The organism is Aliiglaciecola sp. M165, assembly GCF_007197995.1.
Lineage (GTDB): Bacteria > Pseudomonadota > Gammaproteobacteria > Enterobacterales > Alteromonadaceae > Aliiglaciecola.
Genome location: NZ_VKKH01000006.1, coordinates 57672 through 173014, shown reverse-complemented (window position 1 = coordinate 173014; position 115343 = coordinate 57672). Strand labels below are relative to the sequence as shown.

Annotated in this window: 103 protein-coding genes and 1 other RNA gene (1 of these 104 only partly in view); 50 read left to right on the top strand and 54 right to left on the bottom strand. The window is 43.9% G+C overall.

Features of this window, described 5'->3' with window-relative positions:
- Nucleotides 1-171 precede the first annotated feature (171 nt).
- The 3 genes from FM019_RS12595 to FM019_RS12585 all read left to right on the top strand — a co-directional run bounded on the left by FM019_RS12595 (nt 172) and on the right by FM019_RS12585 (nt 3161).
- Nucleotides 172-1320 (top strand): Fic family protein, encoded by a 1149-nt coding sequence (locus FM019_RS12595; RefSeq protein WP_143836297.1) that lies wholly within the window; start codon nt 172-174, stop codon nt 1318-1320.
- Nucleotides 1321-1822: 502 nt separating this feature from the next.
- On the top strand, nt 1823-2203 hold the full coding sequence (locus FM019_RS12590; RefSeq protein ID WP_143836296.1) for a PA2779 family protein: 381 nt from the start codon (nt 1823-1825) through the stop codon (nt 2201-2203).
- Between the two features lie 16 nt (nt 2204-2219).
- The gene (locus FM019_RS12585) at nt 2220-3161 is read left to right on the top strand and encodes a PA2778 family cysteine peptidase (RefSeq protein WP_260681619.1); all 942 of its coding nucleotides are present in this window, start codon (nt 2220-2222) and stop codon (nt 3159-3161) included.
- A 139-nt stretch (nt 3162-3300) separates the two neighbouring features.
- Here FM019_RS12585 and FM019_RS12580 read toward each other — a convergent pair whose 3' ends face one another.
- The 3 genes from FM019_RS12580 to FM019_RS12570 form a co-directional block, all read right to left on the bottom strand.
- Nucleotides 3301-4611, bottom strand: a complete 1311-nt coding sequence (locus FM019_RS12580) for a DUF885 domain-containing protein (RefSeq protein ID WP_143836294.1) — start codon at nt 4609-4611, stop codon at nt 3301-3303.
- A gap of 383 nt (nt 4612-4994) precedes the next feature.
- On the bottom strand, nt 4995-5480 hold the full coding sequence (locus tag FM019_RS12575; RefSeq protein ID WP_143836293.1) for a hypothetical protein: 486 nt from the start codon (nt 5478-5480) through the stop codon (nt 4995-4997).
- Between the two features lie 223 nt (nt 5481-5703).
- Entirely contained in the window at nt 5704-6606 is a 903-nt protein-coding gene (locus FM019_RS12570; protein ID WP_143836292.1) for an AraC family transcriptional regulator, read from the bottom strand.
- Between the two features lie 134 nt (nt 6607-6740).
- Here FM019_RS12570 and FM019_RS12565 point away from each other — a divergent pair, with 134 nt between their 5' ends.
- Nucleotides 6741-7868, top strand: coding sequence for a hypothetical protein (locus tag FM019_RS12565; RefSeq protein WP_143836291.1), 1128 nt, complete (start codon nt 6741-6743; stop codon nt 7866-7868).
- A 40-nt stretch (nt 7869-7908) separates the two neighbouring features.
- Here FM019_RS12565 and rlmF read toward each other — a convergent pair whose 3' ends face one another.
- Both rlmF and FM019_RS12555 read right to left on the bottom strand, forming a co-directional pair.
- On the bottom strand, nt 7909-8835 hold the full coding sequence (rlmF, locus tag FM019_RS12560) for a 23S rRNA (adenine(1618)-N(6))-methyltransferase RlmF (protein ID WP_143836290.1): 927 nt from the start codon (nt 8833-8835) through the stop codon (nt 7909-7911).
- 238 nt (nt 8836-9073) lie between these two features.
- On the bottom strand, nt 9074-9925 hold the full coding sequence (locus tag FM019_RS12555) for a substrate-binding periplasmic protein (protein ID WP_143836289.1): 852 nt from the start codon (nt 9923-9925) through the stop codon (nt 9074-9076).
- 165 nt (nt 9926-10090) lie between these two features.
- On the opposite strand from FM019_RS12555, the gene FM019_RS12550 reads away from it, so the two are divergent.
- Nucleotides 10091-11509 (top strand): TonB-dependent receptor, encoded by a 1419-nt coding sequence (locus tag FM019_RS12550; protein WP_143836288.1) that lies wholly within the window; start codon nt 10091-10093, stop codon nt 11507-11509.
- Nucleotides 11510-11530: 21 nt separating this feature from the next.
- Here FM019_RS12550 and FM019_RS12545 read toward each other — a convergent pair whose 3' ends face one another.
- Nucleotides 11531-12748, bottom strand: a complete 1218-nt coding sequence (locus FM019_RS12545; RefSeq protein WP_143836287.1) for a cation:proton antiporter — start codon at nt 12746-12748, stop codon at nt 11531-11533.
- A 134-nt stretch (nt 12749-12882) separates the two neighbouring features.
- Between FM019_RS12545 and hemN the strand changes: the two genes are divergently transcribed.
- Both hemN and FM019_RS12535 read left to right on the top strand, forming a co-directional pair.
- Entirely contained in the window at nt 12883-14250 is a 1368-nt protein-coding gene (hemN, locus tag FM019_RS12540) for an oxygen-independent coproporphyrinogen III oxidase (RefSeq protein WP_143836286.1), read from the top strand.
- 147 nt (nt 14251-14397) lie between these two features.
- On the top strand, nt 14398-14820 hold the full coding sequence (locus FM019_RS12535; RefSeq protein ID WP_143836285.1) for a hypothetical protein: 423 nt from the start codon (nt 14398-14400) through the stop codon (nt 14818-14820).
- A 4-nt stretch (nt 14821-14824) separates the two neighbouring features.
- Here the strand turns inward: FM019_RS12535 and FM019_RS12530 are convergent, their stop codons facing one another.
- From FM019_RS12530 to FM019_RS12500, 7 genes are read right to left on the bottom strand one after another with little or no spacing between them, the layout of a single operon-like run.
- Nucleotides 14825-16162, bottom strand: a complete 1338-nt coding sequence (locus tag FM019_RS12530; RefSeq protein WP_143836284.1) for a DUF58 domain-containing protein — start codon at nt 16160-16162, stop codon at nt 14825-14827.
- Nucleotides 16159-17211 (bottom strand): AAA family ATPase, encoded by a 1053-nt coding sequence (locus FM019_RS12525; RefSeq protein WP_143836283.1) that lies wholly within the window; start codon nt 17209-17211, stop codon nt 16159-16161. The genes FM019_RS12530 and FM019_RS12525 overlap by 4 nt, the downstream gene beginning before the upstream one ends.
- On the bottom strand, nt 17208-18392 hold the full coding sequence (locus tag FM019_RS12520; protein ID WP_143836282.1) for a DUF4350 domain-containing protein: 1185 nt from the start codon (nt 18390-18392) through the stop codon (nt 17208-17210). The genes FM019_RS12525 and FM019_RS12520 overlap by 4 nt, the downstream gene beginning before the upstream one ends.
- On the bottom strand, nt 18389-19921 hold the full coding sequence (locus FM019_RS12515; protein ID WP_143836281.1) for a hypothetical protein: 1533 nt from the start codon (nt 19919-19921) through the stop codon (nt 18389-18391). Before FM019_RS12515 ends, FM019_RS12520 begins: the two co-directional genes overlap by 4 nt.
- Nucleotides 19908-20867, bottom strand: coding sequence for a stage II sporulation protein M (locus tag FM019_RS12510; RefSeq protein ID WP_143836280.1), 960 nt, complete (start codon nt 20865-20867; stop codon nt 19908-19910). The genes FM019_RS12515 and FM019_RS12510 overlap by 14 nt, the downstream gene beginning before the upstream one ends.
- Entirely contained in the window at nt 20864-21544 is a 681-nt protein-coding gene (locus tag FM019_RS12505) for an RDD family protein (RefSeq protein ID WP_143836279.1), read from the bottom strand. Before FM019_RS12505 ends, FM019_RS12510 begins: the two co-directional genes overlap by 4 nt.
- 18 nt (nt 21545-21562) lie before the next feature.
- Complete coding sequence (locus tag FM019_RS12500) at nt 21563-22168, bottom strand: hypothetical protein (RefSeq protein ID WP_143836278.1); 606 nt, start codon at nt 22166-22168, stop codon at nt 21563-21565.
- Nucleotides 22169-22420: 252 nt separating this feature from the next.
- Between FM019_RS12500 and FM019_RS12495 the strand changes: the two genes are divergently transcribed.
- Nucleotides 22421-22945, top strand: a complete 525-nt coding sequence (locus FM019_RS12495; protein WP_143836277.1) for a hypothetical protein — start codon at nt 22421-22423, stop codon at nt 22943-22945.
- A 72-nt stretch (nt 22946-23017) separates the two neighbouring features.
- Here FM019_RS12495 and FM019_RS12490 read toward each other — a convergent pair whose 3' ends face one another.
- The gene (locus FM019_RS12490) at nt 23018-24142 is read right to left on the bottom strand and encodes a succinylglutamate desuccinylase/aspartoacylase family protein (RefSeq protein WP_143836671.1); all 1125 of its coding nucleotides are present in this window, start codon (nt 24140-24142) and stop codon (nt 23018-23020) included.
- 158 nt (nt 24143-24300) lie between these two features.
- On the opposite strand from FM019_RS12490, the gene FM019_RS12485 reads away from it, so the two are divergent.
- From FM019_RS12485 to FM019_RS12475, 3 genes are read left to right on the top strand one after another with little or no spacing between them, the layout of a single operon-like run.
- Nucleotides 24301-25746: a deoxyribodipyrimidine photo-lyase gene (locus FM019_RS12485; RefSeq protein WP_143836276.1), complete on the top strand. Its 1446-nt coding sequence runs from the start codon at nt 24301-24303 to the stop codon at nt 25744-25746.
- Nucleotides 25746-27287, top strand: a complete 1542-nt coding sequence (locus FM019_RS12480) for a cryptochrome/photolyase family protein (RefSeq protein WP_143836275.1) — start codon at nt 25746-25748, stop codon at nt 27285-27287. Before FM019_RS12485 ends, FM019_RS12480 begins: the two co-directional genes overlap by 1 nt.
- Nucleotides 27274-27411, top strand: coding sequence for a DUF2256 domain-containing protein (locus FM019_RS12475; protein ID WP_143836670.1), 138 nt, complete (start codon nt 27274-27276; stop codon nt 27409-27411). Before FM019_RS12480 ends, FM019_RS12475 begins: the two co-directional genes overlap by 14 nt.
- Nucleotides 27412-27416: 5 nt before the next feature.
- Here FM019_RS12475 and FM019_RS12470 read toward each other — a convergent pair whose 3' ends face one another.
- The 4 genes from FM019_RS12470 to FM019_RS12455 form a co-directional block, all read right to left on the bottom strand.
- Nucleotides 27417-28895: an FAD-binding domain-containing protein gene (locus tag FM019_RS12470; RefSeq protein WP_143836274.1), complete on the bottom strand. Its 1479-nt coding sequence runs from the start codon at nt 28893-28895 to the stop codon at nt 27417-27419.
- 66 nt (nt 28896-28961) lie between these two features.
- Nucleotides 28962-31283: a YgiQ family radical SAM protein gene (locus FM019_RS12465; protein WP_143836273.1), complete on the bottom strand. Its 2322-nt coding sequence runs from the start codon at nt 31281-31283 to the stop codon at nt 28962-28964.
- 82 nt (nt 31284-31365) lie between these two features.
- Nucleotides 31366-31998 (bottom strand): flavin reductase family protein, encoded by a 633-nt coding sequence (locus FM019_RS12460; protein WP_143836272.1) that lies wholly within the window; start codon nt 31996-31998, stop codon nt 31366-31368.
- A gap of 30 nt (nt 31999-32028) precedes the next feature.
- Nucleotides 32029-32220, bottom strand: coding sequence for a CPXCG motif-containing cysteine-rich protein (locus FM019_RS12455; protein WP_143836271.1), 192 nt, complete (start codon nt 32218-32220; stop codon nt 32029-32031).
- A gap of 160 nt (nt 32221-32380) precedes the next feature.
- Here FM019_RS12455 and FM019_RS12450 point away from each other — a divergent pair, with 160 nt between their 5' ends.
- Together FM019_RS12450 and FM019_RS12445 are read left to right on the top strand one after the other, a co-directional pair.
- Nucleotides 32381-34540 (top strand): exonuclease domain-containing protein, encoded by a 2160-nt coding sequence (locus FM019_RS12450; protein WP_143836270.1) that lies wholly within the window; start codon nt 32381-32383, stop codon nt 34538-34540.
- Between the two features lie 108 nt (nt 34541-34648).
- Nucleotides 34649-34906: a TIGR03643 family protein gene (locus tag FM019_RS12445; RefSeq protein ID WP_143836269.1), complete on the top strand. Its 258-nt coding sequence runs from the start codon at nt 34649-34651 to the stop codon at nt 34904-34906.
- Between the two features lie 6 nt (nt 34907-34912).
- On the opposite strand, the gene FM019_RS12440 is transcribed toward FM019_RS12445, so the two are convergent.
- Nucleotides 34913-35905 (bottom strand): tetratricopeptide repeat protein, encoded by a 993-nt coding sequence (locus FM019_RS12440; protein WP_143836268.1) that lies wholly within the window; start codon nt 35903-35905, stop codon nt 34913-34915.
- Nucleotides 35906-36105: 200 nt separating this feature from the next.
- Between FM019_RS12440 and FM019_RS12435 the strand changes: the two genes are divergently transcribed.
- On the top strand, nt 36106-36828 hold the full coding sequence (locus FM019_RS12435; RefSeq protein WP_143836267.1) for a PepSY domain-containing protein: 723 nt from the start codon (nt 36106-36108) through the stop codon (nt 36826-36828).
- Nucleotides 36829-36844: 16 nt separating this feature from the next.
- Here the strand turns inward: FM019_RS12435 and yjjX are convergent, their stop codons facing one another.
- The 5 genes from yjjX to FM019_RS12410 form a co-directional block, all read right to left on the bottom strand.
- The gene (yjjX, locus tag FM019_RS12430; protein ID WP_143836266.1) at nt 36845-37387 is read right to left on the bottom strand and encodes an inosine/xanthosine triphosphatase; all 543 of its coding nucleotides are present in this window, start codon (nt 37385-37387) and stop codon (nt 36845-36847) included.
- A 323-nt stretch (nt 37388-37710) separates the two neighbouring features.
- Nucleotides 37711-39465 carry an ABC transporter transmembrane domain-containing protein gene (locus FM019_RS12425; protein WP_143836265.1) on the bottom strand — a complete coding sequence of 585 codons (1755 nt, stop codon included), beginning with the start codon at nt 39463-39465 and terminating at the stop codon, nt 37711-37713.
- A gap of 89 nt (nt 39466-39554) precedes the next feature.
- Nucleotides 39555-40385, bottom strand: a complete 831-nt coding sequence (locus FM019_RS12420; protein ID WP_143836264.1) for a hypothetical protein — start codon at nt 40383-40385, stop codon at nt 39555-39557.
- A 76-nt stretch (nt 40386-40461) separates the two neighbouring features.
- Nucleotides 40462-42024, bottom strand: a complete 1563-nt coding sequence (locus FM019_RS12415) for a carboxylesterase/lipase family protein (protein ID WP_185969278.1) — start codon at nt 42022-42024, stop codon at nt 40462-40464.
- Nucleotides 42025-42163: 139 nt separating this feature from the next.
- Nucleotides 42164-43339, bottom strand: coding sequence for a thiolase family protein (locus FM019_RS12410; protein ID WP_143836262.1), 1176 nt, complete (start codon nt 43337-43339; stop codon nt 42164-42166).
- A gap of 295 nt (nt 43340-43634) precedes the next feature.
- Here FM019_RS12410 and FM019_RS12405 point away from each other — a divergent pair, with 295 nt between their 5' ends.
- Nucleotides 43635-44387, top strand: a complete 753-nt coding sequence (locus FM019_RS12405) for a MipA/OmpV family protein (protein WP_185969277.1) — start codon at nt 43635-43637, stop codon at nt 44385-44387.
- Between the two features lie 5 nt (nt 44388-44392).
- Here FM019_RS12405 and FM019_RS12400 read toward each other — a convergent pair whose 3' ends face one another.
- Nucleotides 44393-46189, bottom strand: a complete 1797-nt coding sequence (locus FM019_RS12400; RefSeq protein ID WP_143836260.1) for a cyanophycinase — start codon at nt 46187-46189, stop codon at nt 44393-44395.
- Between the two features lie 327 nt (nt 46190-46516).
- On the opposite strand from FM019_RS12400, the gene FM019_RS12395 reads away from it, so the two are divergent.
- Both FM019_RS12395 and yfcC read left to right on the top strand, forming a co-directional pair.
- Complete coding sequence (locus tag FM019_RS12395; protein ID WP_143836259.1) at nt 46517-49459, top strand: TonB-dependent receptor domain-containing protein; 2943 nt, start codon at nt 46517-46519, stop codon at nt 49457-49459.
- A 70-nt stretch (nt 49460-49529) separates the two neighbouring features.
- Nucleotides 49530-51041 (top strand): putative basic amino acid antiporter YfcC, encoded by a 1512-nt coding sequence (gene yfcC, locus FM019_RS12390; protein ID WP_143836258.1) that lies wholly within the window; start codon nt 49530-49532, stop codon nt 51039-51041.
- Nucleotides 51042-51103: 62 nt separating this feature from the next.
- Here yfcC and FM019_RS12385 read toward each other — a convergent pair whose 3' ends face one another.
- Nucleotides 51104-51619 carry a DUF1993 family protein gene (locus tag FM019_RS12385; protein ID WP_143836257.1) on the bottom strand — a complete coding sequence of 172 codons (516 nt, stop codon included), beginning with the start codon at nt 51617-51619 and terminating at the stop codon, nt 51104-51106.
- 191 nt (nt 51620-51810) lie between these two features.
- Between FM019_RS12385 and FM019_RS12380 the strand changes: the two genes are divergently transcribed.
- The 3 genes from FM019_RS12380 (at nt 51811) to FM019_RS12370 (ending at nt 54153) form a co-directional block, all read left to right on the top strand.
- A complete protein-coding gene (locus FM019_RS12380) occupies nt 51811-52695 on the top strand; it encodes an SDR family oxidoreductase (protein ID WP_143836256.1) in 885 nt (294 codons plus the stop codon).
- A 285-nt stretch (nt 52696-52980) separates the two neighbouring features.
- Entirely contained in the window at nt 52981-53655 is a 675-nt protein-coding gene (locus FM019_RS12375) for a nitroreductase family protein (protein ID WP_143836255.1), read from the top strand.
- Nucleotides 53656-53664: 9 nt separating this feature from the next.
- On the top strand, nt 53665-54153 hold the full coding sequence (locus FM019_RS12370; RefSeq protein WP_143836254.1) for a CreA family protein: 489 nt from the start codon (nt 53665-53667) through the stop codon (nt 54151-54153).
- A 53-nt stretch (nt 54154-54206) separates the two neighbouring features.
- Here FM019_RS12370 and FM019_RS12365 read toward each other — a convergent pair whose 3' ends face one another.
- Both FM019_RS12365 and FM019_RS12360 read right to left on the bottom strand, forming a co-directional pair.
- Nucleotides 54207-54590: a VOC family protein gene (locus FM019_RS12365; protein ID WP_143836253.1), complete on the bottom strand. Its 384-nt coding sequence runs from the start codon at nt 54588-54590 to the stop codon at nt 54207-54209.
- Between the two features lie 49 nt (nt 54591-54639).
- Entirely contained in the window at nt 54640-55194 is a 555-nt protein-coding gene (locus tag FM019_RS12360) for a hypothetical protein (protein ID WP_143836252.1), read from the bottom strand.
- A 205-nt stretch (nt 55195-55399) separates the two neighbouring features.
- Between FM019_RS12360 and FM019_RS12355 the strand changes: the two genes are divergently transcribed.
- Nucleotides 55400-56863, top strand: coding sequence for an MBL fold metallo-hydrolase (locus tag FM019_RS12355; RefSeq protein WP_143836251.1), 1464 nt, complete (start codon nt 55400-55402; stop codon nt 56861-56863).
- Between the two features lie 35 nt (nt 56864-56898).
- Nucleotides 56899-58122, top strand: a complete 1224-nt coding sequence (locus FM019_RS12350) for a serine hydrolase domain-containing protein (protein WP_143836250.1) — start codon at nt 56899-56901, stop codon at nt 58120-58122.
- Nucleotides 58123-58353: 231 nt separating this feature from the next.
- Here FM019_RS12350 and FM019_RS12345 read toward each other — a convergent pair whose 3' ends face one another.
- From FM019_RS12345 to FM019_RS12335, 3 genes are all read right to left on the bottom strand, one after another.
- Nucleotides 58354-58899, bottom strand: a complete 546-nt coding sequence (locus FM019_RS12345) for a flavodoxin family protein (RefSeq protein ID WP_143836249.1) — start codon at nt 58897-58899, stop codon at nt 58354-58356.
- 86 nt (nt 58900-58985) lie between these two features.
- Nucleotides 58986-59516, bottom strand: coding sequence for a DUF3750 domain-containing protein (locus FM019_RS12340; RefSeq protein ID WP_143836248.1), 531 nt, complete (start codon nt 59514-59516; stop codon nt 58986-58988).
- Between the two features lie 153 nt (nt 59517-59669).
- Nucleotides 59670-60014 (bottom strand): Fis family transcriptional regulator, encoded by a 345-nt coding sequence (locus FM019_RS12335; RefSeq protein WP_143836247.1) that lies wholly within the window; start codon nt 60012-60014, stop codon nt 59670-59672.
- Between the two features lie 86 nt (nt 60015-60100).
- On the opposite strand from FM019_RS12335, the gene FM019_RS12330 reads away from it, so the two are divergent.
- On the top strand, nt 60101-60433 hold the full coding sequence (locus FM019_RS12330) for a YdcH family protein (protein ID WP_260681617.1): 333 nt from the start codon (nt 60101-60103) through the stop codon (nt 60431-60433).
- Nucleotides 60430-60939 carry a hypothetical protein gene (locus FM019_RS12325; RefSeq protein WP_143836246.1) on the top strand — a complete coding sequence of 170 codons (510 nt, stop codon included), beginning with the start codon at nt 60430-60432 and terminating at the stop codon, nt 60937-60939. The genes FM019_RS12330 and FM019_RS12325 overlap by 4 nt, the downstream gene beginning before the upstream one ends.
- Nucleotides 60940-60977: 38 nt before the next feature.
- Here FM019_RS12325 and FM019_RS12320 read toward each other — a convergent pair whose 3' ends face one another.
- Nucleotides 60978-61535: a hypothetical protein gene (locus FM019_RS12320; protein ID WP_143836245.1), complete on the bottom strand. Its 558-nt coding sequence runs from the start codon at nt 61533-61535 to the stop codon at nt 60978-60980.
- Nucleotides 61535-61747, bottom strand: a complete 213-nt coding sequence (locus FM019_RS12315; RefSeq protein WP_143836244.1) for a hypothetical protein — start codon at nt 61745-61747, stop codon at nt 61535-61537. The genes FM019_RS12320 and FM019_RS12315 overlap by 1 nt, the downstream gene beginning before the upstream one ends.
- Nucleotides 61748-61828: 81 nt before the next feature.
- Between FM019_RS12315 and FM019_RS12310 the strand changes: the two genes are divergently transcribed.
- The gene (locus tag FM019_RS12310) at nt 61829-62623 is read left to right on the top strand and encodes a hypothetical protein (RefSeq protein WP_143836243.1); all 795 of its coding nucleotides are present in this window, start codon (nt 61829-61831) and stop codon (nt 62621-62623) included.
- Nucleotides 62624-62629: 6 nt separating this feature from the next.
- Here FM019_RS12310 and FM019_RS12305 read toward each other — a convergent pair whose 3' ends face one another.
- Nucleotides 62630-63391: a caspase family protein gene (locus FM019_RS12305; RefSeq protein ID WP_185969276.1), complete on the bottom strand. Its 762-nt coding sequence runs from the start codon at nt 63389-63391 to the stop codon at nt 62630-62632.
- Nucleotides 63392-63699: 308 nt separating this feature from the next.
- On the opposite strand from FM019_RS12305, the gene FM019_RS12300 reads away from it, so the two are divergent.
- Nucleotides 63700-64593, top strand: a complete 894-nt coding sequence (locus FM019_RS12300; RefSeq protein WP_143836241.1) for a transporter substrate-binding domain-containing protein — start codon at nt 63700-63702, stop codon at nt 64591-64593.
- Between the two features lie 16 nt (nt 64594-64609).
- On the opposite strand, the gene FM019_RS12295 is transcribed toward FM019_RS12300, so the two are convergent.
- Nucleotides 64610-66118 (bottom strand): Hsp70 family protein, encoded by a 1509-nt coding sequence (locus FM019_RS12295; RefSeq protein ID WP_143836240.1) that lies wholly within the window; start codon nt 66116-66118, stop codon nt 64610-64612.
- A 127-nt stretch (nt 66119-66245) separates the two neighbouring features.
- Nucleotides 66246-66554, bottom strand: a complete 309-nt coding sequence (locus FM019_RS12290) for a TraR/DksA family transcriptional regulator (protein ID WP_260681616.1) — start codon at nt 66552-66554, stop codon at nt 66246-66248.
- A gap of 462 nt (nt 66555-67016) precedes the next feature.
- Between FM019_RS12290 and FM019_RS12285 the strand changes: the two genes are divergently transcribed.
- Entirely contained in the window at nt 67017-67457 is a 441-nt protein-coding gene (locus FM019_RS12285; protein WP_143836238.1) for a BLUF domain-containing protein, read from the top strand.
- Nucleotides 67458-67462: 5 nt separating this feature from the next.
- On the top strand, nt 67463-69157 hold the full coding sequence (locus FM019_RS12280) for a methyl-accepting chemotaxis protein (protein WP_143836237.1): 1695 nt from the start codon (nt 67463-67465) through the stop codon (nt 69155-69157).
- Between the two features lie 67 nt (nt 69158-69224).
- Here FM019_RS12280 and FM019_RS12275 read toward each other — a convergent pair whose 3' ends face one another.
- Nucleotides 69225-70508 carry an aspartyl protease family protein gene (locus FM019_RS12275; RefSeq protein WP_143836236.1) on the bottom strand — a complete coding sequence of 428 codons (1284 nt, stop codon included), beginning with the start codon at nt 70506-70508 and terminating at the stop codon, nt 69225-69227.
- A gap of 157 nt (nt 70509-70665) precedes the next feature.
- Between FM019_RS12275 and FM019_RS12270 the strand changes: the two genes are divergently transcribed.
- Both FM019_RS12270 and FM019_RS12265 read left to right on the top strand, forming a co-directional pair.
- Complete coding sequence (locus FM019_RS12270; RefSeq protein ID WP_143836235.1) at nt 70666-71172, top strand: DUF2975 domain-containing protein; 507 nt, start codon at nt 70666-70668, stop codon at nt 71170-71172.
- Nucleotides 71173-71406 (top strand): helix-turn-helix transcriptional regulator, encoded by a 234-nt coding sequence (locus tag FM019_RS12265; RefSeq protein WP_143836234.1) that lies wholly within the window; start codon nt 71173-71175, stop codon nt 71404-71406.
- Nucleotides 71407-71438: 32 nt separating this feature from the next.
- On the opposite strand, the gene FM019_RS12260 is transcribed toward FM019_RS12265, so the two are convergent.
- The 5 genes from FM019_RS12260 to FM019_RS21005 all read right to left on the bottom strand — a co-directional run bounded on the left by FM019_RS12260 (nt 71439) and on the right by FM019_RS21005 (nt 79390).
- Nucleotides 71439-71915, bottom strand: coding sequence for a hypothetical protein (locus FM019_RS12260; protein ID WP_143836233.1), 477 nt, complete (start codon nt 71913-71915; stop codon nt 71439-71441).
- Between the two features lie 193 nt (nt 71916-72108).
- Nucleotides 72109-73137, bottom strand: coding sequence for a DUF2157 domain-containing protein (locus tag FM019_RS12255; RefSeq protein ID WP_143836232.1), 1029 nt, complete (start codon nt 73135-73137; stop codon nt 72109-72111).
- A 169-nt stretch (nt 73138-73306) separates the two neighbouring features.
- The gene (locus tag FM019_RS12250) at nt 73307-77803 is read right to left on the bottom strand and encodes a caspase family protein (protein ID WP_185969275.1); all 4497 of its coding nucleotides are present in this window, start codon (nt 77801-77803) and stop codon (nt 73307-73309) included.
- A gap of 213 nt (nt 77804-78016) precedes the next feature.
- Nucleotides 78017-79165, bottom strand: a complete 1149-nt coding sequence (locus FM019_RS12245; RefSeq protein WP_143836230.1) for a hypothetical protein — start codon at nt 79163-79165, stop codon at nt 78017-78019.
- A 96-nt stretch (nt 79166-79261) separates the two neighbouring features.
- On the bottom strand, nt 79262-79390 hold the full coding sequence (locus FM019_RS21005; RefSeq protein ID WP_260681615.1) for a hypothetical protein: 129 nt from the start codon (nt 79388-79390) through the stop codon (nt 79262-79264).
- 315 nt (nt 79391-79705) lie between these two features.
- Between FM019_RS21005 and FM019_RS12240 the strand changes: the two genes are divergently transcribed.
- On the top strand, nt 79706-83068 hold the full coding sequence (locus FM019_RS12240; RefSeq protein ID WP_143836229.1) for a sensor histidine kinase: 3363 nt from the start codon (nt 79706-79708) through the stop codon (nt 83066-83068).
- A gap of 192 nt (nt 83069-83260) precedes the next feature.
- On the opposite strand, the gene FM019_RS12235 is transcribed toward FM019_RS12240, so the two are convergent.
- The 5 genes from FM019_RS12235 to gcvT form a co-directional block, all read right to left on the bottom strand.
- On the bottom strand, nt 83261-83548 hold the full coding sequence (locus FM019_RS12235) for a hypothetical protein (RefSeq protein WP_143836228.1): 288 nt from the start codon (nt 83546-83548) through the stop codon (nt 83261-83263).
- A gap of 16 nt (nt 83549-83564) precedes the next feature.
- The gene (locus tag FM019_RS12230; RefSeq protein WP_143836227.1) at nt 83565-84299 is read right to left on the bottom strand and encodes a hypothetical protein; all 735 of its coding nucleotides are present in this window, start codon (nt 84297-84299) and stop codon (nt 83565-83567) included.
- A 465-nt stretch (nt 84300-84764) separates the two neighbouring features.
- Complete coding sequence (gene gcvP / locus FM019_RS12225) at nt 84765-87662, bottom strand: aminomethyl-transferring glycine dehydrogenase (protein ID WP_143836226.1); 2898 nt, start codon at nt 87660-87662, stop codon at nt 84765-84767.
- Between the two features lie 75 nt (nt 87663-87737).
- The gene (gene gcvH / locus FM019_RS12220; RefSeq protein WP_143836225.1) at nt 87738-88127 is read right to left on the bottom strand and encodes a glycine cleavage system protein GcvH; all 390 of its coding nucleotides are present in this window, start codon (nt 88125-88127) and stop codon (nt 87738-87740) included.
- 98 nt (nt 88128-88225) lie between these two features.
- Nucleotides 88226-89305 (bottom strand): glycine cleavage system aminomethyltransferase GcvT, encoded by a 1080-nt coding sequence (gcvT, locus tag FM019_RS12215; RefSeq protein WP_143836224.1) that lies wholly within the window; start codon nt 89303-89305, stop codon nt 88226-88228.
- A gap of 147 nt (nt 89306-89452) precedes the next feature.
- Here gcvT and FM019_RS12210 point away from each other — a divergent pair, with 147 nt between their 5' ends.
- Nucleotides 89453-90304 (top strand): LysR family transcriptional regulator, encoded by an 852-nt coding sequence (locus tag FM019_RS12210; RefSeq protein WP_143836223.1) that lies wholly within the window; start codon nt 89453-89455, stop codon nt 90302-90304.
- Between the two features lie 462 nt (nt 90305-90766).
- Here the strand turns inward: FM019_RS12210 and FM019_RS12205 are convergent, their stop codons facing one another.
- Both FM019_RS12205 and FM019_RS12200 read right to left on the bottom strand, forming a co-directional pair.
- Nucleotides 90767-91360 carry a hypothetical protein gene (locus FM019_RS12205; RefSeq protein WP_221934377.1) on the bottom strand — a complete coding sequence of 198 codons (594 nt, stop codon included), beginning with the start codon at nt 91358-91360 and terminating at the stop codon, nt 90767-90769.
- A gap of 131 nt (nt 91361-91491) precedes the next feature.
- A complete protein-coding gene (locus FM019_RS12200) occupies nt 91492-92397 on the bottom strand; it encodes a LytTR family DNA-binding domain-containing protein (RefSeq protein WP_185969274.1) in 906 nt (301 codons plus the stop codon).
- A 220-nt stretch (nt 92398-92617) separates the two neighbouring features.
- Here FM019_RS12200 and FM019_RS12195 point away from each other — a divergent pair, with 220 nt between their 5' ends.
- The 5 genes from FM019_RS12195 (at nt 92618) to FM019_RS12175 (ending at nt 96592) form a co-directional block, all read left to right on the top strand.
- Nucleotides 92618-93004: a GntR family transcriptional regulator gene (locus FM019_RS12195; RefSeq protein ID WP_260681614.1), complete on the top strand. Its 387-nt coding sequence runs from the start codon at nt 92618-92620 to the stop codon at nt 93002-93004.
- Between the two features lie 16 nt (nt 93005-93020).
- Entirely contained in the window at nt 93021-93917 is an 897-nt protein-coding gene (locus FM019_RS12190) for an ABC transporter ATP-binding protein (RefSeq protein ID WP_143836221.1), read from the top strand.
- Entirely contained in the window at nt 93914-94591 is a 678-nt protein-coding gene (locus FM019_RS12185) for an ABC-2 transporter permease (protein ID WP_143836220.1), read from the top strand. Before FM019_RS12190 ends, FM019_RS12185 begins: the two co-directional genes overlap by 4 nt.
- 90 nt (nt 94592-94681) lie before the next feature.
- Nucleotides 94682-95890 carry an acyltransferase family protein gene (locus FM019_RS12180; protein WP_143836219.1) on the top strand — a complete coding sequence of 403 codons (1209 nt, stop codon included), beginning with the start codon at nt 94682-94684 and terminating at the stop codon, nt 95888-95890.
- A 150-nt stretch (nt 95891-96040) separates the two neighbouring features.
- Nucleotides 96041-96592, top strand: a complete 552-nt coding sequence (locus FM019_RS12175) for a YkvA family protein (protein ID WP_143836218.1) — start codon at nt 96041-96043, stop codon at nt 96590-96592.
- Between the two features lie 26 nt (nt 96593-96618).
- Here FM019_RS12175 and FM019_RS12170 read toward each other — a convergent pair whose 3' ends face one another.
- Complete coding sequence (locus FM019_RS12170; RefSeq protein WP_143836217.1) at nt 96619-97557, bottom strand: LysR substrate-binding domain-containing protein; 939 nt, start codon at nt 97555-97557, stop codon at nt 96619-96621.
- Nucleotides 97558-97652: 95 nt separating this feature from the next.
- Here FM019_RS12170 and FM019_RS20820 point away from each other — a divergent pair, with 95 nt between their 5' ends.
- Together FM019_RS20820 and FM019_RS12165 are read left to right on the top strand one after the other, a co-directional pair.
- Nucleotides 97653-97802, top strand: coding sequence for a hypothetical protein (locus FM019_RS20820; protein WP_185969273.1), 150 nt, complete (start codon nt 97653-97655; stop codon nt 97800-97802).
- Between the two features lie 103 nt (nt 97803-97905).
- Entirely contained in the window at nt 97906-99462 is a 1557-nt protein-coding gene (locus tag FM019_RS12165) for an amidohydrolase family protein (RefSeq protein ID WP_143836666.1), read from the top strand.
- A gap of 51 nt (nt 99463-99513) precedes the next feature.
- On the opposite strand, the gene FM019_RS12160 is transcribed toward FM019_RS12165, so the two are convergent.
- From FM019_RS12160 to FM019_RS12145, 4 genes are read right to left on the bottom strand one after another with little or no spacing between them, the layout of a single operon-like run.
- Nucleotides 99514-100737: an FAD-dependent monooxygenase gene (locus FM019_RS12160; protein WP_143836216.1), complete on the bottom strand. Its 1224-nt coding sequence runs from the start codon at nt 100735-100737 to the stop codon at nt 99514-99516.
- Nucleotides 100724-102007, bottom strand: a complete 1284-nt coding sequence (gene ubiH / locus FM019_RS12155) for a 2-octaprenyl-6-methoxyphenyl hydroxylase (protein ID WP_185969272.1) — start codon at nt 102005-102007, stop codon at nt 100724-100726. Before ubiH ends, FM019_RS12160 begins: the two co-directional genes overlap by 14 nt.
- 2 nt (nt 102008-102009) lie before the next feature.
- Nucleotides 102010-103329: a Xaa-Pro aminopeptidase gene (gene pepP / locus FM019_RS12150; protein WP_143836214.1), complete on the bottom strand. Its 1320-nt coding sequence runs from the start codon at nt 103327-103329 to the stop codon at nt 102010-102012.
- Nucleotides 103329-103898, bottom strand: coding sequence for a UPF0149 family protein (locus tag FM019_RS12145; protein ID WP_143836213.1), 570 nt, complete (start codon nt 103896-103898; stop codon nt 103329-103331). The genes pepP and FM019_RS12145 overlap by 1 nt, the downstream gene beginning before the upstream one ends.
- Nucleotides 103899-104121: 223 nt before the next feature.
- Here FM019_RS12145 and ssrS point away from each other — a divergent pair.
- From ssrS to FM019_RS12090, 11 genes are all read left to right on the top strand, one after another.
- Nucleotides 104122-104303: non-coding RNA, 6S RNA (ssrS, locus tag FM019_RS12140), on the top strand.
- Between the two features lie 174 nt (nt 104304-104477).
- Nucleotides 104478-105263, top strand: a complete 786-nt coding sequence (locus tag FM019_RS12135; protein WP_221934376.1) for a hypothetical protein — start codon at nt 104478-104480, stop codon at nt 105261-105263.
- 78 nt (nt 105264-105341) lie between these two features.
- Complete coding sequence (locus FM019_RS12130; RefSeq protein WP_143836211.1) at nt 105342-105761, top strand: hypothetical protein; 420 nt, start codon at nt 105342-105344, stop codon at nt 105759-105761.
- Nucleotides 105762-106138: 377 nt separating this feature from the next.
- Entirely contained in the window at nt 106139-107029 is an 891-nt protein-coding gene (locus FM019_RS12125; protein ID WP_143836210.1) for a ribokinase, read from the top strand.
- Nucleotides 107030-107063: 34 nt separating this feature from the next.
- Nucleotides 107064-108005 carry a nucleoside hydrolase gene (locus tag FM019_RS12120; protein ID WP_143836209.1) on the top strand — a complete coding sequence of 314 codons (942 nt, stop codon included), beginning with the start codon at nt 107064-107066 and terminating at the stop codon, nt 108003-108005.
- A gap of 170 nt (nt 108006-108175) precedes the next feature.
- The gene (locus FM019_RS12115) at nt 108176-109789 is read left to right on the top strand and encodes an ATP-binding protein (RefSeq protein WP_143836665.1); all 1614 of its coding nucleotides are present in this window, start codon (nt 108176-108178) and stop codon (nt 109787-109789) included.
- A 10-nt stretch (nt 109790-109799) separates the two neighbouring features.
- The gene (locus FM019_RS12110) at nt 109800-110399 is read left to right on the top strand and encodes a 5-formyltetrahydrofolate cyclo-ligase (protein WP_143836208.1); all 600 of its coding nucleotides are present in this window, start codon (nt 109800-109802) and stop codon (nt 110397-110399) included.
- A 42-nt stretch (nt 110400-110441) separates the two neighbouring features.
- Entirely contained in the window at nt 110442-111098 is a 657-nt protein-coding gene (gene rpiA / locus FM019_RS12105; RefSeq protein ID WP_143836207.1) for a ribose-5-phosphate isomerase RpiA, read from the top strand.
- Nucleotides 111099-111203: 105 nt separating this feature from the next.
- Nucleotides 111204-112433 carry a phosphoglycerate dehydrogenase gene (gene serA / locus FM019_RS12100; RefSeq protein ID WP_143836206.1) on the top strand — a complete coding sequence of 410 codons (1230 nt, stop codon included), beginning with the start codon at nt 111204-111206 and terminating at the stop codon, nt 112431-112433.
- Between the two features lie 163 nt (nt 112434-112596).
- On the top strand, nt 112597-113235 hold the full coding sequence (locus tag FM019_RS12095) for a methylamine utilization protein (RefSeq protein ID WP_143836205.1): 639 nt from the start codon (nt 112597-112599) through the stop codon (nt 113233-113235).
- Nucleotides 113228-115343, top strand: the 5' portion of a protein-coding gene (locus FM019_RS12090) for an EAL domain-containing protein (RefSeq protein ID WP_260681613.1). The gene runs 218 nt beyond the window's last position; only the first 2116 of its 2334 coding nucleotides appear in the window; its start codon is at nt 113228-113230; its stop codon lies off the right edge, out of view. The genes FM019_RS12095 and FM019_RS12090 overlap by 8 nt, the downstream gene beginning before the upstream one ends.

The window sequence follows — 115343 nt, the reverse complement described above, 5'->3', positions numbered from 1 at the left end:
ATTTTGTAGTTAAGTTTTGAAGTTGTATTTTTAAGTTTAATTTATTATCAATCACTTATATAAATATTGACACCAAAATTGTAGATAATCCGTTTGATAATTGTAGATATTTAAGGTAAAAGTTGTAGTTAACTGTTCAATCTACGTTATTTATTATCAAAGGCGCTTAAAGTGAGTGAAAATGGATTTAAATTGAGACTTATAAAGCCTAGCTTCGACTCAGCACTTAACGAAGTGATTGTCGAGCTTGAAGCTTCGAGACGTCTTGTGTTGCGTGGTGACACCCCTGCCCCTATATTTTTTCAGTTAAAAGAAATATTCCACCTATTGGAAAGTCTTGGCTCAGCAAGAATCGAAGGAAACCATACGACTTTAGCTGATTATATAGAAACCAAAGTTTCAAAAGAAGTCGACTCTCCCGAAGAGGATATTCAAGAAATACAGAATATTGAAGCAGCGTTGGCCTTTGTTGATGAGGAAGTTTCAACTGGCTACGAGATAACACATTCATTCATCAAAGAACTTCATCAACTGACCGTTTTAAATCTATCAATAAATCAAGAAGGAGACCGCACACCTGGAAAATATCGTTCTGGAAATGTAAGAATTGCTGGTTCCAAGCATACCCCTCCAGACTCTTTACAAGTTCAAGAACACATGGATGAAATTCTAAAATTTGTTAACTCAGAAGATAAGCCAATTTATGACTTGATGAAGGTTGCGTTAGCGCATCACAGATTTGCGTGGGCACACCCATTTACTAATGGAAATGGCCGAGTCGTAAGACTTTTTACTTACGCTTTGCTGCTTAAATTTGGGTTTGAAGTTCAAGTAGGTGGAAGAGTACTCAATCCTACAGCTGTGTTTTGTAATGACAGGGAACGGTATTACGAAATGCTGGAAAAGGCTGATCGAGGCACAGATGAAGGCTTGGAGGAATGGACAACTTATGCTCTGTCTGGAATAAAGCATGAATTAAGCAAAGTAGACAAACTAACGAGGCATGACTACCTTAAATCACAAATACTTTACCCTGCCATTACCGAAGCGATACAAAAAGGTCTTATCTCAAAAGACGAAGATAAAATACTTAGGTTTGCGGCGGATATAGGACAATTTAAAGCAAATGATTTAAAAGAAATGCTTCCGCAATTAACGCCAAGACAAATAACCTATCAAATAACAAAGCTTAATGAAGCTCGAATGATTCGTCCCGTTAGAGAAAATGCTAGAACTTATATGATTGATTTCACTAACAGCGTACTGATTAGAGGCGTCATGAAGTCACTTGAAAAAGAGGGATTTACTTCTTCGTTATAGCAATTATTGAGTTTAATGACTTTTATCCAATGTAACACCGTAAGTAACAACCATATCATTATAAAGGCATTTAACTATTTAATATCAAACAGTTAACCGCCAAATTCAAGTCAGGGTCGGACTTCTCTTTAGCCCTTTTTTTTGTGTAACATCGCCTCCAAAACGATTAACAAATATCAGATCCGTTTGTGCATTGGATTTGCAGTACCGTTTCAATTCGATGACTTGATCCGCCTAGAAAATAGAGAATTACCCTGCAGTTATTAACAAAAGGGTTCAATTCAAGGCAAAGTACTTCTGGGGGAGTATCTGTCTGTACAATTTACAAAATTGTCTGTAAAAGCTATACCTTTAAATCGGAATTCTTGTCTTGTCTTTTCACTTAAGATAAGAGCTCTGCATTTTGCACATAGTGATTGAGCAAGACGCTGAAGCTAATGGCATATTACTTGTATGTGTGGTTTTGAACGATAACATTAATAAAAAGTTTTAAGGAAGTTTCATGAAAAAACGTTATTCGCTACTACTCGGTGTATTTCTTTCCCTGTCTGCATTTATTGGGAGTGCACATGCTGAAGCAATCAGCTCTGCGACGATAATGAAGTCACAGCATGCTTTCTATAATAAGCAACAGATTATTCAAATGGTCAGTCGAGAAGATGTGCAAAATCAGCTTGTTAGTTTAGGCGTAAATAAAGAAGATGCTATTGTACGCATCAACGTTATGACTGACTCGGAATTAAACCAACTAAATGCTCATCTAAACGATGCTCCTGCAGGAGGCGTAGTCGGTGCAGTATTGACGGTCCTCGCCATAGTAGCAATTCTTGACCTTCTTGGAGTGACCGACGTATACCCTTTCATTCGTCCAGTAAATGGATAGGATTTTATACTCAATATTGAAACTAGCCTGCATTTATGCAGGCTTAGTTTTGATTTCAGGTTGCCAGACAACACCTCAGGCCGATGCACTTCGTACCGCCGCGCTGCTAGACGTTGCAAAACAAAAGATTATTGAGGGTGTTCCTTTTTATCCCCAGCAAGAGTTTTATTGTGGGCCGACGACACTATCAGAGGTGTTCAATTACCACGGCAAAATGACTGAAGCTAATGAGATAGCACCAAAACTCTTCATCCCTGGTAAAGAGGGAAGCCTGCAGCTGGAAATGATTTCTGCAACAAGACAATATGGTTTTCTTCCTTATTCTCAAAGAGGGACAATTGAGCAAATTATTAGATTAGTTGAAGAAGACATACCTGTTATTGTGTTCCAGAATCTATCCATTCAACTGATACCTCAATGGCACTATGCTGTGGTAATTGGGTACGATTTATCTCAACGACAGTTGACCTTGCACACAGGTTTGACCCCAAATCACACTATGTCATTTGAGTTATTTGAAAAAACCTGGGCGCGAGCAAATTATTGGTTTCTAGCGCCATTGCCGGAAGGTAAGACGAGCGATCAGTTGATACCATTCACATACATTAGTGCGGCGTATAACATGTTAGAAGTGGGTGATAAAAGCATAGCACTGAACAACCTTGTCGCGGCGACAAACCAATGGCCTCAACAATGGCTGCCCTACCTATTAGTAGCCAATTATTATTTGGAGCATGATATCAATTCCGCTATCGAGTGGTACGCGAAAGGCTGGCATGTTGGGCAATATCAAAAAGAGTATGCTAACAACTATGCCTATGCGTTGACAGAGTTACACTGCAAAGCCAAGGCGCTTGAGGTTCTCGATAACGCGTTAAAAAGATTTCCTGAAAGTCCAGAATTGCTGAAGACACTGGAGACCACAAATCGCCTAAACAATGGCGTTAACTGTACCTAGAAATACGGTGCTGTTTGGAAAAGAATTGATATTTTAAAAGCCTCGACATTGTCGAGGCTTTTTTGTCTCTTTGCTACTGAATTAAAAAACAGACGGCGTCACAAAACTGTAACCCCGTTTTATTTAGTAGCTTAGCGTTCTAACGAGAAATAGTGCTAGCCGTGTGCGGATTACTCAAGAGCTCTTGAAATATCTGCCAGCGTTTTTCTGGATTATCGGCTGTGCCCCCTTGGGATTCCACATAGTCTGCGACCAGGTCTTTTCCTAAGTTGTAGTTGATCACGTAACTGCGATATTGATCCATAAATCGCGTGCGTTGTAGCGCCCTATCTGGTTCATACAACAGGTATGTTTCTAACATCGCGGCAGCTTGTTCACGAGTGATTTCACCGTTTAGATACAAGCGCGCAGCCTCGTTGCCCGCATAGTTTAATTTTCCGCGGATCGCTTGGATTTCATAGTACAAATCAGCTTTATTAGCATCTAAGCCAGCAAGAGGGAACAATACCGTCTTTTCATATTCAAGGCGAGAATCCCCTGGGAACACCACATCAATCCCGTAGTTTGCACTGCCCTCGGCGATAAGCGATTGCGGCGAGAAGAGTTGGTACACTGAAAATTCCATCCAGCCACGGTTTTTAACTAAATTCATTTCTAATAGCGCATTAAAAACATGATGACCTGGGTAGCCTTCGTGAGCAGCTAGGTCGATAGCTCGATCAATGTAAATAGGAAAGTCTGTATTTAGCTGGATCAAGCTTTGCCCATTACCTTGATAATAATTGTAGCCAGACCATGACTTATCATTCACGTACTCAAGCACAAAGTTTTCATTTTCAGCCAAGGTAAAATGCGCCAATGTACGTTTACGCGCTTCGGCGATAGCCACACGAAAGACATCATCGAGTTTTTCTTTGGGTATCACAAAATCATTGGCAAACGCACTGTAACGTTCAGCTACAGAGCCTTCTCCTGGTAACTTAGCATCTAATTGAGTTAATAATTCGTCAAAATGTGACAGGGGAAATGAAGGAGGCTCAGCATCGTATAGTCGTTTGGCTTCTTCATCAAAACTATAGGTCGCGCCGTTGAGCATACTAATTTTTGTGGCAATTGCCGTGAGTTGTTTACCTAGCATCGCAAATCTGGCCATTTCCAAAGCTGAAAAAGCCGCTACATCAACACTTGCCAATTGGGTTTGTAGCGATTCAGCAAGTGATAGCAACTCTTTTGCAGGGAAAGGCGAATCTTTAGATTCCAGTGCGGCCGGTTTCCACTCCTCTGGTCCATAATAGGCATCCACCACGTCTTTATCGTATTGGCCAACACGCAACACTAGCTTTACATAACCTTCGGCTACGGTGTCGATCGTGGGCTTGTTAGTTGGGTCAGGGTTATTGCAAGCTGCCAAAACCAAGCAAGCAAGTGCAATAAAGAGACGTGTCATCATCTGTGTTCCTTATTTTTATTAGTAGATTTGTGGGTAATGTTAGAACATTTGTGAGCGCACCAACACCCATTTTATCTGTGGTGCTAATTTGGTGAACCATTTCGATAAAATAGTAAATTGCCCTAATTTCGTATGCACTCAATGGTGGGATACATGATTTTAAAAACTTAACGTTCCGCCATTGCCAAGCAATTCTATTTACATTCAGATCTTTCTACCAACAAAAACTAATACTCGAAAGTCTACCACCGAACTTATTGATCCCTCTTATGAAATTGCAAGGAACAAAAAGCAATAGCACAATAAATACAGCGATGCTTACCAGATCATTTACAGCACCACCTGAACCATTCAACAATAGACATGATCATACGGCTATTGTCTCAAGGACGTGCAGTTAAGTCTTTAACACGTTGCTCAATGAAATCCATCAGTTCTTGCAGTGCTGAACCAATACCAGGGATTGCGCCAATTAAGCTTTTAAGCAAAATCAATGCTTTTTTAAGCAAAGCACTGAAATTTAAAGCCCCACCCTTTTCATAGAAAACATTCGCCGCTTGACTTATTTCAGCCAGTTTGTAATTCAACTCAGGTCCTGTCAGCCCTGCCGCATAAAGACGCTGCTCGAATGTCGGTGATTCACCATCAAATGTGCTCAACCTATCGCTCATTGTCCCATGTTGCAAAAATTGTAAAATTCTTTGCTTTTCCTCTCCCCTAATATATTTTTCTTCGACAGCAAAGCTGAACTCCTCTCTTACACTTGAAGGAAAAATCAGCATTTTGCACTGACTCGCAATCTCAAGTGACTCAAAAACAAGTTCAACAAATTGCTCTAAGGATTCTAAACGTTGATTGAGTATCGTCATGGTGCGTCCTTGTATTAATTTAATTAAGTATTCTGAACAATAGTCGAATAACGCTCAAAAGCAGAATGCGGTTTAATTCCATAAGTTAATTTACTGTGCAATCTCAGCTTGAATTCAACGCTATATTGGGGGTATTTTATAAACTTGTGTATTCATGCTAACGTCGGCACACAACAAATTAAAGAAAAAGTCGCGATCTCCAGTATGACTTTCTGAGTTGCCTTCAAATCTGATGGAGACGTTGCTTTCCCTTTATACGATAGTCTCTGGGCGATACTTTAGTAAAACGCCGAAACGCGCGACTAAAATAGGATGGGTCTGCAAACCCTAAATGCATCGCAAGGGCGCCTAAATCCCGATCAGTATGCACCAGCAACCTGCATGCTTCTGACATTACTCGGCTTTCAATCAATTTACTCGCGGTTTGGCCCAAGTGCTTTTTACATAAATGATTAAGATGTCCAGGGGTCAATCCTAGTATTTTGGCAAAATCCGAGACCTGATGGGTTTCTCGATATTTTCGCTCCAACACTTCACGAAATTTTGAAACCGTAGACTCACTGACGCCATCCAAATTGTGTCCATAACGTTGTGCATACCAACGATTAAGATTAACCAAGATTTCATAAGCAATCGCTCTTAGCAAGTGATTGCTGTCGCCACTCAGCTGCTTGATTTCGTCTAACATGGTTTTCATTCTCTCGCGTAGTCGAGAGCGCTGTTCGGCATTGAGTGATAACGAAAAAGCCGCTTGGTTTGAATGGAAATAACGTAGTCGATGCAAAAATAAGGTATCGTTGAAATGTTCTAGTATAAATTCAGCTGGAAAAAACAAACAAATGCCATCAAGTCCTTCGACAAACCAGCGACGTACTTGCCCAGGGGAGGTAAATAGCACAGTACCTGGCTCAACAATGTACTCTTGATTATCTAACCAGAATGAGCCATTCCCACTTATTATCAAAGTAATGTCATAAAAATCAATACGATAAGGAATAGGTGATTTCTCGAATGATGGCATGTTGCTGATCCAAGCAACATCTATCAACAACTCTGGTCCATATTTGTTTCGAGAAAAACTAACGTTTTTTACGTTTTCAAAATTGAAGGAATGATTACTCTGCATTAGTTAAATCAACGTAAAATTTCTATGGTTCACCGCACATCATTGAAAAGTACCAGAAACAACCGGAATTTACCATGTTGTCATATCGGCATGCAGACTAGAATTTTAAGCACACTCTTAAAACGAGCATGATGATGAAAAAATATATAAAGCTTCTGGTGTTACTCGGTACATTTGTGCCCACAATCGCTTACGCGAAACAGGTTTTTACGCCGCAGGATCCCGCATGGACATTCACCGGGCAAGCGGTCACTGTCGAGGAGATTGACGGTATTCAAGGGATCAAGATTGGGCGCGGACAAGCAATATTAAACGATGTGTTGTTCGAAAATGGCAGTATCGAGTTTAAGATGTATATGCCTCAAGAGCGCGCGTTTGCTTACTTGTATTTTCGTGGAGAAAATGAGCAAGAGTATGAAGAAATCTATTTGCGAACCCACAAGTCAAAAGCGCCTGATGCATTGCAGTATGCCCCCGTTTTTCAGAGCATGGCTGCATGGCAACTGTATCATGGAGAAAAAGGTACAGCGGCGGCCAGTTTTCCTGCAAACAAATGGGTACCAATCAAAGTCACATTGAATGGGTCGACCTTACAGGTTTGGGTTGGAGATATGCAGCAACCTGCAATGACAATAGACAGAATGGGTAGAGAACCCAAGGCGGGTTGGATTGGATTTCGAGGCTTCGTGCCTAGAACAAGCGATGCACCATTCAGCGCTTATTTCAGTGCCATAACCATTTCACCTAGCGCAGCAACGTCTGAAGTAACATACAACGCCAAGTCAACTTTACCAAGTGGCCAAATTACTCAATGGCGCGTGTCACCGGCATTTGCAACCGAACCGGGTCCCATTGAAGTGATCCCATCAAAGATAAAAAATGCTAAGTGGATTGAACCTATCATGCAACCTGACGGCAGTTTTGAACTTCTACGCTCTGTTGAAGTGCCCGGTGACATGAGGAACTGGGCGGCAGTGGCCAAAGTTGCTTTACATTCGAATGAAGCACAAACCTGCAAATTATTGATGGGGTTTAGCGACCGAATTACACTTTCATTAAATAACACAATACTTGTGTATCAAGATGCAAGTTACCGTTTTGATAAGCCCAGACGACAAGGTCTGATGCATCAAGAGCAATTGTTGGTTTACCTACCTTTGAAAAAAGGTAAAAACGAGCTTCAAGCCGTGATTGCTGACAATTTTGGAGGCTGGGGACTTATGGGAAGACTGGATCAATGTGACGGCATCGAAATACGTTGAATCAATCAACGAGAACAAACAAAAATTTGGTTTGATTAAATTAAAAACGCCAGGCAACAAAGCGGCTGACTTTGCTGCCCTGCCCCATGGCAATGGTTTTTAGGTCTGCGACCGCAGCCTTTTCTAGTTCTTTATAGATTGGACGCAGACTATCCTTTTTCGAAACCAGGCTGGTGAACCAGCCAACTTGTGTTTTATAGTCACTGCTTTCTTGCACCATGCGTTTGATGAACTTAACTTCGCCACCAGGACACCACAACTCGGTATTTTGACCAGCAAAATTTAGCGTAACGTCAGCGTCGTTAGAACTTGGTTTGGTGGGCATTTTCCCTGATAAAGCACGTTTTTGTTTATGACGTTGCAAGTTGCTATTTTTGCGCTGGGAACCCTGCTGCGCTGCTTTGGCGCTGCTATGAAACGGCGGGTTACATAGGGTAAATGTGAAATAGTCTTTTGCATTGATAACATCGTGAAATATATGCTCTGTGTTGGACTGCTTGCGAACCGTAACAAGGGGCTTCAGACTAGCGTTGCTTTGTGCAATAAGTTTTGCCGCAATAAAGGCGGTTTTATCCACCTCACTGCCGACAAATCGCCAACCATATTGTTGCGAGCCAACAATCGGATAGATCAAATTTGCGCCAGTACCAATATCTAAGCCCGTTATGGAGGACCCTTTGGGAGTTTGACCTTTATGGTCTTCAGCTAACAAATCAGCAATAAAATGAACATAGTCGGCTCTACCCGGCACTGGCGGGCAAAGATATCCCTCTGGCAAGTCCCATTGGGAGATCCTGTAGTAACATTTCAACAGCGCGCTGTTTAACAATTTAACCGCATCTGGCATAGCAAAATCAATTGTCGCCTTGCCGCTTGGATTGCGCACCACCCATTTGGTAAGAGCGGGCTCTGCCGTGCAAAGCGCGTTAAAATCGTAACCGTTTCTGTGTATGTTTCGAGGGTGCATAAAACCTTAAATCAAGCGTGTTTTACAGAATTGAATGACCAGAGCATTTAATCAAATTGGTTCTCAGGATAACACGTCTCAATGTGGCTCGGAAAAACAACACGCACCAATCAAGACATAAAGTTTGTATCGTGTGACGAGTGGGAGGCACAACTAAGGAAAATTCACATCATGAGCGATAGACCAGAAGTGAATGGCTCACTTCTGGCAATTTTTAACCTCTTTTTTTAATACAAAATTACTGACTGTATTTGCCAACAATTTCCGTATAAGACGCACTATTTTTAAAGGTATCTAATGCTTGACTAAAAGTATTGACCTGCTCTTCGGTGACAGACGCTCGACTAAACATGACATAAATATCGCCAGTTTCAACCGTAAACCCATGGGCAACGATATAATCACCCAGAGCCTTTCGTCTCAACATAGAAGCACCGACAAAGCTGTCTTCCAAGAATCCATCTATGTCCATGTCTAAAAGACGCGCTACATTTAGCTCACCCATTATTCCTGAAACAAAGAATTTTGACGTGGCATTGCCGTCGAGTAATATTGAAATTCGAGGACCATAATAATAATCACCAACAACACCTATCTTGCTGCCATTGGCAATGAATGCATCAATATCATCATAAGCGGCCCTTTTCGGATCATCTTTACGAATGTATAACGAAAATTCTTCCATTCGATAGGGTTCGCTAAAATAGGCAAACTCTTCGCGAGCATCCGTTTTGGAGGCGCCCAGCAGCATGTCTACATCACCGTTGCGCAAATCTTCAAGGAGATTCACCCAAGTGCCCTGCACAAATTCAGCCTGACATCCGATATCGTCTAAAACATTGCTGATAAGTTCAATGTCGAGACCTCTAACCACTCCATCGACATCTACATATTGGTAGGGTTCCCATACGTCAAAGCCCATTTTAAACGAACAACTTGGTGTCGACGGTACTACTTCAGGTGTAGCCGTTTGGGCTATTTGTGATTCAGCGGCATCGCTGGTTTGGTTATCTGACTTTCCTGGCTCTGGACTGCAAGAAATCAGGGCAAGGGACGTCAATATGACTAACATGAGCAAATATGTTTTCATAATCTTGTGTCCTTGGTATTCACTCTATAAGTGTAAGACACTATTATGATTTTGCTATTTTGATTCGCCTTTTAGCTAAGTCATGGTTTTTTATCATTTTTCACTGTACCCACTGTTTTGGATACACTAATATTATTGGCAATTCCTAACCGATTAGGCAAATCCATGGACAAACAAGTCAGTTCTCGCAGTACCAGTCAAAAAGCACTTCGAATCAACCTGGACGAAAAGAAGTACGGCACCATTGTTGAAATTGGAGCGGGTCAAGAAGTTGCCCGACAATTTTTCATTGCAGGGGCAGCCGCAGGAACGATTGCTAAAACTATGTCGGCGTATGACATGGTGTTTTCTGATGCCATTTACGGTGTGCAACAAGACGGCCGATACGTCAGCAAAGCCCGCGTGCAAGCCATGATGGAACAAGAGTTTGATTTGGTGGTGGACCGAGTAGGAAGTATTCGCCCTAAGAGCTCTCGGTATTTTGCCTATGCTGCAACGGTGGCTGCTAAGAGTTTTAACCGTCAAAATGAATGCCACGCTTGGGTGGGCATTCGTATTCAAATGTATCCAGGTGCAGAGCCATCCGATATCACCGTGCATGTGAGAATGTTTGACGACAACGCTGAAGCTCAACAGCAGGCACTGGGCGTGTTAGGTGTCAATCTCATTTATGCCGCCTATTTTTACTTTGAAGATCCGAAGTTAATGATAGATTCGCTCACCGATAACATGAAGCCCAACCGCATTGAGATTGACTCAATTGATTTCAAAGGCCCCTACTTTGAAGATGTAGACAATCGAGCGAAAAACCTGCACTTGATCCGCAGTTGGAAAACCCGTGCAGTGATGTTCAAACCAGACGGTTCGGTCGCCGTGCCTGCTGAGTTGCTATACAAAAAAAATGTACTCACTATTCGCGGTTCTTTTAGGCCGGTAACTAAACTCAATGTCGACATGATTGAACAAGGTCAAAAAGCATTTTATCAGTTGAACGATGTAGATAAAGACAGTACTGCAGTGATCGCCGAGATATCGCTCAATGATATGCAAGGTAATGATGCACGAGTGCCTGAGAAAGATATTGTCGCCAGAGTACAATTGCTAAATTCCATGGGTTACAACGTCATGGTGTCGGATTACACCCGCTATTTTTCCCTTCGTGCCTACTTTCGACAATATACCAAGCTACAACTCGGCATTGTTGTTGGCATGATCAATATCAAACAAATTTTTGATGAAGATTCCTATCGCGGAGTTGAAGGCGGAATACTGGAAGGCTTTGGTAAACTATTCCCTGATAATACCCGGCTTTTTGTTTACCCAGAGCTGGACGACAATGGCGAGTTAAACGACTTCACGAAAGTGAAAGTGCAAGACCATTTGAGGTTTTTATATCGTCACCTGCTGGAAAGCGGATTTTTGTCTGGAATCGAATGCAGCGACAGTGAGCTGTTTTCGATTTACTCCAGAGAAGTACTCAAACAACTTCCTCATGGCAAAGGTGATTGGATGAACAGCGTACCTGATATGGTTGCTGAACAAATTATTGAGAATAAATTTTTCGGTTACCGCGACAAACGTTAAGCCATACTCAAACCTAGCGACCTAAACCTTAAGTTTGCGCATTAAAAACGGGTTGGTGGTCGCTTGTACCAACAAAGAAAAAATCACCACTGCAAACCCAATAGACTGAATTGTCCACCAGTAGGGCATTTCTGTTGGCAACGACAGCACCAAAGCAATGGTCACTGCACCACGTAACCCTCCCCAAACCATTATTGGCGGATAATTGTTAGGAATGGATTGTCCAAATGTGAGGTGATTTAAATAAACAGAAGAGTACACGGCGACAAATCTCGCCACTAAAGATCCTGCAATAGCGAGCAACATAGCCAACCACATGGCGGTAAACATATCGATTGTGATAACTAACCCCAGCAAAACAAACACAAAAACATTAGCAATAAAACCCAGGCTTTCCCAAGTATGATGGATCTCCTGTTTGAATGTTTGCAAGATAGGATCTGCCATTTTTTTAAAGGTTAAAGCAGCGAACATCACTGCAACGATACCTGACACGTGCAAAAAGTGTTCACCTACATATAAACTCCCATACGCCAGCACTAGGGTCAGTAAAATCAAGTGTGGCAGAGTGACTTCTATCCATCTGGTAAGCAGTGCGGCAAAGGCACCAAGCACAACTCCAACCGCAATACCGCCCAAAAATACAATAACAAACTTCAACAAAGCACCAGAAAAGCTGAAAACCTCGTTGCTCGTCGCCAGTGCAACGAGAATGGTAAACATAACAATTGCTGTAGCATCGTTAAACAAGCTTTCGCCTTCAATCAGAATGGCCAAATCTTCTGGTGCTTTAAGGAGCTTTAATTGACTGACAACGGCAACGGGGTCTGTTGCCGAAACAACAACACCTGTGATCAATGCCGCAATAAGAGGAAAACCAACATGGTCAATACCGTAAAACAGCACAAACGCCACGACAATGGCAGAAACAATCACGCCAAAGGTTGCCAAGGTGATCACATTGGGCAAATACTTTTTCAGTAACTTAAGATCCAGACTGTAAGCGGATTCAAAGATTAATATCGGGAGCAGCACAAACATCATCAAGTCTTGAAAATTGCTCGCTCTAATTCCTGTGTCCCAACCCAAAGGTTGTATCAAAAAGGACAATGCGAAACCAACGATGACCAAAATTAGAGACAAGGGTAATTTCACGTATTTGGCGATCAACAGGCCAAGAATACCGGCTGAAGCAAACATCAATATGCTGCCAATTAGCTCAAGTAAAGTCAGATCCATATTCGATATCTCTGTTTTTTTACTAAGGTTAGTTCAAAGACCTAGTTCTTTTTCATTATATTGCGCAGGATCAATAAAAAACTCGTAGGCCTTTCCTATCATTGCAGCCATTATTCGATAAATAGTTTATTTGCATGAATGCTGCAGAGCTTTGCGACCCGTCGCTTTTACAGAAATACAACACCAATGGCCCAAGGTACACCTCGTATCCAACGGCACTATCCTTTACTGAATCGTTTTTTAATGATGATTTTTTAAAAGCAGTAAAAACCACTGCCAACAGCGATTTGTCGATTTATATCCACATTCCTTTTTGTCATAGTCTTTGTTACTACTGCGGATGCAATAAAATAGTCACAATACATCTGCAAAAAGCCGACGAATATTTGGCCTACTTATTCAAGGAAATTGCCTGTAGAGCAGAAATATTTGGCCGACACACTGTTCAACAAATTCATTTAGGCGGCGGTACCCCGAGTTTTTTAACTAAGCAGCAAATCGCCAATTTGGTCGCCAAGCTACGCCAGTGCTTTGAGCTGTCCCGTGACCTAGAATTAAGCATTGAAATTGATCCTCGAAACCTCTCTCTTGATTACATCGATCACCTGGCAAATGTGGGTTTCAATCGGCTTAGCATTGGACTGCAGGACATTGATACACAGGTACAAAAAGCAATTAATCGCCTGCAATCCACGCAATTTATTGCAGATATGGTGAAGCGAGCCAAGCGATTAGGATTTCGCTCCGTAAACCTGGATTTAATCTATGGCTTGCCTCACCAAACGCCAGAGCGTTTTTCCCGCACCATTGAAAAGGTAATCGACATGGACGTGGAGCGGATATCGTTGTTTAGCTACGCGCACATGCCAGAAAAATTTGCCGCTCAACGCAAGCTTCGTGACGAATGGTTGCCTGATGCAGAACAAAAGCTGGCGCTCATGCAAGTCGCTGTCGAACGTTTTATCGATGCTGGCTACACGATGATTGGCATGGATCATTTCGCCAAACCCCAGGACGAATTAGCTAAACATCAGGCGCAAGGCAAACTCAACCGTAACTTTCAAGGTTATACCACCCATGCTAACTGTGATTTGTTGGGTTTAGGGGTTTCCTCTATCAGTAAAGTGGGGAACTGCTACAGTCAAAACCAAAAGGGGCTTAAAGACTATTATCACGGGATCACAAAAGAGAATAATGCTGTTTGCAAAGGGGTTAAACTGACGATAGATGATCAAATTAGAGGTTTCGTTATTGGCCAGTTGATGTGTAATCTTACCGTCGAAAAATCTGTGGTAAACGAGATATTTGATATCGATTTTGATCGTTATTTTTCGACCAGTTTGAAGCGCTTATCTCCATTTTTGAGTGATCATATTGTGAAAAACTCAAAAAATCGCATAGATGTGGTACCAGCAGCTCGGTTGCTAATTCGTAACATTTGTATGGCCTTTGACGCTTACATATCACGACAACATTTGAATCGGTATTCGAGAGTAATTTAAAGCCAATCGTGACTTAGCTGTCGAATTGAGGTTACGTGCAGACTTTATCACCGTGAGTTTTATTGTTAGACTCAAACCATGATTTTGGAGCGATTTTCACGCTAGCGAGCGAGTTAGCAGTAGCTTTTTAGACTCAAAGGACGACGTTTGAATCAGCGAAACTTCCCCACCCATGGAGAGCTAAATCTCAGCGTAGACGGTCAATTGTTGATCATAGACGGTGCAGGTCCTGCAAATCTTGAAATGGTACTCAAGTATCAGCGCAGTGTAATCGGCTATCGAGAGCAAATTATGCATGCTCCCTGGGCAAGTTTGGTGTTGTTACACGGCATGCCATTAGTCCCGCCAGAAGCTAAAATCATTTTGTCCGAGACAATAAAAAAAGCCAAAACCATGCATCTACAAGCCACTGCTGTTGTCTTAGTTGAAGTGGAATTTGCTGATGTAGTGAAAGGATTCTGGAATGAAATTTATCAAGACGCTGGCGTGAGATACCGATTTTTTGATACAGAACAACAAGCTAGGCATTGGCTTGCGGATATCCTCTCTCACCCTGATCCCAACTGCTAAATATTTAAAGAAGACCTGCTTTTTTAACACTCAGGTAGGTATTGATTACATTAGGTGTCAAATGATGCGCCGGAGCGTTAATACACATAACGCCTTGTTGTTTCAGGCGCTGAATATTTTGCTCAATGGATGTCTTTATGCGCTGTGATGCAGCATAGGTGAGTGCATCGTCCATGGTAGCAATATCACGGGACTCAATTGATTTATAGATGGGTTCTTCAATGCTAATCACGGCAACTAAATGCTTGTTTTTTAACAAGGATACTGCTTTTAACAGGTCGCCAAAGTCTTCATCACGTAAGCAACTCACCAATAAAATCAGCGCCCGCTTAGGTTGTTTAACCAATAACTCTTGCGCAGCAGCTAAATAATCACTGGCAATCTTTTGCGGATACAAATCATAAAAATGATTCATAACTTTACCGACGCTTTGCGCACCTCGCACATGACTCAACCATCGAGACTCGCTTCCAAAGCTTTGTAGGCTCAGGTTGTCGCCATTTTTAAGTGCCGTATAGGACAACATTATGAGGGAGTTAAGTGCATGATCAAAATAACTGAGATCATCGTCTTGGACGCGCATTCTGCGTCCAGAATCTAGCATAATAATGACATGCTGATTCTTCTCTTCCTGAAATTCCCTGGAAATCAATTTGTTAAATCGACTTGTCGCTCGCCAGTCAATTTGTTTAATGCTTTCGCCTTCACGGTAGTCCCGCAATTGCAGGAAATCCATACCACTGCCGCGTTTGTTGAATTTTTTGAGTCCCGCCTGAGTTAAATTAACACTACCTTGCAAACCGGCCAAATCAGAAATAGCGGAAAAGTTAGGGAACACTTTGTGCTCACTGCGATGGGAAATGACCCAATCCAGTTGCCAAAATCCTAGCTTGGAACCGATTCGAATTTCTGTTGCATCGATGGATGATGGGCCACGACGGGTTGGTGTAATGGTATAATTGAATTCAGCCACTTCACCCGCTTGCAGCAGGCACTTATGTTGATTTGCTGTGCTTTGCCAATGTTCAGGAATGTGCTCGCTGCACTGCACAAACACTGCAGCATTTCCCCTATTTGCCAGCGCGATACTTACATTTTGCTCGGTATGCACCGACAAATTGGTCGGAATATCTCGTTTGACTGCCAGTCTGGGTGAGTGTCGGCTGATCCATAAATCGTAAAAAACAATAATCAAGGTGACACCGGCAAAAACCAGAGGTAACTGGTTGAGTTGGGTCATCCCATTAAAAGTTGCAACTAAAGGTAACACTAGTCCAATTATTGTCAGCGCAATCAGCCATTTAACAAACTTAGCGGAAGGTCTTAATCCGGTTTGTTTCATTGTCTGGGTACTTCTGCCTGATGTAAGATTTCATTCAGGATCGCTTCATTACTGGTGCCTGCTATCTCGCGCTCTGCTGACAAGATGATACGGTGTCTGAGTACAGGAAGTAATACTGCTTTTACGTGATCAGGTGTAACAAAGCCTTGGCCTTCGCACATGGCTTTAACTTTGGCAGCCTGCACCAGGGCGATACTGCCTCGAATCCCAGCGCCGTGGACAATACCGTCCCATTCCCGAGTGGCACGGACCAAGCCCACAGCATATTCTAGGACTTTATCGTCCATTAATACCTGACTGACCAGCTCCCGCAATTGTATCGCTTCTTGTTGAGTCAACACGCTGTTGATTTGTGTATTGACGATGCCCGTTTGATGTTCTGTGTTTAGCTTAGTCAACGTTAGCTCATCAGCGTGTTCTGGGTAGCTGACCAACACTTTTAACATAAATCTGTCGAGCTCTGCTTCAGGCAGCGGATAAGTCCCCTCATTGTCGATTGGGTTTTGCGTAGCAAGCACCATAAAGGGTGTGTCTAAAGCTAAACTCTGACCGTCAATAGTAATTTGATACTCTTGCATCACCTCTAGCAAGGCTGCTTGAGTTTTGGCTGGCGCACGGTTTATTTCATCCGCCAGCAACAGGTTAGTAAATGCAGGGCCTTTGCGAATGTTGAACTTTCCTGATGCAATATCCAACATTGAATGCCCCGTCACATCAGCTGGCATGAGATCGGGAGTAAACTGTACTCGTTTGTAATCCAGATCAATGCTTTTTGCTAAAGCGCGGATCAGCAAGGTTTTACCTAAACCTGGCACCCCTTCAAGTAATACGTGGCCGCCGGCTAAAAAAGCAATCACCACTTGTTCAACTACATCATTTTGACCAATGAGTACTTTTTGGATATTCGCTTTGAGGGCATCAATTTGTGCTTTTGCTTGGTCCAATATGGATTGATCCAGGGTCGATGGTTGCTGATCATTTTGCGCTTCACTGGGAGCAGATTGCTGCGCTTCTGTAGGTGAGCTTGTATCTAATTCTGAGTCGTTCATAACATTTTCCTGAGAGTCTGCAGACTCGCTATCCTTTGTGAAAACTGATTTTCATTGAGTGATTTTTGACTAAACATCAATTCATCTATGATGTCTTCGGGCCATTCACTTATTTGACACAAGTGTTTGACAACAATCGATTTATCCGCACCTCGACAAACGGGTCGTTTATGATACAACGCCGCGAAGATACCTCTGCGCACGTCTTCAATGAGTTCTTTTTGCTTGCCTGCTCGCCAGTAGTACTCGCCAGACGCTTTGATGTGTACAGAGAAAGGTGAAAAATAACTTTCTCCTTCATACAAAACAGGCCCAAAGCGCACGGCTGCGCGCCACATCATCACAAGGATCAACCCGCTCCCAACCCAAATAAAATAGGGAGCAAAATCCATAAGCAATGAGAACCAATGGGGTAATTCCTTGGCAGAAAAAATGTAGACTTTAGGTGAATTCCCTACAAGTAATGCGAGCAATTCTACGTTGTCTTCTTCATCGATCTGGTAGTTGTTCCAAATATAGACTTCGGTTAGCAAGGTGATTAGGCCCTGCCCCATTTCCATTTGCGCAAAGGTGATGCCATCCTCATCCCCAACACTATAGGTAATGGATTCAGATTCCGGTAATGCCAGTCGGTAAGAGTTTTCAAGATTGACCATTAACACCTGATCATCTGAATTAACGATTTCTGTAGGATATTGTTCCGTTGTCGAACCACCAAATTCATCGGTCGGTAACCAATCAATACCGACATTTAAATGATTAATCAGTGCATTGGCTCGAAATCCGTCCTCTTCAGAGCTTGCGTTCAGGGCCAGGATTAGATGCCCACCCTGCTCTACCCATGCCAATATTTGATCCTTTAGCGCAGAAGAAAGCGCAATTTCGCCTTCGCTCAAAATCACTGTATGGTCATACTGCGGATACACACCTTTGCTAGAATCTGCATAAAGTGCCCGATAATCGTCTTCTAGTTCGACGTTCTTATCATGCAACTGCAAAAATGCCTGCGCGGCTAGAAATTCCTGTTGCAAAGCTTCAGCCTCAAAGCCAGAGCTCACGGTTTCTTCGTAAACTTCAATACTATTGTAAAGGTATAACCCAATGACCAGCGCCATGAGCGTCAATATGACCTTAACGATGATCCCTTGTCGATGCGCTGCATCATGGTCAATCGATTTCATGCTGCAGCCTCTATAACTGGAAAGAGCCCGCGCCAATCTTGGTGTAGCTGGCTCATTTGCTCAAAGGATGGCCATTGATGGGCCCAAGCAAGCTTTACCCAGGCATCTATTAATCGGTCCATGAATTCGCCGAGCTCTCCGGATACAGATTGCTTTATTACATGCAAACATTCTCGTTCCGTCATGGATTTTGTCAGGGGTAACGACTGATGTTTACTGATCTCAAGTAAGCTGGAAATCAGCATCAGCGACATTACCTTTCTAAATGCACCTAGCGCCAATAATCTTTCGATTTCTTTACCAATATCGTCAGGTAACTCTTCATTTTGGAATGCCTGACTAAAACTAGGCATTTCAAATGGCTCATCCAGAGGAAGCTTTTCTTGGCGACTAAACAATTGTGCAATGTTGTGACGGCTAAAATACAATAACATCAACAACAATGAACCAAATACCAACCAGATAAACACTTCTGAGATATTGGCTATCAAGGTGATAACTTTTATCAACCAAGCTGGCAACCCGCTTGGTGGTGTAGATTGATCGTCTTCTTCATCTGAGCCCCACCCAACCCAACGATAACGCTTTTCAACTTCTTCACCGTTAAAGGGTGGCTCATCAAGGATCTGCTGAATTTGCGCTTCGCTTTCAAAGGCAATGTTTTGCTGTTCGATACCATCGGTATCATCGAGTTGATAAAGCAAAGATTGATCTGCAGTCTGCTGAGCCATTGCATCATGGTGTGGAGCAACAAACATGAATGCAGAGAAAACACCAGCTAACAAAACACTGTTCAAACGGCCGCCATATTGATTTGCAATTCGTTTGAAATTAATCTCAATATCCCAGCCTTCAAGTAATATGCGCCGATTAAGGTAGGCGGCGAAACTGCCGGCGATATAAAAAGGCGCAATCAGCACATACACAAAAAACAGCATGACGTTGATGGAAAACTCTACTTGCCAGGAGTCGCTCACAATGGCGTTCCAATAATCAAAATCGACGCCTTGTGGAATAACAAAACCAACAAGGGATATCATTCCAAGCAGAATAAATAGCTCCCAATGCACGCAAATAATGGTCCACCAGCCAGAATTATCGTCCGTTGTGCGATGCAAAATATTAAGGCGCTTAGAACGTGCGTTTGAAGATAAGCCTTCTAGCTGTACGACAGCTAAATCAAAGCCTCTAGACGGGCTCAAACGCCGCCAGGTGACACTGGCAAACCATTGTTTTTTCAATTGAGAAGGCCAGGCTTTTACCGCTTCGATGGCCGTAACCGGTTGGCCAAATACCCGTCGTGACAAAATGTATAACAAACCGCGTTCATACAGGGGTTTTAACAACCAAAACAGCAACATGCCCCAGGTAATATCTACAAAGCTAAATACAACAAAAAATGGCAAGGTCACCATCAGCCAAAAACCCGTTAGCGAGGGCCACCAGGCAAGTGCCATTCGGCAGCCTAGATCAAAGGCTTTCCAGCTGCTGCGCGGGTGAATTTCAATTGACAGTTTATCGAGTTTCACGATGACCCCGGGGGAAAATATAAAACAAAATCCAAATCCAACACCCGGCTCCAACAAGGTATTTCACGGCATTAGGGATCGTTTGGCTGCTCGACCAAAACGCTTCGATAAATGCCGCGATTATCAACATGAGAAACGCACCAAAGATAACTGGAAAGGTTGTTTTCCCTGCTTGCTTTAACGCAGCAATGCGCGATAGTTGCCCTGGCTTTAATAAGCTCATGCCGACTACACCACCTGCTGCGGCTGACAATACAATAGCGGTTAATTCAAATGATCCATGGGTAACAACAAAAGAAAAAAACGTAGAAGAATAGCCAATGTTAACGATGTGACCACTTACCGCACCAAAAAATATTCCGTTGAACAATAGGAAATACAGAGTACCAAAACCCAGCAGTAGCCCACCTACAAAACACTGAAAGGCGATGGAGATGTTGTTTTTTATATAAAACCCGAACATATAAAAATCGCTGTCCGAATCGCGTTCTTTGCCATAGTGTTCAGACTCTGGATCGTACATACTCTCTAGACTCACGACTTGGGCATTAGGCATAACATTGCGCACAAAGTCAGGTTCGATGATGGTGGCACTAAACATTAGTAAACCTAAACCGTAGAACAATACATGAGCCCAAATAATGTAAGGACGTATTTCTCGCAGATGCGCAGGAAAAGTAAAACGGACAAAATCCCAAAGTGGCGCAAATACGCGGTTGCTAGGCCGATATAAACATTGCTGACCTTGCAATAACATATCATTCAATCGTGCTACCAGAGCGGGACTGTAGTTTCGACTTTTTGCTACTGCCAAATCATGAGTCAGTTGTCGAAACATTTTTGGCAGGTCGAGATCATAGTCAGTGACTTTACCCGGCACTTTGATTGCCTGCTCAAATTTTTTCCAATCGTCTTGCCTAAGGCTGATGAAATCTTGCTGTTTCATGACTTGCCTACCAAAGTCGCCGCCACAGACTTGATGTTGATGACGGCCTCCTGTCCGGTTTTATGGGTAACAGGCTGAAGAATGTTTGCCAATTCTTGCTGACGCTGATCACTGAAGGTCTTACTTCGCTCGGCAAAGGAAATGATGGCTTTTTGTGCTTCACTGTCGAGATTTAACTCAAGGGGTTGAGCCTTTTCAAAACTGAAATGACTCATTCTGATCGGCTTCTCACGATAAACCACCATAGTGCCACCCAAGTAGTCTCCTACCCGCTTGGAATGTTTAGACAACATCATGCAAATCCCGCCCAGCATATAAAGAGAAGGAAGAAAGTCGATAGCTCTGAATAAATTACGAGTCAGTGATCCTGGCAAGGTGATAGGTAACCCACTGTCGTAGACCACCATTAAGCCAAAGGCCTTTTTACCTGGCGTATCGCCACGGGTCACTTCAAACACAACGGGGTAGAACCATTCGACAACAAACAATACGATGAAAAACACACCAAATCCGAGTTTGTCGGCAAACTGTAAAATCATCCCCGCTCCAAACAGGATCACCATTCGGATCAGCAGGTCATAGACAAATGCCATGGTGCGCACACCAATGCCAGCAGGGGTCATTTGGATATCGATGCCCTCGGCCGTTTCTAGGTGGATCTGGTTATCAACTTTCACATTGATTCTCGATTTGGACTATAGGTATGCGATGGCGACCACACCGATACTGAGTAATGCCCAGTAGGCGACACCTAATAATATAAACACCCAGTTTAGCAAAGTCAGCTGGTTATTCTCTAATCCTTGCGGATCCTGATTGATTTCATTAATTAGCGGTTGCACGTACCAAAACGGTACAAATTGCGCAACAACCATACCAATAAAACTCACCGCATATAGAGCAACATCACCGGCATTGGGCTCCCATTTATTGATAAATATGAAGCCAATGGTCACTAACACATATAAGCTAGCCATCCCACCATTCAAATGATTTTTACTCTTATTAATCCGCAGGGTTTCGTCAATTTGAGTAAACAGTGAATGGGTAAAGAAAATCGAGAAGATCGCTCTTAATACCGGAATACATGAAAAATTAGCATTGCGTTTTTGCAGCATCCAGTTTTTGAAAAACCAATAAATTAGGTACAAATTGAGCGTAGCGATGCTCATAATCACAAGCTTTTTTCGTGAAACAGTGAAAAAATGTGCTTGAGACTCAAGATTCTCAGCATCTTTGTGGACTAATTCAGCATCTGGCGACGCATAGATATTTTCTTCTGAGGTGTATTGTTCGGACATACTACTTCCTTGTTAAAATGGTACTACTTACAAGCTACTGCTTGCCCCTTATCGAGTATGCCATAGACATAGGCTGATTGCAGCCTCAAAAAAGCCTCATGTAAAGCAAACTACCCAATTGAAAAAATGCTATGATGTCGGCAAAGATTGGGCGCAATAACGGCTTATCAACCATCAGCTTTCACGCTCGTTTTCATTCATATCAAACCATCTTTAATTGATAATAAAGCTGCCTCATCTATGGAGAAAAAAATGACCCGCCAATATTTCATCGTAGCGTTCCTCCTGCTTGTTATGATTTCCTTGCCAGTCTTTGCAAACCCCTACAATAATCAGTTCACCATTGAAAAAAATTCTATAAATAAAACGTTAAGCAAATCTTTTCCTGTTGAAAAATCCTATCAGGGTGTGACTGCAATCTTCAGTGAACCTGCCATTGATATCAATGCACTGGATAAAACCATTAAACTCAATGTTGTGATCACTTCAGTTGAGGGCGACGGGTCTCTTAACGCTAAAGGCGTGCTAGTTGGCCAAATTGAATACAATGATTTTGACAATACATTGGAGCTGGTCAAACCCAAACTGGATAAATTTAAGATCCTTACGGATACACTTTCGGACAATACCAAAGTGCTCAAAGCAATCAAACAAACCCTCGGCAACACATTGCCTGACATCGTTTTATATGAGTTAAAAAATCTCCAATATGGCCGCCAAGTCACCGATCCAGTAGAGGTTGATGTTGAGGTGAATCAGCTCATACTGCGATGGTGAGGTCCAAAGGGCAAAAACACGCTCCTTAGATGACAGTTGTTTGGCATCTTTGCGTGCTTTTACTGGCTTGGTTTATTCAGTCAGTTCGAAGTAATCAGTAAAACATTTATAAAGCTGAGTACCGCTTAACACCGACGCAGAAGGGAAATGCAAAATGGGTATCAAATCACAAGGTGCTTCGATGACCTGCGATGCGCGATCATTTTCAAGTTCATCCACATTGAGCACTCGAGCAAGTGCCTGACCTTTTTTAACCTGATCACCCGGCGCCGCTAAGTAGTCGACAATGCCGCCTTGACGGGTATAAAGTATTTTATAATTGTCGAGTGTCACCGCAACACGGCGCATAGATTTAGGAAAATAAGTATTGCTCTCTAAGCAATTTTTTGCACCGAGATAACACAAAATACTGTCAGCATCGTATCGGCCTTCGTCAAAACTAATCACTTCCTGGCTGCCCATTTCTAAAGTAAACGCTTCAACATCCACATTGATATCTGAATTTCGCTTTGCGCGGAGAAGATTTTGCAACGTCCACCAGTGGCAAAATGTCGCCTCATCCAGCGCCCCTGCGAACGTGTTTGGGATCAGGATAACATGGGGAATATTAAACAATTTTGCTGAGTCTTTGGCATATTCTGGCACATAGATATGTCGTGTAGAAACCGGACCGTTATGAAGATCGATCACTATATCGGCATCAAACGCCAATTGTTGCAATTTCAAATTAAGTTGCTGAGCCAGACCTAATCCCCAGGTTTCCTGCAATTTTTCATCAATTTTTTGTTTTAATACTTTGCGAAAACGACTTTTGACTTTTTCTAAAGGCTCTTCGTCATCCACAGTGTCGACAAATCGCTCAACTAACGCTTCGTCGAAGTAGTATCCTCGATTCCAATTTGTTCCATTGATAGGATCAAATCGTCCCAACGTATATTCTCCGGCTTTGATATTGGTGCCAACAGGATTACAGTTCGGCACGAGCGTCACCTCGCCGCAAATTGGTGTTGTTTTGAGGGTATTAATCAAGTGATAGATCACTACATTACCCTGTACTTCGGCGCCGTGGATTGAGCTTTGAATATAAACCTTTGGTCCCGGCTTACTGCCTTTAAATCGGTAGAGCGGGACATTCATATTGCGACCAGAGGCATTCTGCGCAACCACTAAATAGTCTTTTTCGAATTTGTTTACCAACACGCTCTACACAACCTAATTGACTCATTATTAATGAGTTATACCGACTTTTTAAGTACAAATACAAGTCTTGAATAGTATTTGTAGTATCGAGGATCCAGATGTTGTGCAACTCAGTATAAGATGAACAACCAATTATTCGTCAAAGTGAATCAATATTGAGTACTAACAAAAGCATTTTGTGGTTTCGCCAAGACCTTCGATTGCGTGACAACCCTTCGCTGAGCCAAGCCTGTCAGTCCGGCGAGGTGATCCCTGTGTATATTTATGACGATAAAAACCCTGGTCCTCACGCAATGGGAAGTGCCAGCCAGTGGTGGCTACATCATTCGCTCTCGTCTTTGAATGAATCGCTGAATAATAACCTCTTGGTCATGAAAGGCGACCCATTAGCTTGCCTAAATGCAATTATTGAGGAAACCGGAGCATCCTCAGTATTTTGGAATCGTTGTTATGAACCTTGGCAAATCCAGCGCGATAAACAGATCAAATCCAAGCTGACAGATAACGGTTTATCTGTTACCAGTAGCAATGGCGCGTTACTGTGGGAACCATGGAAGATCATGAACCAAAGCGGTTCGCCATATAAGGTTTTCACGCCTTATTATCGAAAAGGATGTTTAAATGCTCCTTCACCACGTAGCCCGATTGCCGCCCCGAAAAACCCTAGGTGGCTAGAAGTTGAGAAGCTCAATCAAGGCATTGATTCGCTGAAGCTTTTGCCAGACATCAACTGGGTTGAGGGTATGCAAAAGCGCTGGACACCAGGCGAGCAAGGCGCGTCAGATAACCTTTCCAAATTTTTGCAGGGAGCGGTTGAAGAGTATAAAAAATCGCGAGACGAACCGGCTCAAAACGGTACATCGTACTTGTCACCACACCTGCATTTTGGCGAAATCTCGCCTAATCAAATATGGTATGCCGTGCTGGATAAAACCTCCGGCTCTATGGATAACAAAGATGTAGATTGTTATTTGAGCGAATTGGGATGGCGTGAATTTAGCCATTATCTGCTATACCATTTTCCATCACTGCCTAAAGAAAATTTCAATGCCAAATTTAATGCTTATCCATGGCTGGGTAAAAATGCGCACCTCAAAGCATGGCAAAAAGGACAAACTGGCGTTCCCATTGTAGACGCTGGCATGCGAGAACTCTGGCAAACCGGATACATGCACAACCGGGTGCGTATGATCGTCGGTTCTTATCTGGTGAAAAACTTAAAGACCCATTGGCATCATGGCGAACAATGGTTTTGGGATTGTTTATTGGATGCTGATTTAGCTGCCAATAGTGCAAGTTGGCAATGGGTAGCAGGTTCGGGCGCTGACGCGTCACCTTTTTTCCGAATATTTAATCCAGTCACACAAGGTGAACGCTTCGATAAACAGGGGGAATATGTTCGACAATATTGTCCAGAAATAGCAGCCTTGCCGGATAAATACATCCATCAACCCTGGGAAGCGCCAGCGGACGTCCTTAAAGAGGCATGCATCGTTCTTGGAAAAGACTATCCTGAACCCCTTGTTGATCTGAAAGCCTCACGAAAACAGGCGTTAGAAGATTACGAGGCAGTCAAAAACGCAGAGCGAGAACCTAGCTAATGGCAGGCGTGCTAAGGCTCATTTTAGGTGATCAACTAAGTACTTCACTGGCAAGTTTGCAAGACTGTGATAAAGACACTGACTGGATATTGATATCAGAAGTCAAAGAAGAAGCGACTTACGTCAAACACCATAAGAAAAAAATCGCTTTGTTGTTTTCTGCAATGCGTCACTTTGCCGCAGAGCTGTCCGACTCAGGCTATCAGGTTCGCTATATCAAATATGATGACAAGCACAATCGTGGTTCGCTCTTTGAGGAAGTTAAAGCGGCGACAAGGGAGCTAGAGTTAACGTCGCTCATCGTCACTCATCCAGGGGAATATCGCCTGCTTGAACAGATGCAAACCTGGCATAAAGAATTAGACTTGCCCGTGAGCATTCTCGATGATGATCGCTTTTTAGCGGATTTGGACTTTTTTTCCAACTGGGCGCAAGACAAAAAGCAACTTCGAATGGAGTTTTTCTACCGGGAGATGCGAAAAAATACCCGAAGCTTGATGGAAGACGACCAGCCTGCCGGTGGCAAGTGGAACTACGACAGCGCAAACCGTGAACCATTAAACAATGAGATTGATATTCCGACACCAAGCAAATTCGCACCGGATGAGATAACGCAAGAGGTTCTGGCGCTGGTCGAAGATTCCTTCAGCGACCACTTTGGCAAACTTGATGATTTTCATTTTGCCGTCACACGAGATCAGGCGCGCATGGTGTTAAAGCGCTTTGTTGAAGAACGCTTAATCAACTTTGGCCAGTTCCAAGATGCGATGGTCCAAGGCCAGCCCTGGTTATTTCACTCCCATATCAGCTTTTATTTGAATTGCGGTTTGTTGCTACCTCGCGAAGTGATTCAATTGGCCGAAGATGCTTACCATGATGGCCAAGTGCCGCTCAATTCAGTTGAAGGCTTTATCCGTCAGGTGCTGGGTTGGCGAGAATATGTGCGCGGGCTGTACTGGTATAAAATGCCCGATTACAAAGAGCAAAATTTTCTCAAGGCAGCGCGCCCCCTGCCTGGCTTCTTCTGGACAGCGGACACCAAGATGAATTGCCTGTCGCAATGCATAGAAGAAACTCGTGACAACGCCTACGCTCATCATATTCAGCGCCTGATGGTGCTGGGTAATTTTATGTTGTTGGCAGGCGTACACCCAGATGAGGTCAATGAGTGGTATCTCATCGTTTACGCCGACGCTTACGAATGGGTTGAAATGCCCAATGTGACCGGCATGATCCTGTTTGCCGATGGTGGCCTACTTGCCAGTAAGCCTTATGCGGCAAGCGGCAGCTACATCAACAAGATGTCTAATTATTGTCAGCATTGCCATTACAACGTCAAAGAAAAAAATGGTGAGCAAGCGTGCCCGTTCAACTATCTGTATTGGGATTTTTTAGAGCGCAACAAAGAAAAGCTAGGCAATAACCAACGCCTGAGAATGCCTTATGCAACGCTGAACAAGATGTCCGACGACAAAGTTCGTATGATAAAACGTGATGCAGAGCTCTTTTTTAAGGCCCTAGACAGTGATCAAAAAGTCTGACTTACCGTCAAAGATTTGTCCGGTTTGCAACCGACCTTTTAACTGGCGAAAAAAGTGGCAGAAAAATTGGCAAGAAGTGAAGTACTGCTCCAAACGATGCAGTTCAAACCGTCAAAAACGTTAATTAACCTACATATTCCTGGGTCTGCCAGGGTTTGTGTGACGTTTTAAAACCCGATCTCCGTCAATGGCGACCTCAAGGCGTTTCTGAAAACCATACACTTTGTCGCGAGCTAACTTTGCGCTTTGTTCGTAGTCTATGATTGGTTTTGGGTAGTCTGCGTCCAACACGACACCATACATACTTTGCTCCATGGCGGTCATCTGCCAAGGCGTATGTAGCAATTCATTGGGAAGGCTGGCCAGCTCGGGTAACCATTTTCGTATGAAGATGCCTTCAGGATCTTTGTCTTGGGACTGTTTAATAGGATTGTAGACTCTGATGATGTTTATTCCCGTCACCCCGGCTTGCATCTGAAATTGGGGATAATGAATACCCGGCTCAAAATCTAAAAACTGACTCGCCAAGTAACTCACACCGTCGCGCCAATCAACATCTAGCAAATGCGTTAAAAAACTCACCAGCATGGCGCGCATGCGAAAATTAATATAGCCGGTTGCATGTAAACAGCGCATGTTGGCATCCACCAAAGGAAAGCCTGTTTGACCAGTTTGCCATGCTTTTAATCGCAAATTGCGCTCTCCTGCGCCGTCATATTGATAATCATTGTAGGCCGTGTTGACCGGACGAAACTGCATTTGCGACTCGCTTTCAAACTTTTGAATAAAATGGCAATGCCATTGCAAACGCGAAGTGAGTGCCGACAGGCTTCTTCCCCAGCCAACCGGCTTTTGATGCTGAACAAATTGATAGGCTTGGCGAATACTTATGTTTCCCCACGCCAGATATGGCGATAACCGTGAACACGCAGTGCGACTTGCGGTGGGGCTGGATAAACTGCTCGAATAGCGCTTACCACGACCTTGGAAAAAATGATGAAGCGTATGCCAGGCTCGGCGCTCACCACCTTGTTGAAAAAGTGCCGAATCTTGCAGCCAGCTCTCTGGGATCTGAAACTCTTTAAGGCTAGTAGGAAATTGTTCTGCGTTCACCCAATTGACGGTATCAAGCGCTACATCAGCACATTGAGCGTGCATACGTTGTTGCCACGTCGTCTGCCATTCTTTGCGTTGTGTTAAGCCCCGCGTCACAGCCCCGTAGGGCGTTTGCTTCCATAGCACCTGATTTACATCGCACCACTTTGCCACCGCGCGATCTCGTTGAAACGTATTATCAAGGCCAATTTCTTCATGACTAAAAAGCTGAAAATCGCCCAACTCATTGCGCAGCTGTTGCAAGCACTCGATTGCCTCTCCATGTAGACACAACACTTTGCTGTTGTAGGGGGCTAGTTGGGCGTTGAGATCAACCATAGATTGCCATATAAACCGCCAGTGACGCACGTCATAGTGAGGATCCTCAAGCAATATAGGTTCAAAAAGATACAGCAACAGAATCGGTTTCGACGTTTTTGACGCGGCAAGTATGGGTTCATGGTCGCGCAGGCGCAGGTCACGCTTTAGCCAGACGACCTGATATTCAGACATATGTATCGAAACAAAAAACCTTCATTCATTCCAATACACAAAAAAGACGATTCTTGATCAGTACGATCAGGGTTTGTTGCGAGCTATAGTCCCAGTTGATCGTTGCGATTGATTTTTCCCGGCGTTTTTTCCTTTCGGGTTCCCCCGTCCTTTGCTGTTGCTTGATTTGTCACTATTTTGTTTAGCAGGACGATTATGGGGTTGATCATCGCTGAATCGGGTCAATGCTTTTTGTCCTTTGGATTTGGCCACCGATTTATTTCGAGAACGCTTAAAATACTCTTTTTGCGCTTTACCACTAAGCTCATCCCGACTTTCAGCAGGAACCAGATGCTTAGGTCCGTTACCAATCAGGTGGGCTTTGCCCATTTCACGCAAGGCTTCACGAATAATTGGCCAGTTCGCCGGATCGTGATAACGCAAAAACGCTCGGTGTAATCGCCGATGGATTTCACCTTTGGGCACCGTCACCTGTTCACTCTTGTGATTCACTTTATGGATTGGGTTTTTATTGGTGTGGTACATGGTAGTGGCATTCGCCATAGGCGATGGATAAAAGTTCTGAACTTGATCTAATTTAAAATTACGCTCTTTCAACCACAGGGCCAAATTGACCATGTCCATGTCTTCGGTTCCCGGGTGCGCCGAGATAAAATACGGGATCAAAAACTGTTCTTTGCCTGCCTCTTTGGTGTACTTGTCGAACAATTCTTTGAAGCGATCATAGGTGCCCATACCCGGCTTCATCATCTTGTCCAGCGGCGCTTTTTCAGTGTGCTCAGGAGCAATCTTTAGGTAACCACCAACATGGTGAGTCACCAATTCTTTCACATAATTGGGATCTTCAATCGCCAGGTCGTAGCGAACGCCGGAAGCGATCAGAACCTTTTTGACCCCATCAACTTCACGGGCTTTGCGATACAAATTGACAGTTGGCGTTTGGTCTGTGTCCAAATGTCCACAAATATCCGGCCAGACACAGGACAAGCGGCGGCAGGTTTGCTCGGCTTTGGGGCTTTTACAACGCAACTTGTACATGTTCGCAGTGGGTCCGCCCAAGTCAGATATTACGCCGGTAAATCCGGGAACCTTGTCACGAATCTGCTCAATTTCTCGAATAATAGATTCTTCAGAACGGCTTTGTATCACACGCCCTTCATGTTCGGTTATCGAGCAAAATGTGCAGCCACCAAAACAACCACGCATGATATTCACCGAGGTTTTAATCATGTCGTAGGCGGGAATTTTGGCTTTTCCATAACTTGGATGCGGAACCCGGGCATAAGGTAAATCAAAAACCGCGTCCATTTCTTCGGTTTCAAGTGGGAACGCAGGCGGATTGATCCAAACAATTCTATCGCCATGACGCTGCGCTAATGCTCTGGCACAACCTGGATTTGTCTCTTGGTGCAGAATACGCGATGTATGGGCGTAATGGGTTTTTTCAGCCCGCACCACATCATAGGGTGGCAACAACACATAGGTTTTATCCCACGGCTTACGTCGTTGCGTTTTCGAGGTAAACGGCTGGACAACAATGGGTTTAGCTTTGTTTGCTTCTTCGGCAACCTTACTTTCGCCTTCAGCAACGGCGCACTTGTCTTCGATGTATTCGTACGGGCTGGTGATGGGATCGATTTTGCCGATGGTATCCACATGGGTGGAATCCACACCCTGCCATTCTGGAAGAGGGTCTTTTCGTAGCACGGCAGTGCCCCGGATGTCCTGCATTTGGGCAATGGTTTTGCCTTGAGCAAAGCCATGTGCCACCTCTATCAAAGGGCGTTCAGCGTTGCCAAACATCAACATGTCAGCTTTGGAGTCGAATAGTACCGAGCGACGTACTTTGTCCGACCAATAATCATAATGGGCGATGCGGCGCAAACTGGCCTCGATCCCACCGATGATCACAGGCTTTTTATAGGCTTCTTTACAGCGCTGTGTGTAAACGGTCACAGCCCGATCAGGTCTTTTCCCACCTTCATTGTTCGGTGTGTACGCATCATCGTGACGCAATTTACGATCAGCGGTGTAACGGTTAATCATCGAGTCCATGTTGCCTGCCGTGACACCAAAAAATAGATTGGGCTCTCCCAGCTTCATGAAGTCTTTTTTACTTGTCCAATCGGGTTGAGCGATGATCCCAACACGGAAACCTTGAGATTCAAGTACTCGCCCGATCACGGCCATGCCAAAACTTGGGTGATCGACGTAGGCGTCACCGGTCACAATGATAATGTCACAGCTATCCCAACCGAGTTGGTCCATTTCCTTTCGAGACATGGGCAAAAACGGCGCAGGACCGAAGCACTCTGCCCAGTATTTAGGATAAGAATAAAGACCACGTTCGGCTTTCATGCGCTGAACGGGTTGACGAGCCACTGCCATCAAACACACCACAAGGTTACAAAATCAATAATGGCGCGGAGTATAGCAAATAATCCGCGGACAAAAGAGTAGTTTCGCCGCGCTATTTTTTAATCAACGGAGGCTTATCAGGTTTAGCATATTCGTAACGGTGTATTTGCGTGGCCGTGTAATATCCGTCAAGACCGACAATGGCCACTTCATCCAATTGCTGCAAGTCGACAAAGCCGTCTTCGCTGATGGCATTGTCTTCAACAATGACTTGTTCAATTTGACCAATCACTAGCTGAGTATCGTTTATTTCGATGGGCTTGATTTCGACCAATTTCATCGCCAATTTCAATTTAGATTCAAGTACATAGGGCGCAGGAATAACGTCGCATGGCTGCGGCGTCAAACCGGTTTTTTCAAACTCACTTTCTTCGGCATCATATCTGGCGCTGGTTTGGTGGGCCTGGGCGACAATAGCTTGGTTAACATGATTAAGCGTATAACACTCTTTGAGTAAAATGTTTTCAAGGGTGTCGCGGCGCACGGTGTGTGGTCGCAAAATCATACCTAAAAGCGGCGGATGTGCTCCAAGATGAAATACCGAATTGACGATACACAGGTTATGTCTCCCTTGCGCGTCGACTGTACCTACCAAATTGGCACTTTTGTAACCAGAGAGCGAGTTGACAAAGGTAGCGCGATAACGCTGTGCCATTGAAGACAGGTCAGCAGCATTGAATTTCATCTTTGACCCTCGTATTTTGAAGTGAAAAAATTAGTCGTCATCACGCTTTGCAATGACTTCAATACCAAATCCATTGTCCACAATTGTCAATTCAATTGGTTGGCAACAAACTTGGCAATCAACAATTTGTTGTTGTCCAATGTCATTGGCTTCGTCTATTTCCAGATCATTGTAAGCCATGCAATACGGGCACTCTAATTTTTCAGCGATGGTAAGACTCATACTTCGATCTCATGTTGGGAGTATTGAGCTTGATACGCGGGTTACCCCGGGATGGATTATCTTTACGATGGAATTTATTGGTTAAAACACTGACTAGATATACAGTTGTTTTTATTTTACACTGATGTTTTAATCAGCAAATCGTGATCGTTAGTTCTCAATGAAAGAGTTGCCCAGCAAATATTACCTGACCCACTTTCACGAGTTTTTGGGGTTTATTTCAGGACCCTGTGAGCACCTTTTGGACGCTGAAGACAAGGGGTTTATCAAACAATTTCTAGCACTGCCAGAAGACGCACAATGTTTGTTTGTGCGCGGGCAAAATCGTAAATCAGCAATCATTAAACGAACCAGCCTCGATTACGAAGAAATCAACGAGCATCAAAAGCACCTCGATGTGTTGATAAATGAGGGCTTTTATCAAGAGGTTGATTTTGAGCACAAACAACCATTATTAGACATTCTGACCAAACCAGAATTGGCCTTGCTACTCAATTTTGCTGGTTTAAAAGCCAAATCGTCGGATGCCAAAGCCAGCGTATTGGAGGCAGTCGAAACACATTGTGATAAATCGCATTTTCAGCAGTTTTTTTCTGAGAAAATCTATGTCTGTCGAGGATTTGATCATCATATTCGTTATTTCTTATTTTTGTTTTTTGGCAATTTAGGTAGCGGTTTAAACAAATTTTCGATGCGAGACATGGGAATTATGCCGACAAAGCGCAACGTCACCATGAATGTAGCCCGTTTTGATTTTATCGACGAGGCAAAAAGTGCTTACTATTACGCAAGCAAACGCAGAGAAGTGAATACCCTAAACACTGAACAGCAACTCGCTTTGGCCAACAATCACGAGCAATTCCCTGCCCCTAAAGGCACCTTAGCCAATTCTCACTGTGACCGTTTTTTACTCAAACTTGGTAAAAACCTGCTTAACGTTGATTTGCCCTGTGCATTAGCCGTTTTGGCTAAATCAAATGAACCCCTTGCTCAGGAAAAAGTATTGCGGGAACGTTATAAATTAGGTGACAAACAATGGGTACAAGAGCAGCTCGAAAGCATTATCGACAATCCAGACTCAGAAGTCATTCTGGCCTTTGCTGAAGATTTTCTGGCAAGAAAGTATCAGCAAAAGCGTACCAGTGAATTAACTGACATGTTGCGTGCGCAAACGCCAATTTTAATCGACGAAATGTATATGGATTCGGTTGAGCACGGTGTTAAATTGCACTATCAAAAATTAGCCAAACAGGCATTTCGCACAGAAAACCGGCTTTGGCGCGCCTTGTTTGGATTGGTATTTTGGCACGAGCTTTTTGAAATCGATAATACGGCATTGATCACTGAATTTGATTACTCGCCACAAAGCCTCAGCCAAAACACCTTTTATCAAATGCACGAGCAAGCCATTGAAACTCGTTTGTACCGAATGACCAGTTCACAACTTGTTTTCAAGCAAGTATCCAAGGTGATGTTAGAAAAATATGGAACGCCAAATGGTATATTTCGCTGGAACAAGTCATTACTCGAAGTCCTCGCCGTATTTTTCGACCACGTCAGACTGGACGCTTTCAAACAGCAAATGCGCTTGATGGCACAGGATTTCTCAACCTTCAGTGACGGTTATCCGGATTTAATGGTTGTAGATAAAAAGGGGCTAAGATTTGAAGAAATAAAAGGTCCTGGTGATCAACTTCGAAAAAACCAACTCATCACAATCAAAGCCATGCGAAAAGCGGGTTTTGATGTTGCTATTACACCCGTTGAGTGGTTTCTGGATCCCAACCAGCCCTACGCTGTGGTGGACATTGAAACCACAGGGGGTCGAGCAAATAACCACAGGATCACCGAAATAGGCATCGCTAAGGTGATCGGTAATCAAGTGGTAGACACCTGGCAAAGCTTAATTAATCCACAACGTCATATTCCTCGTAACATTACGCAACTGACGGGTATTGACAATGAAATGGTCGCTGACGCGCCCTTGTTTGTAGAAATCGCCGACACACTGCGCACCTATCTTGCCGATTGTGTATTTGTCGCCCACAACGTCAATTTTGACTATGGTTTTATTCGTGCAGAATATGAAAGGCTAGAACAGAACTTTAGAATGCCAAAACTTTGCACGGTAAGAGAAATGCGCAAGGCTGTACCTGGGCTGCCTTCCTATTCCCTAGCCAATTTAACTCATCACTTTGGTATCGACATGACTCGCCATCATCGCGCTTTGTCCGATGCAGAAGCGGCCGCTGAACTATTATTTATTATCAATGATTACCGCCACCAAGAAGCCCAAAAAAAGGCTCATCTTAAGATATAATGCTATTTCCAATAAATATAAATCAAACAAGCGCTTGTTTGGCCAATCCAAATATATCGTCTGTGCGTAAGACACTTCATTGCAACACTTCACCCGGTAACGATCAGTATGCTTTCACAACAAGATCTCTCTCGCGTCATTGAAATGGCCTGGGAAGACAGGACGCCCTTTGAGGCCATAGAAAAACTTTATGGTTTCACCGAACCTCAAGTGATTAATTTGATGCGCGCTAACTTAAAGCCTAAAACCTTCAAAAACTGGCGCGAGCGCGTGTCGGGTAGACGCACAAAACACCTGAAACTTCGCCCAGAAGGTGTTGGCAGAGGTTACTGCCCTACACAATACAAGCCAGCTCGAAAACGTTAGCTAACCTTAACTTAGCGATTTAAGAAGCTTTTTGGCTCGACTTACAAGTTCCTTGTCCTTGGTTTTCATTAGCATCACCAAAAGCGACTTGGCATCACTATGTTGCTCTTGCAAGTGCAGGATTTGCGCAAGGCGGTAAGTAGCCCATTGTTTGTCTGGCAAGTTTCTATCTTTTGGCGAGTGTTGCAGATAATCAACCAGGGCATCATGGCCTTGTTGCAAGTACTTTTCGCTTAGCACGGCGGTACGGCCAATTTGATAAGTGGCCATGAAGCGCTGGCGCTCACTATTTTCTGCAACACCCATTTTTTGCTGCGCGGTGACAAATAAGGCAATGGCTTGATCATATTGATTGTTGCGCTGTAAATACAATCCATGCTCAACATAAAAATCAGGTAAGTCCGGATAGGTTTTAATTGCCTCGATGAGCGTCAGCAAGTATTCGCCGTCATTTTCTTGTTGTTGATGAAAAGACAGCAATGCTCGCGTTCCGTGATAATCTGACATCGATTGAATTGCGTTAAGTTGACGTTTAGCTTCATCTTCATCGCCACCGGCTATTCCTGGCGCTGACAAATGAAACTGCATTAGGCCCATCCGGTATTGAATATTCTCAGGCTCAAGCTCTACGGCTTTTTCAAACGATTTGAGTGATTTTTTGGCATAGCTCAATGCACTAAAAATGGAATCTGACGCCTGCCTACCCATGATAATTCCCCTGAAATAGGCGGTAATCGCAACTTGGTTGTCTAGCTGCCAGGCTTTTTCAATCCACTGTTCTGCCATATCTAAATCCTCGTCCATTGTCAGCCGAGCTAAATAGGTTTGTGCCAAGGCATTATCCGAATACTCGACAAATGATTTACGCGCTTTATCTAACTCTCCCAACTCAAAATTCGAAATCGCTTGTTGCAATTCAGCTCCGGGCTCAGAATTGCTCGTCGCCGCATTGACAGAAAATGCGAATAATGCGTAAATCACCAACCCTAAACGTGTCATTGTGTCTTCTCCTTGAGGTTTTGATACATGGAACTGTAACGCTCAACTTTTGATCAATTTGTAAGAAAGTTCAGTCAATTTGTAATTAACGTTTTAATGCAGCACAGATTAGCGAACCTAAACGACTGGCGAATGTGTCAAAAGTCATGATTGTTATGATGGTCCTGAAAAGACAATTAAAATAAAAAGAAAAACAAACCATGAACAAACACCTCATACGTTATTCACGGCTAGTGCACAAATGGGCCGGACTGATCTTAGCCATTCAGATACTATTTTGGATCCTGGGTGGCGTCATTATGAGCGCTATCCCTTTGGAGAAGGTCCACGGCAAACATCTAGCCAATAAACAACTGGAGAACACCTTCGCCCGCGCTGATTACGTTTACTCCCTCGATGCGCTGATCCGTGAACACAGCCGCCCCGTCAAACAGATTCAATTCACACAAGTGCTGAATCGACCTTTTTATCTGTTACACATAGATGCTCCTCATGGGGAGAATATGCTTGCGATTGACGCTTTCACCGGTGACAGGCTGCAAAACTTAACAGCTCAACAAGTCAATCAGATTGCACAAATGCATTATCTTGGTGACGGCAATATCAATTCGACACAATTGTTAGAGAATGCGCCGCAGGAAGCATCACACAACCAAGGGGCAGTATGGCAGGTGGTTTTTGATGATATGTGGGACACCACCTTGTATGTGTCCCCTCAAAGTGGACAATTGACGACGGTAAGAAGTGATATCTGGCGAATTTTTGATTTTTTCTGGATGCTGCACATTATGGACTACGATGAACGTGAAGATTTTAATAATCCCTTATTAATTGCATTTGCCTCAGCAGCACTTGTGTTTACCTTAAGTGGATTTGTACTGTTATTTTCTAGTTTCCGTTCGTGGAAACGCGCTTTTCGTTAATTAACATCAACTCGGGTTAATTAACAAATTGCTGGGGGTGCAAAAACGGTGCCATTGCCAGCGTTAGCGCCTGGGTATACACACTGGTACGTGTTTCAACGTCATTAGTGAGTAGTCCAATCGCCCCGCCCTTTTGTTTAACGTTTTGGGTTTTGAACAGCTCGTCCATCAGCGGTCCCAATTCTCTACCTGCCACCAAAGATTGATAGATGCTTGCAGGAATTGGCAAGTTAGCGCTTCTACCCACTTGTTGGTTTTGTTTGTCAGCAATGACCACATAAGCAAAAGTCGCTGGGCCAAATTCAAAATGATCCACGCCCCCTTCCATAGCCGCGTAGAAATCGGCCTGATAATTAGCCCGACAAAAGGCAACACGATTCACTGCACCTTGGCAGGTATCCGCTTCAGTCAATGGCTGATCGGCCACATTGGAGGGTGCGTCAACACCTTCACATTGGATGACTGCATCAGGGTACAAACGCGCTAATGTTTGTTGAAAGGCATTTACTTTAACTGGGTTTTTAGAGCCGACAATGGCTGTAATGGTATTTTTTGTCATGTTCACTAAGGTCTGTTGATCTTTGCTGTATAATTTTGCAGCGAGTTGTGCGGTATTTGGGCAATGCATCGCGATTGTGGTGTAGTTGTTCTACATGAATGAGCGATAAAGCAGAACAAATACCGCACAAACGCTGCCCTCCGGGTTCAGTTTATAATCATCCTGCTCTTTGTTGCGGGTTTTTGACTTAGAGCCACTAGGCCTGTAAACCCGCGTCGCGATCAGAATGATTATAAACAGAACAAATTTCATACAGCAAAGATCAACAGACCTTAATAACTGATTGGGAAAAATTTAATCGGTAAGTGTTGCGTACTTTCCAACTAGCTAACCAATTGTAACTCGGCAAATTGCTGGTATAGCTCGCTAGATTGCATCAATTGCTGGTGATTGCCAACAGCGATGATTTGCCCTTTGTCCATAACGACAATCCTATCGGCGTTGACCACCGTAGATAATCGATGAGCAATAATTAGTGTTGTTTTATTTTGCATTAATTCGTCTAGGGCTAATTTGACAAGTTGCTCGTTACTGGCATCCAAAGCGCTGGTTGCCTCATCTAACAACAAGACAGGACGATCCGCTAAAATGGCTCGGGCAATAGCAATACGTTGTTTTTGACCACCCGATAATCTTACCCCTCGTTCGCCTAAATCCGTGTGATATCCGTCAATGAGTTGTTCAATAAATTCATCCGCTCGAGCAGCCCTTGCCGCAGCTCTTACATCTTCGATACTCGCATCAGGTCGACCATAACGGATATTTTCAAGTGCCGTTGTAGCGAAGATTACAGACTCCTGCGGAACCAAGGCAAACTGTGCTCTTAATACTTCAGGCAATAGTCGATCACAGGGGACACCATCGATTTTGATGGTGCCATTTGTCACATCATAAAATCGTAAAAGTAACTGAAACATCGACGATTTCCCGGCACCACTTGGCCCCACTAACGCCACACGTTCACCAGCTTTGATTTGCAAATCAATTCCCTTAAGCACATCGATGTCGGGTGCACTTGGGTAAGCGAAATTTACTTGCTCCAGTGAAATTTCACCCCGCACAGGTGATAAAAAGCTGATGGGTTGCTCGGGAGTGTTTATCAGGGGCTTGGTATTTAGCAACTCCAATAATCGCTCGCTGGCACCTGCGGCTTTTTGAATTTCACCAATGACTTCGCTGATGGTAGCCACACTACCCCCAGCCATCACAGCGTAAAACATAAAAGCGGTCAGCTCACCAGCGCTGATACCGCTGGTAAGCACTTCTTTGGCACCTAACCAGGCGACAATAGTAATTGCACTGATGCTTATCCCCATAATCATGGCGATTAAAAGTGCTCTAAATCGAATTCTTGCAGCGGCGGCTTGCATGACAGCTTCTATTCGCTCTGAAAAAAGTCTGCGATCGATGGACTCATGAGTATAGGCTTGCACAGTCTGGACTTCATGCAGACTTTCATCAACATAAGCGCCCATATCGGCGACCCGATCCTGGCTATCTCTTGCGTAGGTTCGCACTCTTGCACCAAGAAACTTAATAGGTAGCAACACTAGAGGAACCGCAACTAATACATACAACGTTAGCAACGGGCTGGTGATCAGCATTAGCATCAAGGCACCAATAAAGGTTATGGTTGCCCGCAATGCCATTGAAAGACCCATTCCCACTACTGTTTGAAGAACCGTTGTGTCTGCGGTGAAACGAGAAATTACCTCGCCTGTACGTGTGGATTCAAAAAAACCGGGAGAAAGATTGAGCAGATGAGAATAAACCTGCTTACGTATATCAGCACTGACCCGCTCACCTAGCCATATCATCAAATAAAATCGAAAAAATGCTGCAACACTACCCAGCAATGCTATCCCTAGCACCACAAAAACCATTTGATTGAGTTTGTCAGCATTGTTGGCAACAAAGCCATCATCAACTACGATTTTTACACCTTGACCTAGCAACAACCAGGAAAGTGCCCCGACTATCAACGCAGTAATGGCAAAAAACACCCTTAACTTATAAGGCTTAAGCTTGGCAAAAATCCAATGAATGAGCGTGCGAGTTTTAATTTTTTCTGCGGTCATAGCTGTTGAATATATGGCCAAGTGGAAGAACTACAAGAAATTTCATGCAATTCTTCCTTTTATATTATCGGATTGGACCTAGTGAAGAATTAATTGCGCTCTTGCAGAAACTGTTCGAATCCTTGGCCCAATTGGTTGGCAAACTGTTGTGTAGCTACCTTATCCAAACCCTGGCTGGATATGTCGAATCTCACCACCCACAGAGGTTGCTTGTGTTTTGGCATATTAGCCAGATAAATGGATTCGCTGATATCAGGCACAACTTCCAATTCATCCAGATCACGGGCAAATGTGAAAAATTCCTCGGTATTACGGAAAGACTCCACAATAAAAACCACTTCATCACGATTGTAGGGTTGTATTTGACTTGGCTCAATCACCACTTCATAAAATGCATTGGCAAGCTGTCTATTCTCTATCGGCACTAGTGGCGCCGTGCTGGACAACATTGGCCAGAAACTGCTTACTAATAATAATGTCGACATACCTAATGACATCACCATAATGCTATTACGCATACTTGATAATGGGTTTAGCCGCGTTGCTCGGTTTGCCAATAAGCTTAAAGGAATTAACAGCAAAACGGCAAGCGCGATTGGTAACTCAGTGAAGACCAAACAATAAGCCAATACAATTGTAGGGATAATAGTGGCGCTTTTTGCTAATTTGGATTGGTGTTCATTGACAATATGTTCCTTGCCATCAATAACCACCTTAATACTTGGATCAAACAAAGGCTGCTTAACCGTCGCTTCAACCCTTTCGCCATCAGGCAGATTTAATTGGAATGTATTGGGTTTAGAAAACTGTTTGTGTGCAGGTTTTCCTTCCTGCCACATAACGGGTGCCGCAAACAAACCAGGAATGTGCACTTCGATCAATTCGTTTTCAAAAAGATGGGAGTGGATTTGATATTTCATTATTGTTCTTATTCTTCAGTGCTCGTAAATACTAACATTAGCCCAACGGCAACAAAGTATAAAACTTTAATATCAGTTAATTGCTTGGGTAGTAATAATCCATAAAAAATTGATAGCGTTTGATGTGCGCTTCAAAAGATTGATACTCAGGTTCTTTACTGAGTATCATCCATTTCTCAGACGAAAACGTCGGCCAAAACGCCTGCCCCTCGCCATTCGGATCATGGGTTTTAATAAAACGCTCAAAATATCCTTGCACGACTTTTGATACCTGATAGTCCTCTGGCTGCCACAAATAAAGCGGGTTGTTGTCGAGATTACCAAATACATATTCTATTTCCGCTGAATGCACAGCGCCGCGATCGTGATGCTCACCGGTTCCCCCTTCACTAACTTTGCGTGCTGGGCGGATATGATCGTAACGGTAAAAATAGGTCGATGGTTGTTTACCACTGACAGAGGGATGATGAGTCACAGCATCGATCCAGGCCCATGCGCCAAAACTAATAAAACGGTCACTGGCAAGGGTTTGCAATGCGTCTTTTATATCCTCTTGCTCGCTGATATTAAACATTGCCAAAACCTCTTGATAATACTCGGGATAGAGGTTTCGAATGGCTTGTTGATAATCTTCCTTGGTGACCAAGGGTTTATCTACGATGCTGGTATAGTGACTTTCTTGTGAGTTAACGCCTGCAAGCAAAGGTACCTTCGCAAATTGTCCTTTTCGATAAAGGCTAATAGGTAAATCCTTGATAAAACGTCCATCTACAGTTGTGCTGAATCGTGAAATGCCCAATTCTTCAAGTGCATCAAGTAGCGTTTCGGCGCTCACTTCGCGCAATTGCTCGATGTTGCCCCTATCGACTTTTAAGCTCAATTTGTTGTGTAATTGATTGACAGTCGATACACCCATTTCGTGGGCTTTTTGCAGGCTAACAGCTGGCAAAGGAGGCCCTAAAATAGAGCCACTTTGACCGATTGCAGCAGAAAACAAGCCTTTAGAATCAGGGGCTACCATGTGCGCACTGACAGAGATAGAACCGGCTGATTCACCGCCAATGGTAACTCTGGTAGGGTCGCCACCAAATTGACTTATATTTTTGTTTACCCATTCTAACGCCGCTTGTTGATCCAAAAAGGTGTAATTGCCTGAACCGCCGTAACCACTTTGTGCGCTTAACGATGGATGTGCCAGCAAACCAAAAATACCGAGCCGATAATTGACCGTGACCACAACGATGCCTTTTTTCGCCAATGCAGCACCGTCATAACGGGGCTCCGAGCCATCTCCGGCGCGAAACCCGCCGCCATAAAAATACACAAGCACAGGCAATTTTTCAGTTGGCGCCAGATCGGGAGTCCAAATATTTAAGTAAAGACAGTCTTCACTAACCCCTTTAGAGCGAAAACGCATGTCGTCATAGAGATACTTCTGCATGCATTGGTTTTCAAAGGTGTGAACTTGTTTAATGCCCAACCAATTTTGAGCTTTTTGCGGTGGTTGCCACCGCAGTTGCCCTACTGGCGGCTCGGCGTAGGGTACACCAAAGAATTGATGCAGGTGTTCTACGTGTTTTCCAGAAAGCTTACCTTGTTCGACCGTCACCGTGCTTGAAAGTTGTTGGGCGTTAAGCATAAACGTTGTCCCCAGGCACAAAGCAAAACAGATGAGCTGCCTCAACATGGTAGTATCCCTTTCTCATCAGATTAGAATGCTAGCCTTATCATGGGTAAGGGTTATCAACCCACCCATGACAGACTGAATGAAAAGAAAGTTATAACATCTCCACTGCAATAGCGGTAGCTTCACCGCCACCGATACACAGTGATGCCACACCTTTTTTCTTACCTTGCTGGTTTAGTGCATGTAACAGCGTCACAATAATTCTCGCACCAGATGCGCCAATCGGGTGCCCTAATGCACAAGCGCCGCCTTTGATATTCACCTTATCTTCGCTCAATCCCAGTTTGCTAATTGCTAACATAGTGACCATGGCAAAGGCCTCGTTAATTTCAAACAAATCAACGTCGTCTTTTGTCCAGCCAGTTTTAGCAAACAACTTTTCCATTGCGCCGACCGGTGCCACAGTAAAATCTTCTGGTTTAATTGAATTTGTTGTATGCGCGACGATTTTTGCCAAAGGCGTCAAACCGAGTTCGCGGGCCTTGGATTCTGTCATGAGCAGTAACGCTGCAGCACCATCGGAGATGGAGCTTGAATTGGCCGCAGTCACGGTACCATCTTTCTTAAATGCAGGACGAAGCGAAGGGATCTTTTCAGGCATTGCATTGCCCGGGCCTTCATCTGTATCAACTGTCACTTCGCCTTTGCGTGTTGCGTAGGTAACAGGCGCAATCTCATCATTAAAGGTACCTGCGTCAATGGCGTCTTTGGCTTTGGTTAACGAAGCCAAAGCAAACTCATCCATTTTTTCACGGGTAATGGATTCATCGTCAGCGGTGTCTTGGGCAAAACAACCCATTGCCTTGCCATCATAAGCATTTTCCAAACCGTCCATCATCATATGATCGACGACCTGGCCATGACCCATACGCAATCCACCACGGGCTTTGGGCAACATGTAAGGCGCACCACTCATACTTTCCATACCACCGGCGACAACCACCTCAGCTGAACCCGCTTTGATCAGGTCATGGGCCATCATCACCGTTTTCATCCCTGAGCCACACACTTTATTGATGGTTGTTGCACCTGCCGAAAGTGGTAACCCAGCCTTGAGCGTCGCTTGCCTGGCTGGCGCCTGACCAAGCCCTGCTGGCAGCACACAGCCCATGATGACCTCATCGACCAAGCTAGCGTCAAGTTCACCCAAGACAGATTTGATTGCTGTAGCGCCTAAGTCTGTGGATGCAACCGATGAAAGACTGCCCATAAATCCGCCCATGGGTGTGCGTTTGGCTGCCACGATAACAATGGATTCATTGCTCATATTACTCTCCATTTGGTGTAGGGTTTGGGTTTATGACCCATCTTTGGTTTTAATTTAGTTCGCAGAAGGTAGAGCACTTGGGTTTTCAGATCAAGCGCTTGCTGCGTATGGGATTGATCAAAAGTGTAAACTTTTCTAAGTCACCACAAAACATCGAGTGAGCCTATAACTCCGAACCTGGTTAAAACCTGCGAGTTATGATTTTTCAACAAACTTCCTAGTTAGAACAACTGATCCTCTCGACGCTATGGCCCGTTTACTTGGTAATACAACTTTGTTTTGGAAAATAAATAGAATGTTGACAAACAAAAAGACATTGGCAATTGCCTCGCTTTGCTTCCTATCAACCTTTAGCGTTCAAGCTCAGTGGTCTGCTGGAGTCATAGGCATTGGCCAATCCAATCCTTACATTGGTGGTGACACCGGCCTCAATGTATTTCCAATTGTTGCTTATGAAGGCGAGAAGCTTGTTTGGCGCGGACCATTTCTTGACTACTATGTGGTTGGCACCACTCGCACAGAAACGTCGGTTTCGGTAAACCTGGCACTGGCGGCTAATGATTTCGAAACGGATGGTGATCCTGCACTGGTTGGGATCGAAGATCGTGATATCAGCCTGATGGCTGGTTTTACCTTTAATCAAGAATTGTGGAATGGCCAATTTAGTGCAACGTTACAAACAGAAGTCACTAACGAACACCAGGGCCAGCGAGCAACAGTAGGTTGGAGCACCGCTATCGCTAAAGATCCCCGGTTTAAATGGCGCATCACTGCAGGGGTAGAGGTGGAATACCTAAGTGATAAGTACGCAGATTATTACTATGGTGTTTCAGCGAGAGAGCAGCAGAACTCTGCGTTTGCGGCTTACGATGTGGGCAGCGTCATCCAACCCCAATTAACACTGGGCGGATATTATAGTTTCAACAAAAACTGGCGACTTATCGGTAATTTGGGTTGGCAATTTTTGGCCAGTGACATTAAAGACAGTCCAATCATCGACGGCGATACCGTCGTCGATGGCTTTATTGGCGTGACTTACAGCTTCTAAACAAGTCACTCTGACAGATAAGAAATGACAAAAGGCAGATTAGTGTAGTGACAGTGTTTGGCTTGAGGTTCGTAGTGAAACACTGTTGCTTGAGATGCCTTCAAGGCAAAGTAACTTCCATACTGCTGCCATGAAATCACCTCAGTACTGCCACAATGGGCGCGGATCTGATTGCGCCACTCTCCATCATCGAGTCTGCCTAAACGTAAAGGCTTGTTGCGTAATTCTCCTGGAAGTTTGAACTGCCAAGTCGCCGTGTCACGGCTAAAACTGGCCTGCGCAGCATGGGCCAAATAATGACTGACGCCCGAAACTTCTCGCCTTACACGCGGCGAATCTGCAGATTTGTGCAGTGCATAGTGCCCTACTTGCTGATCGACAATAAATACGCCATTTGCCCCCTGCACTTCAAACAGGTAGTTGCCATCTAGAGTTTTATCAACAAATAACGCGGTGGCTTCATCTACACCAAATGCATAGGTTTGTTCGCTGCTTGCCGTAAAAACGGCCAATCGACTTTCGCGGTCCCGCTCTGAAAAATGCGTATCCAATAAACCCAAATCAAATAAACCTGTGCCGCCCTGTGCCCGATAAGTGAGATCACCGGACCCGACACCTTGCCCACATGCCACTTGAGCAAAGCAGCGCTGACTTGGCGGTGGATTCGCCAATGCTCCGCGAGACATCGCCTTGGCAGGATCACCATTGGTCAACATGACAATCGGTCGATCATGATAGGAACCTCCAGCGTGCACCGCAGTGCCAGCACTGGTTCCGCCAACAATGAGTGCACCTGAATTTACCTGAGTTTTGATTAGCGCTAATTCTGCAGAGTCTGAACCATCGGCTAATTTTAGTGCCGCCAAAGTCAAACTCTGATCGCCGCCGTTAAAGAATATTCCTTGTGCTGACTGAATAATCTTAAGGCTTTCGTGTGGCGCCGCACAAAGACGTTGTTGCAAGGCCGTGCGCTGTGGATAAATTCGTTCACGATAAAAGCTTAAATTGGTTTCTCGCAGTCGCGCTAATTGTTCGCATCCGGCAAAACCGGCGACTTCTAATGCCCGCGCTTGTTGGTAAGTTTTATCCAAAGGTAACCAGGTGACCTTTGCCCCGGCTTGCTCAAACACCGAGATGTAAAAGTCTGCCACTTCAAAGGGATCTCGGGAAGAAGCGGTGATAACGACCACATGTGGCTTTTCTAAGTGGTTTGGCGCACGTAACTTAGCTTGCTGCACAAAACGCTGATAAATGCCTACGGAAGCTTTGTCTTTGGTCAACAACAAGTTAGCTTTTTCTTGTTTGCGCTGCTTATTTTGATCAAGCTGTTGTACCTCAAGGCTGTCAAGCAATGCATAGTACTGTGGATCAGGCAGGGCCTGATACCATTCCAACAGATTATTGTTCTCAAATGCATCTCGTAACTGGCGGCGAGTTAACATTTTATTAGCTACTTTTGCATAGATATTTAATAAAAGTGCACGAATATTTTCTTGGTTAGCCTTATCAAGACGTTGAATCGGTTCGGTTTGAAGAAATCGGCTGATACTTTTTGGTGAAATTTGGTACAAAATGGATTGAAGATCGTCTTCATTGAAGGATTTTTTTTGACAATTTTTTAACGAAAAACTCGAACAGGTGTTCAATCCACCGCCAACCAACATCAAATCGTATTGCGCCTCTTCGTTACTAGCCGAACTTGCATAAACTTCTGATAAATATGAATTATTCAGAAAAACCAAAAAGAATAATACGACTAACGATCTAGTCTGCTTGAAGTTGAATATCGATAAATGACACATGAGATCTCGGTGGTTTGAATGATTGACATTTTTTTACACTAGTGTTTAGACTTTACTCATGTCAATGAACATATTCATTGTTTTTCAAAAGCAGACTTTGCATAAAAACGCATGATTAAAAAAGCGGCTAAATTTAGCAACTATCGTTATCAAAACTTTTATTTGTCGGAGTGGTTTGACGAATAACCTCTTTACCAGTTGAAGCCTTCAACTGGTAGTTGCTGACGTCTTGTTTCTAACAACTTGACCCCACCAGCGCACAATAAAATAACAATTAGAATCGTTTTTTAATAGCGGCCCAACGCCCGGTGTTTGCAAGGAAATATCATGAAAATTCATTCTCTTAGCAGGGCAGTAATGCTTTGTTTGGGCTGTTCAAGTCTATCCGTCGTTGCTCAACAAAATGTCGATACTCAAGGTGCATCTACCGCAGGATCTGAGGAATTTGTCGAACGCATTAATGTCACAGGCTCTAACATCAAAGGAGTCGACTTAGAAGGGGCTCAGCCACTGGTCACTATTGATGCCGAAGCCATACGGCGCTCGGGAGCCACGACACTTTCAGAGCTAATGCAAACCATCGGGCAGACTCGCGGCGGAGAAGGATCGTTTTCGACGACACAAAGTGGCGCAACGTCAACCTCGACCCCAGCGGGACAATCAGCTGCGTCGTTGCGTGGACTTGGCCCATCATCCACTTTGACACTTATCAATGGTCGTCGGGTTGCCGCCAGCTCATTTGCCGCCGGCACACAGAACTTTGTAGACATAAACAGCATTCCTTTGGCTGCCATCGAAGAGATTGAAATACTCGCAACAGGTGCATCGGCCACTTACGGCGCAGATGCGGTAGCCGGGGTGATAAACTACATCCTTAAAAAAGACTATGACGGCGCTGAAGTGAACGTTAATTATGGGAACAGTTTTGCTGGCTCTGACGAAGGCAAGTTCACCCTAAACGCCGTCTGGGGTGGCGAAGTGGCAGGTGGCCAATTGACTGCATTTGCAGATTTCTATGACCGCCAAGATTTCAAAGCAACAGACCGCAGTTTTAGCGCTCGGCCGCTACTGGTCAATAGCTACTCCTACCTGCCCAAAGGAACGCCAAATATTTATTTCTTCTCCGCCAGAGACGGCAATGAAATAGGCGCACCAACCTGTGAAACTGAATTTGTGACCACCGAGTTTGGCGAAGAAATTTGTGCTTATTATGGCAATGAAGACGATTATCTGGATACGCCTTTCGAGAGCTTTTCCGGTGGACTGATTTACAATAAGGAATTTGACAACGTCACCTGGAACACCGATTTTTTCTACACGCGAACCAAATCCAGTGCGTTTTCACGCCCTGCCCCAATTAATCAGATCAACGATGATGAAGGGCCATTCACCAGTGAATTTTCTCTGGATTTTCTGCCTAGCGAGGTGACGGATCCGATTTTTGACAACCTCTACATCGATCCTTTTGATACACCAGCCGGGCGGGAGCTTTTTGGCTTCTCATTTGACGCTCGGTTTAACACACCACGCACCACCGAAGTCGAAACCAACGCGTTTCGTTTAGTTTCTGCGCTGTCCGGTGAATATGAGGGATGGGACTGGGAAACGGCAGTCACTCTGTCTCAATCAAAATCAGAGCAAGTCGCTACTGCGGGCATTTACAATCGTTATAAATATCATGCAGCGATTGCCGGGGAGCTATGCTCAAGCGGCGAAATTGCTGACTATGACGCCGATGCCGATACACTGAATTGTAGCTCGGGCGCATTATTGGATATGTACAACCCGTTTTTGCCCAATGACGCAAACAATGAAGCTATCTTGGCGGTTGCTCAGGAAATGCCTACACGAGATGGCGACAGCAAAGTCTATGCGTGGGACCTGCGTGCCAGCGGCGAGTTGTTTGAATTCAATGGCGACTTTGTCATGGCGGCTTTTGGCGTGGACGTGCGCCGCGAAGAAATCACTGACGTACCCAGTGAAAATGCCAGAGCGCGGTTTGAAAATGACTATTTGGTCGACGTATTTGGCTTTGGCTCAAGCTTATCAGAAGCCAAACGCACTCAATGGGGAGCTTTTGCAGAACTGTATGTACCCATCAACGAAAAAATTGATATGCAGTTGGCAGGGCGATTTGACGACTACGATGATTTTGGCAGCACCTTTAATCCTAAAGTTGCTTTGAGTTACCGACCGACTGAAAGTTTGATTCTACGTGCGTCTTGGGCAACGTCGTTCAGAGCCCCCTCACTGACTCAGGCTGGCGTAAAACTGCGCACCACTACCGCTCGTTATGATTGTGGTGCAAACAGCTCAGTATCAGCACTATATTGCGAAGGTGACAACTCAGTTAGGAGCGAAAACGTGCTTGAGTTGGGCAATCCAAATCTAAATCCGGAAGAATCTGAATCCGTCAGTGTAGGGTTTAGTTTCAGCCCGACAGAAAAAACCAATATCACCATGGATTATTGGTATTTTGACCATGAAGACATTGTTGATACGGATATGACAGGTGTATTGGATAGAGCGGTATCAGATGCTTCACTACGTCACTGTGGCCTGGTGCCCGAAGGCGAACAAGGGATCTCTTACGATGAAGATTTATGTTTGGTCACCGATGCTGCTGGCCTGACGATTGAGGAACAAGGCGCTAACCTTACCGAAATATTGGATGCATGGGTCGATTTTGATGATCCTCGCTTTGCAGAACTTCCGTTAAATCGTGATCATGTTTTGTTACTTGAAAATACCGGTACTCAAACGGTCGAAGGTATCGATGTGAAAATTGATCACACCTTTGAGCTGCCGGAAAGTTCCATTACTTTGGCGTTTGACGCGACACACTATCTGAGTTTTGAACGCAATAAACCCGGTTCAGATGAAATAGAAGAATTGATAGGCACTTGGCGTTACCCAGAGAACATCGCCAGCCTGAGTGCGTTTTGGGATGTAGATAACTTTTTTGTTGGCGTGACAGCATTCTATACAGACAGTTACAAAGATGACACCAATCGCCTGCGAGGCAGAGAGATTGACGAGTTGAATGATTTGGGTCTTCTTGATGAAAACGAATTGAGAGACGTCAGTTCCTGGACAACCTTGCGACTGAGCACTGGCTACAAATTTGAAAATGCATCAGTAAGATTGTCTATCGATAATCTGTTAGATCGGGATCCCCCCATCGCTTATGGTTCCTCTCGGGGGTTTGATAGCATCAACCATAATGCGTTGGGCGCGAACTACAACCTAAGCTTGACCTATTTCTTTTAGATGAAATAGCATGAGGTAGCATGGTGAATCGCTCACTATGCTACCTAATTCTAACCAATCGAGGGCCATTATGAGCCACCACGCCGAACCCGAACGCACAGCCAAACCATTTACCGATATCAGTCGTTCAATGCCCGATGCCTTTGTCATCCTATTCTTTATCATTCTGCTAGCGGGAGCGTTAACCTATGTTATGCCTGCTGGGCAATTTGAGACCGCACAGGTGACTAAAGTTTTAGATGGCAAGGAAGTCACACGCACACAATTGGTTCCTGGCAGCTTTTCCTATGCCGATGACCAGGATAGCTCCGCCCCACTGTTTGCAGATGGCGGTGATGCAGGGATCATGAACTATGCCTTTGAAGGCTTGGTATCTGGCGACAAATGGGGTTCTGCGGTGGGCGTGATCGCGTTCATTCTTATTGTAGGCGGTGCATTTGGCATCATCATGCAAACCGGTGCTATAAACAATGGCATACTGGCATTAATCAAACGCACACAAAAAGCCGACTTTGTGATCATTCCACTCATGTTCATCCTGTTTAGCTTAGGCGGCGCAATATTTGGTATGGGCGAAGAGGCCATTGCGTTTTGTATCGTATTAGTTCCTCTGGTCATTGCCCTAGGGTACGATTCGATCACGGCGGTACTCATCACCTACGTTGCCACCCAAATCGGTTTCGCAACCAGTTGGATGAATCCATTTTCGGTGGCTATCGCCCAAGGAATAGCCGATGTGCCGCTGTTCTCTGGAGAAACATTCCGTATCACCGCTTGGGTAGTCTTTACCGCAATCGGCTTAATTTTCACTTTGTTGTATTCAGCTAAAATCAAGCGTGATCCGAGTCTTTCCTTAAGCCATAAAACCGATGCTTTTTTTCGTCAAAAGCAAACAGACATTAAGGTGAACTTTGGAAAAACCGACGCCAGTATTTTACTGCTATTTGCATTGGGAATTATGTGGGTTATCTGGGGCGTCACCCAGCGTCAGTATTATATCCCTGAAATTGCTAGCCAGTTTTTCACCTTGGGCATTGCGGTGGCGACAGTAGCGATTATTGCAGGGCGGATGTCGATGAATCAGGCGTCAGAAGCCTTCCAGCAAGGTGCAAAAGATCTATTACCTGCTGCGCTGATTGTCGGAATGGCAAAGGGCATTGTGATTATTCTTGGAGGATCCTCCGCTGACACCCCTTCGGTATTGAACACTATCCTATTTCATGCCAGTAACGGCATCGCCGAATTAGGCGCCACAGCCAGTGCACTTATCATGTTTATGTTCCAAGCAATCTTTAATTTCTTTGTGGCATCGGGATCCGGTCAGGCAGCGATCACCATGCCACTGATGGCACCGCTTTCTGATCTGGTAGGTGTATCTCGACAAATTGCAGTACTAGCGTTCCAACTCGGTGACGGGCTCACCAACATTATCATTCCTACCTCGGCGTCTTTGATCGGCTGTTTAGGGGTCGCGCGTATCGACTGGATAACCTGGGTCCGCTTCGCTTGGAAACTGGTTTTGGTATTATTTATCGCTGCCGCCTCAACCATGATAATTGCTGTGATGACCGGGTTTAGCTGACGCCATCACAGTAAAATCATTGGTCAATAATCATCATGTAAGGCCTTGTGACATACACAATCTTATGACGGCATTTGACCAATGTAGTCAAATTTGCCGATATCCAATCCATTACTGCGCAATATATTGTAAGCCGTGGTGATATGGAAAAACAGATTGGGCAAAAAGAAGTGATTGAGGTAAACCGGTCCTTTAAAGGTGACGCTTCTATCGGGACCGAGCTGCACGGTTTGTTCTTTTTCCATCGCGGCATCGATCAACTCATCATCAACGTTGGCTACAAAAGTCTGCATATCCTCAATTCGTTGTTTGAGTTGGTCATAGGTGGTTTCTTCAAATGGAACATTGGGCAATTCCAATTCCGCCATTCTTGCCACGCAACGTGCGCAAAACTCGCTGATCATTTGCACTTGCCAAATAAAGGGGTGCATGTCTGGTGCCAAACGTGTTTGTAGCAGAACTTGCTCGTCTAGCCCTTTTTCGGCGCTGAATGATTGAGCCTTATCCACTAAATGAGACAAAGAGCTAAGATATTGTTGAACGACGGGTTTGACGATCGAAGAAGCAGATAGAGACATAGTAAGTCCAAATGTTTTATGTTGTTGGTGTTAACTTAGTTCACATTGAACTCTCTGGCAAGGAGCGAGAATGCAACAATGTGTTGCGCATATTCACCAGAGTTACACTTCTCAATCATGCAAATAAAGTGGCAAAGATGTTCGTCGAATTTATATTGGGTGCCAATTATATAAAAATGTAAGGGTGTTTTATGGCTATCGATTATTCTGGAAAAACAGTCATTATTTCCGGTGCTGCAGGTGGTATTGGTTTCGCAATGGCAAGAGAACTTGGTCAACAAGGGATGAACGTGGTTCTGGCAGATATTGATGAACATCAATTAGCCCAAGCGAAAAACGCGCTAGATAAAGAGGATATTGCGTCAATCACTACAACGTTAGACGTGACAAACTACCAAGACTGGCAACAAACCGTTGACGCAGCACAACAGCAATTTGGTGGTGTGCATATGCTGATTAACAATGCGGGTGTGGGTGGTATTCCTGGCACGATTGAAGAAACCAATCATAAAATATGGCAGTGGGTTGTAGACGTTAACTTGATGGGCGTGCTGTATGGTACGCAGGCGGTTATCCCCGCAATTAAACAAACGGGTGAAGGTGGATGGCTGATCAATGTCGCCTCTATGGCTGGCATGCATGGCGTGCCCTACTCTTCAGCCTATGCCGCGACAAAAGCTGCAGTGGTTTCCATGTCTGAAGCCTGGGCCGTAGAGTTAAAGCCACACAATATCCATGTTTCAGTGTTGTGCCCGGCTTTTGTGAAAACCCGTATCCACGAATCTATGCGCAATTTACAAGACAAATATAAGTCAGAAAAAGGCGCAGGCGATCCGGCGAAATTGAAAAAAAGTGCAGGCATTGCCGCGGAATTAGTTAATTCTGGTATTGATGCGCAACTGTTAGCAAAGAGAGTTTTAGAAGCCCTTGATTCTAAGCAACACTACATATTTACTCACCCCAACTATCGCGACGTGGTAGCAGGTCGAGGCAAGGCGTTAGATAAAGCATTTGAGAATGCACAAAATAGTCCGCTTGTTGGCCATTTAATTGATGAAGAAATTGTCAGTTTATAGTTGACGTTTATTCTTTAACGACAAGTGGGAACGCTTTAGTTGCGTCTTCTGGGCCGGCACCTCAAAGACTGAACACGTCTTTCCCGCAGGCTCTTCTGGCGCGCACGCAGTGGGGGATCTCTTTAGTCCCTGGCAGATCCCCGACAAGAGCACTCGGGGAAGACGTGGAATGCTGCACTCGGGGAATACGTTTATTTGTATTCACGTTTTTCCATAAAGAATGACGTGGTGGTTGGCTTTTTATCTCGATATACTGGGAAAAACGAAGTAATAACGAGAATTCCCATGAAACAGCATGACGCATCCCCTCTATCAGACTATGTCGAGTATCCCGCAGAAGAGATGCTCGCGCGCTCTGAAGCGTTTTATTCAGATATCAAGCGGCGCCACAGTATTCGAAAGTTTAGTGATCGACCAGTGCCACAAACCATTATCGAAAATTGCATCAAAGCGGCGGGCACTGCTCCAAACGGGGCGAATCATCAACCCTGGCATTTCGTCGCCATCCACTCTGCCGAGGTGAAAAAACAAGTTAGAGAACAAGCTGAACTTCACGAGCGAGGATTTTATTCAGGTCGCGCGGGCGAAGAATGGTTAGACGCCTTAAAGCCACTGGGTACCGACGATCAAAAGCCTTACCTGGAACACGCGCCTTGGTTAATCGCAATTTTCAGTCAAAAGAAAGGTGGTTTGAATGCCGGAGAGAAGCACACAAACTATTACGTTCACGAGTCTGTCGGTATTGCCACCGGGTTTCTTATCACCGCGTTACACAATGCTGGATTAGTGACTTTGACCCATACGCCAAAACCTATGTCGTTTTTGTCGAAAATATGTGAAAGACCCGACGACGAGAGACCGTATATGCTGCTAATCGCTGGTTACCCGGCCGAAGATGCAACTGTGCCAAAACATGCTCAGCAGAAAAAAACTCTCGATGAAATTTGCACCTTTTTATAGGAACTTCAGATGAAAAAATTAATCCTCGCCGGTATAGGTTCACTGTTATTAATCATACTCACTACGGCCTGTTCTGACAATGAAGTAGGAGACGTCTCTTTGGGCGTATTTACCACAAAAGATATCAAACTGGATGCTTTGCAAGACCCAATCGTCACCGGTGTAACCTGTCATATTTCCAGCATTGAAGCGAATTTGGATTTATCCGATCCCTCAGACAGTTCTATTGCTTGTCGGCAAACTGGAGAGATAACGACCCAAATGATCGCACAAATTGATAAATCAGCTTCCGGTGAAGTTGTGTTTAAGAAGTCTAAAAGTATTTTTTTCAAGAATATGAAAGTAAGGCGCATCTTTGATGCGACGTCACAGACTTTGATGTATGTGTCTTACTCGACCAAAGAAACCTCTGGGAGTTACAAGCATAGTTTATCAACCGTGCCGCTTTGGGGTACCAAAGCTTATCGAGATCCTCTGGCGGCGCCATCAGTAAACTAATCTCCTGGATATGCCGCCCGTCTATTTGGCGGCGGCATATCGCCAAAAAAACCCTAATATAGTTCGATTAAATCCCATTTGTTGCCACAAAGATCTTTGAAAATAGCGACTTTTCCATAAGGTTCCATGCGAGGCGATTCACAAAACTCGATCCCCTTCGCTAACATCTGTTGATAGCTTTCGTCGAAGTTTTGTGTTTGTAATATTAGCAGTACCCCTTCCCCACCCTGTTTGCCTATCAGAGGTTTTTGCTGAGTTGGGGCCAGGGTTAAGATGATGTCGACGTTATTTGTATGAGTCGGACTAACAACTAACCAGCGATGGCCAGTTTGCTTGTCGGCTATATCTTCCTTAACAATAAATCCTAATTTTTCGACAAAAAATGACTTCGCCAAATCCTGATCATCAACCAATAAAGAGATGCCTGATATTCTCATTTAACTTTCAATATTTCCGATGGGTAAGCGACGACTATAAGTAATTTGATCAAGGTCGTCTTGCAAGTTCAATCCAATTGCGTCGTAAGTTTTCGTTTTTGGTAGTATCCAAATAATCCACACGGGTTTCACTAAAAAACTTATCGCCATCAAATACATCGGTAATGGTCAGCATTGCATCACGATTATTATCTTGTTTTTGAATGGTTCTGATAATTTTCCAATATTCATCGTTTGGTACGGAAAACTCAAGGATACTGTAGTGATCCGTCGTCTGTTCATTACCTTCGAAGGTTTCATCTATCCATGACTTGGTGTTTTTTAGATAGCGCATGACAGAAAGCGAAAAAACTTGAAAGCCTGGGTCGGTATACACCCTATCTACAATCAAGGTTTTTCCGTCAATGCCAGCTAAAAATTGAATCTCCAACGGGATCGCAACGGGTTTCCCATTGCTATAATCAATGTAGTTCAACGTACCCTTATAAGATGCATTTACAAACGGCAGGCGCTCGGGCAATTCACTAGACAATACCTGAATCGACGTGAACGCTAAAAGCAATGTCACCCAAAATTTTTTTACTCGCAGTAAACTAGCAGTCATAGCATTTTACCTTGTCTTGTCCTGTTCAGATCGGTATGAAGTATTGTTGATGCAGATTCAAAACGCCAATATCAGGTTCGCATAACCCAACAAACTCCAATTCGACTCACATTCTTGTCATTCCATCTATTTAAGTTGGTGATTATGATTTAGTCATTTAATGTCCAGACAATAAAGTAAACCAAATATATTAATTCGAGCAAACATGAGCAAAGCAATCCTTTTTGTCGTCGTCTTATTCCTGGTACCCATGATCACTATGGCTCAGGAGTCTACTGGCGAAGACAGCATTGTCTCTCAGGTGGTTAACGCCTATGGGGGCGAAAAACTTCTGCAAATGCAGGCATTTAGACTGGTAGATAACTACAAGGCCTTTCGTTATGGGCAAAGTCATCGCCCCGATTCAGTTGATATGCTCTCCAATCGAGCGGCAACGACAGTTGATTTAACAAGAAACCGAATAGATTTTCGCTGGATACGAGAGTTTCAAGATCATTTTGTTGCGCAGCATCAAATGTTTAATGGTTCGTTAGGTTACAGAATCGAACATGCAAGTAATACCTGGCAACTGTCAGACAATATTTCTTTTAGTCGAGCTGACCGTTTTCATACCCTATTTTTGGATGCTCGACTTGCCCAGTTAATGAGTCAAGCCAATGCAACGATATCGGTCAAAGAGACAATTTTACACAGAGGTGAAACCTTAAAGGTCGTAGTTCTGGAACCTGCAGGGTTGCCAAAGCTAACCCTTTATATCAACGCACAAAATGGCTTAATCAAGAAAATGACCAGACCCAGTTGGCGACCCGATATGGGTTTTGAGTATCAATATTCAAACCATACGGCCCAACAAGGTATTACCTATGCCAAGGATTATTATGTCACCAGGGGCGGTAATCCGTTTTATGTATCCACTCAGCGGCAAGTTGATTGGGGTCTGGATGCCTCATCAGAGCAATTCAGACAGTACTTTCGTGTTCCCAAACACTATGTCCAGGGTGGCAAGTCTATCGACTTCTCGAGTATGACCGTCACTGCGCTCTCTACAAATCTTTATTTAGTGGGAAAAGAATGGGGGTTCTCACTTTTTTATGAAGCCGACGATCATTTTGTTGCCACTGGAGGGTATGAGGGACTCACGGATCGGCTGAACGCATTGAATCAGTTTATTGGAAAAAACAAACCACTGAAGTACCAGATTATTACCCATCATCACACTGATCACTTGAGCGGTATGCCAGAGGTCGCAGAACTCGGCGCAAAATTTGTCACCGTTGCCGCCAATATCGACAGTATTCAAGAACAACTCGAACAACCGCTCCCTGACGAAAGATTTATTATTGTCGACAAACAACTCAGTTTATTGGATAACAAAATTCAAATTTTGGATTTCCCCAACGGCCATGCTAACCACAACCTGCTGAGCTATTTTCCTGATGAAAAAGTGATATTCAGCGCAGATTTGTTCATTTCAAGGCAAAAAACAGGTACGCCAGAAGGCTACCATGGATTAATTGATTTCAAGCAAGCCTATGAAGCTGCTGGATTTAAACCGACGTCATTTGCGGCATCTCACAGTGGTCGAGTGTTAACACTTGAGGATCTGAATGATTCAATTTCAAAGATCCAAAAACAAGTCTGTCCACCAGATTGGACGATTTGTCCATAATAGTGATAGGAATTAATCATCAGAGAATAGTGCCAATGAATTTGCCTGCAATACCATTTATCAAACTAGGCTTTGCAAAATCGATGCTTACCCTATTGTTGGCAGCCAGCTTAGTTGGTTGTGGAGGTAGCAGCGGTGATAGTGCCCCTGCGCCCTCGCCCACACAATCGCCCGAACCGACTCCACAAGCCCCACAATACAGCATGCCCGCAGCCAAAGCTGATGACTGGCAAGTAGCCTCAGCGGTGGAGCTTGGCATGGACGTGACTGTCCTTGAACAGCTTATGGAAAACATAAATAACAACAGCTTCGGTTTTCGTAATATGGACGGCGTATTGATTGTTAAAAACAATCAATTAATTTTTGAGCGCCAATTGAGAAATCAACTCGACATCACTGACGGATGGGCAGACAACCAAAACCTCGACATCCATGCTGTACACTCTGTAACAAAAAGCATTATGTCCGCAGCGATTGGCATTGCTATCGAACGAGGAGAGATCGGATCGGTGGATGACTTGGCACTGTCTTACTTTTCTGACTACTTACCACTGGCCAATGATTCTCAATCCAAACAACAAATGACCATAGAAAACTGGTTGACGATGCAGCATGGCTTGCAATGGAATGAGTGGGACGTGAATTACCTGGATGACGCAAACCAAAACGGCCAGATGATTGATGCAGCTGATCCAATGCGCTTTTTACTTGATTTACCCTCGGTCGCCCAACCTGCCACAGACTATGCTTATTCAACAGGAATATCCTTTGCGTTAGGCAGGATCATCAGTCGAACCAGTGGGCAGCGATTTTACGATTATGTGCAGCAGCATTTGTTGACACCCATGAATATTCAACAACATGACGCCTGGTTTATGAGAAACGATGTCCACGCGGGCAGTGCCCTTTACTTAACCATGCGCGGTATGGCTAAGTTTGGCCAGATGTACTTAGACGGTGGGCAGTGGTTGGGACAACAAATTGTACCTGCCAACTGGGTTGCTTTGTCAATCGAAGAACATGTCAGCCAGGATAATATACGCTATGGATATCAGTGGTGGTTAAATACCTTCACCTCAGATGGCGTTGATTACGAGGCATTTTACGCCAATGGCTGGGGGGGGCAGTTTATTTTGGTGATCCCTCAACTTAATAGCGTAGTGGTGTTAACTGGTCGCCGCTATCAAGACGGTCAGTCAGAACAGACCAGCGTTAGAATGATGCTAGAAGATTACATCATTCCCTTCTTGGTAAATTAACCCCAATCCCGGATAAGCAACGCCTGTAAGCACCGCTATTTATCCCCCTATCTTCGTTGTTCATAATGTGTTTGGAGTGACTAGACAACATAATTCTCGCCTTGATAAGGGAATAAATCACGGCGCTTACCTTTAAAAAACCAATATCAAAATGACGATAGCTTCTATGCCATTGATAAAGCTTTAAAAACTAAACTATTCCGACATTTCTTATCCAGAATTGGGGTTAAATTAAACCAGTTTGGAAATTCGTGTTGCGAGACTGATAGCAGAATTTACGTCTAATTGACTCAGCTGTCCATCGACACAGTGCGCAACAACTCCTCCTTGATGACCCAATCGATTGATTGCAGGTTGCAGATTGCAGTGTGCCACATCCAGCCCCACCCACAACATGCCATGTTGAGTAGCTAGTGTTTGAAAATAATGGATGGTTGAGCTTTGATCACCATTGGGAGCACTTCCACTGGTGATCCCCGCGGCGATTTTGCCTGACCAGGGTTGATCAGACCAAAAATCACTGGTCGCGTCAGCAAAGGCTTTAAACTGAGCGCTGGGCCCGCCCATGTAAGTAGGCGAAGCAAAAACAATTACCTGACATGTATTGAGTTCATCGAATATTTCGGAGTCGACGAATCGCCCTTCAATTATCTTTGCCCCGTGAATTTGATAGCACAACACGTCATGACCATCGTTGGCGACCACCCGTGCGGCCTCTTCTACCAGTTTTGCTGTTGAATCAGTACCACTAAAATAAACAAACCCAATTCGTGCCACAATTTTCTCCTTTCCATATAAAAGTGACACCTAGCTTAATACCTCAAGATTACTTGAGGTAAATAGTTTTTTTCAGATTTTGAATATTAGTCTGCGTAACCGCTGCCGATGGCGCGAAAAGGCATATCCAACCCGAGTTCCGGGACTTGCTTGCCTACCCAGGCAGGAAAGGTATTGCTGTTAGGGCCAGGAAACAGCGTGTATTCATTGGCCCAGGGGTAACGACTGATAGCGTTTGTGACCTTGGGGATCAGTTCCTGGGCTTTTTCGCCGGTTACCGATAAAACTTTTTCAGGTTTAGCGCCATACCAGTATCTATCTGGAGAGGCTGTTTTGTATTCGCGTAGAGCGGGTAAACCATTGTCAACCCGCCACCCAACGACTTCATAAACGCTGTACTGTGTGTCATTTTGTGGTTTGATCGCGATCCAAGTATGTACAGCAAACCAGCCTCGCCAGCTAAACGCATCAGCCGCGTACACTTCAATAATTGCACGTTTGTCTACTTGCGGATCGGGGGCAATGCCTGCGGGCTCTCTGCTGGCAGTGCGCCAGTCAGTATTTGTACAGGCCGCAACAAATAAAATTAATGCAAAAGCAAAAAACGCTCTGATCATCTAGATACCTCATTGTAAAGTGCCCACAAAGATAAAAAACAATGCACGGCAATAATTATAGGCATTGTAGCGTCTCATTTTATAGTTAAAGAAGACGAACTAGACGTAAGTTCAGATGAATGATTAAACCCGTTTTGCGATGAAATAAAGCGATTAATGCTGGGCTAAACGAAGCTGCCAATTTCCGCCGTGTTCGCGCGTACAAGCCTGTTCTGAATCAAAACTTACATGTCGCTCAATCTTTTTTAACGTTACTCCATAATTAGCCAAGTGGTTTTCAATCTCACTCATCATTGAAGCATGCTGACTAACGGTTGCCGCTACTTTAGCATCCTCGGAGTCAAACACACATGTAATGTGCAAGCTTGCTGGAAAATCAGAATAATCAGCAGTATGGGTTAACCAATCAAACCCAGTGACAAACTCTTTGCAAGATTCACAGGCTTGTGTCAGCGCTTTGATAACATTCTTTTCGAGCTTTTTTGTTGTTTTATTCACTATTGGTTAGCGCCTTTTTCGACAATGCTTTTGTATTTAACCCCAATCCTCGATTGGGTTTATTAACTTCGATATGCAGCTTAAGCATGATTTGGATCAATATTGCTAGCGCTAATCAGGATGATAATGGCCTGGATTTCCATAATAAGCTTAAAAGGCCTGCAACAATGCAATTTGAAAAACATACGTTAGTGAATGATTTTCCTGAGCACCATCACACGATCCGCCATTTGAAAATGAATGACCTGCACTTTGCAAAACTATTTGATCAATATCACGAAATAGAAAATGAAGTGCATCAAATTGAAGAAAAAAACAATCCTGTGTCTGATGAATACTTAGAAACGTTAAAAAATCAACGAATCTCACTGAAAGATCAATTGTATCGTTTGATCCAAAAAACAGAGAAAGCACTGTGAGTGCCTTCTTCACAAGGACGTTTGCAGCACTTACAAAAACCAAGGTTCACCTAGGGCGCATAACCATTGCACTCTTCTTGTTAATTTGCGGTGCAAGCTTTTTGACTGCCTGCAGCAGCCAATTTGCGGAATCGGTCAGAAAAGTCACCTACCCGCCAGATTTTAACTATGTTGAACCCGAGCAATTGCGATCCGACATGTCTCAACTTGGAGCGCTGATGCGAACCCTTGAATTTCAATTAGCAGATGAACCAGAGCAAAGTAGCAGTCGCACTGAACAACACCGGCAACGGGTTGTAGAAACACTTAGAAGCATTGAAGGGATAGCCACCAAACTGCAAGCCGGTGATGCTGGCGCTAATCACCCATTTTTACAAGATTACATGCGTGACTTCGTTAAAACTGTCGGAGAAGCTCGTGTAGCCGCCTCATTGCAACAGCCTCGATATTTCCTTGCAGCAAAGGTTTCAGGTGGGTGCACTAACTGTCACCGAGTAAACCGTTAACCTTTGATTTAAATAGCAAAGGTTTTTATTACGCCAATTTAAACTTGGCAAATATCGCCGCTCTTTGGCACATAAAAGCTTAATACCCGGTCAAATTTACTTGGATTATTCCACTGCTGCCGAATACGGCAGATATACGGATAAAAAGTGCGAATAAAGGCTAACCCGTCTACGTCAAAAAATTGTTTGGCGACAGCTGAATCACATAGATTTAGCTCTCTACACAACAAAATCTGTTCATAAAAGGTAAATATTTGCTCTAAGGCACCATAAAGATCGTCTTGTTCAACAATTTTATTAATATGCGCGTTGTATTGAGCAGGCAATTGTTCTGGTTGAATGTCTGGACTTGTCAGCAACTGATTAATGGCATCCACATGCAACGTCATCGAGTCCGTTATTTTTAAACGCGCTTCCATCAGCAATCCATCGCTGTGGTAACGTTCCACAAAAGCCATGGTGCGGTCTACACGCACCGCTGCTTTGTGTTCAAGATATTGAAAAACCCCAAAGATACCGCCCACAACAACAGACAGTGCCGCCACCCAAGTGCCGACAACCTCTGCCATCTGAAGTCTAAATTCTTGCGCGTCCATCAGGTTTTACATACGGGCAGATTTTTGTTGACTAAGCAAGGGTCGTATCCTCTGTCATCACCTGTAGCAGCCTCGCAATTTTCAGGTACCTCAGCACGACATTCTGGTGCCTCCTGAGTCTCTTCAGTCGATTGGCAGCCGGCTATTCCCCATGAAAATAGCAGTAAACTGAATATCGTCAGTAAGTGAGTTTTGGCTGATTTTATATTCATGCATCTTCCTTAACTTTGATATGTGCTGTCGATAATACTAGTCTAAGTCCTGTCGATTCAAATAAAATTAAGGAAAAATATATGCTTAAGCTTAAATATCTCGCGGGAATTGCGACTATATTGCTGTGTCATTTGAGTTGGGCCGACGGATTTCCTGACGATTTAAGAGTAGTAACCGGGGTGTCGTTTGGATATAGCGATTTTTCGTTTGATGAAAAACTCGATCATAATATCAGCTTTCCCAGTGTATCAGTGCCAATCGCACTGACCTCTGGTAATTGGCAGATTTCCGCAAATTTACAATCGACCCTTCAAGATGCCGATATCTCCGAAGAGGAAGACGTTGGTAAAGCCTCTAGAGATGATTATGATTTCACCGTAGGGTATCGCGCAACTCAGCATTGGACACTTTTTGCTGGTTACAAATATGGCAAAACGTCCATTCAGTTTACTCCCCGAGACAGCGAAGATGACGATGAATTAATGGTAACGGACGAAAGCTACAAACAATCCGGCCCTTTCATCGGTGTTAGTTACGGCTGGCGTTTTGAAAATGCTGGAAGCCTAAATATTTCCGTTGCTTACGCTGACTTGAGCGCCACAAACAATTTTTCAGCCAATACTGATGATGAAGACGAGGAAGGTGAGAGTGATGAAGTCATCGAATTTGATGATATTACCGGCAACGTCACCGGAGACACCAAAGGTCTCAGCTACAGTGTCAGTTGGACCATGCCGATTTCCAGTAACTTGCTGTTCCAAACCCGTTTAAAACTAAATGACTACCAACAAGACATAGATTACCAAGGCACCAGGTTTAAAGACATTGACGAAACCTTCACATCATTGCACGTTGGGGTAGCCTACGTTTTTTAAAAATGCTCAAAAAACCACAATGTCGGGCATATCTTTATTTTTAGGTGCACTGAAGTAGACTTCACTTAACAGTGAAGAGTGCTCCCATGGAACTTGGCGGTTTTGCGTTTCTCTAGCAACGCCTGAGCGCACTTTTTTAAAAACCTCTTCAACTGGCAAGCTATTACCGATATAACGCAATAGATGTTTAGTGTAGACGCCATTTTTACTGCGTCCATCGGAGGCAATACCGCCAGGCTCTGTCGCAAACGCGATTAGCGTGCCAGGAGGCGCATCAACGGGTGCAAGTCCTCGGGAGCTGAGAATCTGTGTGTTTTGTTCAAAGGGATTGTTCCGACAAGCATCAAGAATTACAACGTTTTGCAACGCTGGATCTTGTTGCATGTGAGTGAATAAATCAGTCAGGTTATACAACTGCGTAAAAAAGTCGTCCTGGCTCTCAAAATTAATATCCAGCGGGATCAGGTAATTGACATGATTAATCTGAATAGCGTGTCCTGCATAGTAAATCACCGCTAGTCTTTTAGCGAGAGGGTGCGCCCTTAGGCCATCATAAAAGGCTGTAACACCCTGTTTAAGCTTTTCGCCATTCGCGTCAATCAAGGTTGTGACTTCAAAGCCAGCATCGCGCAACGCCACAGCGATCGAACGGGCGTCGTTCAACGCATGCTTCAAAGGCGCGGCTTGATAACTTTGATTGCCAATGACCAATGCAAAACGTTTAGTGCCGTCCGTTGCTAAAACCGAGGTGCATAAAAAGACGTACATGAATACTACGAAACTAAACCGGTACAGAAAACAACGACACATAAAATCAGTCCAATATTGAATACCGCTTAAGCATAGAGCCTGCAATGTGAGAACTCAATGAGCACATATTAATCAACACGTTTCTTGAAGACCGCGCCGTAACCGCGACCCTGACTAAAAAGTGTAGGGTTAAATTAACCGACAGTTGCTATTTTTTTATTAATAGATTCAGATAGTTAACTTTCATAATTTAATGCAATTTAAATTTGCATTGTGAATAGGCTCGCATACACTTTGATAGTGTGGAATAACTCAGAGCATTAGGTTTGTTGCGTCTGTTTCTTTTATTGTTTTGTTTACTTTGTGCATCTATACAAGCAAATGGCAACGATGTTCGTGTAGATATTCGTGTAACAGCGGCGTTTTCAAAACAAGATATCGGAAATCAATTTTATGTTGAGCTGGCTAAGTTGGCGCTATCCAAAGGCGCTGATGGTAGAACAGTTCCCAACATTGTCCCTACGGTTTCGATGAATCAGGCGCGAGCGCTAAAAGAACTTGAAAAAGGCACCTTGGATTTGCTTTGGATAGGTACAGACATCGACAAAGAAAAGCATTTCAGAGCAATTCGAATCCCGCTACACATGGGTTTGATGGGCTTTCGACGATTTATTATTAACGAACAAGATCGAGACAAATTTACCGCAATCAATTCCCTTTCGGGTTTGCGTCAACTGATGGCATGTCAAGGCACACATTGGCCTGATACAAAGATTCTAAAAGCTGCTGGGCTCAATGTCCTATCTACTTCAATCCACGAAAACCTTTATGAGCATTTAGGCAAAGGCCGATGTGATTATTTTCCTAGAGGGTTTCATGAAGCGCCGGCTGAAGTAAAACAATGGAAGGCAAAATTCCCAAGCTTTAAGGTCTACGATGGATTAATTCTGCACTATCCTTTTACCATCTATTTTTTTACCACCAAACAAAATGAAAAGCTGGCAAAATGGGTTGAAGACGGACTTGAGAAAATGATTGACGACGGTGAGCTTTTAGCATTTATGCAGCAACATTCTTACACTGCGCATATTTTCCCTTTGCACCGCTTTCAATCTTCGACATTTATAGAACTGAAAAATCCTTGGCTTCCCCTCGACACCCCGATAAAGGATCCGCGATATTGGTTGTCTGCCGATTGGTTCAAGCGCTCCCCCCAATAGATAAATTGGCAGTAAATTAACGGTTGTCCAGATTAAAAGCTCGGATCGCTAATCCTTCGCAAACCGAATTAAATGCATCGCCTTCGATAACAGGCAAGTCCGACAACATTACCTCTTGCAGCTCTTTTTTAACTATCGGAGACAAACTCATGCCACCTGTAATAAAAAGCAGTTCTGGAGGCTGCGAGCTTTTTTCCAAACACTCGCTAACGAGACGCTTAACCCGTCTTAACCATGATTGCATGGAACGATTCAGATCGTCATTGTTGATACTCACTTCGTATTCAGCTTCGATATAATGCAAAGGTAAGATGATAGCGTTTTTGCTGGAAAGCAACTCTTTGGCCAAGCGTGATGAATTGACTAAACGCGCAGACAGTTTTTCTTCTTGAACAACTAACAGTCGCTGTAATAATTTTGGCTCTTTGACAATAGACATAGTTTGAGCAATTTCGAGCCCGTATTCCTCGGAGAAAAACTGATTTAACTTTGGAATGTTGTCCACCGCACACATGTCAGTAAAGTACGTTGGCGGTACTGGCAGACCATTTTGCATTTGCAGCCCTTGCCCCATGGTTGGTGCAATGGACTTAACAATCAGGTTTTTGTCACACTCCATTCCGCCCAAACGCGTACCTGTAACGGACAATACGTCTTGCTGCCGATCAAGGTTACTCACTTTTTGAGGGGAAAGTTTTATGCAGCAAATATCGGTTGTTCCCCCACCAATATCGACGACTAGCACGTTGGTATCTTTATCTAACGAACGTTCTATTTTATACGCTGCAGCAATTGGTTCTTCTAGAAATTGAACCTGACTAAAACCAGCCATTTGCGCCGCACGTGTCATGATATCGATGGCTTGATTATTACCCGCATCACCCCGGGTTCCATGAAATTTGACAGGTCGACCAATCACTGCGGTATCAACAGGAAGGTTCAACTGATTTTGCGCGCTGATCCGAAAATATTCTAGTTGTTTGGCTATCATGCCAACAAAAGCTTGTTGTTGGCCTGCAACTAAACTTGCCCCCAAAAAATTCTTCGGCGAATAGATCAGACGGCCTTTTTCTGGTGTTTTTAAGTAACGTTTAAAACCCTCTTCACCAAACGCAAATTTACCGGTTTCGACTAGTTGCTGAAGGGATAGATCTTGCACCGTTAAGTCTTTTAACAGTATTTGGATAGCTCTGCGTTGCAGTGCAGGTTTGTTATGCAATTCGGCACGCAAATCATCGATTTTGTCACTGTAAATCCGCTGTTCTCTCGGGTCCTGCGCTTCGTAGTAACTTTGTTTGGCTTTTTCTATCTGATCGGTAATCGCTCGTTGGATGTGCAAGACTTTATTTTCTATTACCTCAGTCGGTGGCAGCGGTAAATCATCTTCATAGTAAATAAAGACAGACGAACGAATCTTATTCGACTGATCTTGCAGCGGATCAAGTTTAATAAAATGATGTTGTTGCCCATCGAAATATACGGCCTCAGAATTTGACGTGCCGTAATCTATACCAATTGCTGCCATACAAACTGCTAGTAAATTAAAAACTGGCCGCGGAGTTTAATGCAAAAGAGCCTGAGTTTCACTACTTCACTGAATCAAATTGTGCTCATAAAGCTGACAAAACTTCTTCGTGGTAGAGCATCATTGGTTAAGCTGCACATTTTTTACATAATGTTGCAAAAGGCACAGCATGTAAGCGTTCCTCGCTAATTTTTCCATGACACTTTTCACAGTGACCAAATCGACCGTTTTCAAGTTTAAGCAGAGCATGCTCAATCTGCTCCAATTCCTGTTCGGCCTCGTTTTTCAAATTCAATAACACTTCATCATTTTGGCCTTCAACCACTTGCTCAGAAAACTTAGCACTGGTCATTCTGCTGTGCAGATCCTTGTCTATCTTTTCAACACGGTTTTTTAACTCATGCTGAAGCAATAACAATTGCTCTTTCCAATCCATCATTTCACCTTTGCAGCTGACGTTGGGTGGTTTTATAGATGTTACGCATATCGAAAAAGACAGTATTGATTTGAATCAAAGACAGATAAAAGATAATACCACCATCAAAACGCTCAAAAGTCGCTCGTCTTGCAATGAAAGCAGTAGTAAACCAAACTCTACTTCGTTCGCGAAAAAATCATCAATTAATTCAATGATATTGTGTAAACCATCAGCTAATAAAGTTTCTAGCCGCAATTGCTATACTTGTGTAATTAATAGACTAAAGTCTATTACTGTATTGCTGTTTTTTAAAATAGACTACAGCAAAGATATTCCGAAATTTACTTTTGCATTTAGGAAGCGCAGCAAAATTCACTTGGTGATTTTAGACTGGTGCCAACGTTAGTACTCGATTAGGGAAGAACACTATTTAGCGCAAAGTCCAGGTTTAATAACTCAACCCAAAGTTCGGGAGAGCCCATGATCGAGATCATCTATGTAAGTCGCGCGTCACAGCGATTCAAAGACAATGAACTAAGCAATATGCTTAAAGTTTTCCGTAAGAATAATCAATCAAAAAACATCAGCGGCTTACTGCTGTATAACGGATCAGGAACCTTTATCCAAGCCTTAGAAGGTGATGAACATGTTGTATCTTCATTGTATGAAACCATTCGCCGCGACCCTCGCCACAGTCGCGTCAACCTTTTAGGAAAAGAAGAAATCTCCGAACGCAAGTTCCCAGACTGGCGAATGGGTTTTCAAAATATCAGTAAACTTTCACTCGCCGAGCAAGAAGGTTTTTCGGACTTTATGCTACATGCAAAACCACTCGACTTTCTTACGGCGGAACCTAGCTTTGCCGTTGACATGCTCGAATATTTTAAACAATCGACAAACCTCGATTTAGATAAGGATTAGCCCATATGTTTTCTAAATTGAAAATAGCAACACGAATTTATTTGATGGGCGGTTTACAATTACTTTTGATGCTGTTTATGGGCGGAATGGCCATTTTGCAAATGACAAAAATCGGCCATGAGCTCACGACTATTGCAACAAAAGACATTCCCCTTTCAAACTTTTTAACGCAAATCACTGAGCATCAGATAGAACAAGCCGTTCTATTTGAACGAACTTTGTTTTACACCTCGTTGGCCAAACAGGGTGTCGCAGATTCACAAAACGAAGCGAGCGGGGTTAAAATAAAATGGTCAGAACTAGCAACAAAAATTGAAAAGGAGCTATCGGAAACGAAAAAGTTCGTGTCTGAAGCGCTAAAAAGTATCGACGACGATAAAACCAAAAACGAATTTATCAACGTTTTAGCTGCGTTAAAAAAGGCTGAGGAACACTATCGTAAAGTTAAGGAGTTCAGCGAGCTAATGTTTGAACAATCGTCGCAAGCATCACTTGTTCAACTGTCTGAGCAGGCTCATAAAGTCGAAGCTTTAGGTGATGAAGTTAAAGACGAATTAGTCGCCATTCAAATGCGGATCCAAAACTTCACTCTCGAAGCAACACTGAAGGCGGAACAAGACGAAAAAGAAGGGTTAAACTGGATTATAGCAATGCTCGTTATCGCATTGGCTTTTGATTTAGTTGTGCCGCGAATTATAGGGCAGTCGATAACCAAACCCATAGTGACTCTATCAGACAGATTGCGGGAGATCGCCGAAGGAGACGGAGATCTAACTGTTTCGCTAGATGAATCAGGGAAAGATGAAACGGCCGACGTCGCTAGTTCATTTAACCGTTTTCTGAAAGTGCTTAGAACCATGATTGGCAACACCAACCAACAAGCACAGGAACTTGGAAACTCTTCTGAAATCGCCTTGTCTGTCATGCAAAAAACTGCTGAAGACGTCAACAAGCAAAGACTAGAAACCGAAATGGTTGCAACAGCGGTCACCCAGATGAGCACGACTACGCAAGAAGTTGCATTAAACACTGCCCAAGCTGCAGATGCCACCATGAAAGTGAGAGATCGGGTAGTTAGTGGTGAACGCGTGGCAAATGAAACGCAGGAAATCATGAAACAGTTGGCAGAACAAGTCACTGAGTCCTCGAACGTCATCGAAAGCCTTGTTGCAGAGACCAATAATATTGGCAGCGTTTTAACCTCTATTCAAGGCATCGCTGAGCAAACCAATTTGCTTGCCTTGAACGCGGCAATCGAAGCTGCTCGTGCAGGTGAAAGTGGTCGTGGGTTTGCCGTGGTTGCAGACGAAGTGCGTTCCCTTGCACAGCGCACACAAACCTCAACCGTAGACATTCAGGATTTATTGGTAAGACTGCAAGCTGAAGCGAATAATGCTGTGTCTAGCATGAGTAAAGGCAGTGAAAGCACTGAAATTTGCCTCAAAAAAAGTGCACAAACTAGCCAGACATTTAAAGATGCGGCCGAAGCGGTGCAAGAGATTTCCGATTTGAATGTACAAATCGCTGCTGCTGCAGAAGAGCAATCTTCAGTCGCTGAAGAGATTAATCGAAATTTGATTAATATCAGTCAATTGGCAGATGATACAGCTGCCGGAGCGCAAGAAACAAAAGATGCCAACAAAAACATCGCCATGCGAGTAATTGACCTGCACACCAATTTGAATAAATTTGTTATTTAACTCAGGTATGTCCCATAATAGCCCGCGAAATTTGCGGGCCAGCGACTTGTTGAAAGAGGTTGATTAACTAAATTCTTGCCACTAAATGCAGTTGGCCACAACGTTGCTCACTTGACGCCAACCAGCACACTGACACACTTTTTACGTCTTTGTCTTTTAATGTCGTTGTTAGCGCATCAAAGTTTGTTGAAGTAATTGGGGTCCCATTGATGCTTTTAACAATACTGTTCACGGGTATCTTTAAAGCCTCGGCTCCAGTACCCGGCGCAATGTCTTTGGCAATGGCCCCCTCTTTGTGCGGAAGTAGTCGCAATCCAGAGCGATCAGACAAAACCAAGGTGTCATGCTGTTGAACCGGCTGGATCCAAATCGTCTCTCCTGCAAAGTCAAATACCATATTAAAACGCTGCATAACGCGATTCCCTAGTACTCCATGACTGCCACTTTGAGGATTACTGCCAGCAAAACGAAAATAGGTGGGCAGTTGCTTGAATTGACTATTACCAAGATGAAACGCATTCAAGTGACCTACCCTGTTTGTTGTATCGCCACTAATTCCTGACGTCCTTGTTTCATAAGTTTTATCAGGGATAACAAAATCGTTGTCTCCAGCAAACAGGCTTAGGGTGCCAGTAGAACCAGTGTCTAACATCACCTTTACGTTTTTTTCGCCTTCGCCATCTTCAACCAATGTGGTTAAAAAAGGCGTATTGCTTTCGACATCAATACTGAGTTTTTGCCATGTTTCGGAGGCATAGATATTAATGTTTTTAGATGTGGGAGCTGAAATGACAAGGGTGTTTTGGTCGTGATTGATTTCGACCAAACAACAGTTAAAAAAGTCCGCCCCCAATACACCATCAAAGTAGGTTTCTTCAATACTATCAAAAGGCATTGCTGACGTTGGAGCATAAATGACAGACAGGTTTTTAATCGCAAAATCTCCAACTTTAATCTGCATATCATTGACGATGTAGGCAACGGGATCTTCACCATTCCCCGAGCCGGATATGGTCAATGGCGTGTCCCGAGGAAGCTTCAATAAACGCGTTTGAGCGGTTTCGGTAAGAACGGTAGCCGCAGCCCCGGAGTCCAGCACAAACACAAAGCCCGGCTTTCCGTTTACTGAAACATCCACCAAAACATGCTCATTTAATTTGTAAAAAGGTACGGAAGTGCGGCCTAGTTCGTTATTCCATGTTGCTGTCGCATTGGCGTTTTGCCACTGGAAACTTGCCATGTCCCAAATTCTACAACCTGACAACATGGCTAGTGCCCAAGTCACAAGTGCGATTTTTAAGTAGGTTAACAACGTGGGTTTTGTCATCGATCGAATCATATTGTTTGTCATAGTGTTTTCTCCAAATTCATGACCACTATAACAATATATAATTATTGTTATACAATAATTTATATCTGTAATGTAATAATATATTTCTGTTTAAAAGAATTTTTGTAACTCCAACATAACTATTTTACACTGCTCATAGGCAATCAAGAGACATTACATGAACGCACTAGAAAAACTCAAACACACAAGCTTTATTGCTCGAGTAATGGTTTTTATTGTGTTGGGGTTAATAATAGTTACTGCCCTATTTGGCTTTTTCACTGAAGGGCGATGGTGGATTTCCTTTGGTGATGATGCATTTAATCAAATGTGGCAGACTTACCCTGATGCTAAAAACACCTTGTCACTGCTCATTTTACCCGCCGTAATCGTCCTGCTTTTAGCTACATTCTTTTTGCAAAAGCTTTTACAGCAGTTAAGTCTTGGTCTGTTTTATTCAAACATCAGTAAGAGTTGCTTGAAGTGGCTAGCATGGCTGTGCTTTTTTGGCGTGATGTACAATATGCTACTGAATCCTCTGGCTTCAATATTGATAGCTCCCGAGCAAGACATCGAAATCAGTATTCGCCCTCTTACATTGATCGTTGTGTTTTGCCTTCCTGTTCTGATTCACTTATTCAATGCGGCAAGTGAATTAGATAAAGAAAACAAAGAGATTATTTAGATGCCTGTCCTAGTAAACCTCGATGTTGTATTGGCGAAACGCAAAATAAGATCAAAAGACCTGGCACAGAAAATAGGCATTACTGAAGCCAATTTGTCTTTACTTAAAAGCGGTAAGGTAAAAGGTGTTCGCTTCGCTACACTTGAAGCGATCTGTCTGCATCTGAAATGCCAACCTGGAGACATTTTGGTGTATGAGGAGGACGAACAGAGTGACGAACAAAAACCAGATTAAGCTGCAGTCAAAACACTGCAGCTAAGGCTAAGTTAAGCAGTTCCTGTGCGACATTCATGTAATCGACGACGATAGGTATTACCCAATGGTAATTTCATGGTCGTAGTTTGTACGTCCGACACCCGCTTACCCGATTCCGCATCTTGTATCCAAACGGATATGTCGTTGCCTTCGCGTTTACGATTGAGAGTATAGTTTTTTCCCGATTCTAGATTCACATTAAAGCGCACTTCTGCTTCCTTGCGGCTATGGGGAACAAAACGCTTATTGCTCACAGCAATCACCATTAAGTCATACTCGCCTGCGGGAAATTGTCCTGCAGCGTGCCAGTTGACCAGTTGGTTGTTTGAGCACATCAAAAACAACGATTCACGCGGATCGTCAATATTACGTTGGAAATTTTCAATCCGAAAATGCTCGTCTTTAAGCGCGGTTTCTATCGGAAGCGTGCTGCATCCAAATACTACGAGGCTGGCTAAACACACTATGATCAGGTTACGATTCTTCACATTTCCACTCCTTCAGATTCGCGAATATTGTATTCAAGGTAAGTTGGCAGTAACCAACATTCAAAGAACCTTGGGCTGCCTTTTCAGTATGGCTAGCAACTTTCGGTAAAGCAAGTTCCCACACCTTGTTCACATTTCATCTATGAGACTATACGCACGGTGTGGCTCAAACCTCAATCCATTGCGGTCAAAATTAATGTTTATCAGACAACATCAGTTGCAACGACTCAGGAAGTTTTCCGCGAACCTTTTGGGTGATCATTTGCTCGTTTTTCTGCCATAGCACGCCTAAATAGATGACTGCCAAGCCCATAACGGTCAACACAATTGGAAACAGCCAGCTATTTTCAAATACATCAAACGCGAGATAACCGAGATAGAAGCAGACCCCTAAGGCACCGCAGACAACAAAGATTCTTCGCACTAACGCCACACCAATTAAAATCATCGATAAATTGATCAGGCAATACATAAACTTCGATAGCTCGTTGTCTGAGTCTTGTGCAGTTAACCCACACCAGAACGCTAGAACACCAAATAAATATAGCCAAAACGCATAGTCTGCTTTGTGGCTGGCACGCAGGTCCACCCAAAAAGCAATGAGTGTCATCATTGCGCCAATAAGCATGGTGATCAGCATGCGAAACTCAAAATCGTAATAATTAGCCGTCAACATTTGCGCTACATCCATCGACATATACCAAAGTGTCACGGCAATTGGCATGACTAAAAACGGATACTTATATCGATAAGCGACGACTAACCCTACCACTAAGGTCGCCAATTCTAGATAAATCCAATGCCATTTGATATAACGATGATATTCGTTATAGGTCGAATCATCTGGCCACCAGCCCATAGCTAATTGCAGTCCATAAATAGCCAGAGGTGTCAGTGCCACCGCAAAGGTTGCGCAGATCCCAGCTGGAACGACGCGCTCTTTGATGGCAAAACGTTCAGTTAGCCATAGGCCAATCCCGGCATACAGCAGAGCAATAAAGAATATTCCCCAACCGCCAAAAGCCTCGAAACCAAGGTTCATGAAAAACGACATGGCGCCAATGGCGATAAATCCGCCTAAGTAATACAGCACATGCGTCAAGTCGAACTGAGATCCTGCCGCAGGATTATTTTTGAGGAATTGAAAAAGTGCTTCTGCCTGTTGGGGAGAGATAACATTTGCAGATGCCGCTTCGTCGAGATTTTTGCGGGTGATCTTCATAATGAGTGTATCCTGTTTGCCAAAGTAAACGACAAGGTTAAAATACCTCCAGTTCAACTTTTCGCAAACCAGTAAAATAAAAGTCTATTATTTTAATACTTTTAGTATTAGAAAACTGTGTTTTGTTGCTGCTTGACTCCTTTGTTGCGCAAGTCTGCAGTCAAATTTGTCAAAAGTCTCCGCTTTCCAGAGCTTGCTTGAACTCGTTATCGTAGAGCAATAAGGTTTTATCCATTAGCTGGCGAAATTGCTCTTTAGTGCCATCAAGCTCACGACGAACCCAAAATCCCATTGCAAAGGCAAAATCACGGGAATGCGCTTCGGGTCGTTCACCGATTGACGCCACAGCCAGCTTCGTCACCGCCAATATGAATTGTTCTCGACTTTGTTCAACGTTTAAATAGTCTCTCACGGCCCGTTGATGTATCTCAGGAAAAGCTTCCAAAGTGATCAGTGAAATTGCGTACACGCGCATCATCCGTTTTATTGCGCGCTCGTAAACGGTTTGCGTGGCTAAACGCAGTGCAGAATCTTTGTCTTGTGGTAACAAGTTTTGATCAAGCCAACTTAGAAATGCGGGATTGTAGTGGCCAAAATTCCCCTTTTCTGCGCGCCAAACCTGCCAGTCTTGCATTGTATGTGGTCCACTGACAAACGGCTCTGGTGCTCCCAAGGTTGAGAGTAAAACATGTATTCCTGAACGTTTGACGTTTGAAAGATACCAACGCACATTGCCAGGATAATCCCTATCATAAAAACCGAGTTGGTCTGGCTCTGTTGCATTGGCAATTTTTTCCCACACAATGGGCATGGAACTCATCGGAATCTCGAGCTGAGGTACTTGCTCTAATCCAGCAAAAACCGCTTCAACGGGCAAAGGTTCTTGTGTTTGAGTCTCGGCCGTCTGAGTCTGTGAAGGAGGTGAAGACGTCCATAAAAGATTGCCTAGTTGCTCACCTATCCATGTCAGGACTGATGTTGGTTGTGCAGTACTCAAAACGCTATTTTGCCCTAAACGGCTCGCTACATCGGCCGACGTGTTGGCATCATCAACTCCCCATGTATCACGTTCAGTCTGGCTTAAACTTAGCAAACCACGTTTTTGTGCTCGATTGATAATTGAAATAGTGTTTATCGGTATGGCCAGGTCGTGTTCTGAGATGCCGGCAGCTAACAGCAAATATCCATATATCGCAGATGAACCGTGTTTACTATTGCTAATCGCCTGAAGATTCAATTTAATCTGAGTAACGCCTTTACTATCCATGAGTGTCGTTCCGTCGTCACTTTCTAGGATCAACATGTCGTCCATAACACTTAAATTTGCGCTGCCTGTAACAAAGTTCCTAGACCACTTTTTACCTGTGACCGTATCTAGAGCGTTTATCGTAATAAATGGCGTGTCATTGCCACTTCCGCTGTCATCCAAATTCGCTTCAATTAAGCTTCGCGTTGCCGTGGGTGGCGAAGCAGAATCGTTTTCCAACATGTTAGCAATGGTTGTCTGAGAGACGGAAAGTGGGTTCCAGGTAAGGTCCCATATTCTGAGAATTCCATCTCGCATAACCACGGCTAATTTAGTGCCATCAGGTGAAAACTTGAGTTCCCAGGCATCTGATGAGCTACCTGTTTCCCAGAGGGTTGCCATGCGCTCTGCCGATTCTCCCGAGGCAGTGACCCGCCACAAAACGACTTCTCCGTCGTAGTTACTGGTGGCCAGTAAATCCCCTTTGGGTGAAAGTGCGGGCAAATTCCAGACACCAGGAACCCGATTGATGATACGGCCATTTTTAATGATTTGAAATTCAGCCAAATCTTGCACAAACACATCCAGTTCAGAGTCTGCTGCACCATGCCCAGCTTTCACTTCACCATTCTCGCTCCAGGCGTGACTCCACGCTGTGTTATATCCTTCTGCTACAATCATTTGTCGTAGTTGGGTCTTTGCCTTGATGGCTGGAGAAAAACCTGATCGGGTTTCACTCCCGTCTAAATGCCATGCTAGTGAATCTGCATCAACGTAGTATTCACCGTCAGCAGAAAACTCTCCTATTTTGTAAACAGGTGCAGCAATGACTCCTTTTACGCTTCCATCCTGCGTAGAGTAGATAGTTGTCTTGTCATAGTCGTAATTGATGACCGCCATATACTGACCGTCAGGAGACCATACGAACTCGGTCGCGTCACTGGTTAAGGTTTTGTAGATCGGTGACGAGTATGCACGCCCTCCGATAAACATAATGCCATCGTGATAGGTAGCGCGGCGTATCAACCAACGAGCGTGAGCATTGTCCGGGTTGATTTTTAAGGCTTCAACGGCAATGTTAAGACCCAATGTAGGATTGTTTTGGCCTTCTAAAGCGTTGCCCGCAGAAGCAGCCAAGGCATTGGAGTTGGCAATCAATGTTTGGCGCACTGCGGCATTACGCTGCTCAAACGCGAGCTCTTTTTGCTCGTCGGCTATAATACGCTGGTTATTCGCCACTATCCCAAGGCCAATGGCGAAAAAAGCGGATACAACAATCGCTACTACTGAGGTCAGAGTCGATGTCCGAATAATCCGTTGTCGGCGCACACTGATACGACAGAATTCGTCTTCCTGACGATTAAGTAATAAGCGCTTATTTTTGCGTAGTGCCCACAAGCGATCGCTTCGCACTTTATCGCGCCATAACAAACCCGGCTTGGCTTTTTTAGTGGCAGTTGCCCAGGCTTGTGCGTTATGCCCTAACGATTGAAGAAACGTTAAATCGGGCTCTGATGCCTGAAAGTGAGTCGACCACTCAAGAAGTTTTGACCATGAAGTGATCAGCGCATCGTGAGCGGGTTCGACATAGGCTGTTCCATCTTCAGCAATCCCTTGAACCAATAATCGAGCGGCACACATTCTATTGACGATATAAGTGATCCGTTTGTTCTCGTCATCGTCCCAATGCAACAGTTCTTGTTCAGAAATACGCTGTCTCACAGGCAGACCATGTTCAAACTGCATCATTCGTAACATCAATCGCTGCAAAGATTGCTGATGGGCTGCATCTAAGTTTTGATATTCTGCGTCAGCACGGGTTTTCAAGGCGCCAGCAACGCCGCCTAACGCTTCATAATCCTGCTCGTTCAGTGCGCGATCGCCACGTTGCGCGGTTAAATAACACAGATACATTTCACTCAGGGTGAAAGACAAAAGTGGCAGAGCACCAGGCATAGCAACCACATCATCCAACAAGCGTTCAACTAAGGTAGAAGGGTCAAAATACAACACCCGTTCACTTGCTGGTTGCTCAATTATTTCTTTGAGATCATGTCTCGTTAGCGGTGGCACCGTATATCGTCCAGGTTGCCAGTGTGCTTTGAGTGATTCAAGTTGGAAATGCGCTTCAAAATCAGCGCGAAGTGTCACGACAATATGTAACTGGCTATGGGTATTATCTAGCTGCTGATTCATCAGACTAAAAAAGCGGTCTCGCTCATCCGCATCACGGGTCATGGTGACTAATTCTTCGAATTGGTCAATGATGAGCACTTGCTGAATACCTGCTTTTGCATCAGCCGACTGCAGTGCGCGTTCAAAGGCCCCAAGCGGGTGAGCGCCGGGACGAAGTATTGCACAGACTTCCCACCCTTGAGACACTAATGCAGTAGCCAGCCCGGCTTTGGCTAAACTGGATTTACCGCTGCCAGAGGCGCCAAGCACAACGACTAAACGCTTAGATTGAGTCAAGGTGACTAGCTCAGAAATGGCTGCACTGCGCCCAAAAAACACGTCTGCATTGTCACTTTCATAGGCATTCAGGCCTTGGTATGGATTGTTTTCCAAACTCAAAGGTGGCGCAGGAGGAAGTTTCATTTCACGCCCTGGCACGGCAAAAATGTACTCGCCTTTATCGTGACGCTGCAATGGCCATAAGCCAGGTGTCTGGCGCCGACCTTGTTTGATCGTTTCTTGCTGCAAACTGTTTTCGAGATAAAGGTATAATTCGGTGGCGGTGATAATCCCATCCCCACCATCAGGCACAAGATCTGCGTCGCCATTGAGTGCATTAAACAATGCCATAGCAAAAGGTGAATGTGCGCCCGATTCGCCGCGACTGCCTAACACGCCGTTTGATAATTGATCGGCTGCGGTTTGGTCGTGGGCAGCGGAAGTAAGGAGTTGCCAGGCAGGATCAGTGATAAATCGCTCATAGGCCTCCTGATGCACAACCCCCGGAACCGACATCACATCTCGGTTTGACGACCACCGAAAGGCACCGGAAAAGCAGCTATCCAGAATAATAAGCATATGCCGGCAAGGAAGTGACATTAGCTGATCATGCAACGTGCTCATTTCGAGGTAAGTGTCGGCAGCGCCGAGCTTTGCATCCTGCGGCAGCAAATACCCTCTAGGTCCATCGTCCGCATCTAGCGCCACGCCATGGCCAGCGAAATAGAACAGTACCCGGTCATTTTCTCCAACATGTTGAGGCAACCAAGTCTGTAACAATTGTTCCAGATTGGCTAAGTTTGCATCGGCATTTAAGTATGTGTGGCACTGATATTCGTGTTCCGTTTCGAGCAAGTTACCTAGACGTTGTGCATCATTAACTGCTGAACGCAAACTTGGAATACCCTGCGCATACTCATCGATACCGATAATAATGGCATGGCTTGTTTCAAAATGGTGATTCAACGAAACCATCCTTGGTAGAGTGTCATGTGCTTGGCGCTAGAAAACATTTGGGTGAACGACAACGCAATCTCCAGGTGATTTTGTTTCATTGCGTGTCAAAGCATAGTCGATAAAACCCATCTGTTGGGAAAATTGTCTTATGGTGGAAATTTATAGTTTATAAATCATAGGGTTGAGCAATATAACGTAATGTAAAATTGCGCTAAAAACGCCTTAATCCGGTGTTTCAAGTGCTGCAAAAAAGCCACCAGCGGCGAATTTGTCTCCATACACTTTGATAATAATCTCGTTTTGACCTTCCCTTGGAAGAAGCGACAACCTTGCACCAGGATAGATTGAGTTGGTTAAAAAGTCAGACCATACAAATCGTTCACCACCCACCGTTCCACGAAAGAAACCGCGAAACCAAACATCAAGATTGTTCGCTGAGCTCAACGCAATCCAACTCGGTTTAGGTTCGTCTTTGCTTAGGAGCTGAAATTGGCTGCGTAAATACAAAATACTGCGCTTCCCCGAATCGGACAGTGTCAAACGCCCTGTGTTTATCAGGCCACGTTCATCAGGCTCAATAGCTCGCCAATCTTCTTCTTTAAGTTTAGGGGCTGTTTGCCCGTCATTTTGGCTTTCGCTAAATGGGCCCTGCACTTGCCAGGTTAAATTAGATTGGTGAGTGAAAGGTTCCAGGTTAACAGCTGGCGCAGAGGTATTAGCAGCCTGGATATGTAAATCGTCAACCCACACTTTTTCGCCTCTTCCAGGGCGAGCTTCAAAGCCAATCGCTCCAAATTCATTGTTAAACAAATTAAAATCGATAACAGCTTCATCCATGTTGTCTACGAACAAGCTAGCCGTGCCGTCAACCACAATAAATTTAAACTGATGCCATTCGCCCACCACAATTTTTTGTGGGCCAATCAAATCTTTACGAAACTCCTCATGTAGCCGCCAAGAGGGATTGCCGTCGTAGTGGGGGCTTGCGCGCACGTAACTGCCGTTTGATTTAATGTAGAGTACACCATAGTCAGTGCGCGCTTTGCCTTGTCTGTGATGGTAAATAAAACCAAGATACCCATCTCCCTCATCCGGAAAGAGAAAACGCCCGGTCATGCTAAAATTTTTCCACTGTTTGGACGGCTTGTATAACGTATCTGTTTTCGCCCCACGTTTATTCATTGGGGTAAGTTGCAACACATGATTGTTGCTACCGACTTCTTTAACAATCTCTACATGCTGCGCAGATTTCACCAGCCAATTCGACAGGCCACTTTCAAAGTCTTCTTGAATGGTGTTTTCCAGCGCACTAGTCGAAAAACAAACAAAACAACAACTGATTGCATAAACAAACTGACGCTTCACTCTCATGATGTATCCAAGTGGTTTCTATAAAAATTAGTATATGCGCCCAGTTACTGAAACAGCGCCATCAGCGATTAATGCCCTAAATATTGGGACCAATGGCTAGGACTGCAATGAATTTAAAATTGACTGTTCAACCAAATCAACGCCAACACATTTAAGATTACCGTTCCCCAAAAAACCAAAACCTTTGTCAGCATCCCAGCTAGCTAATTTTCCTTTTGCTCTCATTCGGAGTTCCTATTTTCAGATTAGATGTTCGTTGATGCTGGAGTCAGACTATCACGTTTAAAATAGATATCTCACTAATCAAGCGGGAGCTGTTGCTGATTGCTCAGTGCCAGATGCTGAGATTTTTTAGTTTTCGCTCGAATCAAGTGTTTTGACACCTTGATTAACACCTTGATTACAATCAATTCTCGTATATAACTCATATAAAACAGTAGGTGTCAGTTGGCTTTTTTTGTATATTGAAGCACTTGAAAACTGTGTGCTTTTTGCACATTTCTCGTTCCAAATATTTCACAAAAGGTAAAATGGCAATTTATGAAATGGGGCTTACTAACTCTCGTATTGCTATTTTTACCTGCTTTGTGCGAAGCAAACACTGAGCAAAAATCTCCTCAAAAGCTCTTCTTTGATTTAGGTCAGCCTGCATTTTTTAACCCCCAAGAGAACATGAACATAGTAAATTATGTAAAAGATATTGTTCAAGATGAGAAAGGCTTTTTATGGGTGGCAACCGTTGCTGGACTGTTTCGCTATGATGGATATGTGTTTAAACCCATGCCCTTCGAACAATCTGATCCCTCGACGTTAAGTGGTGATGGAATTGAATCCCTAGTGATTCACCCCAACGGGAATCTTTGGGTTGGGACAGATAGCGCAGGCTTATCTATTGGAAAAAGTGGAAATCACAAATATAGCCGACATCTACAAAATGAACGCGTTTCTGGGCTCACAATGCCGCTCACCATAAACACAATGCACTTGGCTGACAGTAAAAACGTATGGTTAGGTACTAACAATGGATTGTATCTACTGGATGAGAACGGTTCGAAAATAACTATTATTAATTCGCAATCCACCTCAAAAATGAGCAGTGACGCCGTCACCGCCATTGAAGTTAGTGACGATGGTCGAGTTTATTTTGCGACAAAACAAGAGATAGTATTTTTTGACGATTTAGACCGAATCAACAAAATTGAGCTGGATAGTGAATATTCGGTATCCAGTATGCAACAGCATCAAGATACGCTTTGGGTGGGAACAACCAATAGAACGTTATTGGCAGTGGACAAGGAGCACACTGTTATTCAAGCGCTAACAGGATTTGATACACATGATTTTGTTTTTCCAAGTGAAAATGAGATGTGGATTGGTACACAAACTCAAGGAATCAAAGTCGTTGATATTCAGCAGTTGGCAATTACCCATACTTATACCCATGATGCCGTATTAGACAATGCACTCAATGCTGATTTTGTTTCAACTCTAATGATAGACGATGCAAAGCAAATCTGGATTGGCACCGGTGGAGACGGTTTAGTTAGGTTTGATTACACAAATAAGGCAGTGAGAAACTTAGATTATCACCCCAGCAGTGAAAATGGCATAAGTGGCGTCGATCCTATTCAAGTATTTGAGCGCAGCAATGGCGAAATATGGGTCGCACCTATGGGGACAGGCATTGATGTATTTATCCCGGAACAAGGGAAAATTCGAACCTATTCAAAAACCAACCAAGCCGAAACAGGGTTAACAGATTTTTATACTCGAAAAATACTGCAAGACGCCAATGAAACTATATGGGTGGCTACACATGGCGGTTTATTTAAACATGACAGATATAGCGATACGTTTACACTTTACAGCACAGAACATGGCCTGCGTGATAACTATATTCACACCGCTGAAATAGAAGAATCTGGCGCAATTTTGCTTGCTACCGCCAAAGGATTAAATCGATTTAACGCTGAGACAAACAAAGCTCAGCCTCTACTGCACACTAACGGAAAACGAGATGACTTGAAGTATATTTGGGTAGAGAAGGATCACGCGGGATTGGCTTGGGCAACGAATAAAACCAATACCTTCGTGGTCAATCCTGATTCTGATACTTTGCAAAAAGTGGTATTTGTTGATCACTATGGCGAAACGCTAAAAAGTATGAATATTACTAGCTTTTCGCCGCTAACAGACGGGCGATTTTTAATCGGCAGTACCCTCGGGTTGTGGGAATTTAAAGGTTGGTATAACAGCACCAAAAAACATGCCGAATTACGTAAATTATCAGACAACCCTAATGTATCAGGACCGATATTTAAAAGTGGACAATACTACTTTAATGCTTATGAAATTCTTAAGGGAGAAGATTTTAAGCTTCTTAACTTTACCGAATCTGACGGTCGATTTAACCGAATCTCCTGGGATGCAGGTAGACACGTATTAAGTGAAGGTACCTTGGTATTTGGGGGTAATCAAGGTTTGAATATGGTGCGACCAGCACTTTACAAAGAATGGAATTACCAACCACAAGTAGCGTTAACAGAACTCAAATTAAATGGTAAGGCTCAAGATTTCGAGAACAACAATATCATTATTTCCCCTGATATACGCAGTTTCAGCGTCGAGTTTTCTGCATTAGATTTTACTCGACATTATCCTGCCGAGGATGAAAACAAATATGCTTATCAGTTAAAGGGATACAATGACAACTGGACTGATGTTGACCCTAAAAAACGCACGGCAAGCTTTACCAATTTGTCCCCAGGTCACTATACATTAATTGTAAAGGGCTCGAATAGAGCCGGCAAATGGAGCAGCCATCAACTTAAAGTAAATATCAGCGTTTTGCCTGATTGGTATCAAACATGGTGGTTCAGGACGCTCATCCTGTTATTCGCTCTTATGTTGTTATATGGGCTATATACATTGCGAGTAAGACAAATGAATAATAAACGACAAGAATTAGAGCTCCTTGTCGCCGAACGGACTCACTTGTTAGAAGAAAAATCGCAAGCCCTAGCAGCACAAACAGTTGTATTGGAAGACAAGTCTCGTTCTCTAGAAAATAAAACGATAGAAACAACCAAAACACTTGAAAAGTTGATGAACACTCAAGACAAACTTGTAGAAAGTGAAAAGCATGCATCACTTGGCAGACTGGTGGTTGGTGTATCACACGAACTTAATACGCCGTTAAGTATCGCAAGGTTAGCAGCAGATCAAATCATTGCAGATGCTTCTGCATTGAATGAGATGGTTTCCACAGGCAAAATATCCAAATCACAGCTTGATAATAAAAATCGTTCAATAACCGATGCATCGAGCATGATAAATTCAAGTGTTGATCGGGCAGCAAATCTAGTAGAAAGGTTTAAAGAGCTTTCTACGGAGCAAACGCAAGCTACCAAGCAAGATATTGAGTTAGGACAACATATTCAGCATATTATCACTGCATTGGAGCTTGGCAACCCTGCAATGCAGGGGCATATTCACCTGCAAATAGAGTCTCAATTACACCTAAACACTGAACCTGAAGCCGTTACCAAAATTATTAAGACACTGTTCATCAATGCCATGCAACACGCCTTCACAGAAGATGTGAAATTAGCTCGATTAGATATTTGTATTCGAAAAGAGAAGGATGTAGAAGGTGAATCAATAGTGCTGACGTTTAGCGACAATGGTCGAGGAATAGACGATAAAGAGCTCCCGTTGATATTCGATCCTTTTTATACTTCATCCAGGAACAAAGGTGGTGTGGGTCTGGGGCTCAATATGCTGTTTAATATAGTCACACACACATTGGGCGGCACCATAGCGTGCCAAAGCACGTTAGGTCACGGCACTCAATTTACTATCCGCATTCCCCTACGTGAACAGGAGCTAAGTGTTAGAACCTGACACCTTAATTAAGTTTGTTAACGAGGAATTATGCTATCTGATAGCGTATTTAGAAACATGTGTTAACTCTTGATATAAATTGGCGCAATGACGCCCTTTGTTATTGCCCTGTATTGCGGGGCAAAAAAATGGATCCGCCCAAAATTCTACGAAGAATATCGGCATCAGAATATTTCATTCAAAGGGACTAACTCAAGGAAGTAAATCCGAGACTTTGCGAGCTAACTGATAAGTGCTCTCCCCCAAATCCATCAGGTTTTGTCTTAATTGAGCCTGCGCCATATTTTGCTCTTTAGCTTTCTCAAGTTCTGCTAAAATATCATCTAATTGTTCGGTCGTACCACCGAACTCTTCTAAAAGGGCTTCATCAAATCCTTCTAAATCTTCTATTTCCTCAGCATACTTTGACATCAGTTCATCGCCGCGTTTCTCCACAAATTCCGTTTGTTTTCTGCGCATTTTTTCTGGATCGAATGGCATATTGAAGACCCCCTTTTTATTCGATTAAACTCGATAAGTTTGATGATAATTCATCAAACCCTTTTTCAATGTCTGTAACGGTGTTTGATCGTGCTTCGACCTTGCTACGAAAATCTTTCATCGCGTTGGAAATCTGGGAAATGCTATTTCCAACCTTTCCACGCATTCCTTCTTCAAAACCCAGTTCAGAAAGAATTTTATCTTGTGCCTCATGGACCTCTACAACGCTAGATAATAACCCTGTTATCGTTGCATTTTTACGGATGATATTTTGATAATTAGCGTCAATTGCATTCAGAAGTTGATTGCGTTTTTCTCGAATAGGGGTCAAAAGTTGACTTCTACGCTTGGCTACATCCTCATTAATGATCTCGAAGAAATACTGCAATCCTAACAATGCCCCGTTTGTTTCTGAAACGATTTGCTCGTTGGACTTTTCATTTGTATTTACAAACGCTTCTTCAATGGCATAAATGATTGAAGCATCCTTATCATTTGAATCTTCATACCATTCTTTATGCTCTTTTACAGAGTCTGCGATAAGTTCGGGTGCATACTTATTGTCAATTAAGTCATTTATTTCTTTTTCGAGTTCGTCAAAGTAGGCATTAACAAAAGCAGCATGAGCTTGGCTCATCGATAAAACGTCGTTTCCAATCGATTGAGATACGGTGACTGAAGACGGTGGCACCTGAGCGCAACCAGAGATCAGCCAAATTAGGAAAGCGTAGAAGAGGACTTTAGAGTTCATTTCACTTCCTTGTCATATTTTTGTCTAAACCTTAGTCACTATTCTCCGATAGTGCAAAGTAAATAACCGCAACTCGGGATAAGCGAGGTCGATTGAATGTAAATATTCACTAAATTTTAAAGATATATCTATCTTAATCGAACCTGCACAATGAAATGGGTGCTCGACATTGATATTTTTGTGGATATCAAGGCGTGCTTTCGAACGTAGTAGCCAGCTATTGCTAGAAATCGCAACGCCGATAGGCACAAAAATAACGGTGTTGAGAGGCTTCGCTTATCCTGAGTTGGGGTGAAATACCAATCCCCTCACCCTATTTTTAGATGCGCCCTTCGTTAAGCAATTTAAAATTGGCCATTTATAACTTAGAAAGGGCGTATACCGTCGGAGCAACGAATATACACCTTTTCAATGGTGCGACTCAGGAAGTCTTAATTTGCATTAGTTTTTGAGGTATTTCACTCATCACTCTTCCCGATAAGAATCCATATCCGGACAAGAACACACAAGGTTTCTGTCACCGTATACATCGTCGATACGGTTTACGCTGGGCCAGAATTTGTTTCTTGCCACGGCTTCAACTGGGTATGCGGCGAGTTTGCGGTCGTAGCTTCGGCTCCAGTCGTTGTCACAGATATCGTCTAGGGTGTGTGGTGCGTTGTGCAGAGGGTTGTCCGTTGCGTCCCAGTCACCGCTTTCTACCTTGGCGATCTCTTCGCGGATGCCTATCATTGCTTCAATGAAGCGGTCCAATTCAGCTTTGGCTTCTGATTCGGTAGGTTCGATCATCAGTGTGCCTGCTACCGGGAAGCTCATTGTAGGCGCGTGGAAACCGTAGTCGTTTAAGCGCTTGGCAACGTCCATTTCCGTTACGCCAGAGGCTTCTTTTAACGGACGTAAGTCGATAATACATTCGTGAGCCACACGGTTGTTGCGGCCACGATAAAGCACCTCGTAATGTCCATCGAGTTTGTTCGCAACATAGTTAGCATTTAGCATTGCGACTTCAGTTGCCTTTTTCAGCCCTTCGCTACCCATCATTCTGATGTACATGTAGCTGATTGGCAGGATAGACGCACTGCCCCAAGGCGCCGCAGAGACTGCGCCATTGCCTTGTGAAGTATTAGCGGTATCGATTACCTGATGGTTTGGCAAGAAGGGTTCTAGGTGTTTTTTCACGCCTATTGGCCCCATGCCAGGTCCACCACCACCGTGAGGAATACAGAAGGTCTTGTGCAAGTTTAGGTGGGACACGTCAGAGCCAATTAGGCCCGGAGACGTTACACCAACCTGTGCATTCATATTGGCGCCATCCATGTATACCTGACCACCGTATTGGTGCACGATGTCACAGATTTCTTTGACAGTTTCTTCGTACACACCGTGTGTGGAAGGGTAAGTGATCATCGCGCAAGACAAGTTATCAGCAACTTCTTCGGCTTTTTTGCGAAGGTCGGCTAAATCAACGTTTCCGTCTTTATCACAATCCACAACAACCACTTTTAAACTGACCATTTGCGCTGATGCTGGGTTGGTACCATGAGCTGAGCTAGGGATCAAACAGACATTACGATGCCCTTCGCCACAGCTCTCGTGATAGCGCTTGATCGCGATAAGACCTGCATACTCACCTTGTGCACCTGAGTTAGGTTGCATCGACATGGCGTCGTAACCGGTGATATCAATCAACCAGTCACTAAGCTCTTCAATCATTTCCTGATAACCTTTAGCCTGCTCAACCGGTGCAAAGGGATGCAACTTGCCAAATTCAGGCCAGGTCACCGGGATCATTTCAGCCGTCGCATTGAGTTTCATGGTACAAGAGCCCAAGCTGATCATCGAATGGTTTAATGCTAAATCTTTGTCTTCCAGCGACTTAATGTAGCGCAGCATTTCGGTTTCGGAATGATACGAATTAAAAACCTCGTGGGTCAAAATAGGCGTTGTACGCACCAAGTCTGCTGGTAGTGACGTAGAACCTTGAGTGGTCACCTCTGCATCCAATAATTCGATAGTAAAACCGTGCTCTGGCCCACATAACAAATCAATTAGATCCATCACATCTTTGCGTGTAGTGGTTTCGTCAAACGTGATCCCCACGGCATCGTCGAGATCTGAACGCAGGTTCATGCCTTTTTCTGCGGCGACTTTGACCAAAGATGGCTTGTCGTCGACCAACACCGTAATCGTATCGAACCAACTGCTGTGTTTCAGTGCATAACCATGGCGGACCAAGGCGGTTGCAAGCAGGTCCGCAAAACGATTGATACGACTTGCAATGGTTTTTAAGCCTTCAGGTCCGTGGTACACCGCATAGAATGAGGCCATATTGGCAAGCAAAACTTGGGCAGTACAAATGTTTGAATTGGCTTTTTCACGGCGAATGTGTTGCTCACGCGTTTGCAACGCCATACGCAGTGCTGGGCGACCTCGGGTGTCTTTTGACACACCAATGATACGGCCAGGCAATGAACGTTTGTAAGCATCGCGAGTGGCAAAAAATGCCGCGTGAGGGCCACCATAGCCCATAGGCACGCCAAAACGCTGTGCCGAACCCAACACAACATCTGCCCCCATCTCACCAGGAGACTTTAACAGTACTAAACTCATGATATCAGCAGCTACCGCTACTATGGCTTTGTTATTGTGAAGTGCTTCGATCGTGGCGGTTAAATCTTTGACTTCGCCTGAAGTTCCTGGATATTGCAACAAGGCACCAAACACATCATGCTCCGCCGCTTCAGTTTCTTGGCCAACGATTACGTCAAAGCCAAACATATCTGCACGGGTTTTAATCACGTCCAGAGTTTGTGGGTGCACGTCGTCTGCAACAAAGTAAGCATTGGCTTTTTTGTTTTTAGATACACGTTTTGCCAGACCCATCGCTTCAGCCGCAGCGGTGGCTTCATCGAGCAAAGATGCCGAGGCCAATTCTAACCCGGTCAAATCGATAGTGAGTTGTTGGAAATTAAGCAGTGCTTCCAATCGGCCCTGGGCTATTTCTGGCTGATATGGCGTATATGCCGTGTACCAACCTGGATTTTCCAACACGTTACGCAAAATCACATTTGGCGTTAGCGTGTCGGTGTAACCCATACCAATAAAGGATCGGTTAATGGTATTTTTCTGCGCGACCTGTTTCAAATCAGCAAGGGCCTGAGACTCAGTGACGCTCTCTCCTACTTTAAGGGCTTCGGTCAAGCGAATGCCAGCCGGTACAGTCTGTTTCATCAAATCATCGAGAGAATCGGCACCGATGAAAGATAGCATTTCTGCCATTTCTGACTCACTTGGCCCGATATGACGACGAACAAAGTCTTCTGTTTGTTCTAATTGTGTCAGTGAATAAAGCTCGTTTGACATGCTGTACTGCCCTTAAAAAAGAAGATAGAAAAATGAAAGTCGGCTAGCCTAAAACGCTAACCGAGAAAATCGCGATTAGTCTTCGTCGATGCTGTTTTGATAACCTTCGGCATCAAGCAGATTCTCAACTTCGCTGGCATCGTCCGCTTTCACTCGGAACATCCAGCCGTCGCCAAAGGCATCAGTGTTAACAAGTTCTGGGGTATCTTCCAAATCTTCGTTTACCGCAACAACTTTGCCAGAAATTGGTGCGTAAACATCTGAAGCGGCTTTTACAGACTCTGCCACGGCAACGTCGTCCCCTGCACTGATTTCGTCGTCTACGTCTGGTAATTCAACAAACACCATGTCGCCAAGAAGCTCTTGTGCGTGTTCAGTGATCCCTACTGTGTAGGTGCCGTCGCCTTCATCACGAACCCATTCGTGAGTAGAGGCATAGCGTAATTCTGAAGGTATGTTGCTCATAATCGTTCCTAAATTGTTGTCATTAATATAATAAAGGGGTCGGAGTGAATTTCCCCTTTACACTTTCAATCGGAAATTCACTCCGACCCCTATTTTTCTTATAAAACACTTTTTCCATTGCGGACAAAACTGGGTTTGACGATATTCACTGTAACCCACTTTTTACGCATTTCAACTTCTGCAGTCGTTTGTGCTGTGGCAGGAATTCGTGCCATCGCAATACTGTGTCCTAAGGTTGGAGAAAAGGTACCCGAGGTGATCACACCCTCGCCTTCTGCAACTTTTACCACCTGACCGCTACGCAAAACGCCTTTGTCGGTCATGACCAGCCCCACTAACTTGTGAGTGCCTTCGGCTTTTTGAGTTTCAAGTGCGCTACGGCCCATAAAATCACGGTCAACTGGCTCCCATGTGATGGTCCAGCCCATGTTAGCGGCAAGTGGAGAGATGGTTTCGTCCATGTCCTGACCGTACAGATTCATGCCCGCTTCAAGGCGCAAGGTGTCTCGTGCACCTAAACCACAGGGAACAACGCCAGCGTCTAGCAAACGTTGCCAAAAATCAGCAGCGGCGTCATTAGGAACCATAATTTCGTAACCCGCTTCGCCGGTATAGCCTGTAGTGGCGATAAACAAATCTTCAGCTTGCACACCAAAAAACGGCTTCATGTCGGCTACGGCTTCTTTTTGTGCATCTGAAAACAAAGTCGCCGCTTTCTCTTTTGCGTTAGGGCCTTGTACCGCGATCATGGCAAATTCGGGGCGTTCGGTGATAATCACATCAAAGCCTGACGCTACGCCATTTAACCAATTCATGTCTTTTTCACGGGTTGCAGAATTCACCACCAAACGATAGTTAGTTTGGTCAAAGTGATAGACAATCAAATCGTCAACAACACCGCCTTCCTCATTAAGCATGCCGCTGTATAGGGCTTTGCCTTTAGCGGTAAGTTTCGCCACGTCGTTGGCGAGCAATTTACGCAAGTATGCTTGAGCTTGAGGCCCCTGCACATCAACGATGGTCATATGAGATACATCAAACATACCTACATCTTTGCGCACTGCATGATGTTCTTCGATTTGTGACCCATAATTGATAGGCATTTCCCAGCCATGGAAATCGACCATTTTTGCGCCTGCTTCGATATGCTTTGGATGAAGTACCGTTTTATTGCTCATTGCACACTCGCCTGAAATTTAAGTGCAAGAAGTATAGAAATGCTTACTCAATTGAACAAATTGATTATTCAAATGCTTACATAATAATTTTAAATGTATTAAATTAGTTAGATTAACAATTTTTATAGCCAATACGGGGCAAATCCCTTGAAGCAGCTCTCTCTCGACAACTTGCGCACCTTTGTTTTAGTGGTAGAACAAGGTGGCTTTGCCAAGGCTGGGGACATACTTGGTCGCTCGCAACCCGCTGTGAGTTTGCAAATTAAAAAATTGGAAGAGCAACTGGGCCGAAAGCTGTTTGACAAGGTGGGTCAGCGACAGCTAGTCAACCAAGATGGCAAAGGATTGTTGGCGCATGCCAAGCAGATGCTAAATTTGAACGACGATATTTTTCGTCAGTTTGAACAATCGTCTTTACGCGGTCGGCTTCGTCTGGGCATCCCAAGTGAATTTGCCACCACCTTACTGCCCAGCATCATCGGCGAGTTTAGTAATCAATATCCCGACGTTGCCCTTGAGGTCACGTCTGCGCTGAGTCGTAATTTGCTCGATGAAAACCGTCGTAACGACTTTGATTTGATCCTCGCCTTGGTCCCCCCCACTCAACAAACCCAAGGCGAATTGGTACTAGAAGATGACCTGGTCTGGGTTGGTGACAGTACTCGCCCATTGCCAAGTAGCCAGGTATTTTTAGTGTTGGCACCTGACGGCTGTGTGTACCGCAGCCGTGTTATTCAGATGCTCAAACAGCAAACGGTTGCCTGGCGGATCACCTACACCAATGCCGATTTATACGGTTTAATAGCCGCGATAAAACAAGGCTTAGGTGTTACGGCGTTGGCGAGTTCTAGTGTGCCAGATTCGCTAAGTATTATTCGCAGCCGTTCGTTGCCTAATTTGGGTAAAATCAAAATCTGTTTGTTTAACCAAGACACCCAGCATCCACAAATTAGTGCCAAGCTGTCGGAATTTATTATGGCAAGGTTGAAAAACCGTTAATCTGAACAGGTGTTTTGATCTGCTATGTTGAGCTAAGAGATCTCCGAACTGCGTGCGCACAAGAGCACTCGGAGATGACGTTTGATTTATAAGAGATGACGTTTAGTTTTGTGGGACGGTGCAAATTCCTACGTCATTCCCGCGCACAATCCCACGTCGTTCCCGCGCACAATCCCACGTCGTTCCCGCGCACAATCCTATGTCGTTCCCGCGCACAATCCCACGTCATTCCCTCGCACAATCCTGCGTCATTCCCGCGCATAATCCCACGTCGTTCCCGCGCACAATCCCACGTCGTTCCCGCGCACAATCCCTCGTCGTTCCCGCGCACAATCCCACGTCGTTCCCGCGCACAATCCCTCGTCGTTCCCGCGCACAATCCCGCGTCGTTCCCGCGCGTTTTTGGCGGGAATCTCTTAAACAACACTAGAGCATGTTGACCTTTGCTGCAGATGGCCAATCCTACACTTTTTTCTTACAGCTGATCTTCCAAGTCGGGTATACAATTTTTTCTTCCTTGTCTACCCATTCACCTTTCCATTCAAACTTTGCATCACTGATGTCAAAAAACGTGATTCGATAAAAGCCTTCCATACCATTTGGGGCTTTTTGCTCCCGGTAGAGAATTATATTCCCGTCTTTGGTTTTATTCCCGCTCCAGGCAGGTAAAGCGGTCGTCGGAGAGCTGGAAGAGTAATAGTGCACAAACCATTTTTTCTCGTCAGGAAGGTACTGGCGAATGCTGCCTGAATGACTGCCGTCTGGCTTTAAGGTTTCATCCTGTATCGCCAGCCCATTCATGATGTATTTATAACGCCACAAAATTGCTTCAGGTTGCTGCCACGTGCCGTCCGGGTTTCGAGCGGTGGATTGGCACTGGCTGTTACCTACTAATGCTGCAAAATCTCTAATTTGTTCTGGTGCTTTGGGATTTACGACGCCATAAGGATGTTTAACCGAAGGTTCGTATTGGTAAAGTTTTGACGGTTGTGCATACAGCAAAGAATGACAATTGACTGACAGTACCAGCAGAAAAAGACCGGGTCTGAATCTCATTAAAAATACCTTCTATTTGAAATTGAGAATTCATCATATCCATCGTCGTGTCATATTAAATGGTCTTTGCAGGGAATTACCGGAGTTTTGCAGGGAAGTAACTCAAATTGCCAGCTTTTAACTGAATAGCGCTAAGCCGTTTGTTGCAAAGCCGAACGAATTTTAGCCACCCGGCTGGCTGCAATATTCAGAACAGTACCATTTTTCAATTCTATGGATGCATCTTTACCAAAGCAGAATGAGGCAATTTCATTTTGATTAACGATAGAGTTACGATGAATGCGAATAAAGCCTCTAGGCGCTAGCTCGGTCTCAAGTTCCTTCATCGATTTTCGCAAGTTGTAAGCGCTGCCCTGTTTACAGTGTATTTTTACACAATAATCATCAGCCTGTACCCATATCACATCAGACAACACTATCGCCTTGACATGATTGCCTACTTTAATGCGCAAAATGGTTTCAGAGTCTGCAACGGGTTTAGATTTGAGATCATCGTACAAATTTTGGTACTGCCCCTTAAGGTCAGCCAATTCAACAATACGCATTTCGAGCGCTTGAACATTTAAATACAAATGCACCAATAAAATCACGCCCAAATACGCATTGACAAAGAGCGCTGATTTTTGAAAAGCGATAAAGACAAAAAATTCAAGAAATACGTTGAGAGCCTGACCATCTTGCCACAGCTGTAAAAAGCTGATCATGGCAATTGTCAGCAGCAGCAACACCAATACGCCGGAACAATATTGCAGTAACACGGATAACGATAAGGTGTTTTTGTTGATTGGATATCTGGCAACTAAATAAGCAAGAGGCACCGCAGAGAGCCCCCAAACCAGCCAACGAGCACTGTGCTTTGATAGCAGATCAAAAAACGTGACTTGCGACGCACCAGCGAGATTAAAACTGTTGATGTAATAATATTGCTGTGCAGCTTCAAACACATTGAGAATGACAAAATAGCCTACAGCCAGAGCCAGAATTTTGTAAAAAGCCGTCTTGTCTAGCCGCTTGCTTATTCGCACACCTATACCCACGCCATTCTCATCGAAACAATGCAGCAAGCATATCGACTGAATATATTCGGTGCAACTATGCCATTCTCGGCCAATGGAATATTTTTATATAAATCAATCAGATAAAAAATCTTCACGCCTCAACTTAATATTTAAAAGAATATTTTTTAAACAAAACATTTGTCAACTGTGTATATCTGTATATACTGTGCATATTGTATATACTCAGTGAATCATTTTAATGACGATTAAATTGTTTCTGTCACAAACAGATAACCGCCCGATGTATTTGCAGATCATGGCGCAAATAAAACAAAAGGTGATGGTGGGCGATTGGCTAACGGGGTTTCATTTGCCATCTATTCGGGAATTAGCTGCCAGCACCGGAGTGAGCGTGATCACAGTCAAACGAGCGTATCTGGAATTAGAGCGTGAAGGCGTAATTGTTACCCAACAAGGTAAGGGTTCCTTCATTGCACAAACGGATAACATGCAGACAAAACTGCAAGATGAGGAGTTAGATCAACTTCTTACACAGGTCGCAGAGCAAGCTCGCCAAATGGGTTTGGACGAACCGGCCACTGTGCAGAGATTGCAGCAGGTTTATCAGCGCATGCTTAAAAAATAACATATTGGAATCGACAATGAACGATATTGCCATTCAATTAAACGACGTCAGCAAAGCATTCAAATACTTTGCATTGAAGAACGTTGATTTGACGCTTCCCACAGGTCAAATCATGGGGTTTGTGGGCGCTAATGGTGCCGGAAAATCGACCACAATCCGGATCATTATGGGCTTGATGCAAGCGGATCAAGGTAAGGTCAATGTGCTTGGCAGAACGCTGCCCTACGAACAAGCTAACTTAAAGCAGGAAGTCGGTTACAGTTCTGAGGAAATGCGTTTGTATGGCGCCAAAAATTTAGGCTGGCATATGCAATTCATTAAGTCGATTTACCCCAGTTGGGACGATAACTACGCAAAAGCGCTGTTGAATCGATTTGATCTGAATACCGAACAAAAAATAAAACAATTTTCCAAAGGTCAACATATCAAAGCTCAGCTATTGTTGGTGCTGGCTCGTAAACCCAAGCTTTTAGTACTCGACGAACCTACGACGGGCCTGGATCCCGTCGCCAGACAAGAGGTCATGAATGAGCTGGCGCTTATTCTGCAAGATGAACAGCGTACCGTGCTATTTTCTTCTCACAACACCGCAGATGTTGAGAAAATCTCTGATCAAATAACCTTTATTGATCGTGGACGGATTATCGATTCCAACGACAAAGAAACATTCTTGGAAAATTGGCGACGGATAAATATTGAATTGCCCTCCGATCATGAAATGCTGCCTATGGGTCACGTCATTCACGTAGAGCAGCAGGGCCGTATCGCTTCAATGGTGAGCAACCAATTTACCCCAAGCATTTTGCAAGCCTGCCAACAACAGAATATCCGAGTGAATTCTGTTGATAACATGACATTGGAAGAGATCTTTCTGACTAGCGTTATGCATCGTCGTCAAGGAGAGCAAAAATGAACATTAATCCTGCAATGATTTCACGGCTGTTTATTAAAGATTGGCAACTGATACAACGTTATATGTTGATGTATATCGGTTTAGGTGCGCTCTCGATTTTTTTAATGTCGGTTAAAAATGGCACGGCCTATTACACCGGTGTAGTCATGCTGATTACAGTCCTCATCGGCGCCAGCGCTCACGTGGTATTTGTCTCGATTGTAATTGAGCGCAAAGAGCACCAAATGTCGTTTATTATGGGATTGCCAATAAATGTCACCGATTACACGCTATCTAAATTGCTTGGTGGCCTGGTTGCTTACCTGCTGTGTTGGACACCCATCGTATTGACATTGCTGTTAGTCATCGGCTTCAGTGACATGCCAAATGGGATGATCCCCATGGCATTAATCACCGCCTTGGAGATCTTGTTAGCAACCACTTTGCTATTGTGCGTGGCGATAGTTTTTGAACAGGAAGCCGTGACCATAGTCGTCATGGTTGCATTGAACCTGTTATTTAACTTGTTCTTGTTTAGCGTCGGTCAAATGCCTGAAATCAATATGCATATCACCTCAGACACGCCGGTTTTTAACGCTACCGTGTTTGGCATTATTGGCGTCGAATTACTGTCGATATTGTTGCTGCTAGTTGCCACCACTTATTACAAATCACGAAAAGCCTGTTTTTTCTGACCAGGCTAGACGTTTCTAAATTATTCAGTGCCCTAGCACTTTCCTAGCGACGGCACTCACACTCAAAAATTTCATTAATAGGTACTTATTATGAGTCGTCACACTCGTGTCCACTATATGGACAACTTGCGCGCGTTTGCCATGTTGCTTGGCATATTTTTCCATGCAGCTTTAGCCTACAGCCCACTGTTAGGAGACATCTGGTTAACGGCTGATCCACAGCAATCCAAAGTGGTAGATTTATTAGCGTATTTTAGTCATATCTTTCGTATGCCATTATTTTTTATTATTGCAGGATTTTTCGCTGCAATGATGGTGCAAAAACGTGGCATAGGGGGATTGATAAAAAATCGTTTGCTGCGAATTGGCTTACCCTTTGCGCTATTTTTTCCATTGATCATCATATCTTTCATGGTAGTAATAGGATGGGCTATTGAGCATGTTCAGCAACCGTCTCCAATGTTAGGCTTTGCAAAAATGATGTCGCAAAGCCCTGATGCCCCAGCCCCTCCTTTGACCACAACTCATTTATGGTTTTTGTATAACCTGATGTTTTTCTATGCGCTTGCTGTCATAGCGGTCAAATGGATAAAACTCGATTGGATGAAAACCTTAAGCGCTTTCCCCTTTGTGTTTGTGTTACTCGCACCACTTATGTTGATACCGGCGCTAAGTACACAATATTCACCGACCCCAGCACCAGAACAATTTATGCCACAACTTTGGTCATTTGGTTTTTATGGATTGTTTTTCACTTTGGGTTGGGGCCTTTTCTCTCGACCCGATTTTTTAGATAAGTTAAATCCCTACAGCACCATTATGTTAATCAGTGGCACTTTTGCGTACGGTGTATTTTATTCTTTGTTGCCTACAGAAGTGAACTTCCAGGATGTGATGATTCAGGCTTCGCAAACTCCCGAGTTAAACGCTAAACAGTTATTGCTTGCAGGATTGCAGGCTTATGCAGGCTTGCATGTGAGCTTGGGATTGTTGCTGCTCGGAAGACGCTTTTTCAATAGACAAAGCTCGGCAATGCGACTAATCGCTGATTCGTCTTATTGGATTTATATTATTCACTTGCCAGTCCTATGGGCGATTCAATTTTTGTTGCTGGACACGCAATGGGGTTTAATAACTGAGTTTCTGATCAGTTCACTGGGCACATTGCTGATCGGTATGCTGAGTTACTTGTTAATCGTACGTTGGACACCAATAGGGTGGCTACTAAATGGACGCAAGGGTCGACAAAACAATGAAGACGCCATCGAGGTAAAAGAACCCTCAACTTCGCTTGATTAAGTGTGCTTTTGCGGTGTTGAGTCTGGACCTAAGCCCTTGCGTTATTATGGTGCAAGCCTAGGCTTTTGAAACAAAAAACGGTGGGTTGGTTGACACAGCCTCGCACGCTAACTATTGTATTTCGGATTCTACTTGATAAGGAAACCTAAGATGCCTATTCAAATCAGTTTTGAATTGTCAGACAGTGATTTAGAACACTTTCGTACTTTAATGAAATCGGCACAGGAAAAGGCTAGCCAATTCTCTGCGGATGTCATTCTGGAAAAAGCCAGAGCGGTAACAAAAGAGATGGAGCATGCAAACCTACCAGATTTCGTCAGTACACGCATGCAATCGTTAGAAACTCTGATCGCTGCTTATGAAGATCCTGAATGGCAAATGCCAGAGGATGAAAAAGCTGAAATACTTACTTCATTAGCGTATTTCAGTGAACCTCATGATTTAGTCCCAGATAATATCCCAGGCCTTGGATATGTCGATGACGCGGTTATGATCGAGTTGGCAATTCAAGATTTATCTCAAGATTTGGATGCCTATCAAGCGTTTAGTGATTACAGAAAAACAGAAGAAAAGCGCCGCGGTGCAGAAGCCAATGTAAACAGAGAAAGTTGGTTAGACGCTAAGCGAAGTGAACTTCGCTCAAGTTTGCGTCGCAGTCGTCAAAACAGCAAACGGAAAAGAGTTTTCTCGCGGATTATGTAGGGAAACGACTATTGAGTTAGTCGCTCCTACAAGCTTTCAGTTGCAGGCCGAGCCAGGTTGATAGGTGAGGAGTCACCTTGAGACAGTTCGGCCCTTAACCAGTCGGCAAAGATGTTTATCCTTGCTAGTTTTGGTGAGGTTTTATCGTATAACAAGGTAAATTTGAGGCCTGGTTCAATGGCTATATCAAATGGCCGGACTAGCAATCCTTTGTTAACTAATTCTGATGCCATACTCGCCGAGGCGAGACACACGCCATGACCACTCATTACCGCGTTGAGTCCCATTTCCCAGGTTGTCACTTCTATCCAGCTAATCAAGTCACGTTGCATTTTCACACCTGCTAAATCGAACCAGGTTTTCCAGCTAAAACGCCCAGGATCAATGGCTTCGACTAGCCAACATTCGGCTAATCTTTCGGGGCTGTGTAAATCCATTTCTTCAACCAGACTAGGCGAGCAATACGGGTAAACCGGATCGACAATGAGTTGTTCTTGATACACATCGGCTTTAATTTCGTCAGCTTGTCTCACCGCCACATCAATGTCTGAGTAACGCAACTCTTCCAATTGTGCTGACGCCACGGCTCGTACCGATATATTTGGGTATTGAGACGAAAATTTCCAAAGCCTTGGTACCAACCAGACAGAAGAAAACGATAAAGACGCCGTAACGGTTAGCACGCCCTCTTCCGGTTCAACCATAATTTTGTCGAAGCCACTTGATAGGGTTGTAAATGCTTGCCGAACATATTCGGCTAAAGTCTGCCCTTGTTGTGTTAACAACATGCTACGCCCTTCCCTTTTGAACAGCTTCACCCCTAGCTGTTGCTCCAGGTTTCTTATTTGTTGGCTGATTGCAGCTTGAGTGACGGATAATTCGTTCGCGGCTTGGCTATAGCTTTGAAATCGGGCGGCACTTTCAAAACACCGTAAATGAGAAATGAGTCTAAGACGTTTATCCATAAGTATTTCTTATATTAATATCAAAAAGGGATTGTTCGCTTTTTGGGCTACTTGCTCAGAGAATAGATACTCACTAATCAAGAGGAGAATCAGCAATGCAAAAAACTCTAGTTCATCGCCCTATGGAAAAAGCTTTAACTAAGCATAAAGGTGAAATGTCTAAAAAGCGATTTTCCAAGCTAAATTTTTATCTCAACCAAATTGGTCAAGCTATCGGCGCAAGCAGCGTCTCTTTATATAAGTAAATGTTGTGTTAATCCAAAATTAGCCCGACTGTTCAAGTCGGGCCAAATGGTCTAGGCTGTGTGTTTAGTTTCGGACTGATAAAAATTTAAAGGATAGTCAATGATGTTCCGCACCCTGCTTTTACTACTTTGCGTTACCAGTCTTTCGGTTATTGCCAAACCTGGCCCCTCAGCACCAGATCGTCGAGCGGACGAAGGACAAGGGCCTTATCAACGATTGATCTTGCGGGGCGTCAACGTAATTAGCGGTCAAGGTGCGCCAACGCGTGGCCCTGTTGATATCATTATCGAAAATGATCGCATTGCTAATATCATCAGTGTTGGTCATCCAGGCGTGCCGATATTAGATGAAGGACGCCCGAAAGCTCAGCCTGGTGATAAGGAAATGGATATGACTGGCAAATACGTATTGCCAGGTTTTATTGATATGCACGGACACATCGGTGGTTCTGCGGACGATATCCCCGCAGAATACGTATTTAAGCTGTGGATGGCTCATGGGATTACGACCGTGCGTGAGCCGGGCAGTTTCAATGGCCTTGATTGGGTGATGGATCACGTTAAACGCAGTGAAAAGAACACGATAGTCGCGCCTCGAATTATTCCTTACCTTGGTTTTGGGATGGCTAGTGACGACCCGATTTCCACACCAGATTCAGCTCGGAAGTGGATAAAAAATGCGGCAAAACGAGGTGCCAAAGGCGTTAAGTTTTTTGGTGCAACACCAGAGATCATGAAAGCGGCGTTGGAGGAAGCACAAAAACGTGGTCTGGGCACTATGATGCATCACGCCCAGCTAAACGTAATGAACATGAACACGCTAGATTCGGCCAGATTGGGCCTCACCACCATGGAGCATTGGTACGGATTACCTGAAGCTCTGTTCGAAAATCAAGTAGTGCAAAACTACCCAGCCGAATACAACTACAACAACGAACAACATCGATTCGCCGAAGCCGGCAAGCTATGGGCTCAAGCAGCGAATAAAGGCAGCGAGAAATGGGAACAGGTCAGGGACGAGTTGATTGCTCTAGATTTTACCATCAACCCTACCATGACAATTTATGAGGCCAGCCGTGACTTGATGCGCGAGCGAAATGCCGATTGGCATGATAAATACACTCTCCCTACCCTTTGGGACTTTTTTACGCCTAGCCGTTATGCCCATGGATCATATTGGTTTGACTGGACGACCGATGAAGAGATTGCCTGGAAACACAATTTCACGAAATGGATGGCCTTTTTAAATGACTATAAGAATCACGGAGGGCGTGTCACAACTGGTTCCGACTCTGGTTACATCTACAAGATTTATGGTTTTGGCTACATTCGAGAACTAGAATTACTCCGAGAAGCGGGTTTTAATGCGTGGGAAGTGGTCCAGGCGGCGACCTTAAATGGTGCTGAAGCGTTGGGCATGGATAGTGACATTGGCTCAATTACCATTGGTAAAAAAGCCGATCTTGTTATTTTAGATGAAAACCCACTTAGAAATTTTAAAGTCTTATATGGCACAGGTCATTATCGCCTGGATGATAACAATCAGCCGATACGCGCCGGAGGCGTCGTATACACTGTTAAAGATGGTATCGTTTATGACGCTAAAAAAATGCTTAGTGATGTGCGTAAAATGGTAGATGCCGCAAAAGCCTTCGATTAGAGCGTGTTTATCTTTGCTGTATGCCGCTTTTGCGGCATACAAATAAATTCATTACTTTACTTTTGCATTAGCGGGTTTAGCGAGTTCTGGCAGATTGCCATCAACACCAACCGCCTGTGAAATAATATCCCGCTTTAGCGGTGCTATTTGATTCGTCACAGACACACCTAATCCTCTTACCAACTTTTGCAAAGGGTTTGCGCCGTCGAACAAGCGTTTGAAGCCTTCCATGGTAGCAATCATCTTCATTGCTTCAGCTTTGCGCCAGCGCTCAAGAGCACGTAAATATTTAACATCACCAATATCTTTACCTTTATTTTTCACTTCGATTAGGGTTTGAGCTAGTGCTGCGGCATCGGCAATGCCTAGGTTAGCGCCTTGACCTGCTAACGGGTGAATCGTGTGTGCTGCATCACCAATTATCATGACCCGATTAGCTAACCACTGTCTGCAATAACGCATTTTAAGTGGATAACTCACCCGTGGGCTTGCTAACTTGCACACCCCTAACTTGCCATCAATCGCAACATTAATAGCCTGATTGAATGCGCTTTCATCAAGGGCCAACAATTGTTCCGCTTTTTCAACCTTCTGTGACCAAACGATCGAACATAGGTTAGGGTCATAAAGGGGTAAGAAGGCTAAGGGGCCGTCTTGAGTAAACGCCTGTCTAGCGGTATTGTTGTGTTCCAGTTCAGTTTCAATCGTCGCGACGATGGCGATGTGATCATAGTCCCAGAAAGTAAAGGGCAAGTTTGCCACACGACGCACATAAGAATTTGCACCATCGGCACCAATAACTAATTTGGCTGTAAAAGTCTGTTCATTGCTTAAACTGATAAAACACTCAGATTGACCAAATGCAATCGAAGTAATGGTCACCGGGCAAATCAAGTCAATATCGGCCTGCTCTTTAACTTGATCTAACAAGGCCTGGCGAACGACTTCGTTTTCGACGATTGTTCCAAGGTGATTTCGCTGTATATCTTGGTGATTAAACTCAATCCGCGCAAAGCTGTCTTGCTCCCAAACATGCATATTTTGATAAGCTTGCATTCTTCGCGATGCGACCCCCTGCCAGGCACCGAGATTTTCAAAAATTTGCTCACTGGAAAGGTTGATTGCGCTAACTCTGAGCTCGGGTTTGTCAAAACTAGGTATAGGGTATTCTTGCGAATCGACAACAGCGACGCTTAATCCAGAATCCTTTAATGCCAGCGCCGCGGTTAGACCAATCATTCCGGCACCGACTATCACTAAATCATAGTGCTGCATCTTCGGCTCCCTTGTTTTGGTAAAACCCCATTGCGCGGAAGGCTAACGAGCGTTTTGCCGCGGGTAAATTATCCAGAGCCATCAGCGCTAAATTACGTCCAATGACCAGCGGGAAATAGTCGTTTGAAAAGGTACTGACAAGGGTTTCAGTGGCTGCAATTAAGGCGCTTTGATCCTGTTTGCGGACCCGCTGATAAGCGTTTAACAATACAAAATCTCCGGGATCCTTGTTGGTGTTTTTATTCAATAAATCCATCAGTGTTTTTACGTCCCGAAGGGCGAGATTTAAACCTTGCCCTGCAATGGGATGCAATGTTTGACAAGCATTGCCTAGCAATGCGGCACGATGATGGATATGCAAATTGGCCTTCGTGAGGACCAAAGGAAACCATGCGCGTTCACCGACACTTTTAAACTTTCCAAGACGATAGCCAAATTCAGCTTGTAAATGGTCGAGGAAATCCGCTTCGTCGAGCGCCATCATGGATTCACGTTGGTGCTCTGCAACGGTCCATACCAAGGAACAGCGATGGCGATTTTGCTCAGAGTCATTATCTGGCAACGGCAATAAGGCCAAAGGGCCATTGGAAGTGAAACGCTCAAACGCCCAATTTTTATGATCTTCTGCCAGTTCAATATTGGCGACAATCGCTGATTGGTGGTAGTTGAACTGGGTAACGTCAATACCCAGTTTTTCTCGGGTTGGAGAGTTCCCGCCCTCTGCCACAACAAGCAGCCTTGCGTTTAAATGAGTGCCAGAGGACAATTTTACACTTACCGAGTCTGAAGCTCTATCTATTGCCATTATTTGATTTTGCCAGAACCAGCTGAGTTTTTTTTGCGCAGGTTTTAACGCTTGGTAAAGCTTGGAGACTAATAATGGAAGTTCCAGCACTCTACCCAATTCTGGCAAATTGTAGTCGCTGGCATGCATTGTCGATTGTGCCAAGTGGCCTTTGTCTGATACATGAATATGGTCGATTGGACAGCCTAGTTGCTGGACTGATGGCAACCCGATCTCACTTAAAAATTGGCAGGACTGAGCAGACAAAGCAACACTGCGTAAATCAAGAAAATCACTGGGAATTTCAGCATTGCTCTGCTCGTTGATTTCTGCACCGGCTTCAACGATTGCAACCTGCAAATCGGTGAAACGGGTAATGGCTAAGCCCAATGCTAGCCCCGTGGCCCCTGCACCGGCAATGATGACATCAGTTTGCTCGTCAACTTTTGCGCTAAGGTTGTCGATATTTTCGTTTTCGCTTTGCACCGTTATTGCGCCATCAATTGTTCAATCTCATCGATGGTTTTCACCACGCCGGCGGTCATCACTCGATGTCCGTATTCTGTGATAACAATATTGTCTTCAATTCTTACACCTATGCCTCGCCACTTTTTGTTAACCTTGGCGTCTTGAGAAATATAAAGACCGGGTTCCACTGTCATGACCATGCCGGGTTCGAATGGTCGGTCTTCGCCGTCCACTTTGTAGTTACCCACATCGTGGACGTCTAATCCAAGCCAATGACCAATTCCATGCATGTAAAAAGCGCGATATGTCTGTTTATCTATATTGTCGGTCAATTCACCCTCAAGCAGTCCCAATTCAAGTAAACCTTGGGTCAATACTTCAATGGCAACGTCATTGGCCATTTTGAATGTGTTGCCTGGTTTAAACATTTGCAACGAGGCGAGCTGCGCATCCAGGACTAATTGATAAATTGTTGCTTGTTCGTGAGTAAACTTGCCGTTAATCGGAAATGTGCGGGTTATATCCGCAGCGTAGCCCTCTAGCTCAGCGCCGGCATCGATTAATACCAAGTCGCCTTCATTTAGCAGCGCATCGTTCTGTGTGTAGTGCAAAATGCAGGCATTGTTCCCGCCACCAACGATGGTGCCGTAGGCCGGGTGCTTGGCTCCGTGCATCGCAAAGGTGTGGTGAATTGTCGCTTCAAGGTGATATTCATTGTGTCCAGGCTGACAACACTGCATGGCCTGAGTATGTGCGTTTGATGAAATATCTGCGGCACGTTGCATAACAGATAGTTCCTGAGCAGTTTTAAATAAACGCATTTCGTGCAATAACGGGCGTAGGTCGATGATGACAGCAGGTGCAATCTTCGACTGTTTTGGGGCTTCACGTAACTGTTGCATGACATGGTCAATCAATTCATCTGTCGCCTGGTGCTGACCTCTGGCATGATAAAGGTTTTCGTGTCCATCCAAATAACTAGCCAATCCAATGTCCAAGTCATCGAGTATGTGAGTTGTATCAAAAGCAAACTTTTTCATGGCTTCTTCAGCGCCAAAGCGTCTTCCATGCCATATTTCTGCTTGCGGATCTTTGTCTAAACAAAACAAAGCGCTGAGTTGACTATCAAACTCTTCGCTATTACTTAATACCAGTACAGCGTCCGGTTCAGGAAAATGTGTAAGATAGTGAAAATCGCTATTTTGTCGAAATGGATACTCGGTATCATTGCTACGAGTGACAAGACTTGCTGCAGGCACCACAGCCACACTATTTGGCAGCATTTTACCCAATAGTTCATTGCGGCGCTCCACGCACGCTGCGATAAATTCGTCTTTCATTAATGCACCGTTTTTGGTGTAACTTGGTTTTGATCGGCAGATTGGCCCAATTCATTGAAGCACAGCATACAAGAGACTCTAACGTACTCAACCACTTCAAAAAGTGCCTTTTCAGCTTCTTCGTCCTCTGGCATCGCGTCATCCATTCGGGAAATTTCATAGAAATCTTCCAATGCCTCTTTGACGTCTTCTGAACAGGCCGTCAGATCAGCTTGGTGAAAACCAAAGCCCAGCATAAACCCTTGCACCCAATTAATCAGAGCTTGTCCACGTTCATTGATCGGTGCAGATTCATCAGGAAGACATAAATTCAGGGTAAAGTCGGTTTCTAACAATTGCTGACAGGTTTGATTGTACATTTCCGTTAACTGGTTCTGCACTTCGGCAGAAAACGAATCACTTTGATTAATGGAATCTGCCATGGCAGTAACCCAGTCCTGACTTTCTAAAGGCATACCACCAGAAAGCATTCCGCAAAAGATGCCGTGCACTTCCGCTGCGTCACTTAGTATATTGTGTTGATTTAACAACGTGGATAGTTCTTCGTAATTCAGTGCCGATGACTTCACATTTTTTCCTCTTAAATAACCCGATCACTCTATCATTTAATCCACTTATTTTGAACGAGTTCATAACTATGTATCGCCTTGCATACGTAAATGCGACATAAGACCAATAACACTTCGTAACGATGGTGCTAAAATATCGAATAAGAAATAAGCGACTGTAAACCATAAGGCGAAATTGGATCAGAATTCAATTTCAATTACGTTTTGCTGTGGTAAAATTAAAATTCTCCTGGAATGTTCGCCAGTTTAGTTATGTCCCTGGCCGATGCTATTAAATTTGGGAATTGATTCCACTGCTATTGTGCAAGCTTGGCTCGTATCAAGACGCCTACGGCAGTGATGATATTTCCGCCCTGAACTTTCGGTTCACGGGCGCACACTGAACAGCGGCATTTTGGGAGGCTTTTATTTGTTTTATTGACTGTCAGTATTTTTAACAGTGACTCAAAACCCGCCAAAAAAAACCAGCATGAACCCATTGTTTATAAAGAGATAAATCCTTATGGTTCATTTTTTGCATAAACCCAACTAATGAAGTAAAAGTAAGTAGAAGGAACCATTGATTTGGCTACGTTAAGTTTGAAAAAAATCATATCTGCTGCAGTTTTAGTCACTGCATCGGCCGTTGTGCATGCAGGCACTACGGTGATCACATTTGACGAGGATACTATCGCTGGTAATTTGGTGACCTTGCAACATGGAACAGTGATTAGCAATCAGTATGCTGCGTTGGGTGTCAACATTTCTGTTGACAACAATCAATCTGGCCCAGATTTGGGTGTTTTGTACAACACCGACCCTGGAACCGGTGCACCAGACAAGTTTAATGATGCTGACAGCGATTTGACGGGCCCTAATTGGGGGAACAGCAATTTTGCAGCTGGCACATATGAAGCGGGTAACTCGCTAATTATTCAAGAGAATAATACTGGCTGTGGAGACCTAGTCTGTAATAGCCCAGATGACCAAGCTGGAGAGCTGGCGGGATACATCACGTTTGATTTAGATTTTGAAATTGATGCCTTAGGTTTTGAGTTAATTGATTTTCAAGACAACAGACGCGGTGTTAAAGAAGTTCAAAACTCACTGGTTACTGTTTACAACGCCGCTATGCAACAGCAAGTATTTAACTTCTCTGATTTTACCAGTGCTCAATATGGTGCAGCTAATTTTGGTGAGAATTCAATAAACCGTATAATGATTGATTCATTCAACATTGCTGGTGTGAATAAAGTTAAGTTCGAAGTCCACGGGACTGGCGCGCTTGATTCTTTGCGACTAACTACAAAGGTATCAGAGCCAGCGACGCTTGCTTTATTTGGATTAATGCTCGCCGGAATGGCGCGGGTTTCTCGCAGAGGATAATCCGTTAAAAAGAAAAAAGGCAGTTGATACTGCCTTTTTTTGTGTCAAAATTTACCTAAAATAATAATAAAAACAACCATGAATCAATTACACATTAACAAACAGTCTATTGAGCAGGCCTCTTCTCCTTTTATCCAAGCTCTTGGAAACAAAATTCAATGGCGATGGGATGAACAGTTTCATTGTTTATTAGCAGAATTTTCTGTAGATCATGAACAACATGTTTTATTAACTGCGGAAAAACATTTCCCCTTTGAGTGGGATAAAAAATCACTAAAAAAAGCAGACCCCATGCTTGTTCACAGAGCCGGTTTTTTTGGCATGTTAGAAAAAAAGCAAAAATTGCTCACTGTCGATGAAAATGGCAATCATAATATTATGCTCTCATGGTGGCCTTGGGGCCATGGTGCAACGGTGTCGGTTCGTATCTTCAAAGCGTCTGAAAAAGCCTATATCCCGCCAACAGGATTGCTGCACAAAATCAAAAGCTTGTTCTAATCGCAGTTTGCGCTATTGTTTGAACATATTCTCTTTGTTTAATCTGAAGTTCAAATAAGCTTCGGCTGATAGTAGTGCTATTTATGACCCTCGATGCGTTGCTCTCAAAACATTTTGAGCAACTAAGTAACTTTAGGAGCGTCATAAAAGGAGCATAAAGATCACTATTCACTCAGTTAAAAGCACAGAGGATAAAATTGAAAGAATTTAATTTATTGAACTAAATATTAAATTATTGGATGTTCGACAACCCTATCCGAACTTCGGGTTAATTTAGTTGACCTTTTGGTCCACTTTTTAGATTCTTTTTATCAGTGAGTTGTGGTAAAACACGCCATTAAGTTATTTTTTTCTATTTCATATCATTCAGGACACTTATGGCAGTTATCAACTTTGGCTCAATCAACATTGATCATGTTTATCAAGTTGACCATTTTGTACAACCTGGCGAAACCCTTTCTTCTATAGATTATCAACAGTTGCTTGGTGGGAAAGGGGCAAATCAATCCATCGCGCTGGCTAAAGCCGGCTCGGAAGTACGTCACGTTGGTAGAATTCACGAGCACGATGCACACTTTAAGCAAGCAATGATCAAACAAGGCGTTGATTGTAAATTTGTGCAATGCAGTGACACCCCCACTGGCCACGCAATCATCCAGGTGGCAAAAACAGGTGAAAATGCCATCGTGCTCTTTGGTGGTGCCAACTTAGAAATCGATAATAAAGACGTACTTCGGGCACTAGGTGAAGCCAATCCAGGGGATTGGGTTCTCACCCAAAACGAAACTAGCGCTATCGATCAAGCGCTTATTCAGGCGAAAGAATTGGAACTGAAAGTCGCTTTTAACCCGGCACCCATGACAGATTCAGTTAAGCATTTACCCCATGATTGTATTGATCTGCTGATTGTAAACGAAGTAGAAGCTGCGGAAATAGCGGGCGTTACCGACGTAGACAAGATTGAGCAATACTTTCGTCGAGACTGGCCACATGCGGAGGTTCTGATCACTTTGGGCAAACAAGGGGTCAGAATGTTACTAAAAGAAGAAACGCTCAATGTTCCTGCTTTTGTTGTCGAAGCTATTGATACTACCGCTGCAGGAGATACCTTTATCGGTTATTTCTTGTCTGCATACAGCAATCGCCAGAGCCCTGAAGATGCGTTAAAAAGAGCCTGTGCCGCCTCTGCAATCACGGTTACTCGCTGTGGTGCAGCACAATCGATCCCGAACGCTGATGAAGTTGATGCATTCTTAACACAGAACTAAGCGTAGACTTAATTCAAACTATGAGACCCTATACATGACACACAAAATTATACTCGATACAGACCCCGGCATAGACGACGCTATGGCGATCTTTTTTGCTTTTCAATCGCCTGATATCGAAGTGCTTGGTTTAACCACAGTTTACGGAAATGTACCTGTTACCATGTCAGCAAGAAATGCATTAACGCTGTGTGAGCTAGCTGAACAAGACATTCCCGTCACGCAAGGCGTGGGTATGCCTTGGGTTGGCCCCGAATCAGGATATGCGCACTTCGTACATGGTGACGATGGCTTCGGCAATATCGATTTCCCTGCTTCTCAAAGAGATCTCGATCCAAGAAGCTCTGCACAATTTATTGTTGATATGGCTCGACAACATCCTGGTGAGATTACCTTAGTAGCCATTGGTCCCCTTGGAAATCTAGCGTTAGCACTGCGCTTGGAGCCAAACCTTCCGCAACTTGTTAAAGGTGTTGCTATCATGGGTGGTGCTGCATTTGTTAAAGGTAATGTGACGCCCGTCGCTGAAGCCAATATTTGGAATGATGCCCACGCAGCGGAAATCGTTTTTGCTGCCGATTGGGATCTTAAAATGTTTGGTTTAGACGTGACTAATTCCGTCCCATTTACGCCAGATTTCATGGATGATCTTGAATTACGAAATCAAAAACTGGGTGGGTTTGTGAAAAAGTCATCTGAGTTTTATACCGACTTTTACTCACAGGGAAGAGACGATAGAGTGTGTTTCTTCCATGATGCGATGCCACTGGCCTATTTAGTCAATCCCGAATTGTTTGAGATGACCAGAGGCCATGCAAGGGTTTCAACCGACCCGTTAAACCGAGGGCAAACGTCTGTTGCGCCAATTGGCACTACAATGAGCCCTCTGTGGTTAGAGGCGTCGCAAATCGATGTGGCGACAAAAGTCGATCACGAGCGATTGCGCCAGCTTTACCTGGATACTTACGCACTGTAAAGTAACATTAGAACTCTAAAGGGGCAGGAAATTATTAATCCTTTCCTGCTCCTTTAATTTTGCCTCATACCTGACCACTTCTTTACGTGACTTGGTATTACTTGTCGCAGAAAATAAGTTGATGTATCGTTATTTTTTAATCTTCATCGACACAGGAATCTAAGGTGCCAATGATATCCGCAACCATTCCCGACAATGAGGATGAGCGTTTAAAGGCTTTGTATCGCTACGAAGTACTCGACACTGCGGCTGAGAAAGTATTCGATGACTTAACAGAATTGGCCTCAGAAATCTGTGACACCCCTATTGCGCTAATCAGTTTGGTTGACCCCGACCGCCAGTGGTTTAAATCTAAAGTGGGGCTTGATGCGGACGAAACATCTCGAGATATTGCGTTTTGCGCTCATGCCATTCATCAAAAAGAAATCTTTGAAGTCACCGACACCCATCAAGACACGCGATTTAAAGATAATCCGTTAGTTCAATCTGATCCGCATATACGTTTTTATGCGGGAACGCCCCTACGCACTCCAGATGGCCATGCAATTGGTACGCTCTGTGCGATTAGTGACAAACCTAAAGAACTTAACGAGCATCAGCGCAAAGCGCTCGAAATTCTCGGTCGACAAGTTATTTCTCAATTGGAGTTGCGACTCAAAATTAAAGAAGTCGAGCTAGCTAATCAACGTAAAACCGATTTTCTGTCGAATCTAAGCCACGAATTGCGAACGCCGTTAAACGCCATAGTAGGTTTTAGTCAATTGATGCTTAAAGAGCAGCAAGCCTCACTATCAGACAAGTATCTATCATTTCTCAAACATTTGGATTTCAGTGGGAAGCGTTTGCTAGATCTAGTAAATACCGTGCTTGATTTGAATAAAATTGAAGCCGGAAAACTCGGACTAGACAATCGCGCAGTATCGATTAAGCCGTTCTTCGAATCGATTCACGGGGTGATTAGAGCGCTGGCCGATGAAAAAGGCGTTACATTGACGTTTTCTATCTCCGGTATACAACCAGAGTTTATTCTTGTTGACGAAGTGAGATTGTCGCAAATCATCCTCAATTTAGTGGCCAATGCGATCAAATTCTCTCCAGCACATCAAACGGTTACCATCAGTGTTGTTTTTAGCCAAGAACAATTCACCATTGCAGTGAAAGATCAGGGAGAGGGCATCGCTGAGTCCGATATACCATTATTATTTGCTAAGTTTCAACAGGTTGGTAACGCCAAACATGAAGGTTCAGGCCTCGGCTTAATGATCACCAAAAGCCTAGTGGAGTTAATGGGGGGATCGATAAAGCTTAACAGTACATTGGGTAAAGGAACCCTGGTCAAGGTGGATATCCCCCTCAAACTGCCCGAAGATAAAGATGTGCATAAGCTGAATGAGAGAACTCAACGTCAGTATAATCTAAATACTAAAATACTAGTTGTGGAAGACAACGGAATTAACCAGGAAGTTGCTAAAGCAATTTTCGATTCTCTTGGGCTAAACATTGATTTGGCAGATAGTGGAGAAGATGCCTTAGTAACGCTGCAAAATAATCAATATGATGTGATTTTTATGGACTTGCACTTGCCCGGTATCGATGGCTTTGAAACCTCAAAACAGATTATTCAGCGACTCCCCAATCAAATTATAATTGCCCTAACCGCCGACATATTCGCTGGAAAAAATGATTTGCTTCGCCAATCGGGGATGATTGATTATCTGAGCAAACCCATTGATCTAAAGAGCCTGGTAAAAATGTTAAATCAATATTGCCCCTCACAACATTAACTGCGCACGGATGTCCTACAAAGTTGACAAAATAGCACTACGACAACATTTTAGAGTTGAGCGCCGAAAACTCACTACAAAACAGCAGCTCATTGCAGCTGAGCGTGTGTGTGAGATGGTTAAAAGCCAGGGGTTGTTATCCGGTCATCAAACGGTGTCTTTTTATTTGGCCAATGATGGCGAACTGAATTGTGATTTACTAATTAAATTATGTTGGCAACAATCTATTAAAGTCGCATTACCTGTGATCCACCCTTTTAACACAAAGTATTTGGCTTTTATGTCGTATTCCCCTGAGTCCACTATGCTAAAAAATACGTTCGGGATCCTCGAACCCAAACTTGATGTCACACAGATAGTGCCATTAGAACAAGTGTCGGCAGTGTTTATGCCACTGGTAGCTTTTGACAAATCAGGGAATCGTCTGGGTATGGGCGGTGGATTTTACGATAGAACCTTAGCGGCATTATCAAAACGCGAAGGCGCTGGGATCCCTCTATACGGTATCGCCCACGATTGTCAGGAAGCAGAGCAACTCAACGTAGACACCTGGGATATTGGACTGAATAAAATCATCACACCAACTCGTGTTATTTGCCCTCGAAAGTAAGTTATACTCCTCACACATTTCGCACACCTAACGAAAAACACCATGACACAAGATGATAAGAAAAAAGCGGCGGCACAAACGGCCGTCAAGTTTGTTGAATCAGACAGTATTGTTGGAGTTGGAACTGGCTCCACGGTTAATTATTTCATCGATGCTTTAGAACCATTAAAAAACCATATTCAAGGTGCCGTTTCCAGCTCTGAAGCCTCTACCAAAAAGTTGGAAGCGATGGGGATTGAAGTGTTTGATCTTAACTCCGTTGGAAGCTTTGATATCTATGTCGACGGTGCAGACGAAATCACTGAGCACAAACACATGATCAAAGGCGGTGGTGCCGCTTTGACTCGAGAAAAAATTGTTGCAGCCTGCGCCCGCAAGTTTGTATGCATTATTGATGATAGTAAACAGGTCCCGGTGTTAGGAGATTTTCCATTACCCGTTGAAGTGATTCCAATGGCCCGCTCCTATGTAGCGCGAGAGCTTGTAAAACTTGGCGGTGATCCAGTCTACCGCCAGGGCGTGATCACAGACAATGGCAATGTCATCTTGGACGTGCACAATTTAACCATTCTCAACCCGGTCGAGTTAGAAAGACAAATCAATCAAATTGTAGGTGTCGTGACAAATGGATTGTTTGCCGATCGTGGCGCAGATTATGTCTTAGTTGGCACTGACGATGGTGTATTGGAAATTAATTGATCTGAACATGAATTGTTGCTTTCTTATTGACGCGAGTTCTGGTATTTTCCGATTTCAAATAGACGTCCAGATGTCTTTTTAGCAATAGCGTGTATGGGAATTTAAATGAGCAAAGTGTCACTTCCAAAAGATAAAATCAAAATATTGTTACTTGAAGGGTTGCATCAAAGTGCAGTAGATACACTGGAATCCAATGGTTATAACAATATTGAGTACATTAAAACGTCTTTATCAGAAGAAGAACTAATCGAAAAGATCGCCGATGTCCATTTTATAGGTATCCGTTCACGCACCCAGTTAACGGCAAAGGTTATTGAGGCTGCACAAAAACTCGTTGCTGTAGGTTGCTTTTGTATTGGCACCAATCAAGTCGACCTGTTAGCGACTCAAGCTCGCGGTATTCCTGTTTTTAATGCTCCATTTTCAAATACACGGTCTGTTGCAGAATTGGCATTGGGTCAAATCATTCTTTTGTTACGTGGTATCCCAAGCAAAAATGCCAAGGCTCATCGTGGGGAATGGGAAAAAAGTGCCGTAGGTTCGTACGAAGCCAGAGGCAAAACGCTTGGCATTATCGGCTATGGACATATTGGTACTCAGCTGAGTATTTTGGCTGAACATCTGGGTATGCGTGTGCAGTTTTATGATATCGAGGATAAGCTGGTACTGGGCAACTCGACACAAGTTAAAACCTTAAATCAATTGCTTAAAACGTCAGATGTGGTCAGTTTACACGTTCCTGAAACGCCAGAAACGCAAAACATGATAGGCAGTAAACAACTTGCCATGATGAAAGACGGTGCAATTTTAATGAATGCAGCCCGTGGCACGGTCATCGACATTGATGCACTCACTGAAGCGTTAGAATCTGGCAAACTAAATGGCGCGGCGATTGATGTTTTTCCAGTTGAGCCAAAATCAAACACTGAAGAGTTTATCTCACCGCTTCGAAAGTTTGACAATGTAATTTTAACGCCTCACGTGGGAGGAAGTACCCAAGAAGCGCAACAAAACATTGGAGTAGAAGTCGCTGGCAAACTCGCTAAGTACAGTGACAATGGTTCCACTTTGTCTGCGGTTAATTTCCCTGAAGTATCTTTGCCCGAGCATGTCAGTCGCTCAAGATTGCTACATATTCACGTTAATGCTCCTGGGGTGTTAACTCAGATAAACCAGGCGTTTGCTGCTCATAACATTAATATTGCGGCTCAATACTTACAAACCAACGAAAATATTGGCTACGTGGTAATCGACGTGGAAACTGACGACGCTGACGAAGCTTTTGTGCAACTAACCAAAATTGACGGAACAATTAAAACCCGTATTTTGCACTAATAAACCCGAAGTAAATTAATTATTAGAAGGCGCTCGATTGAGCGTCTTTGTAGTTTTTCGACCTAAAGTCATTGAAAATTTGGAAATTTTCCGCGCAAAACCCCGTTCTCTAGATGATAATGTATTACGGCATTGAGTCAGTTTTTTATCGAGTGGGGGTTAAATGCTTAGATTTTTAGTTCTGTTGCTACCAAGTTTCGGGTTAATGGCACAACCTGTGTCGGTGACAGTAACCAGCAATAAAGATAATCCCGTTTTTCAAGCTGTTGTTTACTTAGTGCCGCACAGCCAAGAAGCCAATCAAGCGCCGCCAAATGACGTATCGGTTATGGATCAAATAGATCGACAGTTTGTTCCGCATATTCTGCCAATTCAAAAAGGCAGCAAGGTTATTTTCCCCAACTCAGATTCAATAAAGCATCACGTTTATTCGTTTTCACCCACCAAACGGTTTGAACTAAAGCTATATCAAAACTCGAAAGCCGAATCGTTATTGTTTGAAAAAGATGGTGAGGTTGAATTGGGCTGTAATGTGCATGATTGGATGCTTGCCTATATTTGGGTGGTAGACACGCCGTACTTCGTTAAAACCACTGAGACAGGCCAGGCATTATTAGATGTGCCGGAGGGCAAATATACCTTGCGAGTTTGGCATCCAAGAATACAAGATGATTTAGACACTCTCGCTCAGGAAATTAATGTTTTAGGCTCAACGGATTTGAATGTCAACTTAACAAAAGATTTGTTGGAAGATTTAAGTTTGTTTGAAGACCAAACTGACGGATTTTCCGATTATGATTAATCGATTAGGCCAACGCTTTAATTCGATTCAAGCGCGTATTCTCGCATTGTTTTTGTTGATCATAGTCGTCATTTTGGCGATCACGGTATTTGTGGTGAAAAATGGCACCTATGATCACTCTGTCAGACAGGCGTTAATCCACTCAGACACTTCTGCTCGCACAACAGCAGAAAAGCTTGTAAACCAAGGAACTCTTTTACAGACTGCGCTGTTTGACCTGACTGGAAATTTTAGCGTCAAACAACTCATTGCTAGCGCAAAAGAAGATACGGCATCTCTAGCGTCTGCGATGGAAAATTTTCAGTCTCGTTACGAAGCAGACATTTACTTTGTGTTTGATAATCAATCGCAGGTATTAACTCAATCAGCGGACACACCTCTTCCCGTGGACCCGCAGCAAATTTATCAAGAACGCATTGCTTTTGTGGACATTAACCAACAAGTTTACTTGCTCGCTGCAGCACCAATGAAGTTCGTAAAAACCTCCCGTCGTATCGATGGTTGGATTGTCATGGGCATGAGTGTTGACAATATCATCAATCAAAGATTGTTTGACATTACACAGGTTCATATAAGCTTGGCGAAATTAGCAGAATCTTCAAAAGTGTTGGCCTCTACCTTTGAAAAAAACTTATTTGAACAGATCCCTTTGAAGAAACTTGCAGCGTCTGAGGACCTGCAGGAAATCTCTTTTAATAGCAAACTGTACTTTTATAGTATCCAGCCATTGTTCGAAGATAGCCCCTATCATTTAGTCCTGATGACGCCTGAGGACCTTGCGTTTATCTCTTACAATACGTTGATTTACGACATCATTATTCTCATGTTGGGATCAGCGGTCTTAGCTCTACTGTCTGCAGCAATATTATCTAAAATCATCGCTGGGCCGATTTATAAATTGGTCAAAGCCGCCGACCATATCCGCCAAGGTGAGTACGTAACCGATTTTCCTCATTGCAGTACTAACGAAGTGAATTCATTGTCAGTCGCTATAAGTGAAATGCAATCAGGTATTCAAGAACGGGAAAATCAAATCAATCAACTGGCCTTCTTTGATCGACTCACCGGTCTTCCCAATCGAAATCAATTCAATAAAACCCTAGAAGATGTATTTAGCCGCGAGTCTGCGCCTAAAGCCATGATCGCGCTTATCGACATTGATCGCTTTAAAGAAATCAACGATACCGTTGGTCACGAGACTGGAGACAAATTGCTCACTTTGATTAGCGAGAGAATGCAATACCACGCTAACGAAAAAGACCTTTACGCGCGTATCGGTGGAGACGAATTTGCAGTCATCTTTGATCACCCAGATCCAAAACGAGCGACCTTTGTTGCTGAACAACTCGTTAACCTTTTTGAACAACCCTTTGTGATTGACAATTTAGTATTGGATGTTGATGTGAGTGTCGGTATCGCTCATGCCCCTGAGCATGCTAAAACTGCTGAACAGCTTATTCAGTGTGCAGACATCGCATTGTACAGCTGTAAAGGCACACACACGACCTATGCTGTGTTTGAACCCAGTTTAAACAAGTATTCTTTGCAACGACTCAACTTGATGTCTGAGCTCAAAGAAGCATTAATACGTGGTGAACTTGAGCTTCATTATCAACCGAAAATTGCTGTAGACACCAACAAAGTGGATACGGTGGAGTGTTTAATTAGATGGATCCATCCAGAGCATGGGTTTATCCCTCCTGATGAGTTCATCGGCTTAGCGGAGCAAACAGGGGCGATTCGCTACGTCACCCAGTGGGTGTTACGTGAGGCGCTGAGCCAATCACAAAAATGGCAAGCGCAAGGGATCCAGGTAGGTGTTGCGGTGAACATTTCAGCCGTCGATTTAGCCGATCTAAGATTGCCTGGGATAGTCAGTCAATTGTTGACAGAGTACGATGTGGACCCTTCATTGCTTACCCTGGAAATTACTGAAAGCGCAATAATGGGTGATCCAAAGGCCGCCATAAATTCACTGAATAGCTTGCGCAGAATGGGTATCTACTTGTCGATTGATGATTTTGGCACTGGGTTTTCGTCTATGGCACAATTGAAAAAAATGCCGGTGCACGAACTTAAAATCGACAAAGCATTTGTCTTAGATCTCG

Coding starts and splice junctions, on each gene's coding strand:
- FM019_RS12590 (WP_143836296.1), top strand. CDS start 1,823: ATGAAAAAACGTTATTCGCTACTACTCGGTGTATTTCTTTCCCTGTCT.
- FM019_RS12580 (WP_143836294.1), bottom strand. CDS start 4,611: ATGATGACACGTCTCTTTATTGCACTTGCTTGCTTGGTTTTGGCAGCT.
- FM019_RS12575 (WP_143836293.1), bottom strand. CDS start 5,480: ATGACGATACTCAATCAACGTTTAGAATCCTTAGAGCAATTTGTTGAA.
- FM019_RS12570 (WP_143836292.1), bottom strand. CDS start 6,606: ATGCAGAGTAATCATTCCTTCAATTTTGAAAACGTAAAAAACGTTAGT.
- FM019_RS12565 (WP_143836291.1), top strand. CDS start 6,741: ATGAAAAAATATATAAAGCTTCTGGTGTTACTCGGTACATTTGTGCCC.
- rlmF (WP_143836290.1), bottom strand. CDS start 8,835: ATGCACCCTCGAAACATACACAGAAACGGTTACGATTTTAACGCGCTT.
- FM019_RS12555 (WP_143836289.1), bottom strand. CDS start 9,925: ATGAAAACATATTTGCTCATGTTAGTCATATTGACGTCCCTTGCCCTG.
- FM019_RS12550 (WP_143836288.1), top strand. CDS start 10,091: ATGGACAAACAAGTCAGTTCTCGCAGTACCAGTCAAAAAGCACTTCGA.
- FM019_RS12545 (WP_143836287.1), bottom strand. CDS start 12,748: ATGGATCTGACTTTACTTGAGCTAATTGGCAGCATATTGATGTTTGCT.
- hemN (WP_143836286.1), top strand. CDS start 12,883: ATGAATGCTGCAGAGCTTTGCGACCCGTCGCTTTTACAGAAATACAAC.
- FM019_RS12530 (WP_143836284.1), bottom strand. CDS start 16,162: ATGAAACAAACCGGATTAAGACCTTCCGCTAAGTTTGTTAAATGGCTG.
- FM019_RS12525 (WP_143836283.1), bottom strand. CDS start 17,211: ATGAACGACTCAGAATTAGATACAAGCTCACCTACAGAAGCGCAGCAA.
- FM019_RS12520 (WP_143836282.1), bottom strand. CDS start 18,392: ATGAAATCGATTGACCATGATGCAGCGCATCGACAAGGGATCATCGTT.
- FM019_RS12510 (WP_143836280.1), bottom strand. CDS start 20,867: ATGAAACAGCAAGATTTCATCAGCCTTAGGCAAGACGATTGGAAAAAA.
- FM019_RS12500 (WP_143836278.1), bottom strand. CDS start 22,168: ATGTCCGAACAATACACCTCAGAAGAAAATATCTATGCGTCGCCAGAT.
- FM019_RS12495 (WP_143836277.1), top strand. CDS start 22,421: ATGACCCGCCAATATTTCATCGTAGCGTTCCTCCTGCTTGTTATGATT.
- FM019_RS12480 (WP_143836275.1), top strand. CDS start 25,746: ATGGCAGGCGTGCTAAGGCTCATTTTAGGTGATCAACTAAGTACTTCA.
- FM019_RS12470 (WP_143836274.1), bottom strand. CDS start 28,895: ATGTCTGAATATCAGGTCGTCTGGCTAAAGCGTGACCTGCGCCTGCGC.
- FM019_RS12465 (WP_143836273.1), bottom strand. CDS start 31,283: ATGGCAGTGGCTCGTCAACCCGTTCAGCGCATGAAAGCCGAACGTGGT.
- FM019_RS12460 (WP_143836272.1), bottom strand. CDS start 31,998: ATGAAATTCAATGCTGCTGACCTGTCTTCAATGGCACAGCGTTATCGC.
- FM019_RS12455 (WP_143836271.1), bottom strand. CDS start 32,220: ATGAGTCTTACCATCGCTGAAAAATTAGAGTGCCCGTATTGCATGGCT.
- FM019_RS12450 (WP_143836270.1), top strand. CDS start 32,381: ATGAAAGAGTTGCCCAGCAAATATTACCTGACCCACTTTCACGAGTTT.
- FM019_RS12445 (WP_143836269.1), top strand. CDS start 34,649: ATGCTTTCACAACAAGATCTCTCTCGCGTCATTGAAATGGCCTGGGAA.
- FM019_RS12440 (WP_143836268.1), bottom strand. CDS start 35,905: ATGACACGTTTAGGGTTGGTGATTTACGCATTATTCGCATTTTCTGTC.
- FM019_RS12435 (WP_143836267.1), top strand. CDS start 36,106: ATGAACAAACACCTCATACGTTATTCACGGCTAGTGCACAAATGGGCC.
- yjjX (WP_143836266.1), bottom strand. CDS start 37,387: ATGACAAAAAATACCATTACAGCCATTGTCGGCTCTAAAAACCCAGTT.
- FM019_RS12425 (WP_143836265.1), bottom strand. CDS start 39,465: ATGACCGCAGAAAAAATTAAAACTCGCACGCTCATTCATTGGATTTTT.
- FM019_RS12420 (WP_143836264.1), bottom strand. CDS start 40,385: ATGAAATATCAAATCCACTCCCATCTTTTTGAAAACGAATTGATCGAA.
- FM019_RS12415 (WP_185969278.1), bottom strand. CDS start 42,024: ATGCTTAACGCCCAACAACTTTCAAGCACGGTGACGGTCGAACAAGGT.
- FM019_RS12410 (WP_143836262.1), bottom strand. CDS start 43,339: ATGAGCAATGAATCCATTGTTATCGTGGCAGCCAAACGCACACCCATG.
- FM019_RS12405 (WP_185969277.1), top strand. CDS start 43,635: ATGTTGACAAACAAAAAGACATTGGCAATTGCCTCGCTTTGCTTCCTA.
- FM019_RS12400 (WP_143836260.1), bottom strand. CDS start 46,189: ATGTGTCATTTATCGATATTCAACTTCAAGCAGACTAGATCGTTAGTC.
- FM019_RS12395 (WP_143836259.1), top strand. CDS start 46,517: ATGAAAATTCATTCTCTTAGCAGGGCAGTAATGCTTTGTTTGGGCTGT.
- yfcC (WP_143836258.1), top strand. CDS start 49,530: ATGAGCCACCACGCCGAACCCGAACGCACAGCCAAACCATTTACCGAT.
- FM019_RS12385 (WP_143836257.1), bottom strand. CDS start 51,619: ATGTCTCTATCTGCTTCTTCGATCGTCAAACCCGTCGTTCAACAATAT.
- FM019_RS12380 (WP_143836256.1), top strand. CDS start 51,811: ATGGCTATCGATTATTCTGGAAAAACAGTCATTATTTCCGGTGCTGCA.
- FM019_RS12375 (WP_143836255.1), top strand. CDS start 52,981: ATGAAACAGCATGACGCATCCCCTCTATCAGACTATGTCGAGTATCCC.
- FM019_RS12370 (WP_143836254.1), top strand. CDS start 53,665: ATGAAAAAATTAATCCTCGCCGGTATAGGTTCACTGTTATTAATCATA.
- FM019_RS12365 (WP_143836253.1), bottom strand. CDS start 54,590: ATGAGAATATCAGGCATCTCTTTATTGGTTGATGATCAGGATTTGGCG.
- FM019_RS12360 (WP_143836252.1), bottom strand. CDS start 55,194: ATGACTGCTAGTTTACTGCGAGTAAAAAAATTTTGGGTGACATTGCTT.
- FM019_RS12355 (WP_143836251.1), top strand. CDS start 55,400: ATGAGCAAAGCAATCCTTTTTGTCGTCGTCTTATTCCTGGTACCCATG.
- FM019_RS12350 (WP_143836250.1), top strand. CDS start 56,899: ATGAATTTGCCTGCAATACCATTTATCAAACTAGGCTTTGCAAAATCG.
- FM019_RS12340 (WP_143836248.1), bottom strand. CDS start 59,516: ATGATCAGAGCGTTTTTTGCTTTTGCATTAATTTTATTTGTTGCGGCC.
- FM019_RS12330 (WP_260681617.1), top strand. CDS start 60,101: ATGATTTGGATCAATATTGCTAGCGCTAATCAGGATGATAATGGCCTG.
- FM019_RS12320 (WP_143836245.1), bottom strand. CDS start 61,535: ATGGACGCGCAAGAATTTAGACTTCAGATGGCAGAGGTTGTCGGCACT.
- FM019_RS12315 (WP_143836244.1), bottom strand. CDS start 61,747: ATGAATATAAAATCAGCCAAAACTCACTTACTGACGATATTCAGTTTA.
- FM019_RS12310 (WP_143836243.1), top strand. CDS start 61,829: ATGCTTAAGCTTAAATATCTCGCGGGAATTGCGACTATATTGCTGTGT.
- FM019_RS12305 (WP_185969276.1), bottom strand. CDS start 63,391: ATGTACGTCTTTTTATGCACCTCGGTTTTAGCAACGGACGGCACTAAA.
- FM019_RS12295 (WP_143836240.1), bottom strand. CDS start 66,118: ATGGCAGCAATTGGTATAGATTACGGCACGTCAAATTCTGAGGCCGTA.
- FM019_RS12290 (WP_260681616.1), bottom strand. CDS start 66,554: ATGGATTGGAAAGAGCAATTGTTATTGCTTCAGCATGAGTTAAAAAAC.
- FM019_RS12285 (WP_143836238.1), top strand. CDS start 67,017: ATGATCGAGATCATCTATGTAAGTCGCGCGTCACAGCGATTCAAAGAC.
- FM019_RS12280 (WP_143836237.1), top strand. CDS start 67,463: ATGTTTTCTAAATTGAAAATAGCAACACGAATTTATTTGATGGGCGGT.
- FM019_RS12275 (WP_143836236.1), bottom strand. CDS start 70,508: ATGACAAACAATATGATTCGATCGATGACAAAACCCACGTTGTTAACC.
- FM019_RS12270 (WP_143836235.1), top strand. CDS start 70,666: ATGAACGCACTAGAAAAACTCAAACACACAAGCTTTATTGCTCGAGTA.
- FM019_RS12265 (WP_143836234.1), top strand. CDS start 71,173: ATGCCTGTCCTAGTAAACCTCGATGTTGTATTGGCGAAACGCAAAATA.
- FM019_RS12255 (WP_143836232.1), bottom strand. CDS start 73,137: ATGAAGATCACCCGCAAAAATCTCGACGAAGCGGCATCTGCAAATGTT.
- FM019_RS12245 (WP_143836230.1), bottom strand. CDS start 79,165: ATGAGAGTGAAGCGTCAGTTTGTTTATGCAATCAGTTGTTGTTTTGTT.
- FM019_RS21005 (WP_260681615.1), bottom strand. CDS start 79,390: ATGAGAGCAAAAGGAAAATTAGCTAGCTGGGATGCTGACAAAGGTTTT.
- FM019_RS12240 (WP_143836229.1), top strand. CDS start 79,706: ATGAAATGGGGCTTACTAACTCTCGTATTGCTATTTTTACCTGCTTTG.
- FM019_RS12235 (WP_143836228.1), bottom strand. CDS start 83,548: ATGCCATTCGATCCAGAAAAAATGCGCAGAAAACAAACGGAATTTGTG.
- FM019_RS12230 (WP_143836227.1), bottom strand. CDS start 84,299: ATGAACTCTAAAGTCCTCTTCTACGCTTTCCTAATTTGGCTGATCTCT.
- gcvP (WP_143836226.1), bottom strand. CDS start 87,662: ATGTCAAACGAGCTTTATTCACTGACACAATTAGAACAAACAGAAGAC.
- gcvH (WP_143836225.1), bottom strand. CDS start 88,127: ATGAGCAACATACCTTCAGAATTACGCTATGCCTCTACTCACGAATGG.
- gcvT (WP_143836224.1), bottom strand. CDS start 89,305: ATGAGCAATAAAACGGTACTTCATCCAAAGCATATCGAAGCAGGCGCA.
- FM019_RS12205 (WP_221934377.1), bottom strand. CDS start 91,360: ATGAGATTCAGACCCGGTCTTTTTCTGCTGGTACTGTCAGTCAATTGT.
- FM019_RS12195 (WP_260681614.1), top strand. CDS start 92,618: ATGACGATTAAATTGTTTCTGTCACAAACAGATAACCGCCCGATGTAT.
- FM019_RS12190 (WP_143836221.1), top strand. CDS start 93,021: ATGAACGATATTGCCATTCAATTAAACGACGTCAGCAAAGCATTCAAA.
- FM019_RS12185 (WP_143836220.1), top strand. CDS start 93,914: ATGAACATTAATCCTGCAATGATTTCACGGCTGTTTATTAAAGATTGG.
- FM019_RS12180 (WP_143836219.1), top strand. CDS start 94,682: ATGAGTCGTCACACTCGTGTCCACTATATGGACAACTTGCGCGCGTTT.
- FM019_RS12175 (WP_143836218.1), top strand. CDS start 96,041: ATGCCTATTCAAATCAGTTTTGAATTGTCAGACAGTGATTTAGAACAC.
- FM019_RS12170 (WP_143836217.1), bottom strand. CDS start 97,557: ATGGATAAACGTCTTAGACTCATTTCTCATTTACGGTGTTTTGAAAGT.
- FM019_RS20820 (WP_185969273.1), top strand. CDS start 97,653: ATGCAAAAAACTCTAGTTCATCGCCCTATGGAAAAAGCTTTAACTAAG.
- FM019_RS12165 (WP_143836666.1), top strand. CDS start 97,906: ATGTTCCGCACCCTGCTTTTACTACTTTGCGTTACCAGTCTTTCGGTT.
- FM019_RS12160 (WP_143836216.1), bottom strand. CDS start 100,737: ATGCAGCACTATGATTTAGTGATAGTCGGTGCCGGAATGATTGGTCTA.
- pepP (WP_143836214.1), bottom strand. CDS start 103,329: ATGAAAGACGAATTTATCGCAGCGTGCGTGGAGCGCCGCAATGAACTA.
- FM019_RS12130 (WP_143836211.1), top strand. CDS start 105,342: ATGAATCAATTACACATTAACAAACAGTCTATTGAGCAGGCCTCTTCT.
- FM019_RS12125 (WP_143836210.1), top strand. CDS start 106,139: ATGGCAGTTATCAACTTTGGCTCAATCAACATTGATCATGTTTATCAA.
- FM019_RS12120 (WP_143836209.1), top strand. CDS start 107,064: ATGACACACAAAATTATACTCGATACAGACCCCGGCATAGACGACGCT.
- FM019_RS12115 (WP_143836665.1), top strand. CDS start 108,176: ATGATATCCGCAACCATTCCCGACAATGAGGATGAGCGTTTAAAGGCT.
- FM019_RS12110 (WP_143836208.1), top strand. CDS start 109,800: ATGTCCTACAAAGTTGACAAAATAGCACTACGACAACATTTTAGAGTT.
- rpiA (WP_143836207.1), top strand. CDS start 110,442: ATGACACAAGATGATAAGAAAAAAGCGGCGGCACAAACGGCCGTCAAG.
- serA (WP_143836206.1), top strand. CDS start 111,204: ATGAGCAAAGTGTCACTTCCAAAAGATAAAATCAAAATATTGTTACTT.
- FM019_RS12095 (WP_143836205.1), top strand. CDS start 112,597: ATGCTTAGATTTTTAGTTCTGTTGCTACCAAGTTTCGGGTTAATGGCA.